Origin of the sequence: Pseudoalteromonas sp. CO325X, from assembly GCF_004208955.1 — a bacterium.
Lineage (GTDB): Bacteria > Pseudomonadota > Gammaproteobacteria > Enterobacterales > Alteromonadaceae > Pseudoalteromonas > Pseudoalteromonas ruthenica.
The window spans coordinates 1-115,343 of sequence record NZ_SGPG01000017.1 but is presented as its reverse complement, the minus strand read 5'-3'; the positions used below and the strand labels follow the sequence as shown (position 1 = coordinate 115,343).

Below are 115,343 nucleotides of genomic sequence, written 5' to 3'. Positions count from 1 at the left end.
GTCGTCAGCATCAAGACCACCACTGATCAGAAAAAACTCATCTTCTTCACGTACCACTTTGACTTGTCGAGGTTGCAGCAGGTTGTCTTTATTCACCACCCACACCGTCTGGTTATTCACCAGCTCTTGGGGCAGGCGGAAAATCTCTTTCAAAGTTTGTCCGGCGAACTGCACTTGCACATAGCTGCCAAACTTCAGCTTAGGCAATTGCCCGTGCATAGCGTAGGGATCGTTAACACGCACCACCAAGTTACTCATACGCGTAGCGCTGTCGACCACGCCTAAATCGCGATCGATCACGGCACTGCGAGTGAAACCGTTTAAACCCTCCCGGATAATGGTGGCCGGCGTGCCAGCAACACGCTGTGGTAAAAAGGCACTGTCAAAACCAGCCACGGGGACAATCACTTCAGCCGTCTCGATATTGTTAAGTTCAGCTACTTGGCTACCAACAGAAACGAACTGTCCTTGGCCTACGTTTCGGCTGATCACTAAGGCATCGTAGGGGGCCCGGACTTCGCAGTTGTCTAAATCACGCTGAGCACGCTTTAACGCTGCTTCTGCTGATTTCACAGCAGCTTTGGCGCTGAGCACCTGAGGTTCACGCAGGAATAATGCTGAACGTTTTACACCCGGCGTACGGGCAGCTTCGTCTTTAGCGACGTCTTGTTGTGCTTGTTCCTCAATTAATGCCGCTTGGGCCCGAGCAAGCTCTGCTTCGGCTTGTAATACCGCCGCTTCATAGTTGTCTTTTTCAATAGTGAACAGCAGCTCGCCACGCTCAACAATACCGCCTGCAACAAAGCGTTCGTTCCAGCTTATCACCTCGCCAGTAACCTGCGCGGCAAGCTGAGTGCTTTCAAGAGGCCGTACCTCACCATATGTGGATAGCAACACTTGATGATCGTTGGCCGCAAGCTGCTCTACCTCAACGACTGGGCGTGTATCAACTTGCTTGGTCTCATCTGGCTTCTTTGCCGACACCATAACAGCGGCTCCAGCAAGCCCCGTTACTAACACGACTCCGAACGCCACCAACAACTTTTTCAGTACCTTGTGCATACCCACTTACCTTGATAAATCTATACTCACGTTATATTAACAAGTTGCCGTGTATAAGTAAGGTGACATTTGTAAGGAAGTATTACTACTTTGCAGTTTCTTTACACCACGGCATCACCTGTAGCCATGACCGATAATACGTATCAACAAGACGGAAGGATTAGGCGACTTGAAAGGGCGACAAGAGAGGGCATAAAGTGGGGTATTTTAACGATGAAAAAGGCTGCATACGGGCAGCCTTTTTTACTTCGAACTTATGCCATAGCAGGACGATGACGGTAATATTGAATACAGGCTAATTGCGCCGCATTGGTCAATAAGATCATCACAAAGTTAAGAATATGCGACACGCTGGGCGCCGCCATATAAAGTTCAGCCGTCAGACCAAAGCACCCTGCCAAAAGCTGCAACATAAAATAGCGCGCACTCAAGTTACTAACATCACCACTGCGCAAAGTTTTATAGGTTTGTGGCATAACGCGAATTGAGCTCATAACCAGACCAACATACGTCAGAGCGATAAGCAGACTATCGGCATCAACGTAAGGGCTAGCCAATAAAGAGAACGGCGCCACGCTGAATAGTAGCATGTACAATAATTGCTTACGCTGCTTGGCTGCGGCATCGTAACGAAGAAAATAGTACAAAATAAGGCTACTGAGCATACCGGTCACCACAAAAGGTAAAACCATGTAGTAACGCTCAAAAAATAGGTTGAAGGCAATAAAGTAAATACTTTGCGCTACGCCAAAACTCATCATAAGCAAAGAAAGCCCAGAAACACTGCGGTTTTTGCGAACTTTATTTAGCATCGGCATAAAGCTAAAAGCTAAGATAAAAGACGAAATAATGGGCAAATACTCAGTCAAAGCAACCTCTTTTGTTAAACTAATCGTTAAAATAGAAAACAGGCCGTTAATAAACAAATAATTAATGTAAATACATGATTATTAACAACTTTTTGAAGGCGCGCATTGTATAGATGCTAGCCAACTAAGCAATAGCAATACGGCACTCAACGCACCATGCAAACGTAAAGATATAATTACAGTTTCAGCTTATGTTTACGCTTAACGAGTATGGTTGTATTATTTTTGATAATCGTTATTATTTGCATAACCGTCAGAAAGCTCGCTTAGTCCCATGCGTAAAACCCTATTTAAAATTCATAGCTGGTTAGCTCTTGCTGCCATGCTGCCACTACTGTTGATCAGTATCACTGGTGCTATTTTGGTGTTTAAAAGCGAAATAGATGGCTGGCTAATGCCGCAAAAACACTTTGCCGTCGCCAATACTGAACAGCGGTTGTCGCTTGATACGCTCACCGAGCGCATCGAACAACGTTATCCAGAACATGTTATTGCTGCGTGGGAAGTATTTGATAATGACACTGCAGATAGAGTGTACACAATCAAAAAAGGCACCGAGGATTGGTACAAGTTCCACGTCAATCAATACACTGGCGAGACACTTTCTGAACCTGTTAGCACCACACATTACATTACCGACTTCTTGGTAGAGCTACATTACACTTTTATGCTCAATGATTTGGACTCGTTGCCAGGACAAACAGGAACAGTACTGGGGTTTTTCTTCGCACTGTTCTTACTGGTGTTAGGGGTTACGGGACTTGTCATTTATCGCAAATTTTGGCGTCGTTTGTTCACTTTACGCTGGCGAGCAACGCTGCAAATTGTGCTCAGTGACATTCATAAAATGACGGGGGTTTTTGGCTCTCCCATTCTCATTATTTTGGCGATCACCGGGGGCTACTTTAACTACGCTGTGTGGTATCACGAAGTAATTGAACATGCCGATGAAGAACACCCTGTGGTGATGGACAAGCAACATTCGGCAAACTTATCACTGCAGTCATTAATGGACGACAGTCGCACACAAATTGACAGCTTTAAGCCAACTTTCATCACGTTACCTCATGAGGGGGATGACCATATTACCTTTTGGGGAGAAGTCGACAGCAGCAACCCGCTTTTCAGTGAATACGGGAATATGGTGACTTATAACCGTGACACGGGTGCCCATATGAGTAACTGGGATATCCGTGAGGTAGCATTTGGATGGCAATTAATCGATAGCTTTCGCAAATTACACTTTGGCTATTTTGCCGGTCTTGTTAGCAAAATCATCTGGGCTGTGATCGGTCTAAGCCCAGTTTGGTTGGCGGGCACAGGGTTTTATTTGTGGTATGTGCGAAGCCGTCGTAAGAAGGCTTCGAAGCGCAACCGTCGTGCACAAACACAACACAAGCGGGCTTATAGCTAGGCAAAAAAACCTTTAGAACCAAGCGCGCTGGTCGGTTTCGATATGAAATAACAGTCGATCGGCCAGCATCCGTGCTTGCTGCTCAGGCATAAATGGCAAGGTGAGACGCTTTGACGCAAACTGAATACTAATGGTTGCGACCTGTGCTTTGACCATTAATGCTGTTTGCACCACGCTGACCTGCTGCGCTTTAAAGAGCTCACACACCGTGAGCACACTGCCAATTAGGCCACTGCGATGGATTAAAAACTCCTGCCCTTGATGACTGACTAACTGCCAGCCAAGACGCTTGTATATACAATAATGGTAAAGCGCTAAAGGCAGTATTAACAGCGCCAACGCAATGAACGCCCAATGCATAAAAGCCGCTAACGAACAACTCACTGTAGCTAATGGCAATGCGGCCAATAAACCGACGCGATGCCAAAAGTAGCGCCGAGATACCGGCTGTAAATCACTGTCATAGTTAGCAAACCAAGGAAACATCGTTGCCATCATCTGGGTCATCTGCGCATGCGTTAACACCGGCAATAACAGCGATTGCTTATCCTGCTGGTGTTTCGGGCCGAAGGTAGCCACTTGCGCAAAACTCAGGGTATAACGGCGCAATAATACCGCGACCCAGTTTTGCTTAATGGTCGCGCTTTGCACCTTGGTGAAACGCATGCTGAGTTGCTGGCGCTCTAACAACCCAGCAACTCGACGAAAACGGGCCTGCTCGATAAAAAGTTCAAAATTATAAAACCGTAATAACGCCATGATCACTGAGCCACCGACAGTAAGTATCACTGCGGCGATAAGCAAAGTGATCAGGGTTAACTCTTCAGCGTATGCAGCCAAGGGGTCGTGAGCATTGAAAAAGGCATCTAAATTAGCGATCACCACTTGCTCAAAGAGTCCATCGACCATATTCACAATAGGCATGAGGGCCGCTAGCGCCAGCAATGCCATATTCGACATTAACCCATATTTAGCCACTTCATGGTTCGGCAAGGCTAAATCAGCCGAGGTTGCTACTTGAGCCTCTTGCTCTGTATCAGCCTCCACTTCATCACTGCGCTGCTTCGACGCTAGAATAAAGCGACGTAGTTGCTGCGCATGGGCATTACTCAAAGCGGGTAAGACTATCTCTTTGTCACTGCTACCAGCGGCGTCAAACTGACAGTTTGTTCTTCCGAGGGGGGCAAAGTAAAAAGGCGTGGCAAGGTTAATATTTTGCACCCGTGTAAAACGTAACGCCAGACGCTCTTTAGTAAACACACCTTTATGAAGCAACACTTGAGCATCGCCTTGCACCCGAAAACGAAATGTTGCGTAATAAGCACAGCCGTACGCAACTAATGCCAGCAGCGCAATTCCTCCACCCCATGTTGCCCAAAATATTTTACGTTCAACATTTACAACAAAGAGCACCAAGACCGGCAACATATTTAAGAAGCCATCAGCGATAAGTCGGTAACCGGTATTCACAATGAAATAAAGAATCGCCCATGGGCTCAAGCGCTGCCAATGCTGCGCTGGTTCAGCTGTATTACTACTATTATTGCTCATCGTTGTGGTACTGCTGTATAACGTCGCGCAGGGCTTGGTTTTGTTGATGATGCAGTCCACTCATGGTTAGGTCGGCAGCAAAACCACCGGCACTAAATAACTGCAAGGTACTTACAGACCAGAGCCGCTCAAGTGGCCCATGATGAATTTCACTGTGCTGAATACGAGCAAAAGGAAGTAGGGTGGTTGTTCGCCAAATAACCCCCCGTTGATACATCACATCATGCTCGCGAATAGCATAGCCGCTATGACGATAAGTAAGATACTGCCAGAGTATGTGTAGGCATGCATAAGCTGGGAGAACGTAGGGCAACCAGGGACGCAAAGCGGCAAAATCAAGCGGTCGCAAATAGGCAACAGCGGCTGTAGCAACGAGCAACCCCACTAACCACAACAAGGCCCGAGTTAGGCGGTAGCCTAACGCCGCTCCCGGCAAAGGTTGCAATTGCACGGTTTGGTGCTGTGGCAGGTGCTCAATCTGCTCATTACTAAATGACGAGCCCATAGACCGTTACTAGCCCCAGCGAATAATGGTTGCTAGCGTGTGGCTTTGCTGCGCCGCAAGTTCCACTTTATCGTCAAGCACATTTGCGGCCTCTAAACACAGCATTTTGTGGTATTCGTCGTCTGCAAAGTTCGATAACCGCTGAGACTTATCTACCCAGGGGTTCCATAAAACACACGAACGCGAGTTTTCCCGGGCAACCTCGATGGTGCCGTCAGGGGTGCGAATACGCTGCAATGGCTGTGCATCACTGTAGACCATATCGGTTTCACGGCCAAAGTGAACCACTTCTTGTTGCTCAAAGGGCCCTTCACCAAACTCGATGTACTGTGCCCCCTGCAAGCCGTCTACAGATGTTTGCGTAATATCTGGGGTTGGTAAGTAGCTATGAAGTGCTTGTGTTAGTTGCACTGGGCTGTCACCTAAGTTGGTGTTAGTCAACCGTACCTCGAGCTGTTTATCGCTCAGTACATATTCAACCTCTAACTTGGTGTTGTGAGGCCAGTAGGTTTTATCCACCTGCGCCATCGGCAAAGACAAGCTGATGCGAATGGCGTCTTGTTCTTCTTTTACTTCTTCTGCACGCCATAACGATACTCGAGCCACACCATGAATGGGCCATTCGGGATTTTGATGCACTCCAAACCAAGGCCAACAGATGGGGATCCCGCCACGAATACTTTTGCCTTCTTGGTAATCCTCTTCGCTTGATACCCAAATAAGTGGTTTTTGGTTAGCTGGAGTGTATTCGGTCAGTTGTGCGCCTTGGAGAAAAATACGGGCTTGGCACAAGGGTGAATTAACCTGTAAGTATTCTAAACCCGACTCACATCGAGCAATAGTAACACTAGGTGAAAGCTGCATACTTCGTTCCTTCTTAAAAAAGCCAATGCAGCTTCACCATACCCAAATAATCATAATTAAGTAAATATATCGCGAAAATAATTCATCTCGCGGTCATGTTTTTACTTTGCATTTAGGTTTTAAAGCGCCCAACTAGGGCGGCCAATTGTTTCGCAAGCGCATCTAAACGCTGACCACTGCTGTCTGTTTTAGTCGCCACCTCACTGACTTCATCAGCGGCGGTTTTAATCTCTACGACATTACGATTAATATCTTCCGCCACGTGCTGCTGTTCCTCTGCAGCCGTCGCTATCTGCGTATTGAGATCACTAATATCCATCACTGAGCGATTAATTTCCACAAACTGCTGTTGCGCCGCATTGGTTTGCTCAACAGTTTGGGTGCTGCGAGCCAAGCTTTGATTCATCTCTCCCGCTACCCTCTCGCTCATCGCCCTGAGTTTATCCAATTGCGTGGCGATTTCTTCTGTCGATTGCGAGGTTCGTTGTGACAGCGCCCGCACCTCATCGGCAACAACGGAAAAGCCACGTCCATGCTCACCGGCACGGGCCGCCTCAATTGCGGCATTGAGTGCTAATAAGTTAGTTTGCTCAGCAATGGCTCGAATAACATCCAAAATGGAGGTAATACTTTCGCTCTCTTGTGCGAGCTGGGTAATGTCACTCGCCGCCGAGGTAATTGCCTGCGACAACTCAGTGACACTGGCCACGGCTTCGGTAATGACTTCTTGCCCTTGCTCGGAGGCATCGCGTGTTTGCTGCGCTAAATCGGCGGCATTGGCACAACTTTGCGCCACTTCATTTGCGGTTGCCGCCATTTCGTTAATGGCCGTGGCAGCCATTGCAAGTGCCTGCTGCTGCTGGTCAGTATAACCATTTAAGCTACTCGAAAGTGACAGCGAATGTGTTGCAGCCTCATTCACTTCTTTCGCGGTGTCATTTATTTGTGCCACCAACTTGGCAATAGAAGTTAAGAACACATTGAAGTTCGCTGCCAAAGCACCCGTCTCATCTTTCGAGCTTACTTGCAGCCGCTGGGTAAGATCGCCATCGCCTTCGGAGATATCCTCTAAGCCTTTGCTAACAGTAATAATTGGGCCGCTGATAAGCCCTGCTATGGTATTACCTAACAATGCAAATATCCCAGCAAGTACCAGGCAAACAATTATAATCGTCCACGTCATGGCGTTAGCCGCCGCCATCACCTCGCTTTGCGGCACCAAGCCAATAAACTTCCAACCTAGCTGTGGCGAGGTATAGAGGTGGGCATAGTAATCCTCACCGGCCAACGTCACTTCAAAGTCGCCATTACGACTTTGCGCCAATTCGCTAAAAGCGCCGTTGCTGACTTGGGAAAATTGTTTAAAATTATGCTCCGGATCCTTAGGGTTAACTAATACCGTGCCGCTATCTTCTACCAGCATGAGGTAACCCGACTCACCCAAAGTGATTTTTTTAACCATATCGGTGAGTGCCTTTAACGACACATCCATCCCCTGCACACCCACGACTTGCCCGCCTTCTTTCACCGCTTTTACGGTGGACACGATCACCGTATCATCAGCAGCCCAATAATAAGCATTGGTGCGCACCGTCTCGCCATTGGCATTTGCACCATGTTGATACCACGGACGTTGGGTCGGGTCGTAGCGAGGGCCGACGGCTGATTGTGGCCACTGAATATAGCCGCCCTCTTGGTTGCCCATATACACATAGGCAAGGCCTGGATGGGTTTCGCCAAAATGGCTAAACAACGTAAACGCCTGCCGCTCAATTTGCGAGCCAGCTAGCGCATCGAGTTCGCTGCTGGTGTCACTGTTTTTATACAGAGTGACATCCGTGGTTGCTGCCAACACTTTGGGGTGTGAGGCGAGAAAGTCCACATCTTTCACAACCTCGGCAAAAAACGAACTGAGGCCTCTATCAATCTGGATGACTTCGCGATTAGTTAAGTCTTGAAAGTTACTCAGCGCTTGGTCACGCGCTTGATTAATAACAATAACAGCAATGATACCCAGAGGTAGAATAATTGCACTGATAAAGGCCAGTAATAACTTACTTCTAATACTCATAGTTGTATTGCGCTAGGTAATAATGATTAACTTTAGTTTCAATAGCCTAAACTCGCCACGTTTTTATAAACCTTAAACGTAACGGTTTTTATCAAGGGGGTGTAGTCCGCTTGGTATTTAAAGGTATAATGGCTGCTTTAGTCAGTTGGAGGTTGGAAATGCAAAAGTATGACGAGTTATTAATTGCCCTGCGTAAGGTCATCCGCGCCATTGATCTGCACTCCAAACAACTGAACAAAACCTCCGGCCTCACTGGCCCACAGCTACTAATTATGCATGAAGTGGCACAAACCGACGGTATCACGGCCAGCCGCATTGCCCAAAATGTAAATCTTAGCCCGGCAACAGTCACCAATATTTTAGATAGGCTAGAGAGCCGAGCGCTGGTAAGCCGCGTGCGCAGCCAACTTGATAAACGCCGAGTGAGCTTATATTTAACCGAGCAAGGCAAAGCGCTGCTTGATCAGGCTCCACAACCACTTCAAGATCACTTTATCGAGAAGTTCAGCAGCCTCTCTGAATGGGAACAAACTCTGCTACTTTCGTCGATGCAGCGCATCGCCGCAATGATGGACGCAGATAACATAGATGCTTCTCCGCTACTGGAAGTGGGTGCAATTACCCGTCAGGTTGACCCTGGAAAATCAGAATAACTCTAATATTAGTAAACACTTACACATTTCCCCAAAACGGTTCCTCTTGCTACACTAAAGCACGGTTTTGCATAGAGGGGTCGTATCTAGGATGATCCCTTAGCGCCACTGGCCAGTATTTAATCTGGTTAATCAACTTCGAAAAATTCAAATACTTAGTCTAGGCTAAGTGATTATGGCAACAACATAGGGCAATTATGACTACGTTCAAGAAGACCGCATTGGCTCTTGCCATTACCTGTGTTTCTGGCACCGCAATGGCGAACCCAGAAATGGAGGCAATGAAGGAGCAACTGGCACAGTTGCAAAAGCAAATGCAGCAGTTGCAGAAAAAGCTTGATGCCGCTGAGCAAAGTGCAGAGCAACAAGCACAGCAGCAAGAAGAGATTAATACCCGTATTGCTCAACAAGAACAGCAGCTTGAGCAAACAGTGGCGATGGAAAAGAGCGTCGAGAAAGAAGATGGCATTCATGTAGGTGGTGCAGTGCGTACCAACTTCAGCCATACCTCTTACGATGATGATAATAAAAATCGTGGCGGCGACTTTGACTTCGATATCTTCCGGTTAAATTTCTCTGGCGATATTGGTGATGTCGAGCTCAACGCTGAGATTCGCTTCTTCGACTACATGACGGCGGTGAAATATGCCTATGTTGGCTACGATTTCGCAGAAGACTGGCAAGTGCAGGCCGGTATTACCAAAGTGCCTTTTGGTAATTGGCCGTACAACTCACATAACTGGTTCTTCGGCACCACTTACTACATTGGTTTAGAAGATGACCATGACATGGGTGTGCTATTTAAGCGTAAAGTAGCCGATAACTGGCAGCTCGATCTTGGCTTTTTCAAAAATGATGAGCTAGGTGGCGTTGATGGTTACGTCGATAATCGCAGTGATCGTTACTCTTATGATGTTGTTGGCTTTAGAAATGTGGGTGATGGCATCTACGCAGAGCCAACCAACCCGGTTGGTGAATACAATACCTTTTCAGGTCGTTACGCTTACCACTTAGAGCATGAAGGTGGCAAAACTGAGATTGGTGTTTCTGGCTTAGCCGGTGGCCTGCATGATGGTAATGACCGTGCTGGAGATTACCAAGCGTGGGCTGTACACGTAAATAGTAACATCGGCCCTTGGAACTTCCAGTTGCAACATGGTGACTACAACTACGATATCGACAACGTCGATCGCATGGCGGTAGGTGCTTACTCCTTCTATGACAGTATTGCCGCAGAAGCCACAATGACCAACGCCAACATTGCCTACAGCCTCCCTGTTGAGTGGGGTCCGGTAACCAATCTGCAGTTTTACAATGACTACGGCATCATCTACGACAAGTCTGACAACAGCGAAGACACGTGGATGAACGTAACTGGCGTTTCTGTTGCCGCAGGCGGGTTATTCACCTACTTTGACTTAGTACATGCTAAGAATCAGCCATTTGTAGGGGGTTCTATTGCTGGTGACAGTGACGAAACAGAACGCCGCTTCAATATCAATATTGGTTATTACTTCTAAGTAGTGAGTGATTTAAAAAAGGGCCTAGTGGCCCTTTTTTATTGCCCTGTGCGACCCGATGTACCGTTATTTTATTTCACCGCACCTTAGATGGGTGTGAAGTCAGATATAACTAAAGCTTATTTGAATAAACGTTCAAATAAACCTAGTCTACTCCCTACACACCAAAAGGAGATAGCGATGAAAGAATTTACTTTACATACCCCAGAGACCGCGCCAGAAAGCAGCAAACCCTTACTAGAGAAGTCACAACAAGCGTTTGGTAGTATTCCTAATTTGCACGCAGTCATGGCCGAATCGCCACAGCTTTTACACGGATACCAAGTATTGCATGAAGCCTTTTTAAACAGCTCATTCAATAATGCCGAAAAAACAGTGGTATGGCAGAGTATTAACGTTGAACACGAATGCCATTACTGTGTCCCTGCGCACTCAGCTATTGCCAAATCAATGAAGGTAGATGACGACCTTAATCAGGCTTTGCGTGACCAGGCGCCATTGGGTGACGACAAGCTAGAAGTACTGCGTGATACCACGCTCGAAATTGTGCGTCAGCGTGGTCACTTGAGCGATGAACAAAGTAAGACCTTTTTCGCTGCCGGCTATAGTCAGCAGAATTTATTGGATATTATTCTTGCTCTCAGCCAAAAAGTGATGAGTAACTACGTAAATCACCTCGCCGACACACCACTGGACGATGCCTTTAAACCTTTTGCCTAACACCATAAAAAAGGGCTGCGCTTGCAGCCCTATTCGGTTTTTATATTTGCGCACCTTGATGCGCGTCGTCAGCACGCCAACCGTAATGTTGCGCCAATTGTGCAGCCTGTTGAGGCACATCGGTTGCAACAAACTGCTGATGCAATACCTGAACGCCAATCATATGATTAATCACTGCGTCCAACTGCACCTTCAATGCATCATCAGTGTCAGGGGCATCGTGCAGGGCAAATAAATCCGCCACAGCTTGCGGGTCTAACAGGCCTGATTGTGCTAATGCCTCGTCGCTTAGGTACTTGTCAGCTAACTGCTTCATCGCTTGCCACTTTTTCTCATCGGTGTGAGCGGGCGGCGCCATAAAAGCAAACTTTTCCCGTTTGTATAAGGTCTCCGGCAGCAACCCTTTCATTGCCTCACGTAACACGTATTTTTCTTTGTTGTTTTTTATACGCAGATGAGGGGGGATGTTAAAAGCAAACTCAGCAAGGTGATGATCTAAGAACGCTGGCCGCGCTTCCATCGAGTTAGCCATATCGACTCTGTCACCACCCCAGGTGAGAATCTGCCCTTCGAGCATGGTTTTAATCCATACATACTGCGCCTTATCGAGAGGGTGACGTCCTGCTAACATGTCGTTGTCAAAGGTGTCCGCAATGGCTTTGCCAGCATCGTAATCAGCTAAGGCTGTTTTATGTTGCTCAGCCACCAACCCATCAGCGAACTCACCACAAGCCAGCCAAGGTTGTAAACAACTCGGGGTAAAACCAACTAAGCTTTCCAAGGCCTCATTATGACACTCATTGCGCGAGAGCATCGCGCCCTTAAAGAGCTTATTGGTTTTTTGTAACATGCTCTGCCACTTTTCGCGCTCATCGGCATCCACTTCATCCATACCATAAAGGAATAAGTCGTTACGGAACGAAGGGTAGCCAGCAAAGAGCTCATCGGACCCTTCTCCAGTCATCACCACTTTATAGTTTACGTCGTTCACCTGCTGGCTCATGAGGTATTTTGCCACACCTAAGGTGTTGTAAATGGTGCGCTCGGTATGCCATAAGGTGCGCTCAAAATGACTGTAAAGCTCATCCCCGCTTAGTGACATGATGTGATGATCGGCCTGCGTGGCTTCGGCCATTTCTTTTGCTATGGGGGTTTCATCATAATCGTCGCTATCAAAGCCGATGGTGAATGCCTTGATAGGTTGCTGACTCGCCGCCGAAGAGAGCCCAAGAATCGCGCAAGAATCAATGCCACCCGACAGGTAACAGCCAACTGGCACATCTGCTGTTAAACGCAGCTGCACCGCTTCTAGTAACTTTTCGCGGACTCCTTGTATATACAACTGTTCATCGGCGTCATTTTGGTGCTCCTCAGCATGGGGAAAGTTAACGTCCCAATAGCGGTTATCCGTTATTTGCCACTGCCCATTTTGCCGTTTAAAACTGACAACATGACCCGGCTTGACTTGGTGTACGTCAGCGAATGCCGTGCTCCCCGGCACCATCACTTGAATAAGCTGGTGATAGAGCCCATCACTGGAAAACTGTCGCTTAACCTTGGGGTGCGCAAACAGCACTTTTAGCTCTGAGCCAAACACCACTTCGTCTTGTGTTTGCGTGTAATACAGGGGCTTTATCCCGAAGCGGTCACGCACTAAATGCAGTGTGTCTTCTTTGTTGTCATACAGTGCAAAAGCAAACTCCCCACGCAGTTGCTCCAGCATCGCTTGCATCCCTTGGCGCTGATAAAGATGGAGCACAATTTCTGAGTCACTTTTCGATTGAAAACGAGCGCCTTGAGCCACTAAGTCGGCACGAATTCGGGCATAATCATAGAACTCGCCGTTGTGTGTAAGCATCAGTTGCTCATCACTGCTCATAAAAGGCTGTCGTGCTCGTTGCTCATTCAGGTCAATAATAGAAAGGCGGGCATGACTAAAGCCGATACCTTTACCCTCAATACGACGGTAACCGAAACCATCGGGGCCGCGATGGTGTTGGATAGCCGCCATATTGACAAGCAGCTGTGGATCAATGGATTGAGTTGGATCGAGATTAAATACTCCCGCTATACCGCACATGTAAAATCCTTAATAATTAAACTGCTAGCTAAATGACATCCATCACTGTATCGGCTCGCTGCACCATACAAGTGAGAAGTGCCATACGTAAAAATACTGCGCCTCGCGCTTGGGAGAAGTACCAATTATGAGGCGTATCATCTAAACAAGTGGAAAGCTCTTCACCTCGAGCTAAAGGGTGCAAGATGATGGCGTCTTTTTTCAGCTGCGATTTGCAATTGAGGCCGTATTTTTTGCCATAGGTTTCAAAGCTATCGCCTACCCAAGCAATGGCATTGATGTACACCACATCTAGCTGAGGCAGAACCTCATCCATCTCCTTGCTGGTACGAATATGGATACCGGCATCAATGAGTTGCTGTTTTTGGCCAGAGTCGAATATGGTGTCTTCATCTTGGTCGTTGAGTAATACTATTTCATCGACAATCTCGGGGAAATGCACAAACATTTTAAGCAGACTACGCACCGTGCGCATTTGATTCGGAACGCCAACAATGCCGATTTTTAGCTGGCGAAAATCCTCATGCTCTGGATTAAGTAGCGCTGGACACCATTTGAAAATAGTGTATAGGTCGGACATTGCTTGTGTTGGGTGTTCATCAATACCGTTACCGGCATTAATAATAGGAATACGCAGCGGCCCAACCATCTCCGCTATAGACTCATTGGCATTGTCTCGCAATACCACACAGTCGCCGTAGTTATTAAACATCTCTGCGACATCGGCGAGAGACTCTCCTTTGGCAATCCCTGTAGAGGAGCGATCGGTAATTGACATGATATCGCCACCGAGGCGATGCCAAGCACTTTCGAATGATAACCGCGTACGCGTACTTGGTTCATAAAAGGCACTGATGAGAATCTTCCCTTGCAGCGGCGAGCGATAGCGTGCAGGGTTACTTTCATATTTCGCAGCCAGACGAAATAGCTGCACCAAAATATCGCGGTTCAACTGATCAGCACTGATGATATGCTGATTTTCGACTTGATGGAGTAAGTCTCCATCCTCTTCAATTGCTCGTAATAACGCTTTCGGATGAGCATCACCGTAAACATCAGGGCGAGCTCTATCAAAAGCGGCTTTTTCAATGGCGAGGGCACTTACCATAATTTTCCCTTAATATGATCGCGAACAAATAAGGTCACGAGTAAAATAGGACACAACAACGCCAGCACCAGAGCGGCGTATATCAACAGAGAAAACAAACTGCTAGAGATCATGGTTGTCCTCCATTGGTGTCTTTAGTTGCTGCCAATTAAAGGGCGTGTTATTCAGCTTGCATGCAATGATGCAAACCACCAAGGACACGGCACAGGAAATTAATGCCGCGACGTAAAAACCAATTGCAAAGTAACCAATCAACCCGCTTGTTGTGCCCAAGAGCATGGCCAAACCAGCACTTTTGCCAATTAAGCGGCGGTAATATAAGCCAAGTACGATGGGCCAAATGGTGCTCGCAACGAACGCACCGGCAAAATTAAGCAAGGCACCAAGCGTCGCTAGTTTGGGCAGGCACAACAACCATGTAGCAACCCCTAGAATGACGATAACTCGCTTGCCGATACGCATTAACGTTTCAGAGTCAGCATCAGGATTAATATGCTTGTTATAAATATCCTGAGTAATAAGGTCAGAGGTGGCTGCTAAAAGTGAATCAAGACTCGAGGCAAGCGCAGAGAAAACAATGATAAACAGTAAAATAGCGCCACCATAACCAAGCACATTTGCCGCCACCATGGGGCCAACCATATCTGCACTGGGAGGGAAAATACCTAAGGTTGGCGCGGCAAGGGCTATAAACCCTGTCACTATGGGTATCGGCAACCATAATAATCCGGCGGTAAAGTACGCTTTTTTGGCGGTATCAACACGAAAGGCGAAAGCCCGTGACCACCATACATTAGAGTGAAAGATCTCTCCTAAGCCAAAAAAGATGTTGTTAAACAAAAACAGTAATGCCGCAGGAAACAATAAATCCAACAGCATGGGATGCTCTGCAGCGAGGTTCTGATGTACCGTTTCCAAGCTGTAGTTATCGATCACCACACCAGCCACAATGATCACGCCAATCACGATAATCAGCGCTTGAATAAAATCGGTAGCGATCACCGCGCGCATCCCACCGAATAAGGTGTATAGCACGCACATGGTGAGGATTACAGTCATCCCCAAGTGATAATCTAGGCCACTGAGTGATTCCAGCAAAATCCCCCCTGCCATGCCTAAACTGACTAGCCAGCTAAAGGCGTAAACCAAGGAAATAATGAGAAATATGCGCCAACTAAAGCGACCAAAGCGTAAGCGGATAAAGTCGCCACTGGTAAACCCTGTGGGCAACAGCCGCTTAATGCGTTGACTAAGCGGAGCAAATAACAGCAGCCCTAACGCAGCAAAGGAGTAACCTACCATCCCCCAAATACCAAATTGGTACGTCAATTGTGGTGCCACCAAGGTGGTATTACTGGTGACCCAGGTTGCCATAGCGGTGGCGGTTGCAAAGGCAAAGCCAACATTACGTCCTGCCAAAGCAAAGTCTTCATGGGATTTAACATGACGTCCAAGCCACCAGCCGAAAACAACCCAAACGATAGCAAAAATAGCGGTGATAATGAGCGCAGTTTGCGTATCTAACATGCTACTTCCTAAGAATCCGGCGCTCGGTTATCGGCTACATAGCCCCGCATTAGTACCACGAATAAAGCGATGAAAAGCACCAAGCCAAGCGTAAATAGCGGCCAAACCAAAGTCATACTGTGGTGCTGCACAACAACAGTGGCGCTGTCGCTGAGTGCTTGACCATCTGCAACTAAATTAACGGTGTAATGACCCTCTGCCAAACCACTAATAGTAACGGCTTGCTGACCATTGACTGCAGCTTCTATGGGAAACAGGTGGGAATCAGATTCAATATGCAAGTACGCATTGGTTAATATTGAGGTGAGCTCTTGCTCACTAAGGGTCAAGGACGGTGCAGCACGCAACTTTACATCAAAGTAGCCGGCGCTGACGTTTTGCTCTACGGGTTCAATAATAATAGGACGCTGACTCTGCGCACCAGCCACACCCCATCCCATTGCAAGCGCAAAGATGGTAAAGCTTACCAATACACACTGACTTAGTAATTTCATACTGCCGCAGGCGTCCCTAATGCGTAAAAATTAACCCTAACACTCAAATTTTTTGAATTCAAACTAAGCATTTAATTAAAAAAGTTTAGTAAAATAAGCCTAGTACATCTTTATGCAATTGCTGCTAGCCCACTTTTTTATTTGAGTTATTAGCAATCTTTGTGACTTTTTTATCGCCTTTACGCGTCGCTTTGACTAACCCCGAACTGGTTGCTTGGGTGGCAACGCAGGCCAGCAACAAGTTGGCTCCGGCCTCTACGTCATGCCAATGCGACCACTCATCAGGGGCATGGCTTATGCCATTGACCGAAGGGATAAATATCAGCCCAGTTTCTGTGAGGCTGGTAAAAAACTGACAATCATGGCCTGCACCACTGGGCATACGTTGATAGTTCAGCCCTAGCTGCTGCGCTTGCTCGGCAATAAAGTCTGTTAATACAGGGCTGCAATGCTGCGGTGCTAACCAACTTACCTGCTCGTATTCAAACATTAATTGATGGCGTCGAGCGATAGCAGAAAGGGCTTTGCGGCAGGCTTGGCTCAACGCTTCCATGATGTGTTGATCCATATCACGAACCACTAAAGTGAAATCCACCTCACCGGCAATAGTGTGAGCAAACCCGGGCTTTAACTCTGCTTTACCTACGGTAATGCGACTGTACTCGGTGCCATCTTCATCAATAATACGGTTTATTTCATGGGCAAAATCCGCCAGCCCCATAAACGCATCAGAACGCATTTCCATCGGCGCGGTGCCCGCATGGTCGGCCTTACCCACCAGCTTCACAATCCACTTAAATACACCCGAAATGCCATCAACAACGCCAATTTGTATACCGGTTTGATCAAGCACAGGGCCTTGTTCGATATGCAGTTCAATAAAGCATTTTAAATCCTCTGGGCTAAACGCTGCGCTCAGCGCTTGCATGGGATCAAGGCCGCAACTTTTCATAGCGTCACTAAGTAGGTAGCCGTCTGCATCATGCATAGTGAGAATATCGTGCGGGGTTAATTTACCGGTCAGTGCCTGCGCACCAAACATCCCGCCAAAGCGCCCTTCTTCTTCTGCAGTAGCAACTACCCGCACAGGGTGTTTTAAGGCAACGTCATGGTGTTTCAATACCCGTAAACATTCGAGCCCAGCAATCACCCCCAAAGTGCCATCAAACATGCCCCCCGCAGGCACGGAGTCAAGGTGTGAGCCGACTACAACCGCACTGGTATTTTCCGGTCCATACTCAATGTGTACATTGCCTGCGCCATCCATGTGCGTGCGAAAGCCTTCGCTTTGGGCCAAATCCATGAGCCAATTGCGCGCCTCAAAATCGGCGGCACTAAAGCCAGGACGATAAATTCCCTTATCTTCCTCGTTATACCCGATCCGCGACAAAGTAAATAAAGTCTCTTTTAAGCGTTCGATATTAACGTTGTACATACTCCCTCCAAAAAGCAGAACAGCTGTCCCCACAGTGTAGAAGAAAGCGCCTGTTTGTCAGGTGCTAGTGCTTTAATTCAGTATTTTGAAATATACAATTAACCACTATTTATGTACCTTAGACGACGTCCGCCCGGCTGGTTGACAGAATCAGTAAACCATCGACCTGATTGACTTAGGCTTGAAGTGAGCAATAAAAATAAATCAACGAATATGCTTATTCGCTATAAAAACTACTGCTTACAAGGCCTGGGGCTGGGTTTTGTTGGCCTCGGTGTCATTGGTATTGCGCTGCCAGTGATGCCCACCACCATTTTCTTTATTCTTGCCTTGGCATGTTTCACTCATTCCTCACAACGCTTGGAAGAATGGCTACTCAATCACGCGCGCTTCGGGCCAATTTTATACAACTGGCAGAGCCATAAAGTAGTGCCACATAAAGCCAAGTGGCTCGCCGCGATAGGAATGAGTATAGGCCTGTATTTTATGATGCACTCCTCTGCCCCGACGTGGGCTGTTGCGATAGTTACGGCAACGGAAGCCTTGGTATTGGCCTATTTAGCTTATTGCCCAAGCTATCCTCAACAAGCTGCACACCGCACTCGCACCATCATTGCCGTTGTAAGCGCTGTGCTATTCCTAGGTGGGTGTTGCCTTATGGCCTGGCTAATGAATAAATTTTAGTCATCCTCTTCACATGTTCTCGCTTAAACTTTAAGCTAGCTAAGGAAGGTGTTTCGCACCGCCATTTTTTATTACTGTAAACAAGGATGTATTATGCTTAAAACCATACCACTGATACTGGCGCTGGCAGCCAGTGCTTAGGTTGAAGCCAAAGAGGTGATTCACGCCGATGTGAAAGTGCACTACCTAGTAAGCCAAGACGGGGAGCAGCTTTGGCAGCCACTTGATACCATAAATACCCCCCGCTACCCTATTGAACTAGCGCGGGATGGAATTACTGGCTGTGCAGTCGTAGGCTTTGATATAAGCCCTGAAGGCAAGCCTAAAAATATCGAGGTCATTGCTCGCCAGCCACAGCGTCATGCTCGGGAGCTTCGTAAAGCAACACGCGGGTACATTCGCAATTGGCAATTGCCATCCAGAGAAAGTAGCGAGGATCTGCCTATGGCTTTACGCTTCGATTATTGCATTGGCGGTAAAAACGACGAACAAGCCCAGGGTTTATGCGCTAAGTCGGTTACCAAGCCCTGCGCTTAGCCACGATCAATTATGCGCCACAAGCCCATCGTCATTGTGCTCATTACTGTTACGGCGATGTGGCTTGCTTGGCAGAAATTATTACCAATTGAGCAACAAACGCACGAAACCAGCACACCAAGGGTTACAAGCTCAACGAGCTTAACGGTTGATAAAGAGCCAGTGCTATCACTCAGTGATGCGTCTACTTCACTAGCGAAGCCCAGCATCCATCAATGCACCAACGAATTGGCCCAGTATGAAAATCAACGACTCAGGTATTTCACCACTTTGAACTACCAGGCCCTATTACGCCAAGGGTACTCCTTAGATCAAGTCACTCTCGCTATCGCGCACTTTCTCGGGCCAAGCCATGCAACAACATGGCGCTATCAACAATTAAAAGCCAATACGCAAATGGCGCAGCGAATCGCGACTGCAAGCCAACAATTCAGTGAAAATACCGCAACGGAGCTACTCGTTCAGCCGCACTCTCCACAACCTTGGCTACTGGAAAAGTTAGCTCATCCTTCATTCTCCCTCGCGCCAGGGCAACAGTTATATGTCGACGATATAGCCTGGCTAATTAGTAATATTGACATTTTAGATGCGCAGATTGTCACCGTTATTAAGCACTTTGATGATATTAACCTCGTCGTATCACAAGATTATGCTGATGCCTTGCGGTTAATTGATTTAGCCGCCAGAGCAGGACGAATAGAGGTGGTTAAAGCCCTATTAAACAAAGGGGCCGCGCTGAGTGACGACAATTATCTGCCTTCCACATTAGAGTGGGCAATATGGGGGTTGAGTAACGCTCCACAGTCTCGTTGGCCGGACTATGTCGAGGTGATTGAGTTATTGACCAGCCGAGGGGCTAGAGCAGCATTTATCTACAACGAAAAGGGCGACATTATTGAAGCGCAGGGGCGTCGCTTTAAGTTGACCGCTGAGCGTATACAGCAAATATATACCCATCACCAACTCGATTTTGACAGCCTATGGCAAAGAGATGCTTTGCACTTGGACCTTGCTCAGCCGCTGATTCAGCAACTGCAGCAGCGCGCCGACCAGCAACTGGTTATAAGCCAACAATTGAAGAGCCGTTTAAGCCAATGCCCTAGTTTACTGAGAGAGTTTCGTACTGACTGGCAACCGCTCGGGTTAGCGCATGCTCTGGCACAGGTGAGTTACGAAGACGACGTTGATTTGGCCGCGTTGAATGCTCGCTCCGTGCAACTTTACGAGTGTTACACCCGCAACCAAGCGCGCAACGCCGAGCGTACCGTTCATCACAGTCAAGCTGCAAAAGCTTATTTAAAGGTGCTGCGCAGAGAGGGGTTAGAGGCCGCCTTAGCATCGTTATATCAGCAACCACTCACCGAAGCGTTACGCCGAGATCTATTTTACGCCTCACTGAGCCGCGTCGGGGCACAGTCATTCACACGACTGCAGAGCTCACAACTGGGTCAATCCCAGCTGGACTACGTGCGCTTACCCGCAGGTTTGACGCTCCCGCAACTACGGGAGTATTTGCCGCGATTCGATAGTCACGGACATTCGCTACTGTATTATGCGATTAGCCACTACGATACCGAGCTACTAACGCAATTAGTGGCCGCTGGCGTCCCCTACCATCAAGGCATAACCGCGATGGATCCGCTTGCCCTGAGCCTACAGGGCATTGAGCTATTCGCGGGCCAAGCACCGAGCTTGCAGGTACTCGATGAGGTGATGACCTATCAGCCTCCGCTTACACCCTGGCACCGTAGTATGTTGGCACTCATCGCCCGCAAAAACCCAGCACTATACCAGCAGTTGCACACTCGTCACCCACAGCTACGCCATCAAGACGCGCCGCTACCTGAGTATGACTGTAGCAGCCAGTTTTAGCTAAGCTGCTTGCCCTCACTAAAAGTCAAAGCCGATGGCCACTCGATTCCAGCCGTTAATTTGAATAATAACTGCGCATAAAGCCACTATTTGCTCTTCACGGTAATGCGCTTGCAGCCTTTGTATATCAGCCTCCAGCGATTCATGCCTCGTAAGTGAGGTTAATGCCTCAGCCCATTGCAGCGCCGCCCATTGAGCCGCTGTAAAAGTTGATGCCGCTGGCGAGTTTAGCAATGCAGCTATCGTCGCCTCAGTAATATTGCTTTGCTGGGCTTCACGAGTATGCATGGCAATACAAAAGCGGCAGCCATTAATAGCCGATACGCGCAAACGCACCATATGTATTAACTCTGGTTCAAGTTGATGCTCTGCGGATTCGGTCATCGCCATCAATGCTTCAGGGAGTTGTGGTAATAGTTGATAAAGCTGCTGCTGAGATAGCATGGTTAGTTCCTCCTATGAATAATCACTATCAGCTTACAGCGCGCCACAGTGGAACACTTGAACGTTTACGTCATTTCATTCTTTTAAAACGAACGAAATAGCGCAATTTAACTAATTTCCATTCTCTCAGGTTAAACCTATAGTGATTACATCGCCACTGCGGTGGCACACTTTTATCGAGGAGAGAACCATGAATATCATTAACATCACCCACACCGAAGCCTTTAACAACATGACCAAGCTACTTGCTCGTTTTGCCTTAGCGGCGCTGTTTATACTTACAGGACTCAGTAAGGTTGAGTTTTACGATGCTACCGCCCAGTACATGGCAACAATGGGTGTACCCGGCGTCTTACTGCCTTTAGTTATTGCTCTTGAGGTGATTGGCGGCGCAATGGTGGTACTAGGTCTACTTACCCGCTTAACCGCACTGGCCTTCGCCATTTTTAGTATCGTCAGCGCCTTGCTATTCCACTTTGACTTGGGTGAGCAAACACAGTTTTTGATGTTTTATAAAAATATCGCCATTGCCGGCGGCTTTTTAGCTCTCGCAGCTAGTGGCGCAGGAAAATACAGCCTAGATCAACTATTACTTAAAGACCGCAGTTAAGAGCACAGAGCCAGTGCCAAAGCGCTGGCTCACCCCATATACTATGGCAAAAATACTAGAAGCAACGCAGCACGATATTGGCGGCCTCACGGTCAAGCGGATACTGCCGCACCTAGAAAAGAAAATGGTTGGCCCCTTTATCTTCTTTGACCATATGGGCCCCACCACCTTTGCACCGGGACAAGGTGTGAATGTTCGCCCGCACCCACACATAGGTCTCTCTACCCTCACCTACTTATTTACTGGCAGCTTGTTACATCACGACTCGCTAGGAAATCACGTTGAGATAAGCCCTGGCGATGTTAATTGGATGACCGCAGGGCGCGGTATCGTCCATTCTGAACGCGAGTCGATAGAAGTCCGAGCCAGTCACCACGATATAAATGGCTTACAATGCTGGGTCGCGCTACCGCCAACTTTATGTGAAATTGAACCTAGTTTTACACATATCAATAAGGCCGCCTTGCCACAGCGTATTGTTGATGGGGTCACCATGCGTCTTATTGCTGGCGATGCCTTTGCTATGAGTTCCCCGGTAAAAACCTACTCACCGCTGTTTTACCTCGATATTATCGCCACGGCTCATAGCCGTATTGCGCATCCTAACCCGCTGCAAGAAGCGGCCATCTACGTTATTTTTGGCGCTGTCGAAGTAGGCGAGATCACTGCAACAGCTCATCAGTTTGTGCTTCTACAAGGGGGGACACCGAACTCATATGCCAAAGTGACTGTCGCTTTATTCTGCTCGGTGGCAATGCCTTTAACAAAGCGCCTTATTTGCACTGGAATTTTGTTGCTTACAGCCGCGAGCGCATCGAGCAAGCTAAATCGGATTGGCAACAACGCCTCTTTGCCGATATTCCCAGAGACGATAACGAGTTTATACCGTTGTAATTAGTTTGTAGTTCCGCCACTCTAAGTGGCCTAACCCTGATTGAGTAGGATAACCTATGTTATTGATGGCCCTTATTTATTTGGGAGCAGCGATTATTGCTGTGCCGCTTGCTAAACGCCTTGGTTTGGGCTCGGTATTAGGTTATCTGCTCGCCGGTATCCTGATTGGTCCCTATGCCTTGGGCTTGGTCGGCGATCAAACCGAGGTGATGCACTTTGCCGAATTTGGCGTAGTGATGATGCTCTTTCTCGTCGGTCTAGAACTACACCCGGCACGGCTTTGGCGCATGCGTCATGCCATTCTCGGCCTGGGTGGCTTACAAGTCACCTTAACGGCGGCAGTGCTGTTTGCCCTGTGTTACTGGCTGTTGCCATTACCTTGGCAAAGCGCATTAGCCATTGGCTTGATGCTGGCGCTGTCATCCACCGCCATCGTCTTACAATCGCTCGAAGAAAAAGGCTGGTTGCGTATTGAGGCGGGACAAAACGCATTTTCGGTGCTGTTATTTCAGGATATCGCCGTTATACCCATGCTCGCCCTGCTGCCACTGTTGGCGTTTGCGCCCACGTCTGCGGCAACGGCCCACAGTAACCTTATTGAAGACTTGCCAGTACTGGCGCAAGTAGGTATTTCCACCACTCTTATTGCCGCAATTATTCTCGCCGGCAAGTATGTATCCGCACCGCTGTTTAGGTTTATAGCGGAAACCCGTATGCGCGAAATCTTCACTGTGTTTGCGCTGTTCTTAGTGGTGGCGATCGCTTTGCTTATGCAGCTGGTGGGGCTGTCCCCTGCGTTAGGCACCTTTCTCGCGGGCGTGGTACTGGCAGAGAGTGACTTTCGTCATGAGTTAGAAGCCGATATCGAACCCTTTAAGGGGTTATTATTGGGGCTATTTTTTGTTGCCGTTGGCGCCAATATCGACTTTGCCTTGTTGGCCGACAACTTCGCCGACGTGTTGCTAATGGTGTTGATACTAATCACCGTTAAGGCAGTGATTCTATTTGCCCTTGCCCATATATTTAAGCTCGCAAGTGGTCACAAGCTGCTATTTACCCTGGCGCTCGCTCAAGGGGGCGAATTTGCTTTTGTGTTGCTGACCACTTCTTCATCACTACAAATCTTAACCACCGAGCAAGTCAATCTAGTGACCTTGGTGGTGGCCATTTCGATGTTGATGGCCCCCCTTTTACTGATCCTTTATGAACGCTTACAACGTCGTAGCAATAGCAATAATACACCGGCCTATGATAAACCCGAACACATCGCGGCCAGCAAAAATGTGATCATCGCTGGCTATGGTCGCTTTGGCCAGGTCATAGGGCGCTTACTCAGCGCTCAAGGCTACGATATTACCGTGCTAGACCATAGCCCTAGCCAAATCGAGTTGTTGCGACGCTTTGGTACGCAAGTTTTCTACGGCGATGCGGGCCGCAAAGAATTACTCGATGCTGCGGGTGCTGAACATGCGCAAATGCTCGTTATTGCCATTGATGATGCCGATAAAACCTTGGCCATTATCGAACTGGCGAAAAAACATTATCCGCACCTGAAATTGGTCGCTCGCGCACGTGATAGACGCCATGCTTACCAACTGATTGGTGCCGATATTGATGCCTTTAATCGTGAAACAGTCGACTCCGCCATTAACCTTGCCGTTGAGTCACTGCAACTACTAGGAAATAGCGCGCCCGATGCACAACGCGCCGGTGAGCTGTTTCGCAACCATGATCGGGAATCGCTATTGCAATTGGCTGAGTTATGGGGCGATGATCACAGTTATGGTGTCGCGGTACGCCAGCGTATGGACGATTTAAAACATGTGTTAGCGCAAGATAAGCAAGCACAGCAGAAACTCAATACCTGTGATAATGGTGATTGTTAAGTGTTAAGAATAACGTTAGAACAGTGGCGCATGTTTCGCGCCGTGGTGGAATATGGCGGCTTCAACCAAGCGGCCGCAGGCGTGCATAAAAGCCAGTCCAGTATCCATAATGCCGTGGCAAAAATAGAGGCCGCTTTAGGCGTGAAGCTATTTACCGTGCATGGCCGTAAAACCACCCTGACCGAGGCCGGTAATATGATGCTGCGCCGCGCTCAGTACCTGCTTGATGAGGCCGCCAAGGTCGAAGCCATGGGCCATACTCTAGGTGAAGGCATTGAATCACAATTGCGTATTGCCGTTGACGAGTTACTCCCCAAAGAGCTGCTATTCGGTGTGCTTGAAGCCACCAGCAGCCAGTTCCCGCTGCTGCGCATTGAACTGTTTGAATCGGTATTAGCCGGTGCCAACGAACTACTGCAAGACAATAAAGTGGATATCGCCATCTCGCCATTGGCCAGTGATGATTTTTGTGAGGAGCTTGGCCACTTTGAGTTTATCGCGGTTGCGCATCCGCAGCACGCGTTACAGCAAATCCCCCGCGCCCTCACCTTTGAAGATCTCAAAGCACATCGGCAAATCGTGGTGCGCGATTCAGCGCTAAATGCGCAGCAAAGCTCCGGTTGGCTCGGCGCTGAGCAGCGCTGGACGGTCAGCCATTTACACACCTCTATCAATATGATCAGCAAAGGGTTGGGCTTTGCCTGGCTGCCCCGCATCGCTATTACCGAGCAGCTTGAGCAGGGCACCCTTAAGGCGCTTAATATTGCCGGCGCAGACACCCGTACGGCGTTGTTATATCTGCTCTTTAAAGATGGCGATAATCTCGGCCCCGCCGCGCGTACATTTATTGGTGAGCTGCGCTACCGACTGATGGCAGACGAATAAGCCCGAGGCCTTAAGCAATACATTCGTTAAAAACGAACGCTAAGTACTTTTTTAACTCATTTTATTCACTCTTGTATGCTCTTAAACTGGCTCTATCAACATACTTTTGGAGTCTACTATGAACTATATTCGTCGCGCTGAGCAGCGAGGTCAGGTTAATCTGGGTTGGTTGCAAAGCCAGCATAGCTTTTCATTCGGCCATTACTATGACCCCCAGCATATGGGCCTGTCCACCTTACGCGTTATTAACGAGGATAAGGTGGAACCGGGCCAAGGCTTTGCCACCCATGGCCACCGCGATATGGAAATCATTTCCTATGTCATTGAGGGCGCTTTAACCCATCAAGATAGCCAGGGCAACACTTTTACCCTCACCGCCGGCGAAGTACAACGAATGAGTGCTGGCAGCGGCATTATGCACAGCGAATATAACGCCTCGCAAAGCGAACATGCGCATTTCCTACAAATTTGGATTCTGCCAAAGTTTAAAGGGATCACCCCCAGTTATGAGCAACGGCGCATACCTCAGCAGGGGGCGATGACCCCGCTAGTGACGCCGCAAGGTGAAGGCAACACCCTAAGCATTAACCAGCAAACGCGCTTATCGCGGCTGATGCTCACCGCGCAGCAAAAGTTTCGCTTACAAAGCGGTGCCAACCTTGGCTATGTGCATATTGTCAAAGGTGCATTAACAGCCGATGGCGCGCATTTTTCCAGCGGCGATGGATTTGCCTTGGAGCGCGAGCAAAGTATAGAGCTACAGGCTGAAAGCGCGCTAGAAGCATTGTATTTCGAGCTGCCTTAATGACCTTACTGACTCTTACTGTTATCGCTTTGGTCGTGGTGCTGACCGGCATTTCCAAATCCGGATTTGCTGGCGCCCTCGGGGTGTTTGCTGTGCCTCTGTTACTGCTGGTAATGCCAGCGGTGGATGCTATCGCCCTGATGCTGCCAATTTTAATTGTTGCTGATGTATTGAGCTTAAAAAGCTACTGGCGTCAGTGGCGGGGGGATTTAATTACCCAGCTATTACCTGCGGTGATAGTGGGTGTAATTGTCGCGCAGTGGCTCATTACTGAGATCGATGGGCGCTGGTTAAGCGCGGCTATCGCCACTTTTAGTGCAGGTTTTGCCATTCGCAGCCTATTTTTTGCGAATACTCGTTATGCGTTGTTGGCCAGTCATTGGGGAGCGAAAGCGATGGGCCTGCTCTCTGGTCTCGCCAGCACCTTGGTTCATGCCGGCGGCCCACCACTGATTATGTACTTTAATGCTAAAGCACTGCCGCCCCACCACTATATTGCCACCGCCGCTGCCCTGTTTGCACTGATGAATGGCGTAAAACTGATTGCCTTTAGCAGCCAAGGGTTGTTAACCCTCGATATCCTGCTGCTCGCCCTGGCTTTCTCCCCTTTGGCGCTAGTAGGTAATTGGCTGGGGGTCAAAATTCGGCAAAAGTTCGACGCCCAGCGTTTTGTGCGGGTGATGAATGGGTTACTACTGTTACTGGCCACCGTGTTATTTATCAAGCTCATGCTCAGTTAACAAAGCCACAGCAATGCTGTGGCCTAATGTTATAGATACTTTAGCCACCACTGATGATGAGTGCGCTTGTAATCGCTAAACCACTTCACAGGCAAGTAAAGAGCCACGGCAAGCAGCACAGCGATAAGCCATATCCAAGCGATGTGATTAACCCCCACATACTCGCCCTGGTTATTTCCCACCAACCAATAAGCAGCTTGGTACAATGCCAGTAACACATACAAATGGACGACGTAAAAGAACATGGGTACCGAACCAAAGGTACGCAGCATGTTGGTAACGCTTCCCAGCGGCTTTTCAAAGACATAAAGGCCGACAAACATACCCGCCAGAGTAATGAGTAAAAAGCTCAAAGAGGGGGGGTACTTAGTGATATTGAAAATCGACATGGTCGTTTGCATCGCCGAGTCGAAAGAATGCCAAGGCAATGTTTCACCATAAATATTGCCACCGCGTAACAAAGCAAAGAGCAATACACAGATTAACGCAAGCCCTAATAGCCAAGCCTGACGTCGTGGCTTCGCGATGCCTTTGCCATACAGCGGTCCGGCACAATAACCAAGTAAGATTACGCCAATCCATGGTAGCACCGGATAGCTAACCTTCACATTGAGCCAACTTGTTTCCAAGATGTAGCCACGATCATGCAAAATACGCCACAGCGTATACCCCCACTCATTTTCATTAAACTCGATAGGGGTGAGCATGTTATGAGTAAATACAATGGTTAAACCTAAGGTCAGTAACACCGGCATAGGTAGCTTGTGCAATATCGCCAGCACCAGCATACACAGGCCAATCGCCCACATAACCTGTAGCCATAGGGTGTGGTAACTGCCCATCCACGAGTAGCTAATCAGGGTTACTTCAAGGGCTATAATAAAAAGCCCACGTTTGAGCAAAAAACCGGTGGCACTGCGTGGTTGGCCTTGCCTAGCGTGCTGATATAACCACGCCGACATGCCAGTTAAAAAGATAAATGCAGGCGCGCAAAAATGAGCGGCGAAACGACTCCAGAATAACCCCGGCGAAGTCGTTTCTATGACCATAGGGTCGCTCACTTGCATGTGTAAAAAGAAACGCTCACGCACGTGATCCACCAGCATCAGCAGAATCACCACTCCGCGCATAATATCAATGCTATGAATACGCTTCTTTAGCTGCTCAGAAGTCATAACCGACACTCAGCTTAAACTGTGTTGGCGCACCCGGATATGCCCACATAGCATTGTAACTACTGGCAATATAGTGCTCATTAAAAATGTTATCGACATTCAGCGCCACCGATAGCTGCTTCGATGCAAACCATTTTGCGTATAGACCAACAAGTTGGTAGCTGGGAATACGAAAGCTGAGATCGGCGGGGTCGCCCAGGCGGTCGGAGTTATACTTGTAATGAGCCCCTACTTTTATGTCTTGCTGCCACAGTGTCAGGGCATGGTTTATAGCCACAGAAACATTATGCTTGGGTACGTTTACCAGCGGGCTGCCTTTGGGTATCGGTACTAACCAGTCAGCGTTAATTACATCGTTGGCCGTTTTCGCATCAACATAGGCATAAGACAAGGTGTAATCAGTGTTACTACCGAACGAGCCGGATAAATCAAGCTCAACGCCTCGGCTATTCGCCTCGCCGACCGGCGCTGAGTAACCGACATTGATTGGATCGGACACCAGCATGTTACTCTTGGTCGCATCAAACCACGCCAGCGTACCGCTAAGGTGTTCGATACTAAATTTTACTCCAACCTCAAACGAGTCACTTTCCTCAAAGCCAAACGGCTTGCCGTTGGCATCGGTGCCACTGAGCGGTAAAAAGCCTTCTGAATAGCTGGCATATAAATTCACAGCGCTATTAACGTCGTAAACCACCCCAAAGCGCGGGCTTATACGATTTTTAGTGCTTTTTGAAGCCACCCCAGACTTGGTTTCGAAAATATCTTGGGCTATTTCATCAAATCTGAGCCCGAGCATCACTTTGAGCGAATCACCTAGGTCGAGCTGATCTTGTAGATAGATACCATAGGCATCCTGCTGTTCATTATTCTCATATTGCATGCTCACATCTGGGCCCGGCATAGAGTTATAATCAGGCTCGAATATATCTAGGGTATAGGTGCCGTAGCCACCCCGATAGCGATATAGGCCGGTGCGCAACTCATAGTCATAACCATCCACACCGATCAGCACATGGTTAGTAGTGCCGACAACCTCAAAGTGGCCGCTTAGCTCGATACGTGCCGAGAGATCATCAGACTTATAATCGCGATAACGATGCTGACGCGTGAGGGTACGCCCATCATCGTAGACAGACTGTCTTGACGGCGACAATTCCGCATCTGAAGAATAACCCGTTAATGTACCCGTTCGATAACTAGCACCGACAAGCAGTGACCAATCGCTATTTAAATCGTTATGATATTGCAGCTGGTGGCCGCGCGAATGTACCTTGGTAGGCGCATCGTTAGGGTTTCCTAAAAATCGCGACTCAGGCAGGGTTTCAATATCGCCATTTAAAACTACAATACCGCGATCATACATTTGCTGCTGATCAACATACTCAAACTCATAGGTCAGTGAAGAGTCATCCCCCACTTGGTAGTACAGAGACGGCGTAATTGCGAACTTTTCATGGTGTACATAATCACGATAACTATCACTGTCTTGCCAAGCCCCATTGATACGAAAAGCAACATCGTCGTTAACTGCGTTGGTGTAATCTCCTTGCACACGCGTGTGATTGTCACTGCCTATTTCAGCTTGTAACTGTCCTTGCTGATAAAACTGTGGCTTTTTAGTAATAATATTAACTGTACCACCCGGCTCTGAGCGCCCATATAATGCCGAGCCTGGCCCTTTAAGTACCTCAATATATTCAATATTTGATACATCTCTCGGCCCAGCAAAGCCTCGGCCACCACTAAAACCATTGATGAGATAGCCCGAGGGCATATTTTCGTTGCCCGACAGGCCACGAATCGAATAGCTATCCCACAGCGCGCCACCATTATTTTTGCGCGAGATACTGGCAGAGAAATCAAGAACATCACGAAAACGTGTAATGCCGTTATCAGTGATTAAGTCTTTGCCCAGTGTGGTAATTGATTGTGGCAACTCTTGTGCGGGAATATCACCGCGAAAAGCTTGCTTGTGCTCAACGGTAATCGTTTCTATATCATTGTTTTGCTGTGCAAATGCCCAACTCGGCAAAGCCAGCACTAAAAGCGAAAGTGGATACTTCATAACATCACCCAAATAGAATTTGTTATATCATAGCAAATGATACAAAGTAACAAAACACTTGTATGATAAATATGACTTACCGCGACCAACCGATTCAGTGATGGGCTAATTCCTATGGGCAGATTAAAGCGGCTCTGCGCTACTCATCTGGTAGCTAGCAGATAGCTAGTGCCAGGGAGTTTGGTTTTCTATATACAACAGGGCCAACATGTCTTCTTCATCGTCATCCATGCCCTGTTCAATGAACCCAAATTGGCTGTAAAACTCTTTCGCAACAGGGTTGGAGGGGTTATAGCAAATTTCAATTTCGGTGATCTGTGGCTGCTCTTTAATTTCGGCAATGGCCAAGGTTAAGGCATAACGGCCATACCCTTGGCGCTGATAGCGCTCGTCAATCATGAACCGCCAAATTGAGACTTTGTGTGTGCTTTCCTGAACCCACATAAAGAACCCGATGGGCTGCTCACCCAAGTAAATTGCCCGGGTGCTATAGCCGCTATTAAACTGCGCTTCAACTAAGGACCACATATTACAGGCCACATAATCTTGTTGCTGCTCACTTACATCAAGATCACATACGGCCTCATAGTTGCCTTTAGTAATCGCGCGCAATGACAAACTTATTGCTCCCATGTTGCGACCCTCTTTTTAGCGTTGGCGATAGTTTGAGCGTAATTTGCAGGGATGGGCATCACTTTAAATGGGCTGACATTAGCGCCACCGGTGTTCCCCCTAGGCACCCAGCCCAATGCGGTTTTGCTGGCGGCTCCGAGAATCCGCACAAGTTGCCCCGTAAACTCTGGTAAAACGCGGTTACACCACGCCCAACGGAGCATTAACATATGCACATAGGTATGCCAATAGGTGGACTCTTGCCCCAATACATGGGCATTTTGCAAATGAAAAAACTGTTTATTGGGGTCGTTGGCATGCTGGGCTTGGCGTGCATACACCAACTCACGTAACACACTAAACCTAATGGCTTGACTAAAGGTCATGGACGCTCTTAAAAGTGAACAAACTTTCACCTAGCATACTACTTAGAGTTAGCTCCAAGGCAAGCATTCAATGGTGACTTCTTAATCACTGAGCTGTATTCGCAATTGTTTTAAGGTATGTTGGCTAAACACACTCACGTGATTTGCTCGTAGCAGTGCACTCACGACCCCTTGCCCCGGCACCTTGCGAGCACTAAACTCGCCATTGTAAATGGTATTGCTACCACAGGAAGGGCTCGATTCTGTTAACACCGCATAGCGAATGTCGTGCTGTTTGCACAATGCGAGTGCCTGGCGAGCGCCTTGCAAAAATACCGCTGTGACATCCTCACCATCTGCGGTCACTATTTTAGCCCGTCCTGCGAGCACATCATCGCCATCACCCCCTACAATTTCTGCTGCCACTCTAGGAGTCGGCAAGCCCGCAGCAACCTCTGGGCACAATGGCATGATATGACAATAGCTACGCAGCCATTGCATATTTTCGCACTGTGCACTTACGCAGGTGGCGTTATAACGCACTTTACTACCCAACAAGCAGGCACTCACTAAAACTGGGGTCATCACGATAATAAATGGCTGATATCAGCCAGTAACTTAGCGAAAATATCAGCGCTCGGCTAGTAAGGCGCTGTAATGACCCGTAATGGTTAATAATTTTGAGGGTGTTGTACTAATGGCATGCTTTTTCGGCTTTTTTTACTATGTGTCAGAATCATCAACTCAACGGCCAAGTAGCCGCATTTGCGCAGCTCGCGCTCTGTTTTTCGCCGTTGGAAATTCTCAATTCATTGCCTGAGTTAACAACTCTGCCTTGGGTTCCTCATGTAAATACCCAACATTATCAGGGCCAGTGGGATGTTGTTCCGTTACGTTGCCAAGCCCACCATAAAAGCGCCCATGAGATCTTACAAAGCTTTAGTATTGACCAAGGCGAACATTGGACCAACTTACCGTTATTACAAAACAGTCATGCGCTTGTTGAGGTGTTGGCGAGTCTGCCTTGTCCGGTAAAAGCTGTGCGACTCATGCGCTTACGAGCCGGCGCGGAAATAAAACCCCATCAAGACCCAGGGCTCGCACTGGAATTCGGCGAGGCCAGATTACACTTGCCATTGCGTAGCGACGAGCACCTTATATTCAACGTAGCTGATCATCGTGTGCCGATGCAGTGCGGAGAGCTTTGGTATCTCAATGCCAACATGACACATAGCGTGCACAACCGCAGTACTGAAGACCGCATCAATGTGGTGTTCGACTGCCAAAGTAACGCCTGGCTTACTCACCAAGTTTATAACAGTGCTAATTGCCTGTGGGTATAAGCGTCATCGCGAAACCACTGTTGCATAACGGGAAACCCCTGTAGTTGCTCGGGTGCAAGACACATAAACCAACTATAAAGTAGCGGCACACCCGGGCCTGGGTTAGTGCTAAAGGCAGTAATTAAGTTAGCGGCAGCGCCGCGATAGCCGTGTTCGTGAAACACCACACTGGGCGGCAGACCTATCGCTTGAAGTGCAGCCCACGACCACGCCATTGCCGCCATTTCTTCGCCGCCTTGGTGCCCCCATTTTTTAACATCACCGCTGAGTGTGGCGCGGTGATGCCGGTCTGTAACCGCTAAGTGCCCAGCTTCATGGAGTAAATCTCCTTCATGGGCTAAGCGCTTTTTATCAATCACTAATATCCCTTGATGAATATTGATACCCGGAAGAAAGCTTTCTTCAGCCACTGGCGCAAGGCGATAAGGCAGCTCGATATCATCAAAGAACTGCAAAATAGCAGGCAAGTGAGTGTGCACCATGATCACCTCGTCAACTGTTGTGATGCTTGCAGCTTACAGCGGCGACACTCACGCGTGCTATTACAGGCCATTACCCGGCTTTTGAGCTTAATGCCGCGTAGAGAGTGTCTAAATGTTTCACTAAGTCGAGACCTAAATCGGTTAAATAACCCCCATCGGGACTATCGGTGATGCCTTTATCGAACAATCGCTGCGCGGCATCACGCAACGTTGCATCAGCATCACTGTGTACCTTTATGCCCTGCATGTGGCTAGCACGTGGAAACTTTGCCAACAGCTCCATTTCATCAATCATGGTTTTATTTATGCGCACGGTGATTCCTTATAATTGTTGTTGCTATCACTTTAATGCTAGTTGAAGATCAAATTTATGCTGCTTTTTTAAAGTACTTTATTTCTTGCTAAGTAGATGAAAGTAAATGCTTTACAAGGGCAACTAATGCGCCCATATTAAGGCCATAAAAGCCAAGATGGCGGAGGAACAATGGTGCTTGCAATAACAGCGATTGTAGCTGGTTTTATACTACTGGTTTACAGTGCTGGACGCTTTGTAGACGGCGCTGCGGCCACTGCGGCACACGCGGGGTTACCCACTATTTTGATCGGTATGCTTATTGTCGGGTTTGGCACATCCGCACCGGAAATGGTTGTCTCGGCGATGGCTGCGAGTGATGGCAACCCGGCGCTAGCACTAGGCAACGCTCTTGGCTCAAACATTGTCAATATTGGCCTAATTTTAGGGGTCACTGCACTGATTGCTCCCATCACAGTGCACTCGAATATTGTTCGCAAAGAGCTACCACTGCTTTTAGCTGTGGTGTTGCTGTGTGGCTATTTGCTCTACGATGGTCAATTGACCACATTCGACGCCACCTTGCTGCTTGGTGGCTTTGTTAGCGTGGTGGCATGGTCAATATATTCAGGCCTGCGCCACCACAACGACCCACTAGCAAGCGACACCGAGCAGGGTGTCACCAGCCAAACCATGGGGCTAAAGAGCGCACTGTTTTGGTTAGTTTGTGGCTTAGTGGTTCTAGTGCTAAGTTCACGCATATTAGTGTGGGGTGCGGTGCAAGTCGCCTCGGCATTGGGAGTCAGTGATTTAGTCATTGGCCTTACCATAGTCGCTTTGGGCACTTCACTACCAGAGTTAGCTGCGTCTATTATTGCGGCGAAAAAAGGCGAGCATGATATTGCCATTGGCAACGTGGTGGGCTCGAACATGTTTAATATTCTTGCCGTTATTGGTATTGCTGGAGCGATTGAACCCTTCGGCCTTGGCGCAGATATTTTTTATCGTGATTGGGGAGTGATGCTGGTGTTAACGCTTGCTTTGCTGATCATGGCCTATGGCATCGGCCGTCAAGGCCGTATCAACCGGGCAGAAGGTGGGCTATTGCTCAGCGGTTATCTCGCCTACAACGGCTACTTGCTGTGGACCTTAGTGTAAATCGCGAATGCGAGCAAACCCACTCTCTAATCATTGAACACCTTAGTTAAGGACAACCTATGCAATATAAGAAAACATATTATGCAATTAAGGCACTCGCTGTTTTATCTTTTGCTGCCATTGCTTTTACATATTGGGGAGCCGGTCTGGCTCTGTTATTGCTGCTATCGCCGTATGCTATCTTGTATTTTTTGGCCAACAGTCACAGCTATCGCAATACAAAATTAGCCGTGATGCGAGCCACGCCGGCGATATTCAGCTTTTTCATCATGCTGGGCTTAGTGTTTGGGATTCAATCAGACCCACAGTCAGGTATCGGCGTTATGCTAGGCGTAACGGCGCAATTGGCCTCCATTAGCCTCGCCGAGTTAATCATCCTGTTTTTCTTGCGAACTCCAGAATATGCACCTTAAATCTGTACCATAAACGCATAACAATTATCCTTTGATAAAGTGTGCACTGCAATCAAGTACTGACCTGATGATGCAGGTGCTACACGCCGGTGCCTCTACCCACCATAGTCGGCAGATGCTCACTGGCTTTGACGTCGCCCTAGGTAACTAGGGCAATGACTGCTAACTCTGTGGGCACGCAGGGTGTTCTAAAAGCACTTGCGTGACAATTTGTCCAAACAGCGCTTGCTGTTGCTGATCTAGCTCAAGCGCCGGATTATAGGGAATCGCGTCCGCCAATTCGCCAGTAATGATCTCATAGAAGGTCATTGCGGTGAGCACCTTCCCTGCATAGGATGCATGATTACCATCTGCATGATGTAGCTCAACCGTTGGCATAACCTCTAATACACGGTTCCAAACCAAGCCTACGGGCGCGACACAGCTAAGCTCTTGTTGGCTAATTGATTGATGTAAATTGTATACCCGCTCTGCCTCAGAGGGGTCACCACGTTGTGGGTGCTCTGGAAATAATATCGGTGTGATGTTGTTTGATTTAGCCTTTGCAATTAAACGCTCAGTTGCGTGCGTTGGATAGTCGGTTGCGCCGGACTGAGAGTACTTTTGCCCTTGAAATATGGCGTGGCTCCAAGTGTTTTTTTCTAATTGCTCTACGTTTGCAGTAACCGCAGCAATTTCATCTAAAAACCGCCCACTGATTGTTACCGTTTCAATCGTCTTATTTGGAAGTTGGTCACTGATCAGTGTTTCAATGATTGAACCTAATTGTGAGCTATGACTGTTACCATAAATAACCAACCGATAGTCAGCAACCGCACTATTATCAACGATGTTACCTGTCGGTGTTGGTGTCAGTTGCTTTGGCTCATCATTTTTTGTGCCAGAGCCACAGGCTGTTAGGTTAAGCCCAATGAAGGCTATGAAGGAAATAGCTAAAGGTTTTATCGACATGATCACCTCCCTGTTGCATTGCGCAAAAGCGCATAGACGATAGATATATGATTCTTTTCGAAAATACACACATTAGTAGGCAACTGCAATAGTAAAACAGCACAAATAATATGCAGCACCAGATAAAAGAATCAAAGGTTCACTATGATAATTAAGCGTAGCAAAACCTAATATTGGCAATAACTTATATTATTTGATATTAATAAATCAGCGACCAAAGCAAGCTTATCATCATCTTAGTCAGTGGAGGTTTTGTGCACAGTTTTGAAAGCCACGGAGGTCATATGTCTCAACGGGAAAAGGTTGCAACATGGTTAATGCTAGTGATTTCATTCGCTGTATTTATTGCTGCAACATATATAATTGGTTCGCTTATTGGCAGTCTATTTATCACCGCAACGGTTGAGCTATCAATTCTGCAAATCGGCATTATTTGTGGAGGGATCACAGCAATATCAGTATTTATACGTTGCGTGAAAAAGTTAAAAATTATGCTGAATTAGTTCGCACCTCTAGGTCATAACAAAGGTAGCTTAGAGCAAGCGACAGACGGCCACTGCCACCAAAGTCACAGTAATACACCCGTAATCGTTGAGTTTCTCCCATAGTCAGGAAAACGACCCTCTGGGTCGTTTTTGTAGTGTCCAGGTTTAGAGCTATGTCGCGTAACTTCAGCGCTGGTAAGTATTTCCTAAATTTGCTATCAATGGTCTAAGGACTAAAACGAGACAGATTGCGGTAGAAAAACGACCCAATCGCTCGATATTAAATTGTTAACAGCATGGAGTAGCATGGCCAAGTTCCTGAAAGTCATTGCATGTGTTCTTATCGTTGTGGCTGTCACAGTTTGCGCTGTGCTTTTGTGGTTTGACCGCTCACAAGATATCGATTTCGCTGTTTATCAACCCGATTCTTGGGTTACATGCAATGGAAAAATAGACAAGAATTCAGGTGAATATGATCGACTCAATAAGTGGTTGAAATTAAATAGTTCAAACTGGAAAAGCTATGTAGCAACTGCTGCTCCTGGGTATTTTTATAAATCAGAAAAAATTATGATTTACGTACAAAAGCATGGAGTAGTCGTTAATTATTACGATGGACAAAATTGGTCACAAGTGCATAAGTCTGTTGATACGAATGGAATTTATGATGTCTGCAAAAGCAGTTAACAAGTTAAATCAGCGGAAAACCACTCGCTACGCTCGCGTTTTCCGCTGTTTAAAGCGTTAGGGCGCCGAGCTACCCACAGAAATTATCGTGCTCGAAATAAAATAGGTTTGAATCGACCAGCTTTTACTAGACAAATTTTTGTTTGAATTCTTCGAGCTTTTCATAAGCCAGTGGAGGCATGTTATTCGCTTCCCCATGCTTACGTCTAGAGTTATAAAACATTTCAATGTAATCGAATACGTCAGCTCTCGCATGCTCGCGAGTTAGGTAGATTTTTCTTTTTATCCGCTCTCGCTTTAACAGTTGGAAAAAGCTCTCGGCAACAGCGTTATCGTGGCAGTTTCCTCTCCGGCTCATACTTGCCTTGAGATTGTGTGCGGTCAAAAAGTCACTCCACTCATAGCCTGTAAATTGACTCCCCTGATCTGAGTGTATTAACACCTGCTCTTTCGGCTTTCGCCGCCATACTGCCGCTAGGAGCGCCTGAGTAATAAGCTCAGACTCCATTCTAGAACTCATCGACCAGCCAACAACAGTACGAGAGTAGAGATCTAATACGACAGCAAGGTAAAGCCTGCCTTCATGAGTTCGGATGTAAGTGATGTCAGTGACCCAGGATTTATTTGGCGTAGTTACGGTAAATTTTCGGTCAAGAATATTACTAGCAACTACGGCTGGTTTACCGCTGTAATGACCTTTATGTTTTCTATAGCCTACTTGCGCTCTTATCCCTTCTAGCCTCATCAGCTTGGCTACACGGTGCTTGCTGCAAGCCTCACCTAAATCGCGAAGATCGCTCGTGACTTTTCTATAGCCGTAAACACAACCACTTTCTAACCATGAGTGTTTAATCAACCCAGTCAGTCGCTCGTCTTCTAATTGACGCTGTGATTTGGGGTTATTCATCCATGCGTAAAAGCCACTTCGCTGAATTGAGAGGGTTTTACACATTATTTTGGCTGGATAATTATTGAGCCTAGCTTTTATGAACGCGTATTTTTCTTTGACTCGCTCGCGAAAAATACGGTTGCTTCCTTTAGAATGTCGCGCTCCATTGTCACGCGTTTAAGTTCCTTTTCTAACTGCTTGATTCGGTCTGTTTGGTCTCGCGATTGCTTATGCTCCTCATTATCTGGACCGTGAGATTTTATCCAGTTATAGAGAGAGCTGCTGGTCACTCCAAGCCTTTCGGAAACACTAGCCACTGAATAACCGTATTCCGTAACTTGTTTAACTGCTTGTATTTTAAATTCTTCAGTAAATCGCTGGGACATCATTTCTCCTTAGTACACATAATTATAAAGCAATTAGGTGTCTAGAGAGGGCTGGTCGATTCATTAAGCTGATTGAATCAAGTTTATACAACTGTACATTTTTACTTTGCACAGGAATTAGATTTTACTAGTCAATCGAAAAACTGATTGATACCATCATACCTAATGAAAAAAAGTAGGTTGCTTGATGGCATTCAATCGATGGCATCCTAGTTTTAAATGATTAGGGCTTGTCCCAGATGGATTGAGAGGCTGACAGTGCAAGACAACACTGGACTTGAAGAGCTTAGTCAAGCACAGAGAGAACGACTCGCTCATATTGATTTCACTTTGTTATTTAAAGGTGAAGCTGGGCGTAGTTATTTGACTGAGCGCTTTAGCGTAGCGCCGTCTGTGGCAACACAAGACTTTGCGCGGTACAAAGAGTTGGCTCCTAACAACGTTATGTATAACGAAAAGCGCAGAGTGCACTTGAAGACGAGTGCATTCCAGCCGTTGTTTGATTATGACGTTGTTCGAACGCTTGCGACGATAAGCCAAGGGTTCGGTGATGGCTTTCTTGGCAAGGTTAGGCCTCCTATGGCTTGTGAAGCACCATTTCATCTCAATAAGCCGAAATTGGAAGTGGTAGCGGCTATTAGTGAAGCCATACATAAGCGCGCTGTTATTAATATTGAGTACACATCATTGTCGAGTGGTCATGGGAGCAGGCAAATAGTTCCTCATACCTTGATTGACAATGGCTTGAGATGGCATGTCCGAGCATTCGATAGAAAGCATAGAGAATTTAGGGATTTTGTTTTAACCAGAATAAGTGAAGTTGAGTTGTTAGAGGGTGAGGTTAACGACGAAGTTGAGACTCTTCAGTGGGATAAGCAATGGAACCGAATCGTTGAACTAGAGCTGATACCTCATCCAAAACTAGCACATCCAGAAGCTGTATCGATGGATTACGCAATGGAAAACAATAGGTTGCGTGTAGAGATAAGAGCTGCGTTCGCTGGATATTTACTGCGTTTATGGAATATCGATTGTTCAAAGAATAGTGAGAGCAATGGGCGAGAGTTCCATTTAGCACTTAAAAATCCAGAAGCACTATACGGCGTTGACAATGCTGCACTCGCTCCTGGATATAGCGAATCGTGAGATGAATTTATGAATATAAAAGAATATTTAGGCGATCTTATCGGAGGCAGTTTATTGATAACTGAATCTAGAATAATCGCAGAATCGCTACTGAAAAAACTTCCAGAAGATGAGTGGAAGTCGTTGATCGTTGAGCAAAATGTTCTTCAGAAAAAATCCGGTCAGACGGCTATTCGTTATGCCAGAACAATCCGTTGGCGTATTGAAGGCCTGGGTGATGAGTTTATGACTGATCTTTTAGCCGCGAGTGAACGCGCCTATGTCCAAATGCTGATGATGTCATTACTCATTCATTCTCCGGTTGTCGCTGATTTTATGAGACTTACCTTAGCCGAGGCTCGTCGCACCTATAAACCCTCTTTAACCGCTGATGCATGGTCTGAGTTTTATGACACGAGAGTGGGGGCATATGCCGAACTTGGCGGTTTTTCTGACTCAACTGTCAAAAAAATGGGTAACAACGCAATTAAGGCATTGGTTGATAGTGGCTACCTGAGCGATAGCAGGACAAAGAAAATACAACCTGTTTACCTAATGCCAGAAGTTAAAGACTGGTTAGTTCGTCTGAGCCGGGAAGATTTGATTGATGTAATGGAGTGCACAATATGAAGGCTCTTCAGACCCGGCTTGATCTGATATTGGAACGAATTGAAAGCCCTAAGTTTTTGAAAAACGATGGCTTGGGCAATGAAATTGGATTTTGGGTATTTGACTACCCAGCCAAGTATGAACTGCTTGTACGAGAGTACCTTAAGCACGTTGACGAAAAACTCAACAAGCGTGGTTACCGTTTTGTCCATCTCAATATTTTTGAAGTCTTGATAGATATGCTTGAGGAGCGAGGTCTTTTTGACCGAGCTTGCCAGCGTGAATTGCAAGTCGGTGTTGATGGCCTTCGAAAAACACTAGCCGGGCCTCTGAGCCAAGAGAAAGTGGCAAGGTATATCGCGGACAAATATAAGCCATCAGAACTTGAGTTTGTGTTGCTGTCAGGCTTAGGCAGTGCGTGGCCTCTTGTCCGAGGACATGAGTTACTTAGTGCTCTGCAAGACGTTATGGGTAGCACGCCATTAGTGCTTTTCTATCCGGGTGAATATAGCGGAAGGGATTTGCATCCTTTCGGCATGATCGAATCTAAAAACTACTATCGCGCCTTCAAGCTTGTGCCTGAAGACGGTAAAAAACCTTTAGTTGAAAATAAGAAGTAGAGCAGGGAGCCTCCCGAATGAAAATTGAACAGATTTTTTCCAAGAAGTTGACGCGTGATATTAACGGCGTTGTTAAAGCGGAACAGAAAGACAATGACAGTGTGTATGTCGAACTTGATGAGTATGTTGTTACCCGAGAGCTAGATCGACATTTTCGCGCTTTCTTTGAGGCTTACGTTCCATCTGTGACGCAAAGCGGCGCATCAATGTCAGGCAAAATTGGTGTGTGGATTTCTGGCTTCTTTGGTTCGGGTAAGTCTCACTTCCTGAAAATTTTGTCTTACCTCCTCGAAAATAAATCTGTCGAAAAGGATGGACAAGGCCGCCAAGCATTTGAGTTTTTTAAAGACAAAATCAACGATGCCATGCTGTTGGCCGATATCCAAAACGCTGTTACCAAAGATACAGACGTTATTCTTTTTAACATCGATTCACGTGCCAATACGGATGACCGAGAAAATGCCATTCTTAAGGTCTTCCTCAAAGTCTTTAATGAGCGTGTAGGATACTGCGCTGATTTTCCTCATATTGCGCACTTAGAACGCGAGCTTGATAAGCGTAATCAATACATGTCTTTCAAGGACAAATTTGCTGAGTTGACCCAATCAACTTGGGAAAAAGAGCGTGACGCCTATGACTTCTATCGAGACGAACTTTCAGAAGCACTTGCTCATGCCAGTGAGCAATCATTAGAGTCAGCCAAAGCGTGGGTTGAGCAGGTTGAAAACAATTTCCCGCTAGATATCCGAAACTTCTGTAAGTGGGTTAATGAATACTTAGATCGAACAGGGGATCGTAACCTTCTTTTCTTAGTTGATGAAGTCGGTCAGTTTATCGGTAAGAACACACAAATGATGTTGAAGCTTCAGACCATTACTGAAGATCTTGGCACATATTGTGGTGGCAGAGCTTGGGTCGTTGTTACCTCTCAAGCAGACATTGATGCTGCCATTGGTGGTATGGATAAGCGCGATGGCGAGGACTTCTCTAAAATTCAAGGGCGTTTTAGTACCCGCTTACAGCTGTCGAGCTCGAATACCTCGGAAGTTATTCAAAAGCGTTTGTTGTCCAAAACAGAAGAAGCTCGTACACACCTCATCGATGTCTTTGCTGAAAAGGGCGACATTCTTCGTAACCAGCTGACATTTGATAAAACGACAACCGCTTCTCTAAAGGGCTACACCGACGCTCCGTCTTTCGTGGACAACTATCCGTTTGTGCCTTACCACTACACGCTGGTTCAAAAAGTGTTTGAGTCAATTCGAACAAAAGGCGCGACGGGTAAGCACTTAGCCATGGGTGAGCGTTCATTACTTGATGCTTTCCAATCAGCTGCAAAACAGATGAAGGACGCTGGCCTTGATGTGTTAATCCCGTTTTACAGTTTCTATGCACCGATTGAAAGCTTTTTGGAGCCAGCGGTTAAGCGAACGATTGACCAAGCCTGTGAGTTGGATTCCTTAACGGATTTTGATGGCAAGATCCTAAAAACGCTTTTCTTGATCCGTTATGTGGACGTTGTCAAAAGCACACTAGACAACCTTGTAACGCTGTCAATTGATCGAATCGATGCAGATAAAATTGCGCTGCGTAAACAAATTGAAGAGAGCTTGAATCGTCTTGAACGCCAATTGCTGATTGCGCGTAATGGTGATGAGTTTATCTTCCTGACCAACGAAGAAAAAGAGATCGAAAACGAGATTCGCCACACTGACGTTGAAATGTCAGAGGTCTCTAACAAGCTTTCAGCAATCGTATTTGACGGTATTTTGAAAGGTAATCGTGCCTATCGTTACCCGATTAATAAGCAAGACTTTGCGGTGAGCCGTTTTTGCAATGGTCATCCAAAAGATGGTACCACGCTGGAAGACCTAGTCATTAAAGTCATTTCACCTTTGGATTCGCACTTTGAAAATTACTCCCACGATCAAGCGTGCATCAATCATACGCTGGAGGCTGATGGGTGCGTGCTCGTCAAGCTGGGCGAACATAAGCGTCTTTGGGATGACCTGACAACCTTTATTAAAACTGACCGATTCTTAAAACAAAATTCAGGACAGCGACCAGAGCAAGAACACCTTCTCCGCGAAAAGCAGATGGAAAATATTGAGCGTGAAAAACGCTTAAGAACGGATTTTGAAGCTTTGTTTGCAGAGGCTGACGTTTACGCTATCGGCACAAAACTACCGAAGAAATCAGCAACGCCAAGTGCCATCGTCGAAGAAGCATACAAATACGTTATCGAAAACACCTTCGCTAAATTGAACATGCTCAAGGCGACACCTGGTGAAGTTTTGCGTGAACTAAAGGCCGTACTTGTTGCTGATGATATTGCTCAGATTGGATTGGATCTTCAAGCGGATGAATGTAACCCAGAAGCTACGCGTGAGGTTGAGCAGTACGTAACGCTGAAAGTCGAGCGTAATGAGCCTGTGTATTTACGTGACATCGTTGCCCGTTTCGGCAAGCGCCCGTATGGCTGGCCAGACAATGAAATCTTATTGCTCACTGCTAGGCTGGGCTTGGCTGGAAAGGTATCTTTTAGTACCCAGGGCACAGATCTGGCGTTGAAAAAAGCTTACGAGCCGTTTACCAGTGTGCGTAAACGCGGTGAGATCCGTGTACATAAGATCAGGCAACATGACGAGCGCCAAATTAATAAGGCGGCTGTTTTAGTTAAAGAACTCTTTTCACTGACTTATACAGGTGGTGGCGAGGCAGAGATCGCCAACAATGTTAATGGCGGTCTAGATAAATGGCTAAAGAGCTTAAGATCCTTTCGCGACATGTCTAAAAATGGTCATTTCCCAGGTAAATCTCAAATTGACGATGGTCTTGCATTGGTCGCGGGTATTCTTGAGCAAACTTCAAGCTTCGCCCTTATCGCCCGATTCTTAGAAGACGCTGATGCCCTTGAAGAGTTTGCTGAGGACTTTGAGGATCTTGATGACTTCTACAATAGCCAATTTCAAACTTGGCAAGCCCTTGCTGGCGCATTAAACGAGAAGTTTAAGGCCAACAGACCTGCGTTAGAAAAAGACAGTGAAGCATTAAAAGCGCTCACTGAATTAGAACGCATTTACAATATGCCCTCACCGTATGAGCAGCTGCGCCACATTAATCCGCTTATCGAGCAGGTGGCAAAAGTTAACTCAACATTGGTTGAAGAAAAACGCACTCATGCCTTAGAGCGTGTAAATCTGCGCATCGGACGTGTAAAGGAAGCGCTAGCTGAAGCTCATGCACCGTCTGAACTACAGAACCAAGCACTGCGCCCGTTACAAATGTGCAGACAGCGCATTGAAGTAACCTCTTCAATACCACAAATTATCAGTGAGCAAACTGAAGTGGAAGGTTACGAAGACGAAGCCTATGAGTTGCTGAATGGCTTTATCGAAAAGCAACGCAAAAAAGCTGAAGCTGAGCAAAGACGTCGTGAACTCGAACAGAAGAAACGCGAAGAAGAAGCAGCGAAAGCCGGTAAAGCAGCTCCAGCACCTGAGCCAGCCCCTGAACCAGTGCAGCCGCAGCCGATTGCAAAACGTACCGTAACGATTAACCCAACCGATGCCATAGCTAAGTCAGTAACAACAGGATTCATTGAAAGTGAAGCCGAAGTTGATGCCTATCTTGCCGCTTTGAAAGAGCAGCTGATTGCTGCTGTCAAAGCTGGTGACCGCGTACGAATTAAGTAAGGGGCTTATTATGATCAAAAGAATAAGCGTTAGCGCATTCAAATCGTTAGTTGATTTTGAGTTAAACCTTGACTCGAAGTTTAACTGCATCATTGGTTTAAACGGTGCAGGGAAAAGTTCGGTTTTACAATTATTTAGCTATGTATCTGCACTTATTGAAGGAAAAATTGACGGTTGGTTAAGTGAAAGAGGTTGGGAAGAAAAAGATGTGGCTTCTCATTTCTTCCCCACACGAGAAACGTTTGATCTTGTACTCGATATTGAGCTTTCAGATAAGCAATTGCGTTGGGAAGCAACTTACAACTGGAAAAGAGGCCTGTGTACAAGTGAGACTTTAACTGATTTAGCCAACGGTCAGCAGCTGTTACGTCTATATCAGGGAAGACTCAAAACTAAGCGTCACAGTTTACCGGACCTAATTTTCAAATATTCAGGTTCAATATTGTCTGCTTTGGATGATTCGGCTTTACCACAAGAAGCCGTCATTTTTCGAAATTTTATGACTAATGTTGATAGTCATGACCTTTTATCGCCTAAGGTCATGCGTTCAGGTCGTTTTGCTTCAGCAGGAAAAATAGGTAGTGCAGGTGAGTACTTGATTAGTTATATCCACAATTTGGAAAAGAGTGCGCAAGATACTTTGCGAACAAACTTGTATGGTTATTTTCCTCAGGTTGTGAATATTGATACTAAAACTGAGTTGGATGGCACATTAAGCCTTTTGCTAACAGAGCGGTTTTATAATGAGGATGGCTCTCACACCGATGTTGTAACTAATGCCAAGCATATCAACGATGGCATGTTGCGTATTTTAATTATACTGGCGAGTCAAAGAACTAGTTCGAAATTCCAGCAATTTGATGAAGTTGAGAATGGTGTGAACTCTGAAATAACCGAAAAACTGGTCGAGGCATTCATAAACTCACCTCAACAGGTGTTGATTACAACGCACAGTCCAATGGTATTGAATTATATAGAAGATGATTTAGCGAAGAGTTCTATAACACTTGTTTATAGAAATAAACAAGGACATACCAAAGCAACCAAATTGTTTGCGTTACCATCTCTGACTAAGAAACTTAATTCGCTGGCTCCTGGCGATGCTATGCTTGACGTGTACCTAAAAGATGCCGCCGATGAAGCCGAGCTTCTGGCAAATTCGTCAGCGTTGAGTCGATAAGAGCACCATGATTACAAGCATTTTGGTTACAGGTGAAGGTAGCTCGGATATGGGTGGTTCAAATAATGGGCAATCAATATCAACAGATGAGTTTTACAATCTTGGTCCTATGGCATTGTTAGCGGTTCGCCTATTGCAGAAAATTATCCCTGATTGGAATGAAGATAATATCGATTTTCAATCACCAACTGATTGGATTACCTGTATTTCTGGTAATGAGTTGGCACGTCAGGCAAAGAATGTTCGCAAACATCGACCAAGTAAAAAGTTAAAAAAAGGCTTCGTCGAGCATGCAAATAGAGCCACAACAATGGCTGGCTATGCAAAAGACAATGGACACCAGTTGGCTCTCTATTTTCATGATACTGATAAGTGTGATTTTGATGATTTACATCAATCTATCATGCTCGGCTTTAATGGAATTGAAGGCGTGTATGGAATACCGATGATACCCAAACCAACCTCAGAAGCTTGGTTGATATGTGGTCAAAAGCAGGATCCATATGCTCATTGCACAGCTTTAGAAACCGAACTGTCAGGGAATGATGCTGCATCAGATGAAAATGCCCCTAAGAAAGTTTTAGCTCGATTGTTAGGGCAAGAAGCGACAACAGAACAGCAATATGAAATGGTAACGGGGATAGATATCACACGCATAGACATGCCTAGTTACAACCAGTTCAAAACAGATTTGACCACAGCCATCGAAGGTGTTTGTGGTCACGGAACAGCGAGAACATTATGAATACTGCAAAGCTTAAAACATATGCGCCTCAAGCAAGACGTGAGTTTATCACCGCTGTTTCAAAACAACTAAATCAGCTGGGTATATACAGCGACAAACAGATATCAGAGGTGAAACAAGAAGGTTCAGTATTACTTATTGAAGGTAAAACCTTTGAGCCTAGCGTAAAAACGGCCAGAGAGCGATTGGTCAAAAAGGTTCAGGCAATGGGCTATAACCAGCTCGTGGAACAAGTAGCTTATACCTGGTTCAACCGTCTGTGTGCTATTCGCTATATGGAAATCCATGACTATCTAGGCCATGGTTTTCGTGTTTTGTCGCACCCTGACAACCCTAAAGGTTTTGAAATTATCGACCATGCGCAAGACGCTGCGGATGAACTCGGGTTAGATAGATCTCGCATTATCGAACTCAAGCTTGCGGGCAACAAAGATGAAGAGCTGTATCGTGAGCTGTTGTTAGGCCAGTGCCATAAGCTTCATGAAGCTATGCCTTTTTTATTCGACGCTTTGGACGATGAAACAGAACTTCTGCTACCAGACAACCTAACGCGTACCGACTCAATTCTGCGTGGATTGGTAGACGGCATCCCTGAAGAGGACTGGCAACAGGTAGAAGTTATTGGTTGGCTTTACCAATTCTACATCTCTGAAAAGAAAGATCAGGTAATAGGTAAGGTGGTCAAAAGTGAAGACATCCCTGCCGCTACCCAGCTATTTACACCCAATTGGATTGTGAAGTACCTGGTACAAAACTCAGTCGGTCGTCAATGGCTGCAAACCTACCCAGATTCTGCCATTAAGTTGCAGATGGAATACTACATTGAGCCCGCTGAACAATCTGACGAAGTTAACCAACGGCTAAAGGCTATTACGCCAGAATCTATCGAGCCTGAAACCATCAAAGTACTTGACCCAGCTTGTGGCTCGGGCCACATACTGATTGAAGCTTACAACGTACTAAAAGCCATCTACGAAGAACGTGGCTTCCGCTCTCGTGATATTCCTAAGATGATTTTGGAGAACAACCTCTACGGCCTGGACATAGATGATCGTGCAGCACAGCTATCTGGCTTTGCGCTGATGATGATGGCGAGAGATGACGATAAGCGTATTTTTGCCCGTAACGTGCGACTCAATGTACTGTCATTACAGGAAAGTAACCATATCGACCTGCCGACCTTGTGGAAAGCACTCAATCTATCGGGAAGTTGGCAAAGCGGCACATCACAAGGCTTGTTCTCGGATGATGAGCAAGATTTAAGCTCGTTCAATGCAGACGACTGCATGGATGCAGGAGGTAGAGCGACGCAGGATGCCAAAGCCGACAATCGCTACCAACTGCTGAAGCGAACATTGGCAAGATTTACTCAAGCCAAGACCTTTGGTTCTTTGATTGATGTACCAAGCGATGAGCATGAGCAGCTAAAAGAGCTACTGAGCACGCTTGTCGAGCTTCAAGAGTCAGGTGACTCAATGCAAAAGTCTGCGGCGAAGCAATTGATTGAATTTGTGCATCAGGCATTGATTTTATCGACTCGTTACGATGCGGTGATTGCTAATCCGCCTTATATGGGAAGTAAATACCAAACGGCTGAAGTTAAGAAATTTTTAAAAGATAACTTTAAGGGGTATGAAAAGGATTTATTTTCAGCCTATATAATCCGAAATTTACAACTTGCTAAAGAACATGGTCAACTTGGTTTCATGACTCCGTTTGTATGGATGTTTCTTTCAACTTACGAGCAGTTAAGAAGGAAGTTGATTGATGATGAAATCATCTCAACTCTTATACAACTTGAGTATTCAGGCTTTGATGGAGCAACAGTTCCAATTTGTACTTTTACCCTAACCAAGGGGCATGTGCCTGAATATTTGGGGTCTTATATAAAGCTTTCTGATTTTCGTGGTGCAGCCAATCAAGGCCCGAAAACGCTTGAAGCAATTGCAAACACTGGTTGCGGTTGGTTTTATAAAGCAAAGCCGGATAATTTCAATAAAATCCCCGGTAGTCCAATTGCTTATTGGGTCAGCAAAGCAGTTGTGAATATTTATGAAGAAAGCCCTAAAGCAGGAGAAATATCACAAGCCGCCGTAGGACTTCAAACGGGCGATAATGATCAATTTATGCGATTTTGGTACGAAATTGATTATTCAAAATTTTCTGATAAATTCAAGAATACAGATGAGACGATTGGCAGTGAAAAAAAATGGGTTCCATATAATAAAGGTGGATCTTATAGAAAGTGGTATGGAAATAGAGAATATGTTGTAAATTGGCAAAATGACGGTAAAGAGATAAGGAGCTTTAAAGATCATAATGGAAAACTAAGATCTCGGCCGCAAAACACGCAGTTTTATTTTAGAGAGGGTATAACCTGGTCAGAAATAACCTCTTCCTGGAAATCTTTTAGATATAATGAAGCTGGCTCTATATCTGATGTAAAAGGGCAATCTGCATATTTTTGCTCAAAGAGTGAGCTCGTATCAACTCTTTGCTGGTTAAACTCCAATGTGGTTGAATTATTGACAAAAATTCAGAATCCTACTCTTAGTTTTCAATCAGGAGATTATAAGAACCTCCCATTGCCAGCACTAGATGATGAAATTATTCCGCTAGGTGAAAAAGCTATATCGCTAGCTCAAAAAGATTGGGACTCGTTCGAGACTTCGGAGCGGTTTGGAAAATCCCCTTTGTTATCAGATTCTTTTAGAATAAAGGAGTCTTATTATAAGTATTTTAATCACTCGAAAGGGGAAACTGATCAGCTTCGAGAACTGGAAGAGAAAATTAATAGTTACCTAGTTATTAAGTTGAAACTCGATGAAGATATTAAGAGTAGTGTTTTAGAGGAGCAAGTTACACTAAAAGCTAATCCGATATATCGATATGGTGCCATTGAAAACGCAAGTGTCAAGTTTAAATCTGAGACAATCTGTGAGTTATTAAGTTACTCTATCGGATGCATGATAGGACGCTATTCTGTTGATCGAGAAGGTTTAGTCTATGCCCATTCAGGCAATGATGGCTTCGATAAACTGGTTGCCGAAGGAGCTTACAAATCTTACCCTGCCGATGATGACGGTATCATTCCGTTAACCGACCAAGAATGGTTCAAAGACGACGCAACCAATCGTTTCCGTGAGTTTGTTCAAGTTGTTTGGGGTGAAGAGCACCTGCAAGAAAATCTCGATTTTGTTGCCGAATCACTATGCCTAAACGCCATTAAACCACTCTCTAAAAAAGGGCACTCTGAATCAGCGCTGGAAACGATACGCCGTTATTTATCGACTCAGTTCTATAAAGACCACCTGAAGACTTATAAAAAACGTCCTATTTATTGGCTATTTAGTTCTGGTAAGCAGAAGGCCTTTGAGTGCCTTGTGTATTTGCATCGCTACAACGAGGGCACGCTTTCTCGTATGCGTACCGAGTATGTCACCCCGTTACTCGGCAAATACGATGCTTATGCTGAGCAGCTTGAAAAGCAGATTGAAACGGCTGACTCGACCAGTGAAGCAAACCGCTTCAAGAAAGAGCTGGATGCGTTAATCAAGAAACAGGTCGAGCTACGAGAGTTTGATGACAAGCTAAAACACTACGCCGATATGCGTATTTCACTGGATCTCGATGATGGCGTGAAAGTGAATTACGGCAAGTTTGGTGATCTGTTGGCTGAGGTTAAAGCCGTTACCGGTAAAAAGCCGGAGGTGAACTAATGCAGATCAGTGAACTGGCGCAAGGCGTCGCTGCCAAATTCGAACAAAGCCGCATTGTATTTTGGTACGACCCAGAGCAAAGCTTTACTGAAGAGCTCGAGCATTTAGCTAACGCTCTATCTATTGCAAAAAAAGAAGGGCTTGCAAAAGAATCAGGTGATAAAGCGGCAGATATAACTGCTAGGGTACTGCCAAAGAATTTGACCATCCTCAATATGAGCAATGAGTCCGTATTAGCAGTGAAAAAGCGCATTGAAGTAGATGAGCGTGAAGCTAAATTCCTTATCTATTTCCCTAGCGCTGAGCCAGAGCCTGATCGTGATTGGTTGCTAGACGTGCGTTTGTATAGCGAGCAGTTTTTTGCTGATCACAGCTCAATGCTGCTTAATGAGCTGGGTATTCCGAAAATGGCGCTTCGCACGCACATTCGTAAGCGCCAGAGCTTTTTTGCCAATAAACAGCGCATAGCCGGTTTAAAAAAGTGGGTGACTGAGAACGAAGACGAACTGTCGTTAGACAGGAAGATGATGGCAGTGGTTGTAAAAGCTGATTCTGCGTCTTTGTCGGACATTTTGCTTGGATTACTGCGCGCTTATTCTACGGCGCTAAACGCGCCCGCCACAGGCGCTGACGGCTTATATGAAGATGAAAGCCTTGGCCAGCCCGATGCCTTTAAACAAGTGTGGAGCCAGCTAAGTAAGTATGATCTTGAGACCTCACTCTGGACATATTTGAGTGAGGGTTTTGGCTATACAGTCGAAGAGCCAACCTTCTCTGACTTCGTGTTGAAATTGTTCTGTACTGAATTCTGGAGCCAAATTGAAGGCGTTGAACGCGATTGGTTGCTTAACAATGTTCTAAAAAGCGCATCAGGTCGGGCGACAGCCTTGGCATTTATGGTGAGCTGGCGCGACAGTCGCTCCTTCGCCGCTTACTACGAAAGCATCTCTAAGGTGCTTAGCCAACAGCTGGAAATTTCGACTCGTGCTGGCCAGTACCATCCGGTTGAGCTTATCGAATGCGAAACGTTCGAAGCTGTGGAACAGGCCATAATCCGTGGTTTAGTTCGTGATTTGCTCGATAGCAGTAAAGCGCTAGACCGGGTTCAGTTTGATACGGTCTTATCAAGACGTCTTGCTAGCCACTGGACATTGTCACGCAAAGAATACTTCGCAATTTATGAAGCTATCCGCAACGCTGAAGAGTTAATGAACTTGCGAAATCGCTATGTGGACGGGTTCCACTTTGATAACGCGAAAGCAATGTACGACGCCTATACCACAGACATTTATCGTTTTGACCAGGCTTACCGTTTGTTCAATGAACATGTGCACTCTGTATTGAGTAAAGGTGCAGACATACTGCGTCAGCTCGACGACGAAGTCGAAAGCATTTATACCAACTGGTACTTATATGAGCTTGGCCTTGCCTGGGATCGTCATTTGGCCAATGAGAAATTACTTGAGAAGTGGCAGATTTCTGGCGTACCGCACCAGTATGACTTCTATGAAAAAGAAGTTCGCACACGACTGAGTCTGAAACAGACAAAACGAGTGTTTGTGATCATCTCTGATGCCCTGCGTTTTGAAATTGCGAATGAGCTTGGCGCTATCATTAACAACGAGAAGCGATTTAAAGCTGAGGTGTCTACGCAGTTGGGTGTTTTGCCGAGTTATACCCAACTTGGGATGGCGGCATTATTGCCTCATAAGGCGCTCAGTTACCAGCCGCTTTCTACCTCTGGCGCAAGCGGAGGCACGGCTGTTTATGTGGATGGTATTTCTTCACAGGGTTTAGACAACCGCAACACCATCCTAAAAAAAGTAGGTGGTATGGCGGTGAGCTCTAAGGAGCTGATGAGCTGGAGTAACCAGGAGGGGCGTGACAAGGTTCGAGACGTAGAAGTAGTTTATATCTATCACGATACCATTGATGCGATTGGTGATAAGGCTGCAACTGAAGAGAAAACTTTTGAAGCCTGTCGTAGTGCCATTGAAGAGCTAAAAGACCTTGTTGGCCGTGTCATCAACCGTCTAAACGGAAGCCGAGTTGTGATCACTGCTGACCATGGCTTCCTATTCCAACAAAAAGCACTTGTAGCGGCTGAAAAGACCAAACTTACCAGTAAGCCGAACGGAGTATTAGAAGCGAAAAAAAGGTATATCGTAGGTAAAGGTTTGCCTGATGATGAAAGTTATTGGAAAGGTTCTATTTCAAATACTGCTAATGGAATTAAAGAGCCTGAGAGTGATTATAACTTTATGGTGCCAAAGGGTAGCCAGCGCTTCCACTTCGTGGGTGGTGCTAAGTTTGTGCACGGCGGAGCGATGCTACAGGAAATATGCGTACCGGTGTTACATGTGCGCGAGCTGCAAAAAGAACAAGCAGCAAAACATGAGAAACAACCGGTAGGTGTTGTAGCAGCCACTCAGCCCATCAAACTAGTAAATAATATCGACAAGGTCAGATTTATTCAGACAGACCCTGTAGGCGAGCGTTTTGTCGCACGGTTGTTGGATGTCTATATCGTCGATGCACAAGGTAATGAAGTATCCAGTCGTGAAACGATTAACTTTGATAGCGTGAGTAAAGTTATGGATGAGCGTACTCGTGAAGCTAGGTTAAAGCTTATTGGCTCTCAGTTCGACAGGAACGCTCAATACACATTAGTTCTTGAGAATGCGGAAATGAGAACCCGATATAGCCAATACGCGGTAACCATTGATTTGGCATTCCAAGATGATTTTTTCTAAGGCGCTGGGGTGAAACATGACAACTGATTTTTCACAAGATCATAAAGACGAAAAAAGTCAGATGCAAAGCGCCGACTTAGACGCATTGCTCAATCAATATTTTAAAGGCCGTGTCGTTCGAAAAGATCTGACAAAGCAGTTGAAAGAAGGCGCTAACGTCCCTGTCTATGTGCTTGAGTATTTACTAGGCATGTATTGTGCGTCCGATGACGACGAAGTTGTAATGCAAGGCCTTGAGAATGTGAAAAAAATCTTGGCTGAGAACTATGTTCGACCAGATGAAGCGGAGAAAGTGAAGTCACTGATCCGTGAACGCGGCACGTTTAAAATCATCGACAAAGTAAGCGTTAAGCTCAATCAGAAAAAAGACGTCTATGAAGCTGCGTTGTCGAACCTGGGGATCAAGGATGCTCTTGTACCGACCAAAATTGTACAAGACAACGAAAAATTATTAACTGGCGGTATCTGGTGCATTATTACCGTGCAGTATTTCTTTGAGGAAGGTCAGAAGACATCACCTTTCTCCATTATGAGTTTAAAACCGATACAAATGCCGTCCATGAACATGGATGAGGTGTTTTCAACCAGAAGACATTTTAGTACCGATCAGTGGATGGATGTGTTGCTTCGTTCCGTGGGTATGGAGCCAACTAACTTAGAGCATCGGGTGAAATGGCATCTTATTACTCGCATGATCCCATTCGTTGAAAACAACTACAACATTTGTGAGCTCGGACCAAGAGGTACAGGTAAAAGCCATGTCTACAAAGAGTGCTCACCAAACTCATTGCTTGTCTCGGGTGGACAAACAACTGTGGCGAACTTGTTCTATAACATGAGCTCGCGCCAAGTTGGGTTGGTTGGTATGTGGGATGTTGTCGCCTTTGATGAAGTAGCGGGTATTACCTTTAAAGACAAAGACGGCGTTCAGATCATGAAAGACTATATGTCGTCGGGTTCATTTTCTCGTGGACGTGATTCAATCGAAGCGAAGGCTTCCATGGTATTCGTCGGTAATATCAATCAAAGCGTTGAGACACTGGTGAAGACCAGCCATCTGTTGGCACCTTTTCCTGATGCCATGATTGACACTGCTTTTTTTGACCGTTTCCATTCCTATATTCCTGGATGGGAAATACCGAAGATGCGTCCTGAGTTTTTCACCAATAGTTATGGATTAATCACAGACTATCTTGCTGAATACATGCGTGAAATGCGCAAACGAAGTTTTGCTGATGCTATCGATAAGTTCTTCAAACTCGGTAACAACCTTAATCAGCGTGATGTAATTGCTGTGCGAAGAACTGTTTCGGGTTTGTTAAAGCTATTACACCCTGACGCACAGTACACAAAAGATGATGTAAGAGCCTGCCTGACCTATGCGCTGGAAACTAGACGTAGAGTCAAAGAGCAATTGAAAAAGCTTGGCGGAATGGAATTTTTTGATGTGCACTTTAGCTACATCGATAACGAGTCATTAGAAGAGTTCTTCGTCAATGTACCGGAGCAAGGTGGCAGCAAGCTAATTCCTGAGGGCTTACCTCGCGCTGGTGTTGTGCACTTGGTTACTCAGGGAAGCACTGGGCAGCTTGGGTTATATCGCTATGAAACCCAGATGATGGCTGGTTCTGGTAAACATTCAGTGTCTGGCCTTGGTTCGAATACCGCAGCGAAAGAAGCTGTGCGTGTTGGCTTTGATTATTTCAAAGGTAACCTGAATAGAATCAGTGCGTCGGCGAAGTTTTCTGATCATGAGTATCACCTTCATGTTGTTGAGCTGCACAATACAGGGCCAAGTACAAAGTCATCGCTCGCTGCATTGATTGCGTTCTGTTCAATTCTGATGAACCGACCGATTCAAGAGCAGATGGTTGTTTTGGGTGAAATGACGTTAGGTGGTGTCGTCAATCCTGTTCAAGATCTTGCAGGCAGTCTTCAGTTAGCTATGGACAGTGGCGCAAAGCGTATTTTGCTCCCAATGGCCTCAGCCTCAGATATTCCAACGGTTCCTGCTGAGTTGTTCTCAAAATTCCAGATCAGCTTTTATGCAGACCCCGTCGATGCTGTGTTTAAGGCGCTTGGGGTTAATTGATTAACTAATAATAAACGTTTAAATGCTACCAGTAGTTTCGTATATTTTACTGGTAGCATACTTTTTTGTAGCGAACTTTACCCAGAGTTGCACACATTAAACTCTGTTTCGATCATTATTTAACGTGCACACGCGCCTTTTTCAATTTCTTCTTACTCCACCGTTACCGATTTGGCTAGGTTTCGGGGCTGGTCAACGTCGGTGCCTTTAATAACCGCAACGTAGTACGAAAGCAATTGTAGTGGGATGGTATAAACCACTGGTGCAATAATGTTTTCTACATGGTTTACATTGATTACCCGCATGGTCTCGTCCGATGCAAAGTGTGAGTCTTTATCGGCAAACACGTAAATGATACCGCCACGGGCACGCACTTCTTCTACATTCGATTTTAGCTTTTCGAGTAACTCGTTATTCGGCGCCACGACGATGATCGGCATATCGGCGTCAATCAAGGCTAATGGGCCATGTTTGAGCTCACCCGCAGCATAGGCTTCGGCGTGAATGTAGGATATTTCTTTGAGTTTCAACGCTCCTTCCATAGCAATAGGGTACTGCGAGCCACGGCCTAGGAATAACGAGTGGTGTTTGTCGGCGAACTCTTCCGCTAACTCCTCAATGCCCTCGGCCAAGGTCAACGCTTCTTCAAGCTTGTTGGGCAAGGTCTTAATCGCACTTACAATAGCACGTTGATTAAGGCCTTTTTCTTGGGCGATAGACGCCGTTAGCATCAACAAGCCAACCAACTGTGTGGTAAAGGCTTTTGTTGAAGCCACACCAATTTCAGCCCCTGCTTTGGTCATAAAGGCTAAATCAGACTCGCGTACCAGCGATGAGCCCGGCACGTTACAAATGGTCATCGACGCCATGTAGCCTTGCTCTTTAGCCAAACGCAAGGCAGCCAAGGTATCAGCCGTTTCACCCGATTGGGAAATCGTTACTAATAGGCTATTTTCGTGCACGAACGACTCGCGATAGCGGAATTCTGAGGCAATTTCGACATTACAGCTAACGCCGGCAAACTGCTCGAGCCAGTAACGCGCGACCATTCCCGAGTGATACGAGGTACCACAGGCAATAATTTGCACGTGTTTTACGTCTTTAAAAATTTGCGTTGCGCCCTCACCAAAGGCATCTACACTGACGCGCTCATCGTGCAAACGACCATCCAAGGTATTACGCACTGCCAATGGCTGCTCGTAAATTTCCTTCAACATGTAATGGCGGTAGTCGCCCTTGCCAGAGGCGTCTTGGGTAATATTAGATTCCACCACTTCACGCTCAACACTGTGGCCGTTGCTATCGAATATTTCCACGCTATCGCGGGTAATACGTGCCACGTCGCCCTCTTCTAGGAAGATAAAGCTGCGGGTCACAGGCAATAGTGCAAGCTGATCAGAAGCAATAAAGTTCTCGCCGAGTCCTAAGCCAATAACTAGCGGGCTTCCTGAGCGCGCAACAATCACTTCATTATCGTTGGCTTTATCAAATACCACCGTGCCATAGGCACCTTCTAGTTGTTTCACCGCTGCTTGTACAGCACTGAGCAAGGAGTTGTGCTGTTGGCGCAATTGATGGATAAGGTGCACCATAACTTCGGTATCCGTTTGCGATACAAACTCGTAGCCATCGCCTTGTAATGCTTCGCGCAAACTCGCATGGTTTTCGATAATGCCGTTATGAACCAGTGCTAATTCACTGTTAGAGACATGCGGGTGGGCATTAGCTTCGGTAACGCCACCATGGGTCGCCCAGCGAGTGTGGGCAATGCCCGTTGTGCCGGAAACATTGGCTTCATTGAGCGCACTTTCCAACGCCGCCACCTTACCCACAGCTTTAACGCAATTTAAGGTGCTTTGTTGCGATAGCGCTACGCCTGCTGAGTCGTAGCCACGGTATTCAAGGCGCTTAAGGCCCTCAATTAAAATTCGGTTCACAGGGCGTTCGGCAACGGCCCCTACTATTCCACACATAGATTCTCCATTTGCACAGTATGTGTTGTTAAAAAGCCCGATGTTGTCGGTCGGGTTATGTGTTTATACCTTGGCGCAAATTAAATGTACGCCATGCGCGCTGATCTCTTGGCGCAAGTCTGCAGCCAAGGTGTTGTCGGTGATCAGAGTGCTGACCTTGTGCCAAGGCAGTTCTAAATTTGGGATACGGCGGCCTATCTTGTCAGACTCCACCATCACCACCACTTCACGAGCCGCTTCAGCCATCACTTGGCTTAGGCCGATAAGTTCGTTGAAAGTAGTGGTTCCACGGGAAACATCGATGCCATCAGCACCGATAAATAAAGTATCGAAATCATATGAGCGCAATACCTGCTCTGCTACTTGCCCTTGAAAAGACTCTGAATGTGGGTCCCAGGTGCCACCGGTCATCAATAAGGTCGGCTCGTTCTCTAACGCCAGTAAGCGATTAGCAACATTAATGGCATTGGTCATCACCACTAGGCCTCGTTTGCTCGCCAGTTCCGGGATCAAGGCGGCGGTGGTGCGCCCGCTATCGATGATAATACGGTGATGATCTTTAATAAGCTGAGCGGCTGCCTTGGCAATCGCGCGTTTACGGGCTGAGTCTTGCGGCTCTTCACTGGCAACGATTTCATTGGGTAAGGCAATCGCGCCGCCGTATCGGCGTAGCAAGAGGCCATTTTTCTCAAGTGTTGCTAAGTCCTTTCGAATCGTAACTTCTGATGTTTGCAGCTGCTCCGCTAACGCCTCGACCGAGACTTCACCCACTTCATTAACTTGGCTAAGTATAGTATGGCGGCGTTGCTGGGTATTGCGCTTAGTCATTCAGTTACACTTAAGTTTCGGTTCGAAAGATAAGCCATTATAGTCGAAACTTTATGTCAAGCTCAATGCACAAATGGTATGCGCATAAAAATAGTCGCAAAACGCTTAATTACGGCTTAAGCACAAGCAGTTAGTGATCAACACTGATACGAGCAACGTAATAATTTCATTACTTAATTTGCGCTTGCTCTAGCCAGCGCCTAGCCTAAAACAACGGAGTGTTTAATAAAGGAAATTCAACTTGGTTAAATCCTCATCATTGTTCATATCGCTGTTTATTATTCTCACCGTTGAGTCGCTGGCACTGGGTTTGTATTACGACAACATCGGGCAAGGCTTAGTCATCAGCTTTATTATCGCTTCTTTACCCATATACCTGCTTAAAAGCGCCCCGCAAAGCAGGCTGACACATCATGTGAGTGCCGCAGCACTGATGATGTTCTCGTTTTTGCATATTCATCAAGCCTACGGCCTGATTGAAGTGCATTTTGAGATTTTTATTTTTATGGCGATTTTGGTCATTTTTAAAAACTGGCGCATTTTTATCACCGCACTTTTATTAGTCGCTGCGCATCACATCAGTTTTTACTTTATGCAAACGGGCGATGTGGGCGTTTACGTATTCGACCCACAAAGACTCGCCTTTAGTACCGTGCTTATCCACGCTGTATACGCCACAGCAGAAGCTCTCATTGCTGCTTATATCGCACATATGTTGTATCAGGAATATCAAGGTGGAAAAGCGCTGGAGTCTGCCATAGAGAAGATAGCCCGCGACCCAATGAAGCTAGACCTTTCTGTGCGTGTTGAGGCGAAAGATAGCAATGCACTGGCACAATTCAATACCCTACTCGATCAACTCAGTAGCGTTGTTGATTCGGTCCATAAAGAGCAGCAAGCGCTTATTCAAGGCGCCACCAAGGTGGCTGAGCTACAACAATTACTCACCCAAAACGCCGAGCATAAACAAACGCAAAATAACCTGATTTCTCAAGCAGGAGAGCAAGTGAGTGATGGCTTTAGCCAAGTTCAAAGCCAAAGCGAGCACGTGGCCGATCAATACTCGATGATTTCAACGCAACTGCAAGGTGCCATGAAAGAAGTCCATGAGACCGACGCACAAAGCCATGCTTTAGCGCAAATGCTCGACACCACGCAGCAGCAGTTAAAGGATTTGGAGTCTAGCTGTGCGCTTATTTCTAACCTGCTCAATGACATTAATGCCATTGCCGAGCAAACCAACCTATTAGCATTGAATGCCGCTATAGAGGCAGCCCGGGCGGGTGAACAAGGCCGGGGCTTCGCGGTGGTTGCCGATGAAGTAAGATCGCTTGCCAATACCTCAAAGCAAGCCACCGACAAAATAGCACATACGCTTAAAGAGCTGGTCGCTAACAGTGATAAATCGACCACCTCCATGGGGCACTGCATTGATAAAGTGAATATTGTCGAGCAACTGAGTTCCTCAGTTTTGGAGGCTATCTCAGCGGTGGAACAAACCATGATAGTGATTAAGGATGATTCTGATAATGTTAAAGACATTGTTTTGCAGCAAGCCAGCAATACTCAGCAAATAGCCCAGCAAAGTGTTCATGTACGCGAACTATCAGAAAAAGACAGCATCAACATCCATCAGCTTGATGAGCAGGTGGCCAATATGCTCAATGCTTTAGATAGTTTGAAGGCTCAGGTATCTCGTTTTGTCCAGCGCTAACAAACAAATATTGAAGTTGGTTATCAGCGGCCTGTGGCTGCTGTGCAGTGCAGTGGCTTTGTGGTTTGTGGCCGACAAACGGGCCACTGTATTTGATCCAAACAACATGTTGCAGCAGCCACATTGGCAACGCTCGTTACTGCCGGTATTAGCGGATATTGATAGTGAAAAGCACGGCACCACCTTGCTGTTGGTGGGCAATGAGCAATGTCGTTGCCAACGGGTCGCTGCGCCTCACCAAAATAAGGTCATAGCTGATGCTCGCCGAGCAGGAATAAAGGTTCGTCAGGTCGATGCATCATCACTGCCCACAGGCCTGCTACCTGCTGTGCCCGCAGCCATTATGTTGGCGCATGGCAGCGTGCTTTACGCTGGCCCCCTCTCTGTTGGGCTCGGATGTGCCATCGAAGATGGCATTATTGATACTGTTATAAGCAACTACGAAAATGGCTTTCACAGCTCGATGCTAGTAAGCAAGGTCTCTGGCTGCTACTGCCGTGTGTAGCAGCGCTACACCGTTGAGCCGGCTCGCTTGAGCTGACGAATTTCCATATTGCTGATGCCATCACCACAAAAATCACTGGGTCCTATTTCTTCATACGCAGACTGCATTTTCAATAATGCTTGAGTCGCGCCGAGTTCAACCAGCGCACACTCGGCTTCACGCAAAGAATTAAAGGGTTTCAATACGTCGTTGTTATCGCTCAGAATATGATAATTACCGTCGGTATCAAGGGCTCCGGCTAAATAATGATTAGCATCGGCATAACTAAGGATGATGGCGCGATATTGGCTATCGGCTAACGCGGCTTTAAGTTGATTTGCTTGCATAGGTTGCACTCCTCGGTCTATTAACTGTTAAACGCAGCAACAGCGGGAATGGATTAAAAAAAGCGCACTTTCGTGCGCTTTGAGTAGGGTTGGGTTAATTATTCATAGCGCAGCGTTAACGAAGGCCGGGTGCTAGCCGCTCTAAAGGCGAGGCTAGCCACAGTTAACCAGGTGATCATGGCTACCAAAGCGGCGGCGACAACGTAAAACCACATAGCCTGATCAATACGCTCGTTAAAGTTTGCCAGCCAATCACTCACTAACCAGTAGGTTAATGGGAAGGCAATGGCAGTACTTATGGCCACCAGCAGTAGGAACTCTTTGGCGAGTAAGTTAACAATACTTAACCTAGATGCACCGAGCACTTTGCGCACAGCCACTTCTTTTTGACGGCGTAAGGTAGAGAACGCAGCTAATCCAAAGGTACCTAGGCAGGTTAATAAGATTGCTAAAATACAGAAAATGGCAACTAAAGTGGAAACACGTTCATCGTTTTTATATAACGCACGGTAGTTATCTGCTACCAGCTCAATATCAGCATTGTGCACATTTAACTGGTCACTGACGATTTGCTGCACCTGCGTTTTTACTGCATTAAGCTGGCTCGGCTCAAAGTTAATAATCAACTTGCCCTCGTTGGCCCAGCTAAAGCCGCACACCAAAATTAATGGCGATGCCGAAGCCTCACGTGCTGAACCAATGGTAACATCATTGATCACGCCCACAATTTTGAGCACTTCCTGATTGTCTCCGGAACTGCTGTAAAGCTCTTTGCCAATGGCTTGCTCGGCACTCTTATACCCGGCCACTTTAACGAATGATTGCGATACCAGCACCCCAGCCCGGCCGTTGCCATCGTCGCCCAAGCTATGCCAATCACTGCCATAGTCGGCGCTCAGGTCGCGCCCAGCGATAACCTCTAGCCCAGCGGTTTCAGCAATATTAAAGCCCACGCCAATAAAAGGGATCACAGAATCATTTAACTCACCGTTATCCGAAGTCACGGTAAAGCTGGTGTTGAATGACGAGGTAAAAGAGGCATCGGTAATGCTGCTAGAGATCACACCAGGGACAGCATTGATGCGCTGATTCAAGACATTGTTGTGCTTAAAGTACAATTGTCTAGCCGGGATATCATCCACTTCTAAACGGTATTGTTTTTCATAGCCAACCGCCAGCGATTGCAAGTGACTGAGCTGCTGATGCAAGGAGAATGCACCGATGATCAGGGCAATAGATAAAGAGGCCTGCAAAGTCAGCAACAACTTGCGCACCAAAATAGCAGTACGACCGCGCTGAATATCACCGCTGAGCACGCGTTTCGCGCTAAACGCTGACATAAAAAATGCGGGGTACGCGCCAGCTAACACGCCCACCGATACCACGACCGCGACTAAAATAATGCCAAACTCTGAAAAATAGTCGATCACCAAGGTGCGCCCTACCAACTGGTTAAACGCTGGTAATGCTAATTCCAGTAGCGCGCACGCAAGCACCGCTGCCACACTGGTTACCAATAAGGATTCCACTAGGAATTGATTAATAATTTGTGCCTTGCTCGCTCCCAGCGCCTTGCGTACACCCACCTCTTTGGCTCGTTTAGCCGACTGCGCGATGCTCATATTAATGAAGTTAAAAGCCGCCAACACGATTAATAGAATACTCAGCGAAAAGCTGATCAACACCACGGTGTACGAGCCATTTTCTTTAAGCTCGTAACGGCTATCGGAATGCAGGTGAATGCTAGGTAGGTGCTCAAAGGATAAGGTCACGAAACCGAGCGGCTGATCTGGATAAACAAGTTCAGGGTAAGCCTCGGCAAAACGTGCTTGCTCGGCTTTGATATCAGCGTCGGCAGCAAAGCGTACATACACATAAAAGTTATTGAGCTGGTAATTAGGATTTTCGTCCTGCATTGCCACTAACCCGGAAAAAGCAAAGTGGGTATTATCTTGCAAATCGGCGAATACGGCGGTAACTGTGTAGGTCGTTTGCCCTTTGCTTAAGGTCTCACCAATAGCATTAGCCTGGCCAAAAATACGTATGGCTTCATGTTCGCTCAACGCGATTCTGTTCGGTGCGCTCAGCGTGCGCTGCAAATCACCAAAAAGCACATCGAGCGCAACAAAGTCGGTGATATTGGTGCCTGTGGCAAATAAATCTTTCATTTTGTAATAGTTGCCATGAGCACTAAAATCCCCAGATAGCCGAGGATGCATTTTCAAGGCAAAGATATCCTCTACCGCACCATTTTTTGCCACCTCTTGCGCTGCGTAGTAATTAGTCACCGGCGCATTCACTCCCATTTCACGAAAGTGTTGCGATAACCGATAAGTGTGCTCAAAGTGGGGCTGATGCGCGTCGACACTGGCCTCAAAACGGGCAAATAGGGCCATTAAAATAGCCGCAGCCAAGCCCACCGCCAAGCCAAATACGTTTAATAGAAAATGTTGTTTATGGGTTACGAATGCGCGTAGCGCAGCCGATAAGTAACTAGTGAGCATAGGTGCACTCCTGCTGATGTATATACAAGCTGAGTAATGCCAATATCTTTCTGCTTCGTGCGCTATTGTTCGCCACTTCGAAGTCGTTATTGTTGTTCGCCGGCATATTGCATATGTTTTTTATCATTGTGATTTTTTGCGGCGACGCCCTAATGGCGCCGCCTACACCTTATTCGTATCTCAGTGTTAATGAAGGGCGCGTACTGGCCGCTTTAAAGGCTAATCCCGCAACCGTCAGCCAGGTAATACCGGCAACAGCGAGAGCGGCGATGCCATATACCCAGATAGCCTGCTCAATACGGTCGTTGAAGTTTGCTAACCAGTCACCCACCAGCCAGTAGGTCACTGGATAGGCTATGGCAATGCTCAGCGCCACTAGCAGTAAGAATTCTTTAGCTAAGATGTTGATAATACTGGTTCGAGAGGCGCCAAGAACTTTGCGTACAGCAATTTCCTTTTGTCGGCGAATAGTCGCGAATGACGCTAAACCAAAGGTACCTAAGCAGGTTAAGAACACGGCCAACGCAGTGAATATAAACACCACTTGCGACACGCGTTCATCGCCACGCAGTAAGTTTTTATAGTCCTCTGAAAGTAAACTGATTTTAGGCTCATAAATCTTGGCATGATTAGCTAATACCGTTGTTACTTGCTGCTGAATGTATGGCAAGTTTTGCTGATCGATATTCATTATGACCTCAGCCACAGGGCCATAACTCAGCCCACATAGGAACATGATGTTCGAGTTTGCATCTTGGGCATTACCCACTTTTACATCTGCTACCACGCCGACCACTCGCATTGCCATCCCTTGCCCTTGAGTGGTGATGGTTTTACCCACCATTTCACTCGGATGTGAATACCCCGCTTGCTTAGCAATAGATTCGGTTACCAAGGTGCCAACCTGAGTGGTACCGTTAATTCGTTGCGCCCAGTCACCAGCATACTCGGCGCTAAAACTACGACCGGCAATGAGCTTAAGACCTAAGGTTTCCACAACGTTAAAATCGGTACCTATAATTGGCGTTAAGCCTTCGGTGCTCTCACCATTAGGCCACACCGGTGCCACGGTATTATTGATTGAGACAGTGAGCTGAGTATCCACCACACTGACATTGTTTACGCCTTCAATTGCAGCGAGATTTTTAACTAAAGCACTGCGCTCTTTGGTCAGCACCATTTTGCGCGGCAACTCAGAGATAACTAAGCGCTGTTGCGTTTCATACCCCAAAGGTAAGCTTTGTAAGTAGGCTAATTGCTGCTGCAAAGTCACAGTAGCGATAATTAAAGCTATAGATAACGAGGCCTGTAAGGTAAGTAAGCTCTTACGAACGAATATAGCTGTATTACCTCGCTGTAAATCGCCACTTAACACCCGTTTCGCGCTAAATGACGAAATAAAGAAGGCAGGATACAGCCCTGCAAGTAAGCCCACCGCTACGGCCACCGCCAGCACCACAACGCTAAACATAGAGGCGTAGTTGACCACCAGCTCTCTGTCTACCAAGGCATTAAAGCTAGGGAGAATAAGCTCAACGGCAATGCACGCGAGCACCATGGACAGCAGCGATACCAACACCGACTCTGATAAGAACTGCGTCACAAGCTGGGCTTTGCTTGCACCTAGGGCCTTGCGCACACCCACTTCTTTGGCGCGTTTAGCAGATTGCGCCACGGTCATATTAATAAAGTTAAAGCCAGCAATAAGAATCAGCAATACACTCAGCCCTGCACAAATCACTACCACCTGTTTAGCTCCCCCCGTTTTCATTTCAAACGGTGATTTAGCGGTTAAATGCAGATCACGCAGTGGGTGTAACTCAATGCTCACCTGATAGCTTTCATCATTAGCGAAGTACTGCTCTGTGAGCGTTTTCGCCAGAGCCTGGGTGTCGGTATTAGGGGCCAGCTTTAAATACACATAGCTGTGATTGGCACGCAGGTTTTCCGGGTTATGTTCAAAGTAGGCCAGGGACTTAAAGGCAAAATGGGTGTTATCGGCCAAATCGGCGAACACGGCTCGCACGGTGTACTGGCCATGCTCGTGCACCAAGGTTTCGCCCACCGCATTCACCTTCCCGAAGATACGCAGTGCCTCGGATTCGCTCAATGCCAAGCCATTTGGCGTACTCAACGCCTGACTTAATGAGCCATCTAAGGTGCGCAAGGCAATAAAACGCTCAATATTAGCGGTGGCGCCAAACAAGCCATCCAACTTATAACCTTGGGAGCGATAGGTCACGTTGGCAGGGGTGGCCTGAGTTTGTTCCGACAAAGTTAGGGCAAACACATCCTCGATTTGACTGTAACTTTGCGCATTTTTCGCCTGCGTGTAGTTAGAGATAGGGATCACTGCCAAGCCAAGTTTGCTAAAGTCTTGGCCGACGCGATAAACCCGCTCAGCGTCAGGCTGCTGCGCGTCATAGGAAAGCTCATTAACGGCAAAAAGCGCTACCAAAATAGCTGCGGCTAAGCCCATGCTCAAACCAAACACGTTGAGCGCGAAGTGCTGCTTTTGTAGCTTAAAAGCACGCAGCGCCGTAATTATGTAACTTAAGATCATGGCTATGCCACCTCTGTATTAACCGCAGGATTAGCGGTATTGGCTTTATCTACCATGATTTGGCCATCAAGTAGGCGAACTAGGCGGTCGGCATAGTTTCCTTCTTTCTCTGAGTGCGTCACCATGATCACTGTGGTGCCCTCGCGATTAAGTTCACGCAGCATGGTCATGACTTCATCCCCGTTTTTAGAGTCCAAATTACCGGTGGGCTCATCGGCGAGGATCAGCTTAGGATTAATTACCAGTGCTCGCGCGACGGCGACGCGCTGCTGCTGACCACCGGAAAGCTGTTGCGGTAAGTGATCGCCACGGTGATCGATACCTACGCGCTTTAAAATAGCTTCAACACGTTGCTTACGCTCAGCTTTATCTATTTTTTGATATTGCAGCGGCAGCTCAACGTTTTCATACACGGTGAGCTCATCAATAAGGTTAAAGCTTTGAAACACAAAGCCAATGCTGGCTTTTCTCAGCTGCGCTAATTGCTTTTCGTTGTAGCCAGCAATGTCCTCACCCAGAAACTCAAACTGTCCGCTGGTTGGCGAGTCAAGCATGCCAAGGATAGATAACAAGGTAGATTTACCACACCCTGAAGGGCCCATAATGGCCAAAAAATCACCCTCTTTAACGCTGAGGTTTATATCATTAAGTGCTGTTGTTTCAACGTCTTGAGTGCGAAATACGCGCGATAAGTTAGTTAGCTTGATCATCATTGTTCCTTTAAAATTGTAATTGTTGTGCTTTATCGAAGTTGCTGTAGCTTGAGGTGATCACTTTGTCACCGGGCTCAAGACCGCTGAGCACTTCGTAAAAATCTTGGTTTTTTCGACCTAGGCGGATGTCGCGGCGAACGGCGCCACTGTTATCATCATTCATGACATACACCCAGTTACCGCCTGAGCTGCTAAAGAATGCGCCTCGCGACAACAACAGCGCATTATCTTGACTGCCGCCAAGCATCAGCTCGACATCCAAGCTCTGCCCCCGTTTTATGTTGCTCGCTTGCTCTGGCAGTTCGACTTCAATTTGAAATTGTGATTGCTGCACGCGACTGTCTATTTTGGTGACTGTGGCGCTGACATTCCCTTGTTCAAGCTCAATAATGACCTCCATACCAGAGCGTACTTGGCTGAGATAAAACTCATCTAAGCGGATCACCAGCTTGTACTCATTAGGTATATCAATCTGACCCAAACGCGCGCCACGGCTCTTTGATGCGCCAATTTCGACGTCCAACTCACTCAAATACCCATCTACCGGGGCAGTGATCAGCAAGTTATCGAGGTTGCGGCGCGCAAACTGGAGGTTTTTCTCGAGCATTTCGGCACTATCTTGTAGCTGCGCCAACTGCACTTCGCGAATGCTTTTCTCTTGCTGTTGACGCTCAATGGTGAGCTCTTTACGTGCTTGATAATAAGCCAAGTCTTCTTTTAACTCAGACAGCTGCTCTTGAGAAAGCATGCCTTTTTCTACCAGCGGCGCAGTTTGCTTAAGGCGGCGAGTTAGGTGAGTGATTTTCAGTTCAATTTCTAATAAATCTCGGCGTAGGTTTAAGCGGCTGGTCTCCATATTCATCTGGGTGTTACGCAAAAAGTTAAGTTGCTCAGTAACTTGTGCTTCCCGGCTCATTACATCAAGTTGCAAATTGGTGTTACTTAAACGCACCAGAGGCTGACCTTTTTTGACAAACTCACCCTGCTCTACAAGACGCTCTTCCACCTGCCCACCGGCAATGGTGTCGAGGTAGATGGTGGTTTTTGGTACTACTTGCCCACGTAAACTTAGTGCATCGACAAATTCGCCTTGGTTTACTGTGCTTACCGTTAAATTACTGGCATTAACCGTTTGGCTACGACCTTGTGAAGAGCTTTGACTAAATCCGTACGCAGCGGCCGCAACACTGAGAGCAATAACCGACATTGCGACTTTCTTCGCGTGCTTTTTTAAGCCTGATGATTCTATTTTTCTATCCATCTCAGTCACCCAATATATGTGTTCGCTATATGCAGGGTAACTATCAAGCTCCGTGCCAAAATTTAATTTTCATAAATTTCATAGGCTTAATGTTAATATGGGATTATTCTGAGCAATAAGGTGTCCGCTTATAGAACACCTCAATTCTTTACAGTGCCCATTTGTGGACAGGGAATGAATAACTGGGGTAGGCTAAAAAGAAAAAGCCAAGGCAGGGATATGAAACAGGCAGGCTCTATACTAGTGGTTGATGACAACCCCGATATTCTTATCGCCGCGCGTTTATTACTTAAACAGCATTATCAAAGCGTTAAAACCACAGATAATCCCTTTGATATAGAGGGTATCGTTAACGAGCAACAGCAGGCTGACCAGCCCATTGATGTGATTTTATTGGATATGAACTTTACCCAAGACTCCATCAGTGGCCAAGAGGGATTCTACTGGCTAAAAAAAATCGCCGCGCAAGACCCCACGATTGTGGTGCTGCTTATGACCGCGTACAGCGACATTCAACTGGCTGTAGATGCAATAAAGGCTGGTGCCGCAGATTTTATCGCCAAGCCATGGCAAAACGATCAGCTGTTAGCCAGTGTCGCTGCTGCTTTTAGCCATGCCAAAGACAAGCGCCAAGTGGGTCAGCTGAAGCGTCAAACCCAAGGCTTAAACGATGCATTAAATAGCAATAAATTTGCCTTTTTAGGGCAAAGCGATGCGATGTTAAAAGTATTCGATACCATCGAACGAGCAGCCCAAACCGACGCCAATATTCTTATCACCGGTGAAAGTGGTACCGGTAAAGAGCTCACTGCCCATGCTATCCACCAGCAAAGCCTACGTCATAGCGGCCCTTTTATTAGCGTTGATATGGGAGCCATGAGCGCATCACTGATGGAGAGCGAATTATTTGGCCATAAAAAAGGCGCTTTCACTGATGCCAAAGAAGACCGCGTTGGCCGCTTCGAACTCGCTGGCGGTGGCAGTTTATTCTTGGATGAACTGGGCAATTTGCCGCTGGAGCAACAAGTGAAGCTTTTGGCAGCATTGCAAAATCGGCAAATTACACCCATTGGTGGCAGCAAAACCATCGATGTCGATATTCGTTTAATCAGCGCCACCAATGATAATTTACATGAGGCGGTCGGCGAAGGCCGTTTTCGCCAAGATTTACTGTATCGAATCAATACCGTGGAAATCGCCCTGCCGCCACTGCGCGAGCGTCATCAGGACATTCCTTTACTGGTTGACTACTACCTCAACCATTTTGGCCAAAAATACAAACGCGAACTTAGCGTTAGCAACTCCAGCATGCAGGCGTTAAGTAGCTATCAATGGCCAGGCAATGTACGCGAACTAGCGCATGCAATAGAACGAGCGGTGATCCTCTCTACCGGCACTGAGCTAGATATTGGCTCAGTTATTAGCGCACCGGCGACCACCGGTAGCGTAGCACCACAGCAAGGTGAGCAATATGATACCTTCAACCTAGAAGAGCTTGAACATCGCGCAATTCGCGCTGCACTCACTCACTTCCAAGGTAATGTGAGCCACGCCGCTAAAGCATTAGGGCTGACTCGTGGTGCCATGTATCGACGCTTAGAAAAATACGGGCTTTAACACTGATGTCTGCAAATACAAAACTGTCGTTATTGTTAGCTGGCGTTATACTCACGGCATTAGGCGCCCAATATAGTTGGTACAGCTTACAATTACCGGCGCTAACCACAGGTATGATATTGGTCGCACTGGCCTGCATTTGCAGTATTTTAGTGCTGTTTAAACGCCAAAGCCGCCAAGCGCAATTAGCACTTAAAGCCCTGGCTAACGGGGATAGTAGCCTGGGGTTGCCTCGCAACCATCCTATGCGGGTACAGTATAACGAAGTTAAAGAGCAAATCTTGCAAGCCCGGTTGGCTGCGGAGCAACAAGCCCAGTTTATGCAAACCCTGCTAATCCATATCGATATGGCGGTGTTAGTGTTCGATGCGCAGGGCAATATTATTGAACAAAACCCGGCTGTCGCAAGGCTGCTCGGGGCTCCTGTGAAAGATCTGCAATCGTTAGCGCAGCTCGGTGAGTTTATTAGTGAAGCACACAGTCAGTGTCAATCAACAGCTCTATGGCAGCGAGGAGAACAGCAGGACACCTTGTCTATACAAATAAGTTTGGCCACCATCCAAGGGCAAGAGCTAAAAATTGTGACTTTGCAGTCGATTCATGAGCAATTACTACTGAAAGAACAACAAGCCTATAAGCGCTTAACGCGCGTTCTCACGCACGAAATTGCCAACTCGATTACCCCACTGTCATCATTGGCACACACCTGCACCGGTCTGTTGCCACAAGGACTGAATTTTACTGATAGCGAAGATAAAGAAGACTTAGCACTTGCTTTACAAACCCTGCATAGCCGCACTGAAGGGTTAAGCGCCTTTATCGCACGTTTTCGATCGATCAGTAATCTGCCCAAGCCAGATCTCAAGGCGCAATCTCTTGCAGATGTGGTAACACGTTGTTGTGCCCTCTTCAAAACAGACTTGGAGCAGCAGCATATTACTCTAGAGCTACAAACCCACAGCGACACTTTAGTGATGTGTGATGCCCAGCAAATTGAGCAGGTATTAATTAATCTGATCAAAAATGCCATAGAAGCAATGAGTGTGAACTGTGCAGACAAAACCTTGTCTATGGTTGTTGATAAAAATAGCCAAGGGCAGTTATACATTGCCGTGTGTGATACCGGTGGTGGCATCAGTAAACAAGCTCAAGAAATGATGTTCGTGCCTTTCTTCACTACTAAACAGCAAGGTTCAGGGATAGGTTTGGCGCTGAGCAAACAAATTATGGTTAGCCATGGTGGCGACCTAACCTACCATGAGCAACCCCAAGGGGCATGTTTACGCTGCGTCTTTGGATAACACCAATGAGCTCTGAGGGCGCAGTTAGCAAGCCCTCGCTTCAGCGGCCGCTCAGATTTAGCTCACCTTATGTTAAGGTGCCAACGCTAAGCTGATTCGCCGAAAATGACCGAATTAAGTTTATAATTTAAGTAGCATTTATGTATCGAATTTCAGCGCTATTAGTTTTTTTGTTCCTCGCGGGTTGCCAGAGCATGAGCTCAAAGCCCCAGCCCCCTGTAAACAATGACACCATAAAAACCGAGGCTCAATCCCCAAGTGTAAGTGAAAAGGCGGAACTGCCGTCAGTGCAATCGAAAAAGCCGCAACAACCTCAACAAACACCGCAACAAGTGGACGATGTATGGCAACGTATCCGTATGCAGTTGAGCTTTGCGGACTCGACTCACCCGGATGTGACAAAGCGCGTTGACTGGTATTTATCACATCCTAATTATATGGATGAAATAAGTCGTCGTGCCGAACCTTACTTGTATCATATAGTGACAGAGGTAGAAGCGCGAAACCTGCCAATAGAGTTAGCGCTAATGCCGCTGATTGAGAGTGACTTTGATGCCAGCGCCTACTCTCACAAGCATGCTAGCGGCCTATGGCAGTTAACGCCTTCGCTTGCTCAATACTTTGGCGTTAAAATCACGCCTTGGTACGATGGCCGTCAAGATGTATTCGACAGTACAGCGGCGGCGCTGGACTTTATTGAATACCTGTATAAGCGTTTTGATGGCAACTGGTATCATACTATTGCTGCATACAATGTTGGTGAAGGCCGAGTGCGCAATGCTATTGCGGCCAATAAAAAAGCGGGGAAAAGCACGGATTTTTTCGCGCTCAAACTGCCCAAACAAACGCGCAAATATGTGCCCAAACTGCTTGCTGCAGTGCATTTGCTAAAACATGAAAAAATGGACTTCCCAGCAATTGATAACAGCCCAGCCATTTCGCCTCTCCCCATCAAAGGCGCGGTTATTTTAGCCGATAAGTCGCAATGGCAAGATGTGCAAGACCTCAATCACGGCGTAATCCGCTTTCCGGCGATCATCGATGCTCCGCATTTGGTCGTACCCAAGGCTAAACAGCAACACTGGCAGCAAGCCATTGCCAAACAACAAAGTAGTGATTACAGCCAATGGCAGCATTACACCATTGCCAAGGGGGATAGTTTAAGTGTTATTGCCGAGCGTTATGCTCTTAGTGTTAAGCAGCTAAAGACGTTTAATAACCTTAGCTCCGATCGCATTCGCATTGGTGATAAGCTGATTTTACCGGTATTAGCCGATGAGCAAATCGAACATAAGGTCAGCTCGGGGGAGAGCTTATGGAAAATTGCCCGCCATTACAAAGTGAGCATTGCCAAATTAAAACAGTGGAACAACCTTTCAAGCAATATATTACAGGTTGGCGACACTCTCACCGTGTTTCTATCACACAGTTAATCCTGCAACCATTTACTCATGGCCGCATCAAAGGCGGCCTGCTTTCTTTGGTTGAGATGCGGGCAAATGACTTCACCTGCGGGCATATCCGCTTGTGCCATCGGTGAAGAAGCATCCATGACAAAGCAGCGCCCATCTTGGCGTAATAGATAGTTACCCGTCACCTTGTCACCGGCGAGCACCTGCATCGCGCCTGTTGATTGCTGCACTGATGTGATATCTGGACCGGAGTAACGAGGAAGCTCATCAAGCTGTACCTTGCCCATCCCAGCTGATGACTGCGTTTTTGCAAACGCACGAGTGACGCGTTGCTCAAAGTGCGCATAAGGGTTTATTTTCACCGGGGTTTTGTCTGCTTTTTCAGCATCAGTCGCACGATTTTTAAGAGCTTCACTGTGCTGATTAGCTGTTCCTTCACCTTCCTCTTTTTGAACGAGCGCGACTGAGCGTGAGTCATTATTCACTGAGCGCTGCGGCTTAATCGGCTCTGGCGCATGCACGGGCTGCTCTATCTTATTTTCTGGCGGAGGCAAGCTAATTATCACCACCTGCATGGTTTCCGGGGGCTCTTGCTGATGCGCTCGCATTACCGCCGGAGTGGCGGTGCTCAACACATACCCAAGAATTAGCATATGGCAAGTAATTGAAATGAGTAAGGCGCGTAAAAACATATCCCTATGCTACAAAAATAACATCACCTTATAAGGACTGCAGATACGACTATTTAGTTCATGGGGCTACGTAAAAATAGAACAAGCCGCATGACGCGGCTTGTTTTAACTGCAAAAACTAACTACTTCAGGTTTTCAATAAGCTCATTGGCACGCAGCACAGTCTCATGCAAGTTGTTTTTTAATACAGCATCAACCTTGTCATTATGACAGATTTCAATGTCCGTCACCCAGGCAGTAGTAACAGGATCTGTAAAAAATAAGGTAAAGCTAGGACAGGGCTGATAACCATTGTGTGACGCCCATAATGGCCAGAGTAAGTAACTGGCAGAAACCAGAGTAATAGTCAGTATCAGTAGAACCACTAATATTATTTTCAGCCAATTTAAAGCCAAATTAATATATTTATTATCTAGCCAAAATGCTTTTACAGTATTCAAGGTTCCATTTATTAAAAGACATACACTAATCATCCAACTAGTAATCAAGCCGGACATAACTGGCTCAAATAAAATCAGACTTAAGCCACTGGTTGGGTAAGTAAAATGTGTGATATTTATCTCAAATCCAGCAGCTAACATAAACCACGTAAGTCCAACAACGACTAATGACATACCTGCTAGGCAGTACAAATAGAAAGAATCGACTTCATGACGCATTTAGCTTTCCTATAAAAATTCAAAAAGTGGGCAAGTAACCTTTAATAAAGTGCTATTGATGCTGGCTTTCAATAAGCTCATTGGCACGCAGGACATTCTTATGCAAGCTATTTTTTAATACGGTATCGACCTTGTCATTATGACAGATTTCAATATCCGTCACCCATGCGGTGGCCAATGATTCATTGTGCAACAGGGTGAAATCCGGACATGACTGATAACCACTATGCGATGCTCTGATAGGCCAGGCTACATAATTGGCACTCACAACAACGAGAATTAAAACAAAGAAAGCCACTGAGGCCTTTCCTAATCTATTTAGTGCTAATTTAATATGTTTATTGTCTTGCCATATTTCATTCATAGAGACAAAAATACCTACTACAAAAGCGAATATGGTAATAGCCCAACTTATAGGTATGAGGGGGAATAGAGGTTCAAATACTACGAGTGACAAGCCACTTGCTGGGTAATTAAATTGTACAGCTGATAACTCAAATCCAAGCGCTAACATAAACCATGTCAGCCCAACAACGACGAAAAAAAGAAACACCGAAGCGTAAAAGTAAAAAGTATCCACATCCCTGCTCATTGTACTTGTCCTTCAAAAAGTGGCTCAGTATACACCTCATACAATGCTACTTTTTTAGGTTTTCAATAAGCTCATTGGCACGCAGGACAGTCTCATGCAAGCTGTTTTCTAATACGGTATCAACCTTGTCATTATAACAGGTTTCAATATCCGTCACCCATGCGGTAACAAATGACTCATTGTGTAACAAAGTAGAGCTGGGGCAAGGCTCAAAGTTATTATATGACGCCCACATTGGCCAGAGTAGATAGTTTGCGACAAACAAAGTTAAGCCACAAAAAAACATTTTATTAAATACTTTACCCACCTGTTTTTGAGCAAGTCTTATACGCTCGTTATCTTTCCACATTTCTTTCACAGAGCCAATGACGGCAACTATAAAAACGAATAGAATAAGAATCCAACCTATCACCGTGCAAGACATTATTGGGTCAAATACAATAATAGATAGCCCACTGACTGGATATTCAAAGTGTATTTCCGTCAGCTCAAAACCAAATGAAAACATAAACCACGGAAGTCCAACAACGACTAATGACATACCTGCCAGACAGTACAAATAAAAAGAATCAACTTCCTTGCCCACTTTACCTCTCCTGTAATACAACCAAACCCATATATAGAACAAGCCGCATGGCGCGGCTTGTTCTATTATCACTTGGCGAGTACTTTTAACAGCTTAGCTCTTTTTTGTAGGGCGTTGCCAGCCGTCTAAATTACGCTGCTTGCCTCGCGCTACCGCCAGCTGTTTATCGCCCACATTAGTGGTCACGACTGAGCCGGCACCCACTGTGGCAGTGGCGCCAATTTCTACCGGAGCCACCAGCGAGGAGTTAGAGCCAATAAAGGCATGATCGCCGATAATAGTTTGCGACTTATTAACGCCATCGTAATTACAGGTGATTGTGCCGGCGCCTATATTCACCTTTTCGCCTATCTGTGCATCGCCCAAGTAGGTCAGGTGGTTTGCTTTTGAGCCCTTTCCTAGACGGGACTTTTTCATTTCCACAAAATTGCCGATATGAGAGTCTTCTTCCATAACTGCCCCGGGGCGTAGGCGCGCATAGGGGCCTAAAGTGCACTTCGCAGCGACACTGGCATCTTCAATCAAGGTATTGGCCTTAATCACCACGCCATCACCAATTTTGCAGTCTTTTAATACGCAGTTAGGGCCGATAACAACATCGTCGCCGAGCTCTACCTGACCTTCAAAGATGACATTAACATCAATGTGTACATCCTGACCTGTGGTCACTGTGCCACGTACATCGATGCGGGCCGGGTCGGCTAGGCTCGCACCGTTGATCATCAACTGTTCGGCTTGCCAACCTTGATAGGCACGCTCCAACTGAGCGAGCTGTACGCGATTATTAGCGCCTTCAACTTCCATAGGGTGCGATGGTTGGCTTGAACTGATTTCAACGCCTTCTGAGTGGGCCATAGCGACAATATCGGTAAGGTAGTATTCGCCTTGAGCATTACTGTTCGATAGATTGCCCAACCACTTTTTCAACAACCCGCCATGACAGGCCATGATACCGGTGTTAATTTCGGTAATTTTCAGTTGCTCTTCATTGGCATCTTTTTGCTCGACAATACCCACCAGTTTGCCATTATCGCGCAGCATACGCCCATAGCCATTAGGGTCGGCCAAATCCACGGTAAGCACCGCTAGGCCACGCTCAGGAGTGGCTTTTAATAACCCCTCTAAGGTTTCTTGCTTGGTCAGTGGCACGTCGCCATATAAAATCAGTACTCTATCGTCATCGCCAATATGTTCTTTGGCTACAGCGACAGCATGGCCCGTGCCTAGCTGCTGCTCTTGTAGCACCCAATTGACCTCATTATGACCGAGTTGTTGTTTAAGCAACTCGCCACCATGACCATAAACTAGGTTGGTGCTGGTGGCCCCTAAGGCCTTAGCATTATCAATGACGTGTTGAACCATCGGCTTGCCGGCAACCGGATGCAGCACCTTAGGCAACTTAGAACGCATGCGTGTACCTTTACCCGCAGCTAAAATTACAGTCGTTAAATTCATTCTAATATCCTTTTTTCGCGACGTGACAGCGCACACTCAGCTCACGCTTTAAGTTGGCACATCCTGTGTCCGAACACAGCTGACTAAAAAGCCGCCAGCGATATTCTGGTATGGCTATCGACAATACCGACCATTGTATCTGCAACAGTGTGAACATAGAAAGAACAGACATAAAAAAACCCGCGCTTTAAGCGCGGGTTTTTGCAAACCTATGAGGTTGGAAGCGTTTAGCTGTTACGCAATTGACGAATAACACGAAGCTGCGCAAGCGCCTCTTCGAGTTGAATCGCAGCTTTATGGTAATCAAGCTCGCCACTGCCAGCTTTATCCATTTGCTCTTGCGCTTCACGCTTAGCCTGCTCTGCCGCTTGTTCATCAAGCTCTTCAGCTCGTAAAGCGGTATCTGCAAGGACAGTTACATTATGAGGTTGTACCTCTAATGTACCGCCAGCAACATAGATGATTTCTTCACCACCTAGTTGCTTTACTAAACGGACCATTCCAGGTTTGAGGGCAGTTAGTAGCGGTGCGTGGCCAGGCATAATACCAAGCTCACCTTCACTACCTGTCACTTGAAGTGATTCTACGCGGCCAGAGAAAATCATCTCTTCAGCGCTTACAACATCAAGATGTACGGTCATAGCTGCCATACTCCCCTCCTAGTTACATGCTTTTCGCTTTTTCAACAGCTTCTTCGATTGAACCTACCATGTAGAACGCTTGCTCTGGTAGCTCATCGTATTCGCCGTCAAGAATGCCTTTAAAGCCTGCGATAGTGTCTTTCAATGAAACGTATTTACCTGGCGCACCTGTAAATACCTCAGCAACGAAGAACGGCTGAGATAGGAAACGCTGGATCTTACGTGCACGTGATACTACTTGCTTATCTTCATCAGACAGCTCGTCCATACCTAGGATGGCGATGATGTCTTTCAGCTCTTTATAACGCTGTAGTACGGTTTGAACGCCACGCGCGATGTCGTAGTGCTCTTGACCGATAACAAGCGGATCTAGCTGACGTGAAGATGAGTCAAGTGGGTCAACCGCTGGGTAGATACCTAGCGACGCGATGTCACGAGATAGTACAACTGTTGCATCCAAGTGCGCGAACGTCGTTGCTGGTGACGGGTCAGTCAAGTCATCCGCTGGTACATATACCGCTTGGATTGAAGTGATTGAGCCAGTCTTAGTTGACGCGATACGCTCCTGTAGTACACCCATTTCTTCAGCAAGTGTAGGCTGATAACCTACTGCTGATGGCATACGACCTAGTAGTGCTGATACTTCAGTACCGGCTAGGGTATAACGATAGATGTTATCTACGAAGAATAGTACGTCACGACCTTCGTCACGGAACTTCTCAGCCATAGTTAGACCAGTCAAAGCAACACGTAGACGGTTACCTGGTGGCTCGTTCATCTGACCATATACTAGCGATACTTTATCGAGTACGTTTGAGTCGTTCATTTCGTGATAGAAGTCATTACCCTCACGCGTACGCTCACCAACACCAGCGAATACTGAGAAGCCGCTGTGCTCGATTGCGATGTTACGGATAAGTTCCATCATGTTTACGGTTTTACCTACACCGGCACCACCGAATAGACCAACTTTACCACCTTTAGCGAATGGACATACAAGGTCGATTACCTTGATACCAGTCTCTAAAAGTTCAACTGAGTTGCTCTGCTCTTCGTATGAAGGTGCAGCTCGGTGGATAGACATACGGTCTTCTTCACCGATTGGGCCAGCTTCATCAATTGGGTTACCCAATACGTCCATGATACGACCTAGGGTCTTAGTACCAACTGGAACCATGATTGGCTCGCCAGTATTCTCTACTGCTGTACTACGACGTAGACCGTCAGTAGTACCTAGTGCGATAGCACGTACCACACCGCCACCTAGCTGCTGTTGCACTTCTAGTGTCAAACCTGCTAGGTCGCCTTCTGTAATTTTTAGTGCGTCATATACGGCTGGCACGTTGTCTTGTGGAAACTCGATGTCCACAACGGCGCCGATAATTTGGACGACCTTACCTAAACTCATGTCAATTCCTCTCGTTAAACTTTGCCGAAGCGTTAAACCGCTGCCGAACCGCTCACAATCTCACTGATCTCTTGTGTGATTGCTGCTTGACGCGCTTTGTTGTACTGCAATTGCAACTGATCCATCAGGTCGCCGGCATTATCAGTTGCAGCTTTCATTGCAACCATACGGGCGGCCTGCTCAGAGGCAGCATTCTCAACCACACCTTGATAAACTTGTGACTCAATGAAACGCACCAACAGAGTTTCCAAAATGGCCTCTGGTGTTGGCTCGTACAAGTAGTCCCAAGCGTGGGCTGATACTTCTTCTTCAGCTTTTGGCAAAGGTAATAACTGATCGATTACTGGCTCTTGCTTCATGGTATTAACGAAATGGTTATATACCACGAACAAACGGTCAATTTTGCCTTCAGCGAACTCATCGAGCATTACTTTCACAGGACCAATTACGTCCTGAACTGAAGGGGCATCTCCAAGGCCTGCCTTTTTCGCGGCAAGCTGACCACCAAAGCTTTGGAAGAACCCAGCAGCTTTGCTGCCTAGGGTTGCGTAAGTAGCGTCAACGCCCTTTTCTTTCCAAGCCTTTACGTCTTGTGAGACTTTCTTGAACTCATTAGTGTTCAAGCCGCCACACAGACCACGGTCTGTAGAGATAACAATATAACCAACTCGCTTTACATCACGCTCTTCTAAATAAGCGTGACTAAAGTCAAGATTCGCTTGAGCAATACGACCGATCACTTTGCGTAAGTTCTCAGCGTATGGACGGCTAGAAGCAACACGCTCCTGTGCACGCTTCATTTTTGAAGCGGCAACCATTTCCATTGCGCTGGTGATCTTCTGAGTATTTTTAATACTCCCGATCTTGCTTTTAATCTCTTTTCCGCTGGCCATGACTCTCTCTCCGAATCTCGGTGAGCGCAATGCACTCACCTTAGATAACTAAATTACCAAGTTTGCGTTGACTTGAACTTCTCAAGAAGTTCTTTCAACTGTGCTTCAATCTCGGCGTTGTAGTTACCAGTTTCATTGATTTGCGCCATTAGCTCTGCGTACTCGCTTTTAGCGAAGCCGATTAGGCTTGCTTCGAAGTCCATGATTTTGCTTACTTCGATGTCAGCAAGGAAGCCTTTTTCAGCAGCGAAAAGTGATAGAGACATTTCCGCAACAGACATTGGCGTGTACTGTTTCTGCTTCATTAGCTCGGTTACGCGCTCACCATGCTCAAGTTGAGCACGTGTTGCTTCGTCAAGGTCAGAAGCGAACTGCGAGAACGCCGCAAGTTCACGATACTGAGCAAGCGCTAGACGGATACCACCACCTAGTTTCTTAACGATCTTAGTTTGCGCAGCACCACCTACACGCGATACAGAAATACCGGCGTTAACTGCAGGGCGAATACCTGAGTTAAACAAGTCAGTTTCCAAGAAAATCTGACCATCGGTGATTGAAATCACGTTGGTTGGTACGAAGGCAGAAACGTCACCACCTTGAGTTTCAATGATTGGCAATGCCGTCAATGAACCTGTTTGACCTTTCACTTCACCATTGGTGAACTTCTCAACGTAGTCAGCGTTTACACGAGCTGCACGCTCTAGAAGACGTGAGTGAAGGTAGAAAACGTCACCTGGGTATGCTTCACGGCCCGGTGGACGCTTAAGTAGAAGTGAAATCTGACGATACGCTACCGCTTGCTTAGACAGGTCATCGTATACGATAAGCGCGTCTTCACCACGGTCACGGAAGAATTCACCCATAGTACAACCAGCAAACGGTGCTAAGTACTGTAGGGCTGCAGATTCAGAAGCAGATGCTACAACAACAATCGTGTTCTCTAGGGCACCGTGCTCTTCTAATTTACGTACCACGTTAGCAATAGTCGATGCTTTTTGACCAACCGCTACGTACACACACTTAATGCCTGTGTCTTTTTGGTTGATGATAGCGTCGATTGCTAATGCAGTTTTACCAGTTTGACGGTCACCGATAACCAATTCACGCTGGCCGCGACCAACTGGAATCATGGCATCGATAGACTTATAACCAGTTTGAACTGGCTCATCTACTGATTGACGGTCGATTACACCTGGGGCGATTTTTTCGATTGGCTCGAAACCTTCGCTGTCCAGTGCACCTTTACCATCGATAGGTTGACCTAGGGTGTTTACTACACGACCTAGAAGACCATTACCGACTGGTACTTCAAGAATACGACCTGTTGATTTAACTTTTACGCCTTCTTTAAGGTCAGCGTAAGGACCCATTACTACTGCACCTACTGAGTCACGCTCAAGGTTCAATGCGATAGCATAACGGTTGCCAGGAAGCTCGATCATCTCACCTTGCATACAGTCAGCTAGACCGTGGATGCGGATGATACCGTCAGTAACAGATACGATAGTACCTTCGTTACGTGCTTCACTTACAACTTCAAACTGCTCAATGCGTTGCTTGATCAGCGCAGAAATTTCTGTGGAATTAAGTTGCATGCTCTTTTTCCCAATTACGATTGTAGTGTGGCCGCTAAGCGGTCAACTTGGCCGCGTATAGACCCGTCGATTACGGTGTCACCGGCACGAATTACCAACCCGCCAACGACGGAGGCATCAACACTACAATTCAGCTTAACTTTGCGTGCGAAACGTTGTTCGAGTGCCGCGCCTAGTTTCTCTTGCTGCGCTGCAGCAAGCTCCGTTGCAGAAATCACTGTGACTTCGATTTCTTTGTCGAACTCAGCCTTAAACTCGGCAAATAGTTCGGCAACGTCAGGCAGGGCGGCTAAACGTTCATTTTCGGCCATTAGCTTGATAAGATTTTGACCCTGTTCGTTGAGTTGGTCAGCACAAACCTTGATGATTACATCGGCTTGGTCAGACACAGACGGCAGGCTGCCAATGACTGCATTAACCTGCTCATCGCTGGCCACTTGGCCAGCGAAGTGCAGCATTTCATGCCATTGGGCAACCGCGCTTTTCTCAACGGCAAGCTCAAAAGCCGCTTTAGCGTATGGGCGAGCGATGGTAGTCAATTCAGACATGCTCATACCCTCCTAGTTACAGCTCTGCGACAAGTTTTTCAACGATGTCGCTGTGTGCGGCTTGGTCAATCTCGCGCTCAAGAATACGCTCAGCACCGACTACTGCTAGAGTAGCAACTTGCTTACGTAAGTCTTCTTTCACACGGTTACGCTCTGCTTCAATCTCAGAGTGACCTTGAGCTATGATGTTTTCACGCTCTTGCTGACCACGAGTTGTCTCTTCGTCAACAATAAGCGAGGCACGCTTTTTAGCTTGCTCAATGATTTCAGCAGCTTGAGCTTTCGCTTCTTTCAACTGTTCCGTGGCTTTTTGACGAGCCAGTTCCAAGTCTTTCTCAGCTTTATCAGAGGCAGCTAAACCATCTTCAATTTTCTTTTGGCGAGCTTCAATCGCACTATTTAGCGGTGGCCATACGTACTTCATACAGAACAGCACGAACACCGTAAATGCGATTAATTCACCGATAAGAGTGGCGTTAATATTCACGACCGCTCCTCCTTATTGACAGTTGTTCTAAGAGCTACTAGCGAATTAAAGTGCGAACAACATGTACATAGCGATACCAACACCGATCATAGCTACGGCATCGATAAGACCGGCAAGGATGAACATTTTAACCTGTAGTGAAGGTGCAAGCTCAGGCTGACGCGCGCACGCTTCTAGGAATTTACCACCCATGTTACCAAAGCCGATTGCTGTGCCGATAGCACCGAAGCCGATTAGTAGAGCAACAGCGATTAGTTTAATAGCAACTGCGATTTCCATTTTTATCTCCAAAGTTTAAATAGTAAGTTAAAGTTAAAAAATATTTCTTAAAAACAATAAATTAATGATTGTCTGAGCTAGCCATGCTTAGATAAACAATGGTCAGCATCATAAATACGAATGCCTGTAATACGATAACCAAGATATGGAATACCGCCCAAACAAAGTGCAATGGCAACTGCATAAGGCCAATCGCACCGATGAGGATGAAGATCATCTCACCTGCATACAGGTTACCGAACAAACGCAGTGCTAAAGAGAAAGGCTTAGCAACCAAAGCGATTGTTTCTAGTAATAAGTTACATGGAATTAAGAACACCATTGCTAGTTTGTTCTTAGTGCTAAACGGGTGCAGCGTTAACTCAGCAAGGAAACCACCGATGCCTTTAATGCGAATTGAGTAACCAATCATTAGCAAGAATACGCCAATGGCAAGACCTGCAGTCATGTTCAAGTCAGTGGTTGGTACGATTTTCATGTATACGTCATGAGAGTCCATACCAAATGCTGTTTCACCCACCCAGCCTGCAAATGCAGGAAGGAAATCAACCGGGATCAAATCCATAAGGTTCATTAGGAATACCCAAACGAAAATCGTTAAGGCAAGGGGGGCAATTAACTTACTTTTACCGTGGTAAGTGTCGCGTACGTTGTCACCAACAAACTCAACAATCATCTCAATGAAACATTGAAACTTACCAGGTACACCTGTGTGTGCTTTTTTAGCGGCGCCACGGAAGATCCATAAGAATATAAGACCTAATCCGATTGACCATGCGAGGGTATCTACATGCCATGTCCAGAAGCCACTGTCCGCACATGCTTTGTTGAACTCAATACCGGCATCGGTTGAGCACATCTTTGCATTGGTCAAGTGGTGCTGAATATGGCTCGATAGAGTCACTTCTTCTGCAGCCATGTTTTATCCCAAAAGTTAATGATTAAAAAAAATCGGTGCTATCCACTGTGTGGCAAATATCAGCACATAAGCGCTAAAAAAAGGTACTGGAAGCAATAAAAAATGTTTAAAAGCCAGTACGAACATACACACAGTGAGCAAAAACTTTAACGCCTTTCCTCGTTTCAACGAGCTTAGGACTTGTTCTGATTTGCTTGCGCCCATATATCTAAATGCATAAGCGGCAAATACAAAATTAGGGAGTACAACAGTCAAGCCTCCAAGCCATGCTGAGAGACCGGCTTCTACTCCCCAACCTACTAAAACTATTACTGCAGCGATTGTTGCTACGACACCCTGAAAAAGAACGCCCTTAAATGCGGCGCGGCGATACGGGCCTGCTAACCTTTGCGTCACTTTTTATTAACCTTAATAACGTTAAATTTTATTAGGGTGTGAAAACTGGCGAAATTATACTTGTTTTTGGCTGATTTGCAACTTGAGTCAGTGCGATTTGGGGGAATTTCACCCCCGCGAAACGGGGGTGAGAGCGCCTTAGCGACTAATCTTTAAACTGTGGGTCAATACGGTGAAGAATTCCGTCTAACTCTTCGAGATTTGTATAAGAAATCACCAACTTACCTTTACCTTTTTGGTTGTAGTTAATTTCTACCTTAGCGCCGAGATTATCTTCGAGCTTTTGCTCTAACTGTATGACATCTGGATCTTTTTCTTTCTTCTGCGGCTTTTCTACAGGCTCTAGAATAGAACGCACGAGTTTTTCGGTTTCACGCACGGTTAGCGCTTTAGCTACGGCAGTGCGTGCCGCTTCAGACTGCAACTCGCCACTTAACGCTAATAAACACCGAGCATGACCCATTTCAATGTCGCCATGCTCTAACATTATTTTAACATCATCGTTAAGGTTATTGAGCCGTAATAAGTTGGTGACAGTAGTGCGTGACTTGCCAACGGCATCAGCCACTTGCTGGTGCGTTAACTCAAATTCATCAATTAGTCGACCCAAAGCGATGGCTTCTTCCATAGCATTTAAATCTTCACGTTGAATATTTTCAATCAACGCAATAGCAACTGCGGCTTCATCCGGAACTGCCTTGATAAGGCAAGGCACCACATCAAGCTTAGCCAACTGGGCGGCGCGCCAACGGCGTTCACCGGCGATGATTTCATAGCTGTCAGGTGCAACTTGGCGCACCACGATAGGCTGAATAATACCTTGTGCACGAATGGAGGAAGCAAGTTCTTCTAACGCTTCCTCCGACATATCTTTTCGCGGCTGATACTTTCCAGGACGTAAAAATTCGATCGCTAACTTTTGCAACTCACCACTTTGCGCATTCGCTTGCGCTTGTGAGTGTTCTTCAACAGGTGCATCTGCGCTTGGCGCTGGGCCAGGTGCTGGCTTAGATGACGTCAGTAGGGCGTCTAGACCCCGTCCTAATCCACGTTTTTTAGCAGACATTGGTTGGCTTACCTCTACGTTTAGGCGACTGCAGGTGTTTGTTTTTCTTTTCTGCGCAGTATTTCACCGGCCAAGGCAAGGTAGGCTTTGGCGCCTGCAGAGGCTCGGTCATAATACATGGCCGGCGCACCAAAGCTAGGGGCTTCTGCGAGACGAACATTGCGCGGAATAACGGTTCGGTAGACCTTATCGCCAAAGTGCTGTTTCAATTGCTCAGAAACATCATTGGCAAGGCGGTTGCGCGGATCGTACATGGTTCGCAAGATGCCTTCAATCTGTAATTTAGGGTTCACTAACTGCGCCAATTGCTCGATGGTTCCCATCAGCGCTGTAATTCCCTCAAGGGCATAGTACTCACACTGCATAGGCACGAGTACCGAATCAGCGGCGGCCATTGCATTGACGGTCAGCATGTTCAGTGAGGGTGGGCAATCGATGAAAATATAATCATATTGCTCAAGAATTTTCTCCAACGCGTTGCGCAGGCGCACTTCGCGTGCGAACAATTCCATAAGCTTAACTTCAGCGGCAGTCACATCGCCATTGGCAGCAATTAAATGATACTCACCCGAGGTTTGCTGGATGACAACGTCATCAAAAGGTTGCTCTTCAATGAGTAAGTCATAAATAGTGGCGACATCATCGTACTTATCAACGCCGCTACCCATGGTCGCATTGCCTTGAGGATCGAGATCGATAAGTAAAACTTTACGCTTGGTCGCAGCCATAGAGGCCGCCAAATTCACGGCTGTGGTGGTTTTACCCACGCCTCCTTTTTGGTTTGCAATTGCAATGACTTTAGCCACGGTGATCCTCTGCCAATTAAGCTTTTTTTAGAATTATAAGATGACGTTCGCCCTGAAGCTCTGGAACTGACAACTCAATGTCCTGGGTAAACGAAAATCCAGCAGGGAGGTTGGCAAGTTCCTGCTCAGGATATTGGCCTTTCAAAGCTATAAAACGTCCATCTTGATCAATTAAATGTGCGCACCAATGCAACATATCATCAATAGAGGCAAAGGCACGAGAAAGCACTCCATCTAATTTAACACTTGGCTGATAATCTTCAACTCGACTCTGTACGGCGGTTACATTTTTTAGGCCAAGCTCATGTTTTACTTGCTTAAGAAAAGTCACACGCTTGCCAAGGCTATCCAGTAGTACAAATTCGGTGTCGGGTAGGGCAATGGCTAACACCATACCCGGTAAACCTGGGCCGGTGCCAACATCAATGTAGTGTTTACCCTCTAAATGTTCAGCTACCACCAAACTATCCATAATATGCTTTACCAGCATCTCATTAGGGTCGCGAACAGACGTTAAATTGTATGCTTTGTTCCACTTGTTTAATAAAGCAACATAAGCGAGCAACTGATTAATTTGTTGCTCGCTTAGAGAGATATTGGCTGCGGCCAATAACTGCGTAAATTTTTTTTCTAACATGGATGTGTTATGTGGTTACGCTGATTTGCGTAACATGCCCTGCTTTTTCAGATACACCAATAATAGCGAAATCGCTGCTGGAGTAATACCAGAAATACGCGAAGCTTGGCCAATGGTGTCCGGGCGAGCTTCGCTCAGCTTGGCAACAACCTCATTTGATAAGCCAGATACTTGGCTGTAATCAAACTCCGCTGGCAAAATAGTTTGCTCATGGCGCAACTGCTTTGCGATCTCGTCTTGTTGGCGAGCAATGTACCCAGCATACTTTGTTTGAATCGCTACCTGTTCAAGTGCTTGCTGGTTGTCTGACTCACTCGCTAAACCTTCGATAGCGGTAAGATCGCGATAATTGATCTCAGGGCGACGGATCAACTCTTCTAAACTGGCTTCACGGGTCATCGGTGATTTTAATAACGCATTCACTGCTGCCTGTGCTGGGTGATCTTTATGGATCCAAGTGGAACGAATACGCTGTGTTTCTTGTTCCATCACTTCTAATTTTTCATTAAATGCAGCCCAACGCTGGTCATCAACCAAACCCAGTTCTCGGCCTTTCTCGGTAAGGCGCAAGTCAGCATTATCTTCGCGAAGTAGTAATCGGTATTCGGCACGTGAAGTAAACATGCGATAGGGCTCTTTGGTACCTAGCGTGGCTAAGTCATCAATTAATACCCCTGTGTATGCTTCATCACGGCGTGGAGTCCAAGCCTCTTTGCCTTGTACTTGCAACGCGGCATTCATACCAGCAATAAGCCCTTGTGCTCCGGCTTCTTCATAGCCTGTGGTGCCGTTTATTTGTCCAGCAAAGAAAAGCCCTTGAATAAACTTCGTTTCTAATGACGGCTTAAGATCCCGAGGGTCGAAAAAGTCATACTCAATGGCATAACCAGGACGACAGATGTGGGCTTGCTCAAATCCAGCGATGCTGTTGACTATTTGCATCTGCACGTCAAATGGCAAACTCGTGGAAATTCCATTTGGGTATAGCTCATAAGAGGTTAACCCTTCTGGTTCAACAAAGATCTGGTGTTTATCTTTATCAGCAAAACGAACTATTTTATCTTCAATCGATGGGCAGTAACGCGGACCGATCCCCTCAATCACGCCTGAATACATAGGCGATCGGTGCAGATTCTCATTGATAATCTCGTGCGTTTTATCGTTTGTGTAGGTGATATAACAGGGGATCTGCTGCGGATGATCTTCCACCTTACCCATAAACGAAAACACAGGTGTAGGCGTATCACCAGGTTGTGTTTGCATTTTGCTGAAGTCGACGGTGCGAGCGTCTATTCGTGGAGGCGTGCCTGTTTTTAGACGATCAACGCGAAAAGGTAATTCACGTAAGCGCTGTGCTAACGCAATTGAAGGCGGATCCCCAGCGCGGCCACCTTTAAAGTTTTCTAAGCCAATATGGATTTGGCCACCTAAAAAGGTTCCTACGGTAAGTACCACGGATGGCGCACTGAACTTCAATCCCATCTGGGTGACAACACCTGTAACTTTGTCACCCTCTACAATCAGATCATCACAGGATTGCTGGAAGATCTTTAAGTTTTCTTGGCGCTGCAGAATCGCTTGTATTTCCGCTTTGTACAACGCTCTATCAGCTTGGGCACGAGTTGCGCGTACAGCAGGGCCCTTCGATGAGTTTAATGTTCGAAATTGGATCCCGCCTTTGTCGATCGCTTTTGCCATGGCACCGCCAAGGGCATCGATCTCTTTCACCAAATGGCCTTTGCCGATCCCACCGATTGCAGGGTTGCATGACATTTGCCCTAAGGTGTCCATATTATGCGTTAGCAATAGCGTATTCATGCCCATTCGTGCAGAGGCCAAAGCGGCTTCTGTACCAGCGTGACCGCCGCCAACGACAATGACATCAAAGTGCTCATGAAAAATCATTTAATGCTTCCTACAACCAGTGAAATATTAAGAGGAGGCGTATTCTACCTAGAAATTAGCTTAAGGGAAATGGTTAAATAATGTTCACTCAAGGTAAAGAGATCTTATATATAAAAGGATCTTTTAAAGAGATCTTTTATTGATCTTACTACTAGGATCCTACTTTTCTGTTGATAACCCTATAAAACGTATGATTAACAACAAATTAAGCGATCTAAGTTATTGTGAGTATGATCGGATCTAGTAGGGGAGAACATCTGATCAAAAGGCCCTTTTATACACAGGCAAGATTCGCTTCGATCTTATCAAGTGTATAATCATGGTTAAGATCGCAAGATACCAAGCTTTTATCCACATACCGATCGAAAAAACAATAAATATGTGTATAACTTTTTAGTAAGATCGTTTTATTACAAGTGTTTTAATAGTTCTGGTAACCACCGTTCAGCCGTATCTTCAGGTAGATCTTCGCCAAGAACATCTATCTCCAAGCGAGGTAAGAGTGGCTGAGCTTGTTTTGACAGCAACAACTGCTCGATGTTTTTGGCCGCATAGTTATAGGTATCGTAACTAGAATCTCCTATACCAATGATCGCAAAGCGAATGTTGTCGAGATTAGTGAGGGCATTGAGATCTTCAACAAAAGGCTGCAAATTATCAGGATAGTCGCCAGCGCCATGGGTTGATGTGCAGATCAACCATGCAGCCTCCATTTTCATATCCTTAAGATCAGGTTGCTCATGTAAAGTACTGCTTATGCCCTGATCTTCCATTAAGTCACTTAACTGTTCGGCCACATATTCAGTGCCGCCCATTTGACTACCAATAATAATTTCGATCTGGCTCATTGTTACTACGCCTAAATGTTGTTGCACCCATGATACCTGATCTATGGTTAGGCTCAATTGATCTTAATCCCTGTGTGTAGTTCTGAACATCAATAGCTGTTTAAAATAAATATATAGTTATGATAAATATAGAGTTTTTAATTTTTAAAGCTGTTGATAAAAAGTCGATAAGCTTAGGTTAAAAAGCCATGCCCGTTCATCATAACTGGGTAATTTCATGCTATTTTCTACTGATAAAGAAAAATTGCATGGGTGTGTATGCTTTGCTTGTGGATAATGATCAATAGAGATTATCTCGATGTATTTTTGGATCTATAAAACTCATTTAATAGATCCAATACTTCTATAAATTTTATATTTATTGGCTTTATTTCTTTTGGAGTGCCCGTTTTTTTGGATCTGATGCGCTTAATGTGCCAGGCCTCCAGCCTCAATTGCTTTGTTAATGCTAAAACCCATGAATGACAGTTACCCAAACTAGCTATGTGTGACTGATCTTTTCACTGTGAATCACACTTTTTGGTGCAGATAGGCATATCAGTTCTTAATTGATCGCTATAAAAACTGCTCAGTTACGAGTCGCTGGTAGCTAATATTCACACAAAATAGCGCCGATTTTGCCGCAAATATGCATAATCACTATGTTGTTGCTGTGGGCACCTAGCATCGGTGAGAGCTTATTTAACGCTAGGTTAGCGTTGTTTTTTGCCAATAAATTAGCTGGTGACGAGCTCACTTATTCGTTCGTTTTGCCCTGATAGCTAGCTGTCATTTTAGGATTGAGTTGTTGACTATGAGGTGATCCGAGCTTTTTTTGCTGATGATAGGCGTATTTTGGAGTGTTGAGTTACTGAGCGGGAGCTGAAAAAAAGCCCACACAAAGGTGGGCTCGCTAAACTTTATTAATCTATTTACCGATACAAAAGGAGCTGAAGATCTTGCCGAGTAGATCGTCAGAGGTGAATTCGCCGGTGATCTCGCTTAAATACTGCTGGGTTAAACGCAGCTCTTCTGCCAAGATCTCCCCGGCCACATGGGCTTCAAGTTGCTCTTGACCGGTATACAAGTGCTGCTGCGCCCGCTCTAATGCATCTAAATGACGGCGGCGAGCCATAAAGCTGCCTTCTTGGGTGCCCTCAAAACCTATGCATGATTTAAGGTGCTCTCGCACATGGTCAATGCCTTGTGCTTGTTTGGCGCTGAGGCGAATAACCGGGTGAGTAGGGTGGTCATCAAACCCTGGTTGCTCGCCACTGAGATCGACTTTATTCCTGATCACGGTAATGCCCATATTGGCGGGCAGCTTAGCGGTAAACTCTGGCCAAATTTGCTCTGGAGTGGTGGCATCCGTCTCCGTGGCATCAACCATAAACAGCACACGATCGGCTTGGTTGATTTCTTCCCAAGCGCGTTCTATTCCTATTTGCTCGACCTTATCTGGGCTTTCACGTAGTCCTGCTGTATCAATAATATGCAAAGGCATCCCATCGATATGGATATGCTCTTTTAATACATCACGAGTGGTGCCTGCGATATCGGTGACAATGGCGGCATCACGCCCAGCAAGGGCGTTAAGCAAGCTTGATTTACCGGCATTAGGGCGACCAGCAATGACCACGCGCATACCATCACGAATAATGCTGCCTTGCTTCGCTTGTTTGCTTACTGCCGCGACCTTATCGAGAATAGCTTGCAAGTCGTTGCCAACCTTACCATCACTAAGAAAATCGATTTCTTCATCAGGGAAGTCAATGGCCGCTTCCACATACATGCGCAAGTGAATAACTTGCTCCACCAGCTCTTCAATATGTTTTGAAAACTCGCCTTGTAGTGAGTGCAGGGCACTTTTAGCCGCTTGTTCTGAGGTTGCATTAATTAAATCGGCAATTGCTTCGGCTTGGGTTAAATCCAGCTTATCATTGAGAAAAGCCCGCTCCGAGAACTCACCAGGCTTGGCCAAGCGTACGCCCTCAAGTTGGCTAATCTCTTTTAACAACATGTCAAGAATCACAGGGCCGCCATGGCCTTGTAGTTCTAGCACGTCTTCGCCGGTGAAAGAATGTGGGCCTTGAAAGAACAGCGCTATGCCCTGGTCTAATTGTTGTTGCTGCAGGTCATTAAAAGGCAGGTATTCGGCGTAGCGGGTGCGTGGGCAGCGTCCTAAAATGCGCTCTGCGACCAGCTTTGCATGGCTGCCAGAAACACGAATAATACCCACACCACCACGACCTGGCGCGGTGGCTTGAGCAACGATTGTATCTTGTGAAAGCATAGAATTACTCGATAAAGCCTGAATGGATGTATTGTAACCTAATGTTGTTATAAACAATAAAAAAGCGGCTCTTAGGCCGCTTTTTTTAGCTTCAATAGCGGGTTGTTAACCGCGTACTTTCATGCCTTTTTTCTCCATACCGCGATAAATAATCAGCATTTGCGCAATGGAGATAAGGTTAGACACGAGCCAGTATAGAACCAGACCTGATGGGAACCATAAGAAGAAAACCGAGAAGATTACTGGCATCCAGGTCATCATCTTTTGTTGCATCGGGTCGGTAACCGTCATTGGCTGTAGTTTCTGCATCAAGAACATACTCGCACCGAACAAGATAGGCAGTACGTAGTAAGGGTCTTTTGATGACAGGTCAGTTAGCCATAGGCCGAACTCAGCATGACGTAGCTCTGGCGACTCTAGGAATACATAGAACAGCGCCAAGAAGATTGGCATTTGCAGTAACAGCGGGAAACAGCCACCCATCGGGTTTACTTTTTCCTTCTTGTACATTTCCATCATGGCCTGACCGAACTTCTGGCGGTCATCACCGTAGCGCTCTTTCAATGCTTGCATTTTCGGTTGCAGGGCACGCATCTTCGCCATAGAGGTGTACTGTGCTTTCGTTAATGGGAAGAGTAATGACTTCACCACAATAGTAATGGCGATAATAGCCAGACCCCAGTTACCTAAGAAGCTGTAAAGGAACTTAAGTAGGGTGAGCAACGGTTGTGAAATGAACCACAGCCAGCCATAGTCAACAGCCAAATCAAGGTTAGGGTGAATGGCTTCAAGGGCATCAGTGTCTTTAGGGCCCATATAGTAAGTGGCGCTGATGTCTGCGGTGCTATTGGCTGCCACCGTAATTGGCTCTGACTTTACACCAATTTGCGCAACTGAAGGCGTGATAAGGCGCATATAGACGGTGTTTTGTTGCTCTTGGTTTGGTACCCAGGCACTGACAAAGTAGTGCTGAAGAAAAGCGATATAGCCGCCTTGCGTGGTTTTATTTAATTGTTTGTCTTCAATATCAGAGAACGAGTATTTTTCATAATTTATCTCGTCTGTACCGTAAGCTCCACCAAGGTAGCTTTGGTCAATTAAGCTGCCTTTTTCTTGCACTGTACGTTTAACTTGTGCAAACAACTGCACTTGCAGTGGCGCAGCGGTGGTATTTTCTACGTTGTAGTCCATCGCTACATCGTACTGACCCTGTTTAAAGGTGTAAGTTTTAGTAAAGCGAACGCCTTGCTCATCAACGAAAGTCAGTGGCACCGTTAAGGTATCGCCATTGAGAGTATATTGTAGCTTCTCAGAGTCATACACTGGGCGTTCGGCCTGCGCATCAGGACCATTTAAACCAATTAAGCCACTTTGTGAAAAGTACTGATTGCCATCAAACTCCCCTAATAATAGGTAAGGAGTATCGCTGCCATGGGTTTCAGCGTGCTTAAGCAACTTAGTTTCGATGATGTCACCGCCCAAGGTATCAATTTTTACGGCAAATACATCGGTAGTCACTTCGATAATTTTACGGTCCACAGCAGTGGCAGTAAGGGAATTATCAACGTCTGATTGCGGTACATCTGACTGACCGGCCTGCTGGCTTTGCGTCTTTTGTTGCGTTTGGGCACTAGGCTGCTGCGGTTGGTTGTAGTCATTATTCCACTCTTGGAATAATAAAAACGACACCAACAACAGGCCGATTATTAAAAACGTGCGTTGCGATTCCATAACAGCTCTTATTTCTCGTCGTTTAGATTAATGATGGTTACGTTTGCTGGGTACGGGGTCATCCCCACCAGCATGTAAAGGATGGCATTTTACTATTCGTTTCGTTGCCAACCAACTGCCTTTTATTGCTCCGTGCATTTTTATAGCTTGCAGAGCATACGAAGAGCAGCTCGGATTAAAGCGACAACTGGGCCCAAGTAGGGGGCTTATCCACTTTTGATAACCTCTAATTACAATAATGAGGCTGTGTTTTGGTATAGCCAAAATATGGGCGATCATAGGTAAGCCTCAGTACTGAGCAGAGTGATTGTGAATACTCAGTGAGTGTCGATTAAAAGGTGAGCTAAAGATACCTGAAAAAGACGCTAAATTCTATGATTGCTGGCGCTTTTGCTGCCCATTAGGACGCTTTTTGCCATGACGTCTGGGTGGTGGCTTGTATCCGGGTTTACAACGCTCATTGATTTTTCGCCATAACTTATCAAGTTCAGCACGAATCTCGGCATTAGAACGCTCATCAATACCGCGCTTAACCATAAGCACAATATCAATGTTATCTAACTGATGTTGATTGAGACGAAAACTCTCACGGGCGATACGCTTAATGCGGTTGCGTTGGTTGGCTTGCTTCACATTTTTTTTAGCTACGGTTAAACCAATGCGAGGATTATCTAAGTCGTTTGGTTTAGCTAGTAATGTGAATAGGGCGGTTGCTGCCCGAGCGGGCTCGTTAAAAATGCGGGAATAATGCGAGGGAGTTAACAGTCGTAACTCCCTGCCAAAGCGAAAGTCTTCCACTAATTAAGCAGAAAGTACTTTGCGGCCTTTAGCACGACGACGTGCTAGTACTTTACGGCCATTTGCTGACGCCATGCGAGCACGGAAACCGTGAGTACGCTTGCGCTTAAGTACGCTAGGTTGAAAAGTTCTTTTCATAACAATTCCATCCGATCGGTTAAGGTTTAAATTAACTGTGTGGGTCGCGATCCTCACACAGACGCAGACACTGCACAAAGCCAAGTGATTTACACCGGACAATAAGCGGTGCCTTAGCGAGCGCGGAATTCTATAGATAGTCTTGGCCAAAGTCAATGAAAATAACAGTGCTATGGGAGTAAGGGAGCGAAAAAATTGTGCTCAGATCGGCGAGCGATCCTAAAAAGATCGGTGATTAATTGAAGTTTTCCACAGGCTCTGTTTAAAAAGTGCATAAATCCACTTAATAACCTGAATTGATCTTAAAAATTGAATACGATCAACCCCTAATTAACGGCCTGGCTAACTTCTATTTTTAAAATTTATATTAAATAAAAACAGTGTCTTACGTAAATTTTGCGCCGGGAGCATAATTTCTAAAAAAATCAATATTGAAGTTGTGGATAAATAGGCGTCATAATGGACAGCCGGATCGCACCAAGGCGCAGATTCAGGGAAGACAAGCAACGACAACCTTCACCCGTGATGTACGGGTATCAATAATACAAACCTAATTTCGGGAGTACACTGTGTATCTGTCAGTTTGGCAAAGTTGTTTATATGTGTTGCAGGATGAACTACCGTCGCAACAATTTAGTATGTGGGTGCGCCCGCTCCAAGCTGAAAGTACAGACGACACTTTAACTATTTATGCGCCTAACCGTTTTGTGCTTGATTGGGTTCGCGAAAAGTACCTGAACCGGATCAATGAACTATTAGTTGAAATTTGTGGTGACGAAGCTCCCGAATTGCGCTTTGACGTGGGCAGCAAACCGATACTCAACGGTAACACGCCCGCCCCCAGCAGTAATACGAATAATACCCAGGCAGCGAGTGCTAGCAGCGCTCCAGCGGTCACCCAAAGTGCGCAGGCACCTGCCGCCGTAGAACCGGCGCCCAAGTCACAGTACAAATCGAATATCAAAGAAAATTATACCTTCGACAATTTTGTTGAAGGTAAGTCAAACCAATTAGCTAAAGCAGCAGCCACACAGGTGGCCGATAACCCAGGTTCGGCATTTAACCCTGTCTTCATTTATGGTGGCACAGGTTTGGGTAAGACGCACTTACTGCACGCCGTGGGTAATGGTATTTTAGCTAAAAAAGAAAACGCTAAAATCGTTTATATGCATTCCGAGCGCTTCGTGCAAGATATGGTCAAAGCGCTGCAAAATAATGCCATTGAAGAGTTCAAGCGCTATTACCGCAGTGTTGATGCCTTACTTATTGATGATATTCAGTTTTTTGCTAATAAAGAGCGCTCTCAAGAAGAGTTCTTTCATACCTTTAATGCGCTGTTAGAAGGTAATCAGCAAATTATTCTGACTTCTGATAGATACCCAAAAGAAATAGAAGGCGTTGAAGACCGTCTTAAATCACGTTTTGGCTGGGGCTTAACGATTGCGATTGAACCACCAGAGTTAGAAACTCGGGTCGCTATTTTGATGAAAAAAGCGCAGCAAAGTAAGATTAATTTACCCCATGAAGTGGCCTTCTTTATTGCCAAGAAACTGCGCTCAAATGTGCGCGAATTGGAAGGCGCACTTAATCGGGTCATCGCTAACGCAAACTTTACTGGGCGACCAATTTCAATCGACTTTGTTAAAGAAGCCTTGCGCGATCTACTCGCTTTGCAAGATAAGTTGGTGACTATCGATAATATTCAACGCACAGTGGCAGAGTACTATCGAATTCGCGTATCAGATTTACTATCTAAACGCCGCAGCCGCTCTGTAGCTCGTCCACGACAAGTGGCCATGGCGCTATCTAAAGAATTAACCAATCACAGCCTGCCAGAAATAGGCGATGCCTTTGGTGGGCGTGATCACACAACCGTGCTGCATGCATGCCGCAAGGTTAAATCACTGCGTGAAGAAAATCACGAAGTGAAAGAAGACTATCAAAATCTAATAAGAACTTTGTCATCTTAAGGTCAGCCTTATGCAAATTACTATCGCTAGAGATCAGTTTTTAAAACCACTCATGCAAGTGTCTGGTGCTATTGAGAGAAAACATACCCTGCCAATTCTTTCAAATGTATTGCTAGAGGTGCGTGATGGTCAACTTTATATGACTGGGACAGACCTTGAGATAGAGCTTGTTGCCTCGGTCACTTTGGAGGAGCCCACTGCCGATACTAAGATTACTTTGCCAGCTAAAAAGCTCTTAGATATCTGTAAAAGTTTGCCTGATGGCAGTGACATCAACTTAAACTCGCAAGAGCATCAGGTGGTACTGACCAGTGGTAAAAGCCGCTTTGCGCTATTGTCGTTGGCGGCCGAAGACTTTCCTAATTTAGAACAGTGGGATGGTGAGGTTGAGTTTCAGCTAAGCCGTATGGAACTGAGAAAGCTACTCGAGAACACCCACTTTTCCATGGCGAATCAGGATGTTCGTTATTACCTCAATGGTATGTCATTTGAATTAGAGAATGATGAAATAAAAACCGTTGCCACCGATGGCCACCGCCTCGCATTAGCGTTTAAAAAGTTACCTCAATCGCTTAATTCGCAGCGCCAACTTATAGTGCCACGCAAGGGCGTGCAAGAAATCATGCGGTTAATGCCGGCAGATGATAATCCTGTGACTATTCAGTTTGGTGCCAATCATATTCGAATTAGCGATGCAGAGTTTACATTTACTAGTAAATTAGTTGATGGGCGCTTCCCTGATTATCGCCGCGTTTTACCTCGTGGGGGTGACAAGATTATTACTGCAAATCGGGAGTGGCTACGCAATGCTCTGCACCGAGTGTCTATTTTGTCTAACGAAAAGTTTCGTGGTGTGCGCTTAAATTTGAGTAATGGCTTATTAAAAGTCAGTGCCAATAACCCAGAGCAAGAACAGGCCGAAGAAGTTGTCGAGGTTATGTATCAAGGTGATGAGTTAGAAATCGGTTTTAATGTTTCTTATTTGCTGGATGTTCTAAACACGGTAAAAACTGAAGACGTTACAATTACGCTTGCCGATTCGAATAGTAGTGCGCTGATGGAAGCGACAGGTGATAGTGAAGCGCTCTACGTTGTTATGCCTATGCGTCTATAGATAATGAGCATTACTTCTCTCAGCCTCAATGATTTTCGAAATGTTGAGGCTGTTTCTTTATCTCCCCAAGACATAAATATCATCTACGGGGAGAATGGCAGCGGCAAGACTAGTTTTCTCGAAGCCATATACTTCCTTTCCCATGGACGTTCTTTTCGTACCAATAAGTATCGCAACGTGATTCGTCATGGGGCGCAAAAATTTACTCTGCACGCAAAAAAGTACAGTAATAATCTCACCATCCCAATGGGGATAAGTAAAAATGTACAGGGTGAGACCCAAGTCCGTATTCAGGGAAAAGCAAGCCGACGTATATCAGACTTAGCTCAGGTATTGCCTGTGCAAGTCATCACACCTGAAAGTTACTCCTTCTTCTTTGGTGGACCGAAGGAGCGACGGGCATTTATTGATTTGGGTGTGTTCCACGTGGAACATGAGTTTTTAAATGCTTGGCAAAACTTTAACCGCATACTTAAACAACGTAATGCTTTACTGAAGCAAAGGCCCCGGGATATCAAGCTTCAACTTGCTGTATGGGATAAAGAATTTGTCCGTTTGGCACAGCACATTACGGCGCTAAGAGAATCTTATATTGAGAGGTTTAAAGCGCATTTTTTTGATAGACTGTGTGCTGAACTTGAATTGATGCAAGGCCTGAAAATCGAGTTCCATTGCGGGTGGAAACAGTCAGATTCACTCGCTGATGTACTGTCAGAAAACCTCGAACGCGACCTTGCACGTGGATATACATCGAGAGGGCCCCATAAGGCGGATATAACGATAAAAACCGATGTGGGTGCAGCAGAGCATGTCTTTTCAAGAGGACAGCTAAAACTGCTTTTATATGCGCTTAAAGTAGCGCAAAATAGCTTAATTGAAAAAGAGACCGGGAAGCAGTCACTGTTGCTAATAGACGACTTACCCTCGGAGCTCAGTGAAGATACAAAGCGCAAGGTGGGCCAATTATTATCCCATTGCCAAGCGCAAATATTTATAACGACAATTGAGTCCGAAAGTGTCTCTGCCGTGTTAGAAGCTTTGGATAGAACTGAAGCTTTGTTCCACGTGAAACATGGCGAACTAATAACAAGATAAATGGAAACACCATGTCTGAAAATTACGATTCATCAAGTATTAAAGTACTGAAAGGATTAGATGCAGTACGAAAACGGCCAGGAATGTACATTGGTGATACCGATGATGGCACCGGTTTACACCATATGGTTTTCGAAGTCGTCGATAACTCAATCGATGAGGCACTAGCAGGGTACTGTGACGACATCTTCGTAACTATCCACACCGATGGCTCAGTATCAGTTCGCGACAATGGTCGTGGTATCCCAACTGAAATCCATGAAGAGGAAGGAGTCTCAGCGGCTGAGGTTATCATGACCGTACTACACGCCGGTGGTAAATTTGATGATAACTCATACAAGGTATCCGGTGGTCTGCATGGTGTAGGTGTTTCGGTCGTTAACGCATTATCAGAAAAGCTGGCGCTGGAAATTCGCCGCGAAGGTAAATTACATAAGCAAACCTACACCATGGGTGAGCCTGATGCGCCGCTTTCTGTGATTGGTGATTCGGAAACCTCAGGCACAGAAATTCGCTTCTGGCCGAGCTCAGAAACATTCAGCGATATTAACTTCCATTACGATATTTTAGCTAAACGCTTACGAGAATTATCATTTCTGAACTCTGGCGTATCTATCATTTTGACCGATGAGCGCGAGGAAGATAAGCGTGACCACTTTAAATATGAAGGTGGTATACAAGCTTTCGTTGAATACTTGAACCGCAAGAAAACACCAGTTCATCAAAATGTTTTCCACTTCACCCATGAGCGTGAAGATGGCATCAGCGTTGAAGTATCGATGCAGTGGAACGATGGCTTCCAAGAAAGTATTTTCTGCTTTACCAATAATATTCCTCAACGTGATGGTGGAACGCACTTAGCCGGTTTCCGTGCAGCGCTCACCCGTACGTTGAATGGTTATATGGAAAAAGAAGGCCTTAACAAAAAAGCCAATGCGTCGACCAGTGGCGATGATGCCCGTGAAGGTCTAACCGCTGTTGTTAGCGTTAAAGTGCCAGATCCTAAGTTCTCATCGCAAACCAAAGATAAACTTGTTTCCAGCGAAGTGAAATCTGCTGTTGAGCAAGCGATGGCTGAAAAGTTAGGTGAGTTCTTACTTGAGAACCCAAGTGATGCAAAAGTCGTTGTCAGTAAAATAATTGACGCCGCACGTGCGCGTGAAGCAGCGCGTAAAGCGCGTGAAATGACGCGTCGCAAAGGAGCCATGGATTTAGCCGGCCTACCTGGTAAGCTAGCTGACTGCCAAGAGAAAGACCCTGCGGAGTCTGAACTTTACATAGTGGAGGGTGACTCAGCAGGTGGCTCTGCGAAGCAGGGGCGCAATCGTAAAAACCAAGCTATCTTGCCACTTAAGGGTAAAATCCTAAACGTTGAAAAAGCCCGTTTTGATAAAATGCTTAGCTCGCAAGAGGTGGCTACGCTCATTACGGCGTTAGGTTGTGGTATTGGCCGTGATGAATACGACCCTGAAAAGCTTCGCTATCATCGTATCATTATCATGACCGATGCTGACGTGGATGGCTCGCACATCCGTACTCTGCTACTGACTTTCTTTTATCGTCAAATGCCAGAAATCATTGAGCGTGGTTATGTCTATATTGCTCAGCCACCGCTGTACAAAATTAAAAAAGGTAAGCAAGAGCGGTATATCAAAGATGATAATGCACTCGTTGAGTACTTAACTTCTCTCGCACTAAACGGTGCCGCACTGTATACCAGTGAGGGAGCAAATGCCATTCAAGATAACGCGCTAGAGAATCTAGTTCGCGATTATCAGAGCACCGAAAAAGTTATTGAACGTTTAGCGAGAAAATATCCATCTTCAATGATGAATAGCTTAATCTACCAACCTCGTATTAGTGAGTCTGAGCTTGATAATGAAGAGAAAGTGTTAGCATGGACGAAAACACTGGTAGAAGATTTAATTGCTAAAGATGAAGATGCGGCTATTTTCAGCGCACACACGCAATTCGACGAAGAGCGTAAACTCTATTATCCGCTGATCAATATTCGTCAGCACGGGGTTGATAAAGTCTATGTACTGAACCACGATTTCTTAACCTCCAAAGATTATCAGCGTATTAGTGTTACAGGTGAGAAAATCACAGACCTGATGCAAGAAGGCGCTTATGTTCAACGCGGGGAGAAAACGCAGCCAGTGAGCAGCTTTGTTGAAGCACTAGAGTGGTTAATTGCCGATTCTAAGCGTGGCCTATACACCCAACGCTACAAAGGACTGGGTGAGATGAACCCTGATCAGTTGTGGGAAACGACGATGGATCCTAGTGCTCGCCGCATGCTTAAAGTGACCATTGAAGACGCTATAGCGGCAGACCAGTTGTTTGCAACTCTAATGGGTGACCAAGTAGAGCCGCGCCGTGACTTTATCGAGCAAAACGCACTTCGTGTTGTGAATCTAGATGTGTAGAAATACAGCTTAATAACGATATAACTAAAAGCCCTTACATAAACATGTAAGGGCTTTTTTGTTGATTTAATACTTAATATTATAGATGGATAATATCATCGGCATTGCCATCAGGATCGTTCAACGCCGAACCATCCGTGCCTGGGTTACCATTGCTCATCATGATCACTGCGCACGCCGCTGGTGAGGCCATTGATGTGCCAGACATCGTGGTAGTGCCACCTCCTTGGCGTGTAGAAAGAATACCGACTCCAGGTGCGGCATAATCGATAGGTGGGTTGCCAAAGTTACTGAAACTAGCAAAGCGGTCGCTGCTATCCGTTGCTGAAATAGTATAAACCCGGTTATGAGAAGCGCTCGCTGGAGAGACATTATTGGCATCTTGGCTTTCATTGCCTGCAGCCACTACAAAAAAAGCCCCCGATTGTTGTGCGGCATTTTCGACCGCATCGTTAAGCTCCTGATTGAAGCCTCCGCCTAAACTCATATTTGCACAGTCGCCTGGTGAGGCATTAGCGGCGACATGATCAATACCTGCTAGTACCCCAGACCAGCTGCCAGAACCGCGAGAATCGAGCACTTTTACAGGGACCACATCAGCACCTGCAGCAACACCAACGACATCGATACCGTTATTAAGAGCAGCGATAGTGCCGGCGACATGAGTACCATGACCATTGCCATCATCCATATCTGCGTCACGCCCTTTAGTAAATGCGGTGAAGCCACGGTTAGCATCAACGTTGAGGTCAGCATGGTCTAAGTCAATACCGGTATCGAGTACCCACGCGGTATAGCCAGAACCATCCACTGGACCGCCAACACGCGTGACACTCCAAGGCGTTTGCTGAGATTGACTGCCACCGCCGCCGGGTTTACCTTTTTTTGCTGGCGAGGCATAGGCAATGCCATCCTCGGTGAAGCGCATCACATCGGCATCGTCTGCAAATACCGTTTTCGCTTTAGCGCAGCTCATATTAACAGCCATACCTTTGATCGCATTTTTATATAGGTGCTTGGCTTGAGCTTGTGCTTTAGTCAACATACCGCGTGCTTTACCTTCGACATCAAAGCGAGAAACCGAGTCATTAAAACGGATAATACAGGTATTATCGATCTCCATCTGTGCCGCCATGCCAGTAAAACTAGGGGCGCTTTGTGCAGTGGCTATACCGGTGGATGCAGCGAATACCGCTGTGGCTAAAAGTGTCTTTTTCATTTCGAATCCTATCTTAGTTATAGTTTATTGGTTGTTAGTGTGGTTAACACTAATTTAACAAAGCTAGACTACTTTGCTGATAATGCAATAAAGAAGAATTGAAAATACGAATAATGAACTAGGCGAGAAGAAATAATTCAGTGATTGTTAAATGAATAGATTATGAATGTGAAAGGAAGGGGTTGCTAGCTACAGAGCCACTGTAAAAGAAACTGCTTAAAACACGGCGTGGCAGCAGGTATACTGTGAGCAATAAAACCGCACTCAAAGCAGCAGAATCTAACCTCATTATGCAAAAATACGACTTACAAACCTTTCAGGGCCTTATCCTAGCGTTACAGGATTACTGGGCACAGCAGGGCTGTGTTATTGCACAGCCTTTTGATCTAGAAGTGGGCGCAGGCACGTTTCATCCACTCACCTTTTTAAAAGCCGTTGGCCCAGAGCCAATGTCGAGTGCGTATGTACAGCCTTGTCGCCGTCCTACCGATGGCCGCTATGGTGAAAACCCTAACCGTCTACAGCATTACTATCAATTTCAGGTAGTTTTAAAGCCGTCTCCAGACAATATCCAAGACCTATACTTGGGTTCACTCGCTGCATTGGGAATTGACACACTTAAGCATGAAGTCCGTTTTGTTGAAGACAACTGGGAATCGCCAACTCTGGGTGCTTGGGGATTAGGATGGGAAGTGTGGCTAAATGGCATGGAAGTTACGCAGTTCACCTATTTCCAGCAAGTAGGGGGGCTTGAATGTGCGCCAGTAACCGGCGAAATCACCTATGGTCTAGAGCGCTTAGCCATGTATATTCAAGGTGTGGACAGTATTTACGACCTTGTGTGGGCTGACGGCCCGATGGGCAAAGTGACTTATGGTGATGTTTTCCACCAAAACGAAGTAGAGCAGTCGAAATACAATTTTGAACATGCCGACGTTGATGCGCTATTTAAGCAATTCGACCAGTGCGAAAAGGAAAGTCAAAAACTCATAGAAGCAGAGTTGCCATTACCAGCTTATGAGCAAGTGATGAAGGCATCGCATGCATTCAACCTTCTCGATGCACGTCACGCTATCTCAGTGACAGAAAGACAACGTTATATTCTGCGCGTTAGAGCCTTATCTAAAGCCTGTGCAGAAAGCTACTACGCGGCGCGTGAAGCGCTCGGATTCCCGCTGTGTAAGGATTAAGAATACCTATGTTACAACAGAATCTTTTAGTCGAAATTGGTACTGAAGAGTTACCACCGAAATCTCTGCGCACACTTGCAGAGGCCTTTGCTGATGCATTAACCGCACAACTGGATGAGCTTACTCTCGGGCACCAAGGTGTGCAATGGTATGCATCGCCTCGCCGGTTGGGGTTGATGGTGTTGCAACTGGACGAAAAACAACAAGACAAAGTGGTCGAGAAGCGTGGCCCAGCAGTCAAGGCTGCGTTTGACGCCGATGGCAACCCAACCAAAGCGGCATTGGGTTGGGCTCGTGGCTGTGGTATTGACGTCAGTGATGCGGAGCGCCATACCACCGATAAAGGCGAGTGGTTACTACACAAGGCCAATGTTCCTGGTCAGGCGGTACAAGAGCTGATTGTAGACGCAGTAGCTAAGGCATTAACTAAACTACCTATCCCTAAACCTATGCGTTGGGGAGCTAACAAGACCCAGTTTATTCGCCCGGTTCACACCGCGACCATTTTCTACGGTGCCAGCTTAGTTCAGGGTGAAATTCTTGGTAAAGCGATCGGTAACGAGCTTCAGGGGCATCGCTTCCATCACCCAGAGAAAGTCGCTATTCATCACGCCGATGAGGCGCTAGTTAAGCTGCAGGAAGCCTACGTTGTCGCGGATTACGAGGCGCGCAAAGCGATGATCCGTAATCAAATTGATGCCGCTGCAGCAAAAGTGGGTGCCCAGGTCGCGATGGATGAAGAACTGTTAGAGGAAGTGACCTCGCTGGTTGAATGGCCGGTGACGTTAACCGCCTCTTTTGAAGAAGAGTTCTTGGATGTGCCAGATGAAGCACTGATCTACACCATGAAAGACGACCAAAAATACTTCCCGCTGCTCGATAGCAATGGCAAGCTGATTAATAAATTCTTATTTGTTTCCAATATTGAGAGCAAAGACCCAAGTGTAGTGATCTCTGGAAATGAGAAAGTAGTGCGCCCACGTTTGGCTGATGCACAGTTCTTTTATGAGGCTGATAAAAAGAAAACATTGGAAAGCCGCTTAGCGTCTCTTGATTCCGTGTTGTTCCAAAAGCAACTAGGTACCCTGAAAGATAAATCAGAGCGAATTAGTGCGCTATCAGGCTACATTGCTGAGCAATTGAGTGCCGATAAAGCGTTAGCAGAGCGGGCCGGTTTGCTAAGTAAAACCGACCTGATGACAGAGATGGTGATGGAGTTCACTGATGTTCAAGGCGTGATGGGGATGCATTATGCACGTCATGACGGCGAGCATGAAGATGTCGCCAATGCCATGAACGAGCAATATATGCCGCGTTTCTCTGGGGATGAATTACCACATAGCACTATCGCTTGTGCTGTGGCTCTGGCAGATAAGTTCGACACCTTAGTGGGTATTTTTGGTATCGGCCAAGCTCCGAAAGGTGACAAGGACCCATTTGCCCTGCGTCGTGCAGCAATTGGCGCACTTCGGATTATGGTAGAGAAGCAACTCTCTTTAGATGTGCTTGATATTATTGCCAAAGCACAGCAACTTTTTGCTGATAAGCTCAGTAACAGCAATGTCGCTGAGGATGTATTTGATTTTCTCCTAGGGCGTTTCCGTACTTGGTATCAAGAGCAGGGTATTGCCGTTGATGTGATTCAGGCTGTGTTGGCGCGTCGACCTTCTAAACCTCTTGATTTCGACCTGCGTGTAAAGGCGGTAAGCCATTTCCGTAGCTTAGAGCCTGCAGAAGCGCTGGCTGCGGCAAATAAACGAGTGGGTAACATCCTCAGCAAAAATGACATCAAGGAAGTCGGTGCCATTGATAAAGCGTTACTTCAAGAGCCAGCCGAGCAGACTTTGGCTGAGCAAGTAGCGGCCTATCAAGCGAAGTTATCGCCATTGTATGAACAGGGCGATTATCAGCAGGCATTAAGTGAATTGGCCAATATTCGTCAAAGTGTTGATGCCTTTTTCGATAACGTAATGGTGATGGCCGACGATGATGCCGTTAAGAACAATCGCTTGGCGCTATTGTCACAATTACAATCGCTGTTTCTGCAAGTGGCTGACATTTCTGTTTTACAGAAATAGTGAGTATTTTTCATAGTGATAGTAAAAGCCAGCATTAAGCTGGCTTTTTTATTGAAGCCTTTGCACTAATTTCTTAGACTGGAGAAAAGTGCGCTTAAAGTGGAAACAAATAATAATGACAAAGCAAATTCCGTTACTCGTTTCAGCCTTACTATTAGGGGCTTGCTCAAGCTCAGTGACTATCGATGATATCGTGCCTGCTGAGGAAGTGAAAAAGCCGTTATTCTTGCGTGGCGATTTCTCGTTGTGGGATGCGCAGCCAGAGTATCAAATGCAACGGGTGGCGCCAGCCATCTATGAGACCAAAATTCGCTTCTCTACGCCGGGGAAGGCCTATGAGTTCAAAATAGCCGATGCCCAGTGGAGTGCTGGTTATAATTGCGGTTATCTTGACGAAGGGCTCGATAAAACGTTAGAGCTCGGCCTACCGGTTCAAGCAGACTGCAACAGCGTGTACAACTATTTTAGCTTTACGCCAGAAGAGAAAGGTTGGTACAAAGTGTCTATCAATTTCTCACGCTTTAAAAAGCCCTTGGTAACAGTCAACCAAGTGTTTGAATAAGGCCTACTGGCCTTTTCTGATCAAATACTGATACGGGGCTTGCTCGGTTTTCTGGGCCACCAAGGTGTGGTCCATAAAACGACAAAAACTGGGAATATCACGAGTCGTTGAAGGGTCATCAGCGGTGATCAGCAGGGTCTCGCCTTGGCGCATTTTGCGCACGGTGCCGCGTACCATCATCACCGGTTCGGGGCAACGTAGGCCCATGGCGTCAAGAACATGGTCGGCTTGGTCAAAGTTCATTGGTGTCGTTGCCTTAGAATAAAAGCGCTAGTTTACCCAAACTTTAGATAAGAAAAAAGGCGGGAGCAATAATGCTTAACCCGCCTTTTTGTCACCAAGCTGATGTGGCTATGGACGTTCGAACACCGTAGCAATACCTTGGCCTAAACCAATACACATGGTTGCAAGGCCGTATTTAGCGTCCTTATCTTCCATAATATTGATAAGCGTGGTGCTAATACGTGAACCGGAGCAACCCAATGGATGCCCAAGTGCAATTGCACCGCCATTTAGATTCACTTTTTCATCGACCTTATCCAGTAGACCTAAGTCTTTTAGCACCGGTAAAGACTGCGCTGCGAATGCTTCATTAAGCTCAGCAACGTCAATATCATCAATGCTGATGCCTGCCTGTGCCAATGCCTTCTTGGTCGCAGGTACCGGACCATAACCCATGATTGATGGATCGCAGCCGGCGACCGCCATTGACTTAACCCGAGCACGAATTGGCAAGCCTAGCTCTTTAGCTTTGTCTTCACTCATAACCAACATGGCAGAAGCACCGTCAGACAACGCTGAAGATGTGCCTGCAGTGACGCTACCAGAAGCCGGGTTAAATACAGGACGAAGCTGAGATAAACCCTCGACGGTGGTTTCTGGACGAATAACTTCATCATCTTCAACCAAGGTCAATGCACCACTTTCATCATGGCCTTCCATCGGCAGAATCTCGCTTTTAAAGCGACCTTCTACTGTCGCTGCATGAGCGCGTTGGTGTGAGCGAGCGCCGAACTGGTCCTGTTGCTCGCGGCTAATACCGTGCAAGGTGGCAAGGTATTCAGCGGTTAGGCCCATCACACCTGCGGCTTGAGCTACAGAAGTAGCGAGCCCTGGGTGGAAATCATTACCATGGGTCATCGGTACATGGCCCATATGCTCCACACCTCCGATAAGGTAAGTGTCGCCAGCACCGGTCATAATTGCGCGTGCCGCATCATGCAACGCTTGCATTGATGAGCCGCATAACCGGTTTACAGTAACTGCTGGCACTGTGTGTGGAATACCCGCTAACAGTGCGGCGTTACGGCCGACGTTAAAGCCTTGTTCTAAGGTTTGCTGTACACAACCCCAATAGATGTCGTCTATTGACGCAGGATCCACAGCAGGGTTGCGCTCTAACAGGCCTTTCATCAAGTGGGCACTAAGGTCCTCAGCACGCTTGTGGCGGAATACGCCATTTTTTGAGCGGCCCATAGGTGTACGAATACAATCGACGATGACAACATTATTCATGATTATTGTCCCTCCACTTGATAAAACACGCGGCCTTGCTCGGCCCATTGACGTGTTTGGTCAGATACTTGGTAAATCGCACCAAGGTGTGCGTACTTATCGGCAGTTGCTACAAAGTTAGCTAGGCCGACTTGGTCTAAATAGCGGAATACACCGCCTCTGAACGGCGGGAAGCCAATACCATATACCAATGCCATGTCTGCTTCTTGAGGTGAAGCAATGATGTTTTCTTGAAGGCAAAGTAATACTTCGTTTATCATCGGCACCATACAGCGGTCGATCATTTCCTGCTTATCAACGTCTTTCTCACTGTCGCTCAGCGTTGATAGTAATTTTAACGCCTCGTCATCATGGCTCTTCTTCAAACGGCCACGGCGATCAGGGGCATAGCTGTAGAAGCCTTTGCCATTTTTCTGACCGTAGCGTTTAGCTTCTGCAAATACGGCGACCGGATCTTTCTCTTGGCGAGCCATACGCTCAGGGAAGCCTTCAGCCATCACGCCAGTACAATGGAAGGCGGTATCAATACCTACCACGTCTAGTAGGTAGGCGGGCCCCATCGGCCAACCAAAGACATTTTCCATGACTTTATCGATTTTTGCGAAGCTGATTCCTTCGCTAACCATTTTGCTGAAGCCAGCAAAGTAGGGGAAAAGCACACGGTTTACGAAAAACCCTGGGCAGTCATTCACAACGATAGGCGATTTACCTAGCTTAAGGGCATAGTCGACTACAGCGTTAATGGTATCTTCTGAGGTTTTTTCGCCACGAATCACTTCTACCAAAGGCATCTTTGGAACGGGGTTGAAAAAGTGCATACCGCAGAATTTTTCAGGTTTCTCTAGCGCTGTGGCAAGTTCATCAATACGAATAGTAGACGTATTTGATGTTAGTACAGCATTGTCACCTAAGGTTTTCTCAAGGTCGCTTAATACCGCTTTTTTCACCTTCGGATTCTCAACCACGGCTTCAACTACGATATCAGCACTTTGCACATCCGCATCGTTGAGAGTCGGTTTGATTTTTCCTAGTACGCCGACCATCTTATCCATGTTCATATGGCCGCGTTTTACTTTTTTACCAAGTAGCTTTGCTGCCTCGCCCATACCTAAGTCGAGAGCATCTTGGTTAATGTCTTTCATGACAATAGGTGTGCCTTTATAGGCTGACTGGTAAGCAATACCGCCGCCCATAATGCCTGCACCTAGTACCGCAGCTTGGTTGATGGTGACACTACTACCCTTGGCTTGCTTTTTAGCTTTGCCTTTAATGAACTGATCGTTCAAGAAAATACCGGTTAGCGCAGCAGCTTCATTGGTTTTAGCCAGCTTGGCGAAGTTGGCATTTTCTACTGCCATGGCTTCGTCGCGACTCATATTTGCGGCTTCTTTAATGGTTTTCACTGCAAGCACGGGCGCTGGGTAGTGGCCTTTAGTTTTGCCCATAACCATGCCTTCGGCCATGGCAAAGCTCATGCCTTGCTCCACCTTATTCATCTTCAATGGCGCTTGTTTTGTTGCGCGGCGCTTTTGCCAATCAAGCTTACCCGCAATGGCTTGCTCCAGCATGTTGATACATGCATCAACAAGTACGTCATCAGCAACCACAGCATCAAGTGCACCTACTTTTAGTGCATCATTGGCGCGGTTTTCCTGACCCGTAGTGATCCAAGTCATGGCATTGTCTGCACCGATGATACGAGGTAAACGCACGGTGCCACCAAAGCCGGGCATAATACCCAGTTTGGTCTCAGGTAAACCGATTTTAGCTTTGCTGCTACCAACACGGAAATCAGTCGCCAGAACCCACTCACAGCCACCGCCAAGAGCCATACCATTGATGGCACTGATAGTAGGGAAAGGTAAGTCTTCTAAAGCATCAAACACATCGGTTGCGTTTTTAATCCAGCTTACAAGCTCCTGCTCTGGTCTTTGGAAAGTGGGTAGGAATTCAAAAATATCAGCACCAACGATGAAGTGATCTTTATCGCTGGTAAATACCATGCCTTTAATGTCGTCACGTTGACGTAATTCTTTGATGGCCTCTAAGCAGTCGTTTAAGGTTTGTTGAGATAGTTTATTCACTGAACCAGGTACAGTGAACTTAAACTCAGCAATTTGGTCCTTTATAAAAGAGACTACAAAGGAATCGCTCTGAAATATCATGGGTATCTCCCTTTGTTTCATGTGAAACTGGTACGATGAGTTGGGTTTTCGATCAGTGTCGCGTCTTTAATCCGAAAATGCAATGAAAATTTCCGGCTAAAATTTACATTCGGTTAAAAATTAACGCTGATACGAGATGCGACCAAAACACGTATAGATGCGGTTACTAAAGGTCAAAACTCATCCATTAATGTAGTACAGTTAAGATGGCTCGTTGAACCAATAATGGTAACGTGCCTTTTTGAGCATTTTTAGTGTTATTCCGTTACCTGTGTTTCGCGCGATAAAACGTAGGATTATCATGAAACGATTTATACATGTGTTACTGGCTGCATCCCTACTGCACGCCTCCAGTGCTTCTTTAGCCAGTGACAATGACGATTTTTTAGAGGCGGAAAAGGTGGCCTGGTCAGGCAACTATAAAGAGTTTAAGCGCCTCAATAGCCAACTCGATCACCCCCTTAAGCCTTATGTCGAGATGGCCTTTTATAAACGCCATCCGCAGTTAAAATATCAAACAGAAATAGAGCGCTTTTTAAGCGTGTACCAAAATACTCCCCTCGAGTGGCCGGTTCGTCGAGCCTGGCTTAACTACTTAGCTAAAAGAGGACGAAAAGCCGACTTTGTTGCTAACTATCAACCGACAAGCGATGCGCAGTTAAAGTGCCAGTACCTAGATTTTCAATTGCAACTAGGTGCCCCTGAGCGAGCAATATTAGCGCAAGTTGCTGATCTCTGGGTGGTTGGACAATCTCAACCGAAACAGTGTGATTCCTTGTTCGCTAAGTGGCGTGATGCTGGGATGCAAACCCCACAACGGGTATGGCAACGGGTAGGGCTGGCAGCACGAGAGGGCGAACACCACTTGCTGCGCTACCTGAAAACATTGCTACCGAAAAATGAGCGTTATTTAGCGGATTTATATTCTGCGGTGCGCAAAGACCCCAGTGCTGCAGCAGGTTTGTACCGATTCAAAAACAAAAGCAGCAAAGAAGCGGAAATTGCCCATTATGGCGTTAAGCGTTTGGTATGGCGAGATCCGGAACTAGCGATTCGAGCATGGACCAAACTCGATAACATGTTCACTTTTACCGATGAGCAACGTCAGGAAATTAACTATGCCTTTGCTTATGCATTAGCGGTAAAACAGCATGATGAAGCGAAGTTTTGGTTAAATAAAGTGCCCGATGCGGGCCATGATAAAAAGCTCATGCAGTGGCATCTGGCGAATATGCTCAGAGAGCAAGATTGGCCAAGGATATCAGCATACTTCACTAATAAAACCAATCTCAGCAATGGCCATAAATACTGGCTTGCATACAGCTATTTTCGTCAAGGGCGGGCACAAGAGGCTCAAGATATATGGCTGCCGCTGGCACAACAACGAGATTATTATGGCTTTCTTGCCGCCGCACGCTTGGACCAACCGGTTAACCTCAATAGTAAACAGTTGATGTTGCCGCCTGGGTTGAAGGAAAAGGTGGCTCAGGCGCCAGGCTTCAAACGCGCCAAACGTTTGCATGAACTGAAGCGCTACACCAGCGCGCGCAGGGAATGGAATTACCTAATAGACACTTCAAGTGAAGCGGAGAAACTAGCGGCTTCGGTATTAGCCGGTGAACAAGGCTGGCATGACAGTACCATCTTTACATTAGCGCGTATAAAGGCTTGGGATTACGTGGATTTACGCTTCCCTGATGCATTCACCGACTTATTTAAGCGCTATAGCCGCCGCAACAAGGTGGATATGGATTGGAGTATTGCTATTGCTCGGCGTGAGAGCTCTTTTGCTCCGGATGCCCGCTCTCGGGCCAATGCGCGTGGCTTAATGCAGCTTCTTCCTAGCACCGCGAAGTATATTAATCGTAGTACCGTGTCTTCACGGCGTTTGTACGAGCCCAGTACCAATATCAATTTGGGCACCAAGTACCTAAAGTACTTAGAGGGTAAAACTAATGGCAACCAAGTGCTAGCAACAGCGTCTTACAATGCGGGTTATCACCGTGTACGTAAATGGTTACCGGATCAAGCTATGCCTGCGGAACTGTGGATTGAATTGATCCCGTATCGGGAAACGCGCGACTATGTCAAAAATGTATTTGCTTATCGGCAAGTATACCTTACTAAACAAGGCAAAAATGAAAACATCCTAGCGTCTATTCTTGATATGCGCATAGGTGGTTAGCCGCACAGCTGGCGGCTGTGATAGACTGCAGTTAATAATATTTAGCAAAGTGGGTGATACATGAATAAATTAGCGGTGTTATACGCTGAACATATTGCAACCTTGCAAAAGCGCACGCGCGAAATTATCGAACGCGAAAACCTAGACGGTGTTGTTTTCCATTCTGGCCAGGCGAAGCGCCAGTTCTTAGACGATATGTACTACCCGTTTAAGGTGAATCCACAATTTAAGGCCTGGTTGCCAGTGATCGATAATCCACACTGTTGGATTGTCGCGAATGGCACTGATAAGCCAAAGTTGATTTTCTATCGCCCTGTGGACTTTTGGCACAAGGTCCCCGATGAGCCGAATGAGTATTGGGCTGACTACTTTGATATTGAACTGCTAGTGAAACCGGATCAGGTAGAAAAGTTACTACCCTACGATAAGGCACGATTTGCATATATTGGCGAATACTTGGAAGTCGCTCAAGCTTTGGGTTTTGAGCTGATGAATCCAGAGCCGGTAATGAACTTTTATCATTACCACCGTGCCTACAAAACGCAGTACGAACTTGCTTGTATGCGTGAGGCGAATAAAATCGCTGTCCAAGGTCACAAAGCTGCGCGAGATGCGTTTTTCCAAGGCAAGTCTGAATTTGAAATTCAACAAGCCTATCTTTTAGCGACCCAACACAGCGAAAATGACACGCCTTACGGCAACATTGTGGCGCTAAACGAAAACTGCGCCATTTTGCACTACACGCACTTTGATCGTGTTGCTCCTGCTAGCCATCGTTCTTTTTTGATTGATGCTGGTGCGAACTTCAATGGCTACGCAGCCGATATTACTCGAACCTATGACTTTACTGGTGAAGGGGAATTTGCTGAGCTTGTTGCCACTATGAAGCAGCATCAAATTGCACTATGTAACCAGTTAGCGCCTGGCAAGTTGTATGGTGAGTTACACCTTGACTGTCACCAACGTGTGGCGCAAACACTGAGTGACTTTAACATCGTCAACTTATCGGCCGATGAGATCGTTGCCAAAGGCATTACTTCAACATTCTTCCCACATGGTTTAGGCCATCATATTGGTTTACAAGTACATGATGTGGGTGGTTTTATGGCTGACGAGCAGGGCGCACACCAAGAGCCGCCTGAGGGTCACCCGTTCCTGCGTTGTACGCGTAAGATTGAAGCGAATCAAGTATTTACCATTGAACCTGGATTGTACTTTATCGATTCCTTGCTTGGTGATTTAGCAGCGACAGATAATAATCAGCATATTAATTGGGACAAGGTCGCAGAGCTTAAGCCTTTCGGTGGTATTCGTATTGAGGACAATATCATTGTTCACGAAGACAACCTTGAGAATATGACTCGCGAGCTAGAGCTCGATTAACCACCCATTCACTGCGGGGCCTAAGTGCTCCGCAGTTTGCTATCAATGATCCTGCCGTTATGTCTGAATACTCATACCCTAGTGAGCCCTTAAGTTACGAAGAAGAAATCAAAAAGAGCACTTTTATTGTGCATGTGGCGCACACGCCGGATATTAGTGCGGCAAAGGACTTTATCGCCGATATCAATCGCCGTTACCCCGATGCCCGCCATAACTGCTGGGCTCATGTAGCAGGAGCTCCAGGAGGCAGCCATGTGTATGGCTTTTCCGATGATGGCGAGCCCAATGGGACTGCTGGAAAACCAATGCTGAATGTACTCCAAGGCAGTGGCCTTGGCGAAATTTGTGCTGTGACAACGCGTTACTTCGGTGGTATTAAGCTTGGGACCGGTGGGCTGGTTCGTGCCTATGGCGGTACGCTTAATAACGCGCTGGCGCAACTAGTTACCCAGGTTAAGGTGCCTAGTGTGGTACTCATTGGCGACAGTGACTATGCTCTACAGGGAGTCATAGAGCAAAGGTTGCAAACTCACTATCAAGTCCTTGATATTGAGAAGCAATACGATAGCGCCATTCGTTGGCAGATATGTATTGATGAGCGCCAAAGCCATGCAGCGATAAAAGATATCTTTGATTTAAGCCACGGTACTGTTGAGTTAAAAATAAAACAGTAAGACAATAACATGCAAACAAAAGTCACGGCGATGCGCTAGATGCAATACCGCACGATAATAAAAATACTGGGCCAGCTGGTGGCGTTATTCAGCATCACTATGGTGCCGCCAGCCTTGGTCTCGCTAATATACAAAGACGGTGGCGGCTTACCTTTTATTCTCGCTTTTGTCTTTAGCGTCATTGCTGGCTTAATTGCCTACTACCCCAACCGTAATGAGCATGGAGATTTAAAGGCTCGAGAAGGCTTTTTAATTGTGGTGTTGTTTTGGCTGGTGCTGGGCTCGTTCGCATCTTTACCGCTGATTTTTCTAGATGCACCCAAGTTATCGATGGCGGACGCCGTATTTGAGGCCTTTTCTGGGCTGACCACTACCGGTGCGACTGTACTTACAGGCATAGAATATTTACCTAAGTCGGTGCTTTTCTATCGCCAGCAATTACAATGGCTAGGCGGTATGGGGATCATTGTACTAGCCGTTGCCGTGCTCCCTATGCTTGGTGTGGGTGGGATGCAGCTGTACCGTGCTGAGACGCCAGGGCCGGTGAAAGATTCAAAAATGACACCACGAATTGCCGATACGGCAAAACACCTGTGGTATATCTATGTCTCGCTTACCTTAACTTGCACGCTGGCTTATTGGGTTGCGGGAATGAATTGGTTTGATGCGATTTGTCATGCCTTTTCAACCATAGCCATTGGTGGTTTCTCTACCTATGATGCGTCGATGGGGCACTTTGATAGCCCCGTGATTAACCTGATCTGTGTGGTGTTTTTACTAATTGCGGCAATCAACTTTTCACTGCACTATGCAGCTGTGGCCAGTCGTAGTGGCAAAGTTTATTTGCGCGACCCTGAGTTTAAAGCGTTTTTTCTGATTCAAGTGGCGCTCATCATTATCTGTTTCGCAGTGCTTTCCTCTAATAACATTTACGCTAATGGTGATGAAACTCTCGACCAAGCGATGTTTCAGGCCGTTTCCATCAGTACCACCGCCGGTTTTGCGACCGATAACTTCTCCGCTTGGCCGCTGTTTCTACCCATGCTGCTGATCTTTTCCAGTTTTATTGGTGGTTGTGCGGGCTCCACAGGCGGGGGAATGAAAGTAGTGAGGGTGTTTTTACTTTACTTACAAGGTATCCGAGAGCTTAACCGTTTGGTCCACCCGCGCGCCATCTATTCGATTAAGCTAGGTCGTAAAGCCCTACCAGATAAGGTTGTAGAGGCGGTATGGGGCTTTTTCTCTGCCTATGCCTTGGTGTTTGTAATTATTATGATCAGCCTGATGGGGACGGGGCTAGATAATATCACTGCCTTCTCGGCGACCGCCGCCTGCCTTAATAACCTGGGTCCAGGCTTGGGTGAAGTAGCCGCTCACTATGGTGACATTAGTGATAGCGCAAAGTGGATCCTGACATTGGCAATGGTCTTTGGCCGGTTAGAGATATTTACTCTCCTAGTGCTGTTTACCCCAACATTCTGGCGTGGGTGAGGCACGGTCGCTTGCGACAGCGAGTGACTTAACGTCACTCGTTGAGGGCCGAACGCGAAGGCGTGGATGCCTGAGCCGGGCGTCGCTTCAGGATTAATTCCTGCCACCATGCTCTCCCTTTTCTATCTCGTGGCAGTGACTTAACGTCACTCGTTGAGCGGCGTTGAGGCGTGGATACCTAGCGTAGGCACTCAATTGTTTTTTATCTCTTCTGTATTTCTTTTTGTTCTAAATTCCATCTCTTTACTGAACCAAAGATGCGTTGTTGCTAAAAAGCAACACAACGCTTGGTGTGCAGTCGGGGCTCAATCAAAATCCCCTTACAAATAGTCATTTAAGTTTTAAGTTGCTGAATTTTATGAAAATAAACATAAAAAATAATTTATGAGAATGATGGCATTACACTTTCATTCAGTTAAAAGTCACCTTCAGCTCAATCCAGGCAGGTAATTGGCTGAATTCAAGGTGAGAAGTTGCAAAATAACCTCTTGAAAAATATAGATATTATCTTTTAAGCCTGAACTATGTCGCAAAAGAGCAACAGAAAAACATAGTGTAACGGCTCTTAATTCCCCTGATTTACATATATCTACATGATAAATAATGCTTTTTTAATGTTGGCACCGGACTTGTAATAGTCAGGGTGAGTTTAAAACGCAGTAGCAATTAGCACAGAACGTTACTGATACAGATTTCAACAAGTAAAGAAGGATATTGATTATGAAACGCATGACTTCAACTTTAGCACTTATCACTTTAGCAGCTTCAAGCGCAGCGTTTGCAGCAGATTTCTCTACTTTAGATGCAGACGGCAATGGCGCTATCAGCAAGCAAGAAGCAGCAGTGGATGCAGAGCTTAGCAAACACTTCGACAAGCTAGATACCGATGGTAACGGTGAGCTGTCAAAAGAAGAGTTTGAACAAGCTTAAGCGCTTAGTTTAAACATCAATTTCAGATTTTAGTTTTCAGTCCAGAAGGATACTTATTATGAAACGCATGACTTCAACTTTAGCACTTATCACTTTAGCAGCTTCAAGCGCAGCATTTGCAGCAGATTTCTCTACTTTAGATGCAGACGGCAATGGCGCTATCAGCAAGCAAGAAGCAGCAGTGGATGCAGAGCTTAGCAA

General features: G+C 46.3%; 100 protein-coding genes and 2 pseudogenes (1 of these 102 running past the window's edge). 46 read left to right on the top strand and 56 right to left on the bottom strand.

Translation table 11 applies throughout. The features are described 5' to 3' along the window. Nucleotides 1-987 carry the 5' portion of an efflux RND transporter periplasmic adaptor subunit gene (locus tag EXT46_RS08860; RefSeq protein ID WP_240701116.1) on the bottom strand. 108 nt of this gene lie to the left of the window's left edge, so the window shows 987 of its 1,095 coding nt (coding positions 1-987); its start codon is at nt 985-987; its stop codon lies beyond the left edge, outside the window. 329 nt (nt 988-1,316) lie between these two features. Further along, nucleotides 1,317-1,931: a PQ-loop domain-containing transporter gene (locus EXT46_RS08855; protein WP_040643146.1), complete on the bottom strand. Its 615-nt coding sequence runs from the start codon at nt 1,929-1,931 to the stop codon at nt 1,317-1,319. Nucleotides 1,932-2,205: 274 nt separating this feature from the next. On the opposite strand from EXT46_RS08855, the gene EXT46_RS08850 reads away from it, so the two are divergent. After that, nucleotides 2,206-3,345, top strand: a complete 1,140-nt coding sequence (locus EXT46_RS08850; RefSeq protein WP_130146753.1) for a PepSY-associated TM helix domain-containing protein — start codon at nt 2,206-2,208, stop codon at nt 3,343-3,345. A gap of 12 nt (nt 3,346-3,357) precedes the next feature. Here EXT46_RS08850 and EXT46_RS08845 read toward each other — a convergent pair whose 3' ends face one another. The 4 genes from EXT46_RS08845 to EXT46_RS08830 all read right to left on the bottom strand — a co-directional run bounded on the left by EXT46_RS08845 (nt 3,358) and on the right by EXT46_RS08830 (nt 8,336). Then, on the bottom strand, nt 3,358-4,896 hold the full coding sequence (locus EXT46_RS08845) for a PH domain-containing protein (protein WP_130146751.1): 1,539 nt from the start codon (nt 4,894-4,896) through the stop codon (nt 3,358-3,360). After that, nucleotides 4,886-5,401, bottom strand: coding sequence for a PH domain-containing protein (locus tag EXT46_RS08840; protein ID WP_022944951.1), 516 nt, complete (start codon nt 5,399-5,401; stop codon nt 4,886-4,888). Before EXT46_RS08840 ends, EXT46_RS08845 begins: the two co-directional genes overlap by 11 nt. 9 nt (nt 5,402-5,410) lie before the next feature. After that, nucleotides 5,411-6,265 (bottom strand): D-hexose-6-phosphate mutarotase, encoded by an 855-nt coding sequence (locus EXT46_RS08835; protein ID WP_053911049.1) that lies wholly within the window; start codon nt 6,263-6,265, stop codon nt 5,411-5,413. A gap of 112 nt (nt 6,266-6,377) precedes the next feature. Next, nucleotides 6,378-8,336 (bottom strand): methyl-accepting chemotaxis protein, encoded by a 1,959-nt coding sequence (locus EXT46_RS08830; protein WP_130146749.1) that lies wholly within the window; start codon nt 8,334-8,336, stop codon nt 6,378-6,380. A 158-nt stretch (nt 8,337-8,494) separates the two neighbouring features. Here EXT46_RS08830 and EXT46_RS08825 point away from each other — a divergent pair, with 158 nt between their 5' ends. From EXT46_RS08825 to EXT46_RS08815, 3 genes are all read left to right on the top strand, one after another. Further along, nucleotides 8,495-8,989, top strand: coding sequence for a MarR family transcriptional regulator (locus tag EXT46_RS08825; RefSeq protein WP_022944948.1), 495 nt, complete (start codon nt 8,495-8,497; stop codon nt 8,987-8,989). Between the two features lie 197 nt (nt 8,990-9,186). After that, on the top strand, nt 9,187-10,509 hold the full coding sequence (locus tag EXT46_RS08820) for a porin (RefSeq protein WP_053911047.1): 1,323 nt from the start codon (nt 9,187-9,189) through the stop codon (nt 10,507-10,509). 180 nt (nt 10,510-10,689) lie between these two features. Next, entirely contained in the window at nt 10,690-11,229 is a 540-nt protein-coding gene (locus EXT46_RS08815) for a carboxymuconolactone decarboxylase family protein (RefSeq protein WP_022944946.1), read from the top strand. Between the two features lie 40 nt (nt 11,230-11,269). Here EXT46_RS08815 and asnB read toward each other — a convergent pair whose 3' ends face one another. The 5 genes from asnB to EXT46_RS08790 all read right to left on the bottom strand — a co-directional run bounded on the left by asnB (nt 11,270) and on the right by EXT46_RS08790 (nt 17,873). Next, nucleotides 11,270-13,309: an asparagine synthase (glutamine-hydrolyzing) gene (gene asnB, locus EXT46_RS08810; protein WP_130146747.1), complete on the bottom strand. Its 2,040-nt coding sequence runs from the start codon at nt 13,307-13,309 to the stop codon at nt 11,270-11,272. A gap of 28 nt (nt 13,310-13,337) precedes the next feature. Further along, complete coding sequence (locus tag EXT46_RS08805) at nt 13,338-14,417, bottom strand: aspartate carbamoyltransferase (protein ID WP_022944944.1); 1,080 nt, start codon at nt 14,415-14,417, stop codon at nt 13,338-13,340. A gap of 102 nt (nt 14,418-14,519) precedes the next feature. Further along, nucleotides 14,520-15,944, bottom strand: a complete 1,425-nt coding sequence (locus EXT46_RS08800; RefSeq protein WP_130146745.1) for a sodium:solute symporter family protein — start codon at nt 15,942-15,944, stop codon at nt 14,520-14,522. An 8-nt stretch (nt 15,945-15,952) separates the two neighbouring features. After that, nucleotides 15,953-16,438, bottom strand: coding sequence for a hypothetical protein (locus tag EXT46_RS08795; protein WP_130146743.1), 486 nt, complete (start codon nt 16,436-16,438; stop codon nt 15,953-15,955). A 124-nt stretch (nt 16,439-16,562) separates the two neighbouring features. Then, entirely contained in the window at nt 16,563-17,873 is a 1,311-nt protein-coding gene (locus EXT46_RS08790; protein ID WP_130146740.1) for a Zn-dependent hydrolase, read from the bottom strand. Nucleotides 17,874-18,086: 213 nt separating this feature from the next. On the opposite strand from EXT46_RS08790, the pseudogene EXT46_RS08785 reads away from it, so the two are divergent. The 3 genes and pseudogenes from EXT46_RS08785 to EXT46_RS08775 form a co-directional block, all read left to right on the top strand. Further along, nucleotides 18,087-18,434 (top strand): annotated as a pseudogene (locus tag EXT46_RS08785) (YbaN family protein); the annotation flags it as partial. Nucleotides 18,435-18,713: 279 nt separating this feature from the next. After that, nucleotides 18,714-19,094 carry an energy transducer TonB gene (locus EXT46_RS08780; RefSeq protein ID WP_130146738.1) on the top strand — a complete coding sequence of 127 codons (381 nt, stop codon included), beginning with the start codon at nt 18,714-18,716 and terminating at the stop codon, nt 19,092-19,094. 12 nt (nt 19,095-19,106) lie between these two features. Beyond that, nucleotides 19,107-20,966: a hypothetical protein gene (locus EXT46_RS08775; RefSeq protein WP_130146736.1), complete on the top strand. Its 1,860-nt coding sequence runs from the start codon at nt 19,107-19,109 to the stop codon at nt 20,964-20,966. An 18-nt stretch (nt 20,967-20,984) separates the two neighbouring features. Here EXT46_RS08775 and EXT46_RS08770 read toward each other — a convergent pair whose 3' ends face one another. Then, entirely contained in the window at nt 20,985-21,410 is a 426-nt protein-coding gene (locus tag EXT46_RS08770; protein ID WP_130146734.1) for a carboxymuconolactone decarboxylase family protein, read from the bottom strand. A gap of 190 nt (nt 21,411-21,600) precedes the next feature. Between EXT46_RS08770 and EXT46_RS08765 the strand changes: the two genes are divergently transcribed. The 7 genes and pseudogenes from EXT46_RS08765 to EXT46_RS08740 all read left to right on the top strand — a co-directional run bounded on the left by EXT46_RS08765 (nt 21,601) and on the right by EXT46_RS08740 (nt 27,230). Next, on the top strand, nt 21,601-22,020 hold the full coding sequence (locus EXT46_RS08765) for a DoxX family protein (protein ID WP_130146732.1): 420 nt from the start codon (nt 21,601-21,603) through the stop codon (nt 22,018-22,020). Nucleotides 22,021-22,063: 43 nt separating this feature from the next. After that, nucleotides 22,064-22,363: pseudogene (locus tag EXT46_RS19125) on the top strand (pirin family protein); the annotation flags it as partial. Between the two features lie 371 nt (nt 22,364-22,734). Then, nucleotides 22,735-22,914, top strand: coding sequence for a pirin-like C-terminal cupin domain-containing protein (locus EXT46_RS19020; protein WP_346428463.1), 180 nt, complete (start codon nt 22,735-22,737; stop codon nt 22,912-22,914). 56 nt (nt 22,915-22,970) lie between these two features. Continuing rightward, nucleotides 22,971-24,800 carry a monovalent cation:proton antiporter-2 (CPA2) family protein gene (locus tag EXT46_RS08755; protein ID WP_130146730.1) on the top strand — a complete coding sequence of 610 codons (1,830 nt, stop codon included), beginning with the start codon at nt 22,971-22,973 and terminating at the stop codon, nt 24,798-24,800. After that, entirely contained in the window at nt 24,801-25,685 is an 885-nt protein-coding gene (locus tag EXT46_RS08750; protein WP_130146728.1) for a LysR family transcriptional regulator, read from the top strand. A 118-nt stretch (nt 25,686-25,803) separates the two neighbouring features. Beyond that, nucleotides 25,804-26,490, top strand: a complete 687-nt coding sequence (locus EXT46_RS08745) for a pirin family protein (protein ID WP_130146726.1) — start codon at nt 25,804-25,806, stop codon at nt 26,488-26,490. Further along, complete coding sequence (locus tag EXT46_RS08740) at nt 26,490-27,230, top strand: sulfite exporter TauE/SafE family protein (protein WP_130146724.1); 741 nt, start codon at nt 26,490-26,492, stop codon at nt 27,228-27,230. The genes EXT46_RS08745 and EXT46_RS08740 overlap by 1 nt, the downstream gene beginning before the upstream one ends. Before the next feature lie 29 nt (nt 27,231-27,259). Here the strand turns inward: EXT46_RS08740 and EXT46_RS08735 are convergent, their stop codons facing one another. The 5 genes from EXT46_RS08735 to EXT46_RS08715 all read right to left on the bottom strand — a co-directional run bounded on the left by EXT46_RS08735 (nt 27,260) and on the right by EXT46_RS08715 (nt 32,035). Beyond that, the gene (locus tag EXT46_RS08735; RefSeq protein WP_130146722.1) at nt 27,260-28,405 is read right to left on the bottom strand and encodes a heparan-alpha-glucosaminide N-acetyltransferase domain-containing protein; all 1,146 of its coding nucleotides are present in this window, start codon (nt 28,403-28,405) and stop codon (nt 27,260-27,262) included. Continuing rightward, nucleotides 28,395-30,473 (bottom strand): TonB-dependent siderophore receptor, encoded by a 2,079-nt coding sequence (locus tag EXT46_RS08730; protein ID WP_130146720.1) that lies wholly within the window; start codon nt 30,471-30,473, stop codon nt 28,395-28,397. The genes EXT46_RS08735 and EXT46_RS08730 overlap by 11 nt, the downstream gene beginning before the upstream one ends. Before the next feature lie 165 nt (nt 30,474-30,638). Beyond that, nucleotides 30,639-31,097 (bottom strand): GNAT family N-acetyltransferase, encoded by a 459-nt coding sequence (locus EXT46_RS08725; RefSeq protein ID WP_130146839.1) that lies wholly within the window; start codon nt 31,095-31,097, stop codon nt 30,639-30,641. Next, entirely contained in the window at nt 31,094-31,471 is a 378-nt protein-coding gene (locus tag EXT46_RS08720) for a DUF3703 domain-containing protein (RefSeq protein WP_130146718.1), read from the bottom strand. Before EXT46_RS08720 ends, EXT46_RS08725 begins: the two co-directional genes overlap by 4 nt. An 81-nt stretch (nt 31,472-31,552) precedes the next feature. Continuing rightward, nucleotides 31,553-32,035, bottom strand: coding sequence for a DUF523 domain-containing protein (locus EXT46_RS08715; RefSeq protein WP_130146837.1), 483 nt, complete (start codon nt 32,033-32,035; stop codon nt 31,553-31,555). A 140-nt stretch (nt 32,036-32,175) separates the two neighbouring features. On the opposite strand from EXT46_RS08715, the gene EXT46_RS08710 reads away from it, so the two are divergent. Next, complete coding sequence (locus EXT46_RS08710) at nt 32,176-32,793, top strand: aspartyl/asparaginyl beta-hydroxylase domain-containing protein (RefSeq protein ID WP_130146716.1); 618 nt, start codon at nt 32,176-32,178, stop codon at nt 32,791-32,793. Here EXT46_RS08710 and EXT46_RS08705 read toward each other — a convergent pair. Together EXT46_RS08705 and EXT46_RS08700 are read right to left on the bottom strand one after the other, a co-directional pair. Beyond that, nucleotides 32,763-33,275, bottom strand: coding sequence for a hypothetical protein (locus EXT46_RS08705; RefSeq protein WP_130146713.1), 513 nt, complete (start codon nt 33,273-33,275; stop codon nt 32,763-32,765). The two genes, EXT46_RS08710 and EXT46_RS08705, sit on opposite strands and share 31 nt — an antisense overlap. A gap of 70 nt (nt 33,276-33,345) precedes the next feature. Continuing rightward, nucleotides 33,346-33,588 (bottom strand): TIGR02647 family protein, encoded by a 243-nt coding sequence (locus EXT46_RS08700; protein ID WP_022944921.1) that lies wholly within the window; start codon nt 33,586-33,588, stop codon nt 33,346-33,348. 171 nt (nt 33,589-33,759) lie between these two features. Here EXT46_RS08700 and EXT46_RS08695 point away from each other — a divergent pair, with 171 nt between their 5' ends. Both EXT46_RS08695 and EXT46_RS08690 read left to right on the top strand, forming a co-directional pair. Further along, nucleotides 33,760-34,725, top strand: coding sequence for a calcium/sodium antiporter (locus tag EXT46_RS08695; RefSeq protein WP_130146711.1), 966 nt, complete (start codon nt 33,760-33,762; stop codon nt 34,723-34,725). Nucleotides 34,726-34,784: 59 nt separating this feature from the next. Then, nucleotides 34,785-35,138: a hypothetical protein gene (locus tag EXT46_RS08690; protein ID WP_130146709.1), complete on the top strand. Its 354-nt coding sequence runs from the start codon at nt 34,785-34,787 to the stop codon at nt 35,136-35,138. A gap of 162 nt (nt 35,139-35,300) precedes the next feature. On the opposite strand, the gene EXT46_RS08685 is transcribed toward EXT46_RS08690, so the two are convergent. Then, complete coding sequence (locus tag EXT46_RS08685) at nt 35,301-36,089, bottom strand: hypothetical protein (protein WP_130146707.1); 789 nt, start codon at nt 36,087-36,089, stop codon at nt 35,301-35,303. A 284-nt stretch (nt 36,090-36,373) separates the two neighbouring features. Here EXT46_RS08685 and EXT46_RS08680 point away from each other — a divergent pair, with 284 nt between their 5' ends. Together EXT46_RS08680 and EXT46_RS08675 are read left to right on the top strand one after the other, a co-directional pair. Then, nucleotides 36,374-36,592: a hypothetical protein gene (locus tag EXT46_RS08680; protein ID WP_130146705.1), complete on the top strand. Its 219-nt coding sequence runs from the start codon at nt 36,374-36,376 to the stop codon at nt 36,590-36,592. Nucleotides 36,593-36,880: 288 nt separating this feature from the next. Then, a complete protein-coding gene (locus EXT46_RS08675; RefSeq protein ID WP_130146703.1) occupies nt 36,881-37,261 on the top strand; it encodes a hypothetical protein in 381 nt (126 codons plus the stop codon). 127 nt (nt 37,262-37,388) lie between these two features. Here the strand turns inward: EXT46_RS08675 and EXT46_RS08670 are convergent. Beyond that, a protein-coding gene (locus EXT46_RS08670; RefSeq protein ID WP_130146701.1) for an IS3 family transposase occupies nt 37,389-38,539 on the bottom strand; the annotation gives its coding sequence in 2 pieces (ribosomal slippage) (nt 37,389-38,302 and nt 38,302-38,539; 1,152 coding nt in all). A 216-nt stretch (nt 38,540-38,755) separates the two neighbouring features. Here EXT46_RS08670 and EXT46_RS08665 point away from each other — a divergent pair. From EXT46_RS08665 to brxL, 9 genes are read left to right on the top strand one after another with little or no spacing between them, the layout of a single operon-like run. Then, a complete protein-coding gene (locus EXT46_RS08665; RefSeq protein ID WP_205988234.1) occupies nt 38,756-39,682 on the top strand; it encodes a WYL domain-containing protein in 927 nt (308 codons plus the stop codon). A 9-nt stretch (nt 39,683-39,691) separates the two neighbouring features. Further along, complete coding sequence (locus EXT46_RS08660) at nt 39,692-40,291, top strand: DUF1819 family protein (protein WP_130146697.1); 600 nt, start codon at nt 39,692-39,694, stop codon at nt 40,289-40,291. Then, on the top strand, nt 40,288-40,890 hold the full coding sequence (locus tag EXT46_RS08655) for a DUF1788 domain-containing protein (protein ID WP_130146695.1): 603 nt from the start codon (nt 40,288-40,290) through the stop codon (nt 40,888-40,890). Before EXT46_RS08660 ends, EXT46_RS08655 begins: the two co-directional genes overlap by 4 nt. Before the next feature lie 17 nt (nt 40,891-40,907). Then, nucleotides 40,908-44,585 (top strand): BREX system P-loop protein BrxC, encoded by a 3,678-nt coding sequence (gene brxC, locus EXT46_RS08650; RefSeq protein ID WP_130146693.1) that lies wholly within the window; start codon nt 40,908-40,910, stop codon nt 44,583-44,585. 10 nt (nt 44,586-44,595) lie between these two features. After that, the gene (locus EXT46_RS08645) at nt 44,596-45,765 is read left to right on the top strand and encodes an AAA family ATPase (protein WP_130146691.1); all 1,170 of its coding nucleotides are present in this window, start codon (nt 44,596-44,598) and stop codon (nt 45,763-45,765) included. A gap of 7 nt (nt 45,766-45,772) precedes the next feature. Then, nucleotides 45,773-46,510 (top strand): hypothetical protein, encoded by a 738-nt coding sequence (locus EXT46_RS08640; RefSeq protein ID WP_130146689.1) that lies wholly within the window; start codon nt 45,773-45,775, stop codon nt 46,508-46,510. After that, nucleotides 46,507-50,229: a BREX-1 system adenine-specific DNA-methyltransferase PglX gene (pglX, locus tag EXT46_RS08635; protein WP_130146687.1), complete on the top strand. Its 3,723-nt coding sequence runs from the start codon at nt 46,507-46,509 to the stop codon at nt 50,227-50,229. The genes EXT46_RS08640 and pglX overlap by 4 nt, the downstream gene beginning before the upstream one ends. Further along, a complete protein-coding gene (gene pglZ, locus EXT46_RS08630; protein ID WP_130146685.1) occupies nt 50,229-52,982 on the top strand; it encodes a BREX-1 system phosphatase PglZ type A in 2,754 nt (917 codons plus the stop codon). Before pglX ends, pglZ begins: the two co-directional genes overlap by 1 nt. Before the next feature lie 16 nt (nt 52,983-52,998). Further along, nucleotides 52,999-55,074 carry a protease Lon-related BREX system protein BrxL gene (gene brxL, locus EXT46_RS08625; protein ID WP_130146683.1) on the top strand — a complete coding sequence of 692 codons (2,076 nt, stop codon included), beginning with the start codon at nt 52,999-53,001 and terminating at the stop codon, nt 55,072-55,074. Between the two features lie 152 nt (nt 55,075-55,226). Here brxL and glmS read toward each other — a convergent pair whose 3' ends face one another. Both glmS and EXT46_RS08615 read right to left on the bottom strand, forming a co-directional pair. Beyond that, nucleotides 55,227-57,047: a glutamine--fructose-6-phosphate transaminase (isomerizing) gene (gene glmS, locus EXT46_RS08620; protein ID WP_022944908.1), complete on the bottom strand. Its 1,821-nt coding sequence runs from the start codon at nt 57,045-57,047 to the stop codon at nt 55,227-55,229. 63 nt (nt 57,048-57,110) lie between these two features. Beyond that, nucleotides 57,111-57,875, bottom strand: a complete 765-nt coding sequence (locus EXT46_RS08615) for a DeoR family transcriptional regulator (protein ID WP_022944907.1) — start codon at nt 57,873-57,875, stop codon at nt 57,111-57,113. Nucleotides 57,876-58,116: 241 nt separating this feature from the next. On the opposite strand from EXT46_RS08615, the gene EXT46_RS08610 reads away from it, so the two are divergent. Both EXT46_RS08610 and EXT46_RS08605 read left to right on the top strand, forming a co-directional pair. Further along, nucleotides 58,117-59,589, top strand: a complete 1,473-nt coding sequence (locus EXT46_RS08610; RefSeq protein ID WP_130146681.1) for a methyl-accepting chemotaxis protein — start codon at nt 58,117-58,119, stop codon at nt 59,587-59,589. Further along, nucleotides 59,576-60,094: a DUF6436 domain-containing protein gene (locus tag EXT46_RS08605; protein WP_130146679.1), complete on the top strand. Its 519-nt coding sequence runs from the start codon at nt 59,576-59,578 to the stop codon at nt 60,092-60,094. The genes EXT46_RS08610 and EXT46_RS08605 overlap by 14 nt, the downstream gene beginning before the upstream one ends. Nucleotides 60,095-60,099: 5 nt before the next feature. On the opposite strand, the gene EXT46_RS08600 is transcribed toward EXT46_RS08605, so the two are convergent. The 5 genes from EXT46_RS08600 to EXT46_RS08580 form a co-directional block, all read right to left on the bottom strand. After that, nucleotides 60,100-60,420: a DUF6482 family protein gene (locus tag EXT46_RS08600; protein WP_130146677.1), complete on the bottom strand. Its 321-nt coding sequence runs from the start codon at nt 60,418-60,420 to the stop codon at nt 60,100-60,102. Between the two features lie 98 nt (nt 60,421-60,518). Continuing rightward, the gene (locus tag EXT46_RS08595; RefSeq protein ID WP_130146675.1) at nt 60,519-62,924 is read right to left on the bottom strand and encodes an ABC transporter permease; all 2,406 of its coding nucleotides are present in this window, start codon (nt 62,922-62,924) and stop codon (nt 60,519-60,521) included. A 169-nt stretch (nt 62,925-63,093) separates the two neighbouring features. After that, complete coding sequence (locus EXT46_RS08590) at nt 63,094-65,487, bottom strand: FtsX-like permease family protein (protein ID WP_130146673.1); 2,394 nt, start codon at nt 65,485-65,487, stop codon at nt 63,094-63,096. A gap of 2 nt (nt 65,488-65,489) precedes the next feature. Further along, nucleotides 65,490-66,197 carry an ABC transporter ATP-binding protein gene (locus EXT46_RS08585; RefSeq protein ID WP_130146671.1) on the bottom strand — a complete coding sequence of 236 codons (708 nt, stop codon included), beginning with the start codon at nt 66,195-66,197 and terminating at the stop codon, nt 65,490-65,492. A 10-nt stretch (nt 66,198-66,207) separates the two neighbouring features. Continuing rightward, on the bottom strand, nt 66,208-67,461 hold the full coding sequence (locus EXT46_RS08580; RefSeq protein ID WP_130146669.1) for an efflux RND transporter periplasmic adaptor subunit: 1,254 nt from the start codon (nt 67,459-67,461) through the stop codon (nt 66,208-66,210). 219 nt (nt 67,462-67,680) lie between these two features. Between EXT46_RS08580 and EXT46_RS08575 the strand changes: the two genes are divergently transcribed. The 3 genes from EXT46_RS08575 to EXT46_RS08565 all read left to right on the top strand — a co-directional run bounded on the left by EXT46_RS08575 (nt 67,681) and on the right by EXT46_RS08565 (nt 71,812). Beyond that, nucleotides 67,681-69,078 carry a sigma-54 dependent transcriptional regulator gene (locus EXT46_RS08575; RefSeq protein ID WP_130146667.1) on the top strand — a complete coding sequence of 466 codons (1,398 nt, stop codon included), beginning with the start codon at nt 67,681-67,683 and terminating at the stop codon, nt 69,076-69,078. A 5-nt stretch (nt 69,079-69,083) separates the two neighbouring features. Then, on the top strand, nt 69,084-70,379 hold the full coding sequence (locus EXT46_RS08570; protein ID WP_130146665.1) for an ATP-binding protein: 1,296 nt from the start codon (nt 69,084-69,086) through the stop codon (nt 70,377-70,379). 194 nt (nt 70,380-70,573) lie between these two features. Continuing rightward, nucleotides 70,574-71,812, top strand: coding sequence for a LysM peptidoglycan-binding domain-containing protein (locus EXT46_RS08565; RefSeq protein WP_130146663.1), 1,239 nt, complete (start codon nt 70,574-70,576; stop codon nt 71,810-71,812). Here the strand turns inward: EXT46_RS08565 and EXT46_RS08560 are convergent. The 24 genes from EXT46_RS08560 to rpmH all read right to left on the bottom strand — a co-directional run bounded on the left by EXT46_RS08560 (nt 71,809) and on the right by rpmH (nt 93,142). Further along, entirely contained in the window at nt 71,809-72,483 is a 675-nt protein-coding gene (locus tag EXT46_RS08560; RefSeq protein ID WP_130146661.1) for a hypothetical protein, read from the bottom strand. The genes EXT46_RS08565 and EXT46_RS08560 overlap by 4 nt on opposite strands. A 122-nt stretch (nt 72,484-72,605) precedes the next feature. Beyond that, on the bottom strand, nt 72,606-73,142 hold the full coding sequence (locus EXT46_RS08555) for a hypothetical protein (protein ID WP_130146659.1): 537 nt from the start codon (nt 73,140-73,142) through the stop codon (nt 72,606-72,608). Nucleotides 73,143-73,194: 52 nt separating this feature from the next. Further along, a complete protein-coding gene (locus EXT46_RS08550) occupies nt 73,195-73,734 on the bottom strand; it encodes a hypothetical protein (RefSeq protein ID WP_130146657.1) in 540 nt (179 codons plus the stop codon). A gap of 46 nt (nt 73,735-73,780) precedes the next feature. Next, nucleotides 73,781-74,320 (bottom strand): hypothetical protein, encoded by a 540-nt coding sequence (locus EXT46_RS08545; protein ID WP_130146655.1) that lies wholly within the window; start codon nt 74,318-74,320, stop codon nt 73,781-73,783. 93 nt (nt 74,321-74,413) lie between these two features. Then, the gene (gene glmU, locus EXT46_RS08540) at nt 74,414-75,775 is read right to left on the bottom strand and encodes a bifunctional UDP-N-acetylglucosamine diphosphorylase/glucosamine-1-phosphate N-acetyltransferase GlmU (protein ID WP_045979459.1); all 1,362 of its coding nucleotides are present in this window, start codon (nt 75,773-75,775) and stop codon (nt 74,414-74,416) included. Nucleotides 75,776-76,002: 227 nt separating this feature from the next. Continuing rightward, entirely contained in the window at nt 76,003-76,425 is a 423-nt protein-coding gene (locus tag EXT46_RS08535; protein ID WP_130146653.1) for a F0F1 ATP synthase subunit epsilon, read from the bottom strand. 13 nt (nt 76,426-76,438) lie between these two features. Then, on the bottom strand, nt 76,439-77,824 hold the full coding sequence (gene atpD, locus EXT46_RS08530; protein WP_022944890.1) for a F0F1 ATP synthase subunit beta: 1,386 nt from the start codon (nt 77,822-77,824) through the stop codon (nt 76,439-76,441). Nucleotides 77,825-77,856: 32 nt separating this feature from the next. Beyond that, the gene (gene atpG, locus EXT46_RS08525) at nt 77,857-78,717 is read right to left on the bottom strand and encodes a F0F1 ATP synthase subunit gamma (protein ID WP_022944889.1); all 861 of its coding nucleotides are present in this window, start codon (nt 78,715-78,717) and stop codon (nt 77,857-77,859) included. A 53-nt stretch (nt 78,718-78,770) separates the two neighbouring features. After that, nucleotides 78,771-80,312 (bottom strand): F0F1 ATP synthase subunit alpha, encoded by a 1,542-nt coding sequence (atpA, locus tag EXT46_RS08520; RefSeq protein ID WP_022944888.1) that lies wholly within the window; start codon nt 80,310-80,312, stop codon nt 78,771-78,773. Nucleotides 80,313-80,326: 14 nt separating this feature from the next. Beyond that, a complete protein-coding gene (gene atpH / locus EXT46_RS08515; RefSeq protein ID WP_053911012.1) occupies nt 80,327-80,860 on the bottom strand; it encodes a F0F1 ATP synthase subunit delta in 534 nt (177 codons plus the stop codon). 16 nt (nt 80,861-80,876) lie between these two features. Then, on the bottom strand, nt 80,877-81,347 hold the full coding sequence (gene atpF / locus EXT46_RS08510) for a F0F1 ATP synthase subunit B (RefSeq protein WP_022944886.1): 471 nt from the start codon (nt 81,345-81,347) through the stop codon (nt 80,877-80,879). A 45-nt stretch (nt 81,348-81,392) separates the two neighbouring features. Beyond that, entirely contained in the window at nt 81,393-81,626 is a 234-nt protein-coding gene (gene atpE / locus EXT46_RS08505; RefSeq protein WP_130146651.1) for a F0F1 ATP synthase subunit C, read from the bottom strand. Nucleotides 81,627-81,687: 61 nt separating this feature from the next. Beyond that, nucleotides 81,688-82,545, bottom strand: coding sequence for a F0F1 ATP synthase subunit A (atpB, locus tag EXT46_RS08500; protein ID WP_130146649.1), 858 nt, complete (start codon nt 82,543-82,545; stop codon nt 81,688-81,690). Nucleotides 82,546-82,560: 15 nt separating this feature from the next. After that, the gene (locus EXT46_RS08495; protein WP_045979460.1) at nt 82,561-82,941 is read right to left on the bottom strand and encodes an ATP synthase subunit I; all 381 of its coding nucleotides are present in this window, start codon (nt 82,939-82,941) and stop codon (nt 82,561-82,563) included. Between the two features lie 145 nt (nt 82,942-83,086). Further along, nucleotides 83,087-84,007 (bottom strand): ParB/RepB/Spo0J family partition protein, encoded by a 921-nt coding sequence (locus EXT46_RS08490; RefSeq protein ID WP_045979461.1) that lies wholly within the window; start codon nt 84,005-84,007, stop codon nt 83,087-83,089. Between the two features lie 20 nt (nt 84,008-84,027). After that, nucleotides 84,028-84,813, bottom strand: coding sequence for a ParA family protein (locus EXT46_RS08485; protein ID WP_022944881.1), 786 nt, complete (start codon nt 84,811-84,813; stop codon nt 84,028-84,030). A gap of 16 nt (nt 84,814-84,829) precedes the next feature. Then, the gene (gene rsmG, locus EXT46_RS08480; protein ID WP_130146647.1) at nt 84,830-85,450 is read right to left on the bottom strand and encodes a 16S rRNA (guanine(527)-N(7))-methyltransferase RsmG; all 621 of its coding nucleotides are present in this window, start codon (nt 85,448-85,450) and stop codon (nt 84,830-84,832) included. Nucleotides 85,451-85,465: 15 nt separating this feature from the next. Further along, nucleotides 85,466-87,355 carry a tRNA uridine-5-carboxymethylaminomethyl(34) synthesis enzyme MnmG gene (mnmG, locus tag EXT46_RS08475; RefSeq protein ID WP_130146644.1) on the bottom strand — a complete coding sequence of 630 codons (1,890 nt, stop codon included), beginning with the start codon at nt 87,353-87,355 and terminating at the stop codon, nt 85,466-85,468. 410 nt (nt 87,356-87,765) lie between these two features. Then, complete coding sequence (mioC, locus tag EXT46_RS08470) at nt 87,766-88,203, bottom strand: FMN-binding protein MioC (RefSeq protein WP_130146642.1); 438 nt, start codon at nt 88,201-88,203, stop codon at nt 87,766-87,768. Nucleotides 88,204-89,110: 907 nt separating this feature from the next. Continuing rightward, a complete protein-coding gene (gene mnmE / locus EXT46_RS08465; protein WP_022944876.1) occupies nt 89,111-90,475 on the bottom strand; it encodes a tRNA uridine-5-carboxymethylaminomethyl(34) synthesis GTPase MnmE in 1,365 nt (454 codons plus the stop codon). A 105-nt stretch (nt 90,476-90,580) separates the two neighbouring features. Next, nucleotides 90,581-92,206 carry a membrane protein insertase YidC gene (yidC, locus tag EXT46_RS08460; RefSeq protein WP_022944875.1) on the bottom strand — a complete coding sequence of 542 codons (1,626 nt, stop codon included), beginning with the start codon at nt 92,204-92,206 and terminating at the stop codon, nt 90,581-90,583. A gap of 27 nt (nt 92,207-92,233) precedes the next feature. Next, nucleotides 92,234-92,485, bottom strand: coding sequence for a membrane protein insertion efficiency factor YidD (yidD, locus tag EXT46_RS08455; RefSeq protein ID WP_082079318.1), 252 nt, complete (start codon nt 92,483-92,485; stop codon nt 92,234-92,236). Between the two features lie 93 nt (nt 92,486-92,578). After that, nucleotides 92,579-93,004 carry a ribonuclease P protein component gene (gene rnpA, locus EXT46_RS08450; RefSeq protein WP_022944874.1) on the bottom strand — a complete coding sequence of 142 codons (426 nt, stop codon included), beginning with the start codon at nt 93,002-93,004 and terminating at the stop codon, nt 92,579-92,581. 3 nt (nt 93,005-93,007) lie between these two features. Next, a complete protein-coding gene (gene rpmH, locus EXT46_RS08445) occupies nt 93,008-93,142 on the bottom strand; it encodes a 50S ribosomal protein L34 (protein WP_045980711.1) in 135 nt (44 codons plus the stop codon). A 569-nt stretch (nt 93,143-93,711) separates the two neighbouring features. Between rpmH and dnaA the strand changes: the two genes are divergently transcribed. The 4 genes from dnaA to gyrB are packed head-to-tail and all read left to right on the top strand — an operon-like array spanning nt 93,712 to nt 99,750. Continuing rightward, entirely contained in the window at nt 93,712-95,112 is a 1,401-nt protein-coding gene (gene dnaA, locus EXT46_RS08440) for a chromosomal replication initiator protein DnaA (protein WP_026111101.1), read from the top strand. A 10-nt stretch (nt 95,113-95,122) separates the two neighbouring features. Continuing rightward, nucleotides 95,123-96,226, top strand: a complete 1,104-nt coding sequence (dnaN, locus tag EXT46_RS08435; protein ID WP_053911001.1) for a DNA polymerase III subunit beta — start codon at nt 95,123-95,125, stop codon at nt 96,224-96,226. A gap of 3 nt (nt 96,227-96,229) precedes the next feature. Then, entirely contained in the window at nt 96,230-97,321 is a 1,092-nt protein-coding gene (recF, locus tag EXT46_RS08430) for a DNA replication/repair protein RecF (RefSeq protein WP_130146640.1), read from the top strand. An 11-nt stretch (nt 97,322-97,332) separates the two neighbouring features. After that, nucleotides 97,333-99,750 carry a DNA topoisomerase (ATP-hydrolyzing) subunit B gene (gene gyrB / locus EXT46_RS08425; protein WP_130146638.1) on the top strand — a complete coding sequence of 806 codons (2,418 nt, stop codon included), beginning with the start codon at nt 97,333-97,335 and terminating at the stop codon, nt 99,748-99,750. Nucleotides 99,751-99,829: 79 nt separating this feature from the next. Here gyrB and EXT46_RS08420 read toward each other — a convergent pair whose 3' ends face one another. Next, complete coding sequence (locus EXT46_RS08420) at nt 99,830-100,969, bottom strand: S8 family serine peptidase (RefSeq protein ID WP_130146635.1); 1,140 nt, start codon at nt 100,967-100,969, stop codon at nt 99,830-99,832. 290 nt (nt 100,970-101,259) lie between these two features. Here EXT46_RS08420 and glyQ point away from each other — a divergent pair, with 290 nt between their 5' ends. The 3 genes from glyQ (at nt 101,260) to EXT46_RS08405 (ending at nt 104,799) form a co-directional block, all read left to right on the top strand. After that, nucleotides 101,260-102,159 (top strand): glycine--tRNA ligase subunit alpha, encoded by a 900-nt coding sequence (glyQ, locus tag EXT46_RS08415; RefSeq protein WP_026111100.1) that lies wholly within the window; start codon nt 101,260-101,262, stop codon nt 102,157-102,159. A gap of 8 nt (nt 102,160-102,167) precedes the next feature. Next, the gene (gene glyS, locus EXT46_RS08410) at nt 102,168-104,237 is read left to right on the top strand and encodes a glycine--tRNA ligase subunit beta (RefSeq protein WP_130146633.1); all 2,070 of its coding nucleotides are present in this window, start codon (nt 102,168-102,170) and stop codon (nt 104,235-104,237) included. 109 nt (nt 104,238-104,346) lie between these two features. Beyond that, nucleotides 104,347-104,799, top strand: a complete 453-nt coding sequence (locus EXT46_RS08405) for a hypothetical protein (protein WP_053911106.1) — start codon at nt 104,347-104,349, stop codon at nt 104,797-104,799. Nucleotides 104,800-104,802: 3 nt separating this feature from the next. Here the strand turns inward: EXT46_RS08405 and tusA are convergent, their stop codons facing one another. From tusA to fadB, 3 genes are all read right to left on the bottom strand, one after another. Then, nucleotides 104,803-105,042: a sulfurtransferase TusA gene (tusA, locus tag EXT46_RS08400; RefSeq protein WP_022944865.1), complete on the bottom strand. Its 240-nt coding sequence runs from the start codon at nt 105,040-105,042 to the stop codon at nt 104,803-104,805. A 108-nt stretch (nt 105,043-105,150) separates the two neighbouring features. Beyond that, complete coding sequence (gene fadA, locus EXT46_RS08395) at nt 105,151-106,314, bottom strand: acetyl-CoA C-acyltransferase FadA (protein ID WP_045979470.1); 1,164 nt, start codon at nt 106,312-106,314, stop codon at nt 105,151-105,153. Between the two features lie 2 nt (nt 106,315-106,316). Continuing rightward, complete coding sequence (gene fadB / locus EXT46_RS08390; RefSeq protein WP_130146631.1) at nt 106,317-108,479, bottom strand: fatty acid oxidation complex subunit alpha FadB; 2,163 nt, start codon at nt 108,477-108,479, stop codon at nt 106,317-106,319. Nucleotides 108,480-108,780: 301 nt separating this feature from the next. Between fadB and EXT46_RS08385 the strand changes: the two genes are divergently transcribed. From EXT46_RS08385 to EXT46_RS19015, 6 genes are all read left to right on the top strand, one after another. Beyond that, nucleotides 108,781-110,664 (top strand): transglycosylase SLT domain-containing protein, encoded by a 1,884-nt coding sequence (locus tag EXT46_RS08385; protein ID WP_130146629.1) that lies wholly within the window; start codon nt 108,781-108,783, stop codon nt 110,662-110,664. A gap of 60 nt (nt 110,665-110,724) precedes the next feature. Then, nucleotides 110,725-112,047, top strand: a complete 1,323-nt coding sequence (gene pepQ, locus EXT46_RS08380; RefSeq protein ID WP_130146627.1) for a Xaa-Pro dipeptidase — start codon at nt 110,725-110,727, stop codon at nt 112,045-112,047. Nucleotides 112,048-112,106: 59 nt separating this feature from the next. Beyond that, on the top strand, nt 112,107-112,721 hold the full coding sequence (locus EXT46_RS08375; RefSeq protein WP_053910993.1) for a YigZ family protein: 615 nt from the start codon (nt 112,107-112,109) through the stop codon (nt 112,719-112,721). Between the two features lie 39 nt (nt 112,722-112,760). Further along, entirely contained in the window at nt 112,761-114,212 is a 1,452-nt protein-coding gene (locus EXT46_RS08370; RefSeq protein WP_022944859.1) for a TrkH family potassium uptake protein, read from the top strand. A gap of 720 nt (nt 114,213-114,932) precedes the next feature. Continuing rightward, nucleotides 114,933-115,142 (top strand): EF-hand domain-containing protein, encoded by a 210-nt coding sequence (locus tag EXT46_RS08365; protein ID WP_022946908.1) that lies wholly within the window; start codon nt 114,933-114,935, stop codon nt 115,140-115,142. Between the two features lie 58 nt (nt 115,143-115,200). Continuing rightward, on the top strand, nt 115,201-115,343 hold a 143-nt coding region (locus EXT46_RS19015; RefSeq protein WP_130146625.1), incomplete at its 3' end, for a calmodulin.

Bases quoted from the DNA above. Each gene is read 5' to 3' on its own strand.
- EXT46_RS08850 (WP_130146753.1), top strand. From the start codon at position 2,206: ATGCGTAAAACCCTATTTAAAATTCATAGCTGGTTAGCTCTTGCTGCC.
- EXT46_RS08845 (WP_130146751.1), bottom strand. From the start codon at position 4,896: ATGAGCAATAATAGTAGTAATACAGCTGAACCAGCGCAGCATTGGCAG.
- EXT46_RS08840 (WP_022944951.1), bottom strand. From the start codon at position 5,401: ATGGGCTCGTCATTTAGTAATGAGCAGATTGAGCACCTGCCACAGCAC.
- EXT46_RS08835 (WP_053911049.1), bottom strand. From the start codon at position 6,265: ATGCAGCTTTCACCTAGTGTTACTATTGCTCGATGTGAGTCGGGTTTA.
- EXT46_RS08830 (WP_130146749.1), bottom strand. From the start codon at position 8,336: ATGAGTATTAGAAGTAAGTTATTACTGGCCTTTATCAGTGCAATTATT.
- EXT46_RS08825 (WP_022944948.1), top strand. From the start codon at position 8,495: ATGCAAAAGTATGACGAGTTATTAATTGCCCTGCGTAAGGTCATCCGC.
- EXT46_RS08820 (WP_053911047.1), top strand. From the start codon at position 9,187: ATGACTACGTTCAAGAAGACCGCATTGGCTCTTGCCATTACCTGTGTT.
- EXT46_RS08815 (WP_022944946.1), top strand. From the start codon at position 10,690: ATGAAAGAATTTACTTTACATACCCCAGAGACCGCGCCAGAAAGCAGC.
- asnB (WP_130146747.1), bottom strand. From the start codon at position 13,309: ATGTGCGGTATAGCGGGAGTATTTAATCTCGATCCAACTCAATCCATT.
- EXT46_RS08805 (WP_022944944.1), bottom strand. From the start codon at position 14,417: ATGGTAAGTGCCCTCGCCATTGAAAAAGCCGCTTTTGATAGAGCTCGC.
- EXT46_RS08800 (WP_130146745.1), bottom strand. From the start codon at position 15,944: ATGTTAGATACGCAAACTGCGCTCATTATCACCGCTATTTTTGCTATC.
- EXT46_RS08795 (WP_130146743.1), bottom strand. From the start codon at position 16,438: ATGAAATTACTAAGTCAGTGTGTATTGGTAAGCTTTACCATCTTTGCG.
- EXT46_RS08790 (WP_130146740.1), bottom strand. From the start codon at position 17,873: ATGTACAACGTTAATATCGAACGCTTAAAAGAGACTTTATTTACTTTG.
- EXT46_RS08775 (WP_130146736.1), top strand. From the start codon at position 19,107: ATGCGCCACAAGCCCATCGTCATTGTGCTCATTACTGTTACGGCGATG.
- EXT46_RS08770 (WP_130146734.1), bottom strand. From the start codon at position 21,410: ATGCTATCTCAGCAGCAGCTTTATCAACTATTACCACAACTCCCTGAA.
- EXT46_RS08765 (WP_130146732.1), top strand. From the start codon at position 21,601: ATGAATATCATTAACATCACCCACACCGAAGCCTTTAACAACATGACC.
- EXT46_RS08755 (WP_130146730.1), top strand. From the start codon at position 22,971: ATGTTATTGATGGCCCTTATTTATTTGGGAGCAGCGATTATTGCTGTG.
- EXT46_RS08745 (WP_130146726.1), top strand. From the start codon at position 25,804: ATGAACTATATTCGTCGCGCTGAGCAGCGAGGTCAGGTTAATCTGGGT.
- EXT46_RS08740 (WP_130146724.1), top strand. From the start codon at position 26,490: ATGACCTTACTGACTCTTACTGTTATCGCTTTGGTCGTGGTGCTGACC.
- EXT46_RS08735 (WP_130146722.1), bottom strand. From the start codon at position 28,405: ATGACTTCTGAGCAGCTAAAGAAGCGTATTCATAGCATTGATATTATG.
- EXT46_RS08730 (WP_130146720.1), bottom strand. From the start codon at position 30,473: ATGAAGTATCCACTTTCGCTTTTAGTGCTGGCTTTGCCGAGTTGGGCA.
- EXT46_RS08720 (WP_130146718.1), bottom strand. From the start codon at position 31,471: ATGACCTTTAGTCAAGCCATTAGGTTTAGTGTGTTACGTGAGTTGGTG.
- EXT46_RS08715 (WP_130146837.1), bottom strand. From the start codon at position 32,035: ATGACCCCAGTTTTAGTGAGTGCCTGCTTGTTGGGTAGTAAAGTGCGT.
- EXT46_RS08710 (WP_130146716.1), top strand. From the start codon at position 32,176: ATGTGTCAGAATCATCAACTCAACGGCCAAGTAGCCGCATTTGCGCAG.
- EXT46_RS08705 (WP_130146713.1), bottom strand. From the start codon at position 33,275: ATGGTGCACACTCACTTGCCTGCTATTTTGCAGTTCTTTGATGATATC.
- EXT46_RS08695 (WP_130146711.1), top strand. From the start codon at position 33,760: ATGGTGCTTGCAATAACAGCGATTGTAGCTGGTTTTATACTACTGGTT.
- EXT46_RS08690 (WP_130146709.1), top strand. From the start codon at position 34,785: ATGCAATATAAGAAAACATATTATGCAATTAAGGCACTCGCTGTTTTA.
- EXT46_RS08685 (WP_130146707.1), bottom strand. From the start codon at position 36,089: ATGTCGATAAAACCTTTAGCTATTTCCTTCATAGCCTTCATTGGGCTT.
- EXT46_RS08680 (WP_130146705.1), top strand. From the start codon at position 36,374: ATGTCTCAACGGGAAAAGGTTGCAACATGGTTAATGCTAGTGATTTCA.
- EXT46_RS08675 (WP_130146703.1), top strand. From the start codon at position 36,881: ATGGCCAAGTTCCTGAAAGTCATTGCATGTGTTCTTATCGTTGTGGCT.
- EXT46_RS08665 (WP_205988234.1), top strand. From the start codon at position 38,756: ATGATTAGGGCTTGTCCCAGATGGATTGAGAGGCTGACAGTGCAAGAC.
- EXT46_RS08660 (WP_130146697.1), top strand. From the start codon at position 39,692: ATGAATATAAAAGAATATTTAGGCGATCTTATCGGAGGCAGTTTATTG.
- EXT46_RS08655 (WP_130146695.1), top strand. From the start codon at position 40,288: ATGAAGGCTCTTCAGACCCGGCTTGATCTGATATTGGAACGAATTGAA.
- brxC (WP_130146693.1), top strand. From the start codon at position 40,908: ATGAAAATTGAACAGATTTTTTCCAAGAAGTTGACGCGTGATATTAAC.
- EXT46_RS08645 (WP_130146691.1), top strand. From the start codon at position 44,596: ATGATCAAAAGAATAAGCGTTAGCGCATTCAAATCGTTAGTTGATTTT.
- EXT46_RS08640 (WP_130146689.1), top strand. From the start codon at position 45,773: ATGATTACAAGCATTTTGGTTACAGGTGAAGGTAGCTCGGATATGGGT.
- pglX (WP_130146687.1), top strand. From the start codon at position 46,507: ATGAATACTGCAAAGCTTAAAACATATGCGCCTCAAGCAAGACGTGAG.
- pglZ (WP_130146685.1), top strand. From the start codon at position 50,229: ATGCAGATCAGTGAACTGGCGCAAGGCGTCGCTGCCAAATTCGAACAA.
- brxL (WP_130146683.1), top strand. From the start codon at position 52,999: ATGACAACTGATTTTTCACAAGATCATAAAGACGAAAAAAGTCAGATG.
- glmS (WP_022944908.1), bottom strand. From the start codon at position 57,047: ATGTGTGGAATAGTAGGGGCCGTTGCCGAACGCCCTGTGAACCGAATT.
- EXT46_RS08615 (WP_022944907.1), bottom strand. From the start codon at position 57,875: ATGACTAAGCGCAATACCCAGCAACGCCGCCATACTATACTTAGCCAA.
- EXT46_RS08600 (WP_130146677.1), bottom strand. From the start codon at position 60,420: ATGCAAGCAAATCAACTTAAAGCCGCGTTAGCCGATAGCCAATATCGC.
- EXT46_RS08595 (WP_130146675.1), bottom strand. From the start codon at position 62,924: ATGCTCACTAGTTACTTATCGGCTGCGCTACGCGCATTCGTAACCCAT.
- EXT46_RS08590 (WP_130146673.1), bottom strand. From the start codon at position 65,487: ATGATCTTAAGTTACATAATTACGGCGCTGCGTGCTTTTAAGCTACAA.
- EXT46_RS08585 (WP_130146671.1), bottom strand. From the start codon at position 66,197: ATGATCAAGCTAACTAACTTATCGCGCGTATTTCGCACTCAAGACGTT.
- EXT46_RS08580 (WP_130146669.1), bottom strand. From the start codon at position 67,461: ATGGATAGAAAAATAGAATCATCAGGCTTAAAAAAGCACGCGAAGAAA.
- EXT46_RS08575 (WP_130146667.1), top strand. From the start codon at position 67,681: ATGAAACAGGCAGGCTCTATACTAGTGGTTGATGACAACCCCGATATT.
- EXT46_RS08570 (WP_130146665.1), top strand. From the start codon at position 69,084: ATGTCTGCAAATACAAAACTGTCGTTATTGTTAGCTGGCGTTATACTC.
- EXT46_RS08565 (WP_130146663.1), top strand. From the start codon at position 70,574: ATGAGCTCAAAGCCCCAGCCCCCTGTAAACAATGACACCATAAAAACC.
- EXT46_RS08560 (WP_130146661.1), bottom strand. From the start codon at position 72,483: ATGTTTTTACGCGCCTTACTCATTTCAATTACTTGCCATATGCTAATT.
- EXT46_RS08555 (WP_130146659.1), bottom strand. From the start codon at position 73,142: ATGCGTCATGAAGTCGATTCTTTCTATTTGTACTGCCTAGCAGGTATG.
- EXT46_RS08550 (WP_130146657.1), bottom strand. From the start codon at position 73,734: ATGAGCAGGGATGTGGATACTTTTTACTTTTACGCTTCGGTGTTTCTT.
- glmU (WP_045979459.1), bottom strand. From the start codon at position 75,775: ATGAATTTAACGACTGTAATTTTAGCTGCGGGTAAAGGTACACGCATG.
- EXT46_RS08535 (WP_130146653.1), bottom strand. From the start codon at position 76,425: ATGGCAGCTATGACCGTACATCTTGATGTTGTAAGCGCTGAAGAGATG.
- atpD (WP_022944890.1), bottom strand. From the start codon at position 77,824: ATGAGTTTAGGTAAGGTCGTCCAAATTATCGGCGCCGTTGTGGACATC.
- atpG (WP_022944889.1), bottom strand. From the start codon at position 78,717: ATGGCCAGCGGAAAAGAGATTAAAAGCAAGATCGGGAGTATTAAAAAT.
- atpA (WP_022944888.1), bottom strand. From the start codon at position 80,312: ATGCAACTTAATTCCACAGAAATTTCTGCGCTGATCAAGCAACGCATT.
- atpH (WP_053911012.1), bottom strand. From the start codon at position 80,860: ATGTCTGAATTGACTACCATCGCTCGCCCATACGCTAAAGCGGCTTTT.
- atpE (WP_130146651.1), bottom strand. From the start codon at position 81,626: ATGGAAATCGCAGTTGCTATTAAACTAATCGCTGTTGCTCTACTAATC.
- atpB (WP_130146649.1), bottom strand. From the start codon at position 82,545: ATGGCTGCAGAAGAAGTGACTCTATCGAGCCATATTCAGCACCACTTG.
- EXT46_RS08490 (WP_045979461.1), bottom strand. From the start codon at position 84,007: ATGTCTGCTAAAAAACGTGGATTAGGACGGGGTCTAGACGCCCTACTG.
- rsmG (WP_130146647.1), bottom strand. From the start codon at position 85,450: ATGTTAGAAAAAAAATTTACGCAGTTATTGGCCGCAGCCAATATCTCT.
- mnmG (WP_130146644.1), bottom strand. From the start codon at position 87,355: ATGATTTTTCATGAGCACTTTGATGTCATTGTCGTTGGCGGCGGTCAC.
- mioC (WP_130146642.1), bottom strand. From the start codon at position 88,203: ATGAGCCAGATCGAAATTATTATTGGTAGTCAAATGGGCGGCACTGAA.
- mnmE (WP_022944876.1), bottom strand. From the start codon at position 90,475: ATGCTTTCACAAGATACAATCGTTGCTCAAGCCACCGCGCCAGGTCGT.
- yidC (WP_022944875.1), bottom strand. From the start codon at position 92,206: ATGGAATCGCAACGCACGTTTTTAATAATCGGCCTGTTGTTGGTGTCG.
- yidD (WP_082079318.1), bottom strand. From the start codon at position 92,485: ATGATCGCCCATATTTTGGCTATACCAAAACACAGCCTCATTATTGTA.
- rpmH (WP_045980711.1), bottom strand. From the start codon at position 93,142: ATGAAAAGAACTTTTCAACCTAGCGTACTTAAGCGCAAGCGTACTCAC.
- dnaN (WP_053911001.1), top strand. From the start codon at position 95,123: ATGCAAATTACTATCGCTAGAGATCAGTTTTTAAAACCACTCATGCAA.
- recF (WP_130146640.1), top strand. From the start codon at position 96,230: ATGAGCATTACTTCTCTCAGCCTCAATGATTTTCGAAATGTTGAGGCT.
- gyrB (WP_130146638.1), top strand. From the start codon at position 97,333: ATGTCTGAAAATTACGATTCATCAAGTATTAAAGTACTGAAAGGATTA.
- EXT46_RS08420 (WP_130146635.1), bottom strand. From the start codon at position 100,969: ATGAAAAAGACACTTTTAGCCACAGCGGTATTCGCTGCATCCACCGGT.
- glyQ (WP_026111100.1), top strand. From the start codon at position 101,260: ATGCAAAAATACGACTTACAAACCTTTCAGGGCCTTATCCTAGCGTTA.
- glyS (WP_130146633.1), top strand. From the start codon at position 102,168: ATGTTACAACAGAATCTTTTAGTCGAAATTGGTACTGAAGAGTTACCA.
- tusA (WP_022944865.1), bottom strand. From the start codon at position 105,042: ATGAACTTTGACCAAGCCGACCATGTTCTTGACGCCATGGGCCTACGT.
- fadA (WP_045979470.1), bottom strand. From the start codon at position 106,314: ATGAATAATGTTGTCATCGTCGATTGTATTCGTACACCTATGGGCCGC.
- fadB (WP_130146631.1), bottom strand. From the start codon at position 108,479: ATGATATTTCAGAGCGATTCCTTTGTAGTCTCTTTTATAAAGGACCAA.
- EXT46_RS08385 (WP_130146629.1), top strand. From the start codon at position 108,781: ATGAAACGATTTATACATGTGTTACTGGCTGCATCCCTACTGCACGCC.
- pepQ (WP_130146627.1), top strand. From the start codon at position 110,725: ATGAATAAATTAGCGGTGTTATACGCTGAACATATTGCAACCTTGCAA.
- EXT46_RS08375 (WP_053910993.1), top strand. From the start codon at position 112,107: ATGTCTGAATACTCATACCCTAGTGAGCCCTTAAGTTACGAAGAAGAA.
- EXT46_RS08370 (WP_022944859.1), top strand. From the start codon at position 112,761: ATGCAATACCGCACGATAATAAAAATACTGGGCCAGCTGGTGGCGTTA.
- EXT46_RS08365 (WP_022946908.1), top strand. From the start codon at position 114,933: ATGAAACGCATGACTTCAACTTTAGCACTTATCACTTTAGCAGCTTCA.